The 114,262-nt window shown below is 55.7% G+C and carries 107 protein-coding genes and 4 tRNA genes (2 of these 111 only partly in view); 72 read left to right on the plus strand and 39 right to left on the minus strand.

The features are described from left to right. Positions 1-549, minus strand: the 5' portion of a protein-coding gene (locus QVZ43_RS09600; RefSeq protein WP_302909762.1) for a Fe(3+) ABC transporter substrate-binding protein. Its footprint begins 468 nt before the window's first position; only the first 549 of its 1,017 coding nucleotides appear in the window; the start codon lies at positions 547-549; its stop codon lies off the left edge, out of view. A gap of 215 nt (positions 550-764) precedes the next feature. Between QVZ43_RS09600 and QVZ43_RS09605 the strand changes: the two genes are divergently transcribed. From QVZ43_RS09605 to QVZ43_RS09615, 3 genes are all read left to right on the plus strand, one after another. Continuing rightward, positions 765-998 carry a PilZ domain-containing protein gene (locus tag QVZ43_RS09605; protein WP_302909763.1) on the plus strand — a complete coding sequence of 78 codons (234 nt, stop codon included), beginning with the start codon at positions 765-767 and terminating at the stop codon, positions 996-998. A gap of 1 nt (position 999) precedes the next feature. Then, positions 1,000-1,578, plus strand: coding sequence for a hypothetical protein (locus tag QVZ43_RS09610; RefSeq protein ID WP_302909764.1), 579 nt, complete (start codon positions 1,000-1,002; stop codon positions 1,576-1,578). 194 nt (positions 1,579-1,772) lie between these two features. Then, positions 1,773-3,050 (plus strand): cyclic di-GMP phosphodiesterase, encoded by a 1,278-nt coding sequence (locus QVZ43_RS09615; RefSeq protein WP_302909765.1) that lies wholly within the window; start codon positions 1,773-1,775, stop codon positions 3,048-3,050. Here QVZ43_RS09615 and QVZ43_RS09620 read toward each other — a convergent pair whose 3' ends face one another. Then, positions 3,051-4,178, minus strand: a complete 1,128-nt coding sequence (locus QVZ43_RS09620; protein ID WP_302909766.1) for an organic solvent ABC transporter permease — start codon at positions 4,176-4,178, stop codon at positions 3,051-3,053. Between the two features lie 256 nt (positions 4,179-4,434). Here QVZ43_RS09620 and QVZ43_RS09625 point away from each other — a divergent pair, with 256 nt between their 5' ends. From QVZ43_RS09625 to queF, 3 genes are read left to right on the plus strand one after another with little or no spacing between them, the layout of a single operon-like run. Further along, positions 4,435-5,385, plus strand: coding sequence for an ABC transporter ATP-binding protein (locus QVZ43_RS09625; protein WP_302909767.1), 951 nt, complete (start codon positions 4,435-4,437; stop codon positions 5,383-5,385). Further along, positions 5,382-6,155, plus strand: a complete 774-nt coding sequence (locus QVZ43_RS09630; RefSeq protein ID WP_223795519.1) for an ABC transporter permease — start codon at positions 5,382-5,384, stop codon at positions 6,153-6,155. The genes QVZ43_RS09625 and QVZ43_RS09630 overlap by 4 nt, the downstream gene beginning before the upstream one ends. A gap of 14 nt (positions 6,156-6,169) precedes the next feature. Beyond that, positions 6,170-6,988: an NADPH-dependent 7-cyano-7-deazaguanine reductase QueF gene (queF, locus tag QVZ43_RS09635; protein ID WP_223795520.1), complete on the plus strand. Its 819-nt coding sequence runs from the start codon at positions 6,170-6,172 to the stop codon at positions 6,986-6,988. A 34-nt stretch (positions 6,989-7,022) separates the two neighbouring features. Here the strand turns inward: queF and QVZ43_RS09640 are convergent, their stop codons facing one another. Beyond that, complete coding sequence (locus QVZ43_RS09640) at positions 7,023-8,459, minus strand: adenylate/guanylate cyclase domain-containing protein (protein WP_302909768.1); 1,437 nt, start codon at positions 8,457-8,459, stop codon at positions 7,023-7,025. A gap of 1 nt (position 8,460) precedes the next feature. Next, positions 8,461-8,772 (minus strand): Mpo1-like protein, encoded by a 312-nt coding sequence (locus QVZ43_RS09645; protein ID WP_302909769.1) that lies wholly within the window; start codon positions 8,770-8,772, stop codon positions 8,461-8,463. 150 nt (positions 8,773-8,922) lie between these two features. Between QVZ43_RS09645 and QVZ43_RS09650 the strand changes: the two genes are divergently transcribed. The 9 genes from QVZ43_RS09650 (at position 8,923) to secF (ending at position 16,802) form a co-directional block, all read left to right on the plus strand. Further along, a complete protein-coding gene (locus QVZ43_RS09650; RefSeq protein WP_302909770.1) occupies positions 8,923-9,477 on the plus strand; it encodes a nitroreductase family protein in 555 nt (184 codons plus the stop codon). 236 nt (positions 9,478-9,713) lie between these two features. Further along, positions 9,714-9,800: transfer RNA gene (locus QVZ43_RS09655), tRNA-Leu, on the plus strand. A 197-nt stretch (positions 9,801-9,997) separates the two neighbouring features. Then, positions 9,998-10,636, plus strand: coding sequence for a hypothetical protein (locus tag QVZ43_RS09660; protein ID WP_302909771.1), 639 nt, complete (start codon positions 9,998-10,000; stop codon positions 10,634-10,636). A gap of 5 nt (positions 10,637-10,641) precedes the next feature. Further along, positions 10,642-11,178: a hypothetical protein gene (locus QVZ43_RS09665; RefSeq protein ID WP_302909772.1), complete on the plus strand. Its 537-nt coding sequence runs from the start codon at positions 10,642-10,644 to the stop codon at positions 11,176-11,178. 87 nt (positions 11,179-11,265) lie between these two features. After that, positions 11,266-12,351 (plus strand): tRNA preQ1(34) S-adenosylmethionine ribosyltransferase-isomerase QueA, encoded by a 1,086-nt coding sequence (gene queA, locus QVZ43_RS09670; RefSeq protein ID WP_302909773.1) that lies wholly within the window; start codon positions 11,266-11,268, stop codon positions 12,349-12,351. Between the two features lie 32 nt (positions 12,352-12,383). Continuing rightward, on the plus strand, positions 12,384-13,505 hold the full coding sequence (gene tgt / locus QVZ43_RS09675; RefSeq protein WP_223795599.1) for a tRNA guanosine(34) transglycosylase Tgt: 1,122 nt from the start codon (positions 12,384-12,386) through the stop codon (positions 13,503-13,505). A 32-nt stretch (positions 13,506-13,537) separates the two neighbouring features. Further along, complete coding sequence (gene yajC / locus QVZ43_RS09680; protein ID WP_263283174.1) at positions 13,538-13,903, plus strand: preprotein translocase subunit YajC; 366 nt, start codon at positions 13,538-13,540, stop codon at positions 13,901-13,903. Positions 13,904-13,978: 75 nt separating this feature from the next. Then, positions 13,979-15,853 (plus strand): protein translocase subunit SecD, encoded by a 1,875-nt coding sequence (secD, locus tag QVZ43_RS09685; protein WP_302909774.1) that lies wholly within the window; start codon positions 13,979-13,981, stop codon positions 15,851-15,853. Further along, positions 15,846-16,802, plus strand: coding sequence for a protein translocase subunit SecF (gene secF, locus QVZ43_RS09690; protein ID WP_302909775.1), 957 nt, complete (start codon positions 15,846-15,848; stop codon positions 16,800-16,802). The genes secD and secF overlap by 8 nt, the downstream gene beginning before the upstream one ends. A gap of 69 nt (positions 16,803-16,871) precedes the next feature. Here the strand turns inward: secF and QVZ43_RS09695 are convergent, their stop codons facing one another. Beyond that, positions 16,872-17,672 carry an inositol monophosphatase family protein gene (locus QVZ43_RS09695; protein WP_223795529.1) on the minus strand — a complete coding sequence of 267 codons (801 nt, stop codon included), beginning with the start codon at positions 17,670-17,672 and terminating at the stop codon, positions 16,872-16,874. 182 nt (positions 17,673-17,854) lie between these two features. Between QVZ43_RS09695 and trmJ the strand changes: the two genes are divergently transcribed. The 13 genes from trmJ to der all read left to right on the plus strand — a co-directional run bounded on the left by trmJ (position 17,855) and on the right by der (position 30,851). Continuing rightward, on the plus strand, positions 17,855-18,706 hold the full coding sequence (trmJ, locus tag QVZ43_RS09700) for a tRNA (cytosine(32)/uridine(32)-2'-O)-methyltransferase TrmJ (protein WP_302909776.1): 852 nt from the start codon (positions 17,855-17,857) through the stop codon (positions 18,704-18,706). 8 nt (positions 18,707-18,714) lie between these two features. Further along, positions 18,715-19,497 carry a serine O-acetyltransferase gene (gene cysE, locus QVZ43_RS09705; protein WP_223795601.1) on the plus strand — a complete coding sequence of 261 codons (783 nt, stop codon included), beginning with the start codon at positions 18,715-18,717 and terminating at the stop codon, positions 19,495-19,497. Between the two features lie 76 nt (positions 19,498-19,573). Beyond that, positions 19,574-20,071: a Fe-S cluster assembly transcriptional regulator IscR gene (gene iscR / locus QVZ43_RS09710; RefSeq protein ID WP_302909777.1), complete on the plus strand. Its 498-nt coding sequence runs from the start codon at positions 19,574-19,576 to the stop codon at positions 20,069-20,071. A gap of 20 nt (positions 20,072-20,091) precedes the next feature. Continuing rightward, positions 20,092-21,240: an IscS subfamily cysteine desulfurase gene (locus tag QVZ43_RS09715; protein ID WP_302909778.1), complete on the plus strand. Its 1,149-nt coding sequence runs from the start codon at positions 20,092-20,094 to the stop codon at positions 21,238-21,240. A 68-nt stretch (positions 21,241-21,308) separates the two neighbouring features. After that, a complete protein-coding gene (gene ndk / locus QVZ43_RS09720) occupies positions 21,309-21,737 on the plus strand; it encodes a nucleoside-diphosphate kinase (RefSeq protein ID WP_223795533.1) in 429 nt (142 codons plus the stop codon). A 62-nt stretch (positions 21,738-21,799) separates the two neighbouring features. Continuing rightward, positions 21,800-22,912: a dual-specificity RNA methyltransferase RlmN gene (gene rlmN, locus QVZ43_RS09725; RefSeq protein ID WP_223795534.1), complete on the plus strand. Its 1,113-nt coding sequence runs from the start codon at positions 21,800-21,802 to the stop codon at positions 22,910-22,912. Positions 22,913-22,994: 82 nt separating this feature from the next. Then, entirely contained in the window at positions 22,995-23,759 is a 765-nt protein-coding gene (gene pilW, locus QVZ43_RS09730; RefSeq protein ID WP_302910644.1) for a type IV pilus biogenesis/stability protein PilW, read from the plus strand. Beyond that, positions 23,749-25,020 (plus strand): RodZ domain-containing protein, encoded by a 1,272-nt coding sequence (locus tag QVZ43_RS09735; protein WP_302909779.1) that lies wholly within the window; start codon positions 23,749-23,751, stop codon positions 25,018-25,020. Before pilW ends, QVZ43_RS09735 begins: the two co-directional genes overlap by 11 nt. A gap of 34 nt (positions 25,021-25,054) precedes the next feature. Continuing rightward, positions 25,055-26,173, plus strand: coding sequence for a flavodoxin-dependent (E)-4-hydroxy-3-methylbut-2-enyl-diphosphate synthase (ispG, locus tag QVZ43_RS09740; protein ID WP_223795536.1), 1,119 nt, complete (start codon positions 25,055-25,057; stop codon positions 26,171-26,173). A 51-nt stretch (positions 26,174-26,224) separates the two neighbouring features. Beyond that, entirely contained in the window at positions 26,225-27,505 is a 1,281-nt protein-coding gene (gene hisS / locus QVZ43_RS09745) for a histidine--tRNA ligase (protein WP_302909780.1), read from the plus strand. Positions 27,506-27,548: 43 nt separating this feature from the next. After that, a complete protein-coding gene (locus QVZ43_RS09750) occupies positions 27,549-28,202 on the plus strand; it encodes a YfgM family protein (protein WP_302909781.1) in 654 nt (217 codons plus the stop codon). Next, positions 28,202-29,371: an outer membrane protein assembly factor BamB gene (gene bamB, locus QVZ43_RS09755; RefSeq protein WP_302909782.1), complete on the plus strand. Its 1,170-nt coding sequence runs from the start codon at positions 28,202-28,204 to the stop codon at positions 29,369-29,371. The genes QVZ43_RS09750 and bamB overlap by 1 nt, the downstream gene beginning before the upstream one ends. Positions 29,372-29,429: 58 nt before the next feature. Further along, a complete protein-coding gene (der, locus tag QVZ43_RS09760; protein ID WP_302909783.1) occupies positions 29,430-30,851 on the plus strand; it encodes a ribosome biogenesis GTPase Der in 1,422 nt (473 codons plus the stop codon). Between the two features lie 24 nt (positions 30,852-30,875). On the opposite strand, the gene pta is transcribed toward der, so the two are convergent. From pta to QVZ43_RS09775, 3 genes are read right to left on the minus strand one after another with little or no spacing between them, the layout of a single operon-like run. After that, positions 30,876-33,029: a phosphate acetyltransferase gene (pta, locus tag QVZ43_RS09765; RefSeq protein WP_302909784.1), complete on the minus strand. Its 2,154-nt coding sequence runs from the start codon at positions 33,027-33,029 to the stop codon at positions 30,876-30,878. A gap of 17 nt (positions 33,030-33,046) precedes the next feature. Continuing rightward, positions 33,047-34,252, minus strand: coding sequence for an acetate/propionate family kinase (locus QVZ43_RS09770; RefSeq protein WP_302909785.1), 1,206 nt, complete (start codon positions 34,250-34,252; stop codon positions 33,047-33,049). 20 nt (positions 34,253-34,272) lie between these two features. After that, the gene (locus tag QVZ43_RS09775) at positions 34,273-36,687 is read right to left on the minus strand and encodes a bifunctional diguanylate cyclase/phosphodiesterase (RefSeq protein ID WP_302909786.1); all 2,415 of its coding nucleotides are present in this window, start codon (positions 36,685-36,687) and stop codon (positions 34,273-34,275) included. 240 nt (positions 36,688-36,927) lie between these two features. Here QVZ43_RS09775 and ccoM point away from each other — a divergent pair, with 240 nt between their 5' ends. Then, positions 36,928-37,080: a cytochrome c oxidase subunit CcoM gene (gene ccoM / locus QVZ43_RS09780; RefSeq protein ID WP_302909787.1), complete on the plus strand. Its 153-nt coding sequence runs from the start codon at positions 36,928-36,930 to the stop codon at positions 37,078-37,080. A 58-nt stretch (positions 37,081-37,138) separates the two neighbouring features. Here the strand turns inward: ccoM and QVZ43_RS09785 are convergent. The 4 genes from QVZ43_RS09785 to QVZ43_RS09800 all read right to left on the minus strand — a co-directional run bounded on the left by QVZ43_RS09785 (position 37,139) and on the right by QVZ43_RS09800 (position 39,206). Next, positions 37,139-37,214, minus strand: a tRNA-Glu gene (locus QVZ43_RS09785). 82 nt (positions 37,215-37,296) lie between these two features. Then, the gene (locus tag QVZ43_RS09790; protein ID WP_302909788.1) at positions 37,297-37,815 is read right to left on the minus strand and encodes a hypothetical protein; all 519 of its coding nucleotides are present in this window, start codon (positions 37,813-37,815) and stop codon (positions 37,297-37,299) included. 54 nt (positions 37,816-37,869) lie between these two features. Further along, positions 37,870-38,781, minus strand: a complete 912-nt coding sequence (locus QVZ43_RS09795; protein WP_302909789.1) for a TIGR01777 family oxidoreductase — start codon at positions 38,779-38,781, stop codon at positions 37,870-37,872. A 53-nt stretch (positions 38,782-38,834) separates the two neighbouring features. Continuing rightward, positions 38,835-39,206 carry a sirohydrochlorin chelatase gene (locus tag QVZ43_RS09800; RefSeq protein WP_302909790.1) on the minus strand — a complete coding sequence of 124 codons (372 nt, stop codon included), beginning with the start codon at positions 39,204-39,206 and terminating at the stop codon, positions 38,835-38,837. Positions 39,207-39,306: 100 nt separating this feature from the next. Between QVZ43_RS09800 and QVZ43_RS09805 the strand changes: the two genes are divergently transcribed. The 7 genes from QVZ43_RS09805 (at position 39,307) to QVZ43_RS09835 (ending at position 45,357) form a co-directional block, all read left to right on the plus strand. After that, positions 39,307-39,909, plus strand: coding sequence for a DUF924 family protein (locus tag QVZ43_RS09805; RefSeq protein ID WP_302909791.1), 603 nt, complete (start codon positions 39,307-39,309; stop codon positions 39,907-39,909). A gap of 103 nt (positions 39,910-40,012) precedes the next feature. After that, a complete protein-coding gene (locus tag QVZ43_RS09810) occupies positions 40,013-40,741 on the plus strand; it encodes a TetR/AcrR family transcriptional regulator (protein ID WP_302909792.1) in 729 nt (242 codons plus the stop codon). Positions 40,742-40,881: 140 nt separating this feature from the next. Next, the gene (locus tag QVZ43_RS09815; protein WP_302909793.1) at positions 40,882-41,601 is read left to right on the plus strand and encodes a murein L,D-transpeptidase catalytic domain family protein; all 720 of its coding nucleotides are present in this window, start codon (positions 40,882-40,884) and stop codon (positions 41,599-41,601) included. A gap of 151 nt (positions 41,602-41,752) precedes the next feature. Beyond that, positions 41,753-41,828 (plus strand) — tRNA-Gly (locus tag QVZ43_RS09820). A 126-nt stretch (positions 41,829-41,954) separates the two neighbouring features. After that, positions 41,955-42,743 (plus strand): MOSC domain-containing protein, encoded by a 789-nt coding sequence (locus QVZ43_RS09825; protein ID WP_302909794.1) that lies wholly within the window; start codon positions 41,955-41,957, stop codon positions 42,741-42,743. A gap of 56 nt (positions 42,744-42,799) precedes the next feature. Continuing rightward, on the plus strand, positions 42,800-44,695 hold the full coding sequence (locus QVZ43_RS09830) for an ATP-binding cassette domain-containing protein (RefSeq protein ID WP_478219528.1): 1,896 nt from the start codon (positions 42,800-42,802) through the stop codon (positions 44,693-44,695). After that, positions 44,692-45,357, plus strand: coding sequence for a DUF6901 family protein (locus QVZ43_RS09835; RefSeq protein WP_302909796.1), 666 nt, complete (start codon positions 44,692-44,694; stop codon positions 45,355-45,357). Before QVZ43_RS09830 ends, QVZ43_RS09835 begins: the two co-directional genes overlap by 4 nt. Before the next feature lie 66 nt (positions 45,358-45,423). Here the strand turns inward: QVZ43_RS09835 and QVZ43_RS09840 are convergent, their stop codons facing one another. Next, positions 45,424-45,861, minus strand: coding sequence for a universal stress protein (locus QVZ43_RS09840; protein WP_223795553.1), 438 nt, complete (start codon positions 45,859-45,861; stop codon positions 45,424-45,426). 148 nt (positions 45,862-46,009) lie between these two features. Next, on the minus strand, positions 46,010-46,828 hold the full coding sequence (locus tag QVZ43_RS09845) for a hypothetical protein (RefSeq protein WP_302909797.1): 819 nt from the start codon (positions 46,826-46,828) through the stop codon (positions 46,010-46,012). A gap of 479 nt (positions 46,829-47,307) precedes the next feature. Here QVZ43_RS09845 and fadB point away from each other — a divergent pair, with 479 nt between their 5' ends. From fadB to topA, 3 genes are all read left to right on the plus strand, one after another. Beyond that, a complete protein-coding gene (gene fadB / locus QVZ43_RS09850; protein WP_302909798.1) occupies positions 47,308-49,455 on the plus strand; it encodes a fatty acid oxidation complex subunit alpha FadB in 2,148 nt (715 codons plus the stop codon). Positions 49,456-49,488: 33 nt separating this feature from the next. Then, complete coding sequence (gene fadA, locus QVZ43_RS09855) at positions 49,489-50,664, plus strand: acetyl-CoA C-acyltransferase FadA (RefSeq protein WP_223795556.1); 1,176 nt, start codon at positions 49,489-49,491, stop codon at positions 50,662-50,664. A 249-nt stretch (positions 50,665-50,913) separates the two neighbouring features. Next, positions 50,914-53,547 carry a type I DNA topoisomerase gene (gene topA / locus QVZ43_RS09860; RefSeq protein WP_302909799.1) on the plus strand — a complete coding sequence of 878 codons (2,634 nt, stop codon included), beginning with the start codon at positions 50,914-50,916 and terminating at the stop codon, positions 53,545-53,547. Between the two features lie 57 nt (positions 53,548-53,604). Here the strand turns inward: topA and QVZ43_RS09865 are convergent, their stop codons facing one another. The 5 genes from QVZ43_RS09865 to gltA all read right to left on the minus strand — a co-directional run bounded on the left by QVZ43_RS09865 (position 53,605) and on the right by gltA (position 57,710). Next, positions 53,605-54,018 carry a globin family protein gene (locus QVZ43_RS09865; protein WP_302909800.1) on the minus strand — a complete coding sequence of 138 codons (414 nt, stop codon included), beginning with the start codon at positions 54,016-54,018 and terminating at the stop codon, positions 53,605-53,607. Between the two features lie 27 nt (positions 54,019-54,045). Continuing rightward, positions 54,046-54,504, minus strand: coding sequence for a Tll0287-like domain-containing protein (locus QVZ43_RS09870; protein ID WP_302909801.1), 459 nt, complete (start codon positions 54,502-54,504; stop codon positions 54,046-54,048). A gap of 537 nt (positions 54,505-55,041) precedes the next feature. Then, positions 55,042-55,914, minus strand: coding sequence for an NAD(P)-dependent oxidoreductase (locus QVZ43_RS09875; RefSeq protein WP_302909802.1), 873 nt, complete (start codon positions 55,912-55,914; stop codon positions 55,042-55,044). Positions 55,915-56,027: 113 nt separating this feature from the next. Next, positions 56,028-56,270, minus strand: coding sequence for a hypothetical protein (locus tag QVZ43_RS09880; RefSeq protein WP_302909803.1), 243 nt, complete (start codon positions 56,268-56,270; stop codon positions 56,028-56,030). 165 nt (positions 56,271-56,435) lie between these two features. Next, entirely contained in the window at positions 56,436-57,710 is a 1,275-nt protein-coding gene (gene gltA, locus QVZ43_RS09885) for a citrate synthase (RefSeq protein WP_223795564.1), read from the minus strand. Positions 57,711-58,191: 481 nt separating this feature from the next. On the opposite strand from gltA, the gene sdhC reads away from it, so the two are divergent. From sdhC to rluB, 13 genes are all read left to right on the plus strand, one after another. After that, the gene (sdhC, locus tag QVZ43_RS09890) at positions 58,192-58,566 is read left to right on the plus strand and encodes a succinate dehydrogenase, cytochrome b556 subunit (protein WP_302909804.1); all 375 of its coding nucleotides are present in this window, start codon (positions 58,192-58,194) and stop codon (positions 58,564-58,566) included. Next, the gene (gene sdhD / locus QVZ43_RS09895; protein WP_223795566.1) at positions 58,560-58,904 is read left to right on the plus strand and encodes a succinate dehydrogenase, hydrophobic membrane anchor protein; all 345 of its coding nucleotides are present in this window, start codon (positions 58,560-58,562) and stop codon (positions 58,902-58,904) included. Before sdhC ends, sdhD begins: the two co-directional genes overlap by 7 nt. A gap of 3 nt (positions 58,905-58,907) precedes the next feature. Continuing rightward, on the plus strand, positions 58,908-60,680 hold the full coding sequence (sdhA, locus tag QVZ43_RS09900; RefSeq protein ID WP_223795567.1) for a succinate dehydrogenase flavoprotein subunit: 1,773 nt from the start codon (positions 58,908-58,910) through the stop codon (positions 60,678-60,680). Positions 60,681-60,694: 14 nt separating this feature from the next. After that, positions 60,695-61,399 carry a succinate dehydrogenase iron-sulfur subunit gene (locus tag QVZ43_RS09905; RefSeq protein ID WP_302909805.1) on the plus strand — a complete coding sequence of 235 codons (705 nt, stop codon included), beginning with the start codon at positions 60,695-60,697 and terminating at the stop codon, positions 61,397-61,399. Positions 61,400-61,704: 305 nt separating this feature from the next. Continuing rightward, positions 61,705-64,542 (plus strand): 2-oxoglutarate dehydrogenase E1 component, encoded by a 2,838-nt coding sequence (locus QVZ43_RS09910; protein WP_302909806.1) that lies wholly within the window; start codon positions 61,705-61,707, stop codon positions 64,540-64,542. A 25-nt stretch (positions 64,543-64,567) separates the two neighbouring features. Continuing rightward, on the plus strand, positions 64,568-65,788 hold the full coding sequence (gene odhB, locus QVZ43_RS09915; protein WP_302909807.1) for a 2-oxoglutarate dehydrogenase complex dihydrolipoyllysine-residue succinyltransferase: 1,221 nt from the start codon (positions 64,568-64,570) through the stop codon (positions 65,786-65,788). A gap of 35 nt (positions 65,789-65,823) precedes the next feature. Further along, on the plus strand, positions 65,824-67,266 hold the full coding sequence (gene lpdA, locus QVZ43_RS09920; protein ID WP_223795571.1) for a dihydrolipoyl dehydrogenase: 1,443 nt from the start codon (positions 65,824-65,826) through the stop codon (positions 67,264-67,266). Between the two features lie 195 nt (positions 67,267-67,461). Further along, positions 67,462-68,628 carry an ADP-forming succinate--CoA ligase subunit beta gene (sucC, locus tag QVZ43_RS09925; protein WP_223795572.1) on the plus strand — a complete coding sequence of 389 codons (1,167 nt, stop codon included), beginning with the start codon at positions 67,462-67,464 and terminating at the stop codon, positions 68,626-68,628. Further along, entirely contained in the window at positions 68,628-69,500 is an 873-nt protein-coding gene (gene sucD / locus QVZ43_RS09930) for a succinate--CoA ligase subunit alpha (RefSeq protein WP_223795573.1), read from the plus strand. Before sucC ends, sucD begins: the two co-directional genes overlap by 1 nt. A gap of 115 nt (positions 69,501-69,615) precedes the next feature. Beyond that, entirely contained in the window at positions 69,616-70,830 is a 1,215-nt protein-coding gene (locus QVZ43_RS09935) for a tryptophan--tRNA ligase (protein WP_223795574.1), read from the plus strand. Between the two features lie 48 nt (positions 70,831-70,878). Then, complete coding sequence (locus QVZ43_RS09940; RefSeq protein WP_302909808.1) at positions 70,879-71,712, plus strand: segregation and condensation protein A; 834 nt, start codon at positions 70,879-70,881, stop codon at positions 71,710-71,712. A 50-nt stretch (positions 71,713-71,762) separates the two neighbouring features. Beyond that, complete coding sequence (gene scpB / locus QVZ43_RS09945) at positions 71,763-72,395, plus strand: SMC-Scp complex subunit ScpB (RefSeq protein WP_302909809.1); 633 nt, start codon at positions 71,763-71,765, stop codon at positions 72,393-72,395. A 41-nt stretch (positions 72,396-72,436) separates the two neighbouring features. Then, entirely contained in the window at positions 72,437-73,420 is a 984-nt protein-coding gene (gene rluB / locus QVZ43_RS09950) for a 23S rRNA pseudouridine(2605) synthase RluB (RefSeq protein ID WP_302909810.1), read from the plus strand. Between the two features lie 36 nt (positions 73,421-73,456). Here the strand turns inward: rluB and QVZ43_RS09955 are convergent, their stop codons facing one another. Beyond that, entirely contained in the window at positions 73,457-74,008 is a 552-nt protein-coding gene (locus QVZ43_RS09955; protein WP_302909811.1) for a diguanylate cyclase, read from the minus strand. Positions 74,009-74,050: 42 nt separating this feature from the next. On the opposite strand from QVZ43_RS09955, the gene QVZ43_RS09960 reads away from it, so the two are divergent. The 5 genes from QVZ43_RS09960 (at position 74,051) to QVZ43_RS09980 (ending at position 84,497) form a co-directional block, all read left to right on the plus strand. Continuing rightward, positions 74,051-74,734, plus strand: a complete 684-nt coding sequence (locus tag QVZ43_RS09960; RefSeq protein WP_302909812.1) for a GntR family transcriptional regulator — start codon at positions 74,051-74,053, stop codon at positions 74,732-74,734. Position 74,735: 1 nt separating this feature from the next. Further along, a complete protein-coding gene (gene smc, locus QVZ43_RS09965) occupies positions 74,736-78,236 on the plus strand; it encodes a chromosome segregation protein SMC (RefSeq protein WP_302909813.1) in 3,501 nt (1,166 codons plus the stop codon). Between the two features lie 124 nt (positions 78,237-78,360). After that, on the plus strand, positions 78,361-79,407 hold the full coding sequence (gene zipA / locus QVZ43_RS09970) for a cell division protein ZipA (RefSeq protein WP_302909814.1): 1,047 nt from the start codon (positions 78,361-78,363) through the stop codon (positions 79,405-79,407). A gap of 74 nt (positions 79,408-79,481) precedes the next feature. Continuing rightward, on the plus strand, positions 79,482-81,515 hold the full coding sequence (gene ligA, locus QVZ43_RS09975) for an NAD-dependent DNA ligase LigA (protein ID WP_302909815.1): 2,034 nt from the start codon (positions 79,482-79,484) through the stop codon (positions 81,513-81,515). Positions 81,516-81,707: 192 nt separating this feature from the next. Continuing rightward, entirely contained in the window at positions 81,708-84,497 is a 2,790-nt protein-coding gene (locus QVZ43_RS09980) for a hypothetical protein (protein ID WP_302909816.1), read from the plus strand. A gap of 211 nt (positions 84,498-84,708) precedes the next feature. Here QVZ43_RS09980 and mnmC read toward each other — a convergent pair whose 3' ends face one another. Together mnmC and QVZ43_RS09990 are read right to left on the minus strand one after the other, a co-directional pair. Continuing rightward, the gene (mnmC, locus tag QVZ43_RS09985; protein ID WP_302909817.1) at positions 84,709-86,586 is read right to left on the minus strand and encodes a bifunctional tRNA (5-methylaminomethyl-2-thiouridine)(34)-methyltransferase MnmC2/FAD-dependent 5-carboxymethylaminomethyl-2-thiouridine(34) oxidoreductase MnmC1; all 1,878 of its coding nucleotides are present in this window, start codon (positions 86,584-86,586) and stop codon (positions 84,709-84,711) included. 4 nt (positions 86,587-86,590) lie between these two features. Further along, positions 86,591-87,166, minus strand: a complete 576-nt coding sequence (locus QVZ43_RS09990) for a peptidylprolyl isomerase (protein ID WP_478219529.1) — start codon at positions 87,164-87,166, stop codon at positions 86,591-86,593. 194 nt (positions 87,167-87,360) lie between these two features. Here QVZ43_RS09990 and QVZ43_RS09995 point away from each other — a divergent pair, with 194 nt between their 5' ends. The 7 genes from QVZ43_RS09995 (at position 87,361) to QVZ43_RS10025 (ending at position 92,385) form a co-directional block, all read left to right on the plus strand. Then, positions 87,361-87,510 carry a hypothetical protein gene (locus QVZ43_RS09995; RefSeq protein ID WP_302909819.1) on the plus strand — a complete coding sequence of 50 codons (150 nt, stop codon included), beginning with the start codon at positions 87,361-87,363 and terminating at the stop codon, positions 87,508-87,510. A gap of 163 nt (positions 87,511-87,673) precedes the next feature. Continuing rightward, the gene (locus QVZ43_RS10000) at positions 87,674-88,504 is read left to right on the plus strand and encodes a CheR family methyltransferase (protein ID WP_302909820.1); all 831 of its coding nucleotides are present in this window, start codon (positions 87,674-87,676) and stop codon (positions 88,502-88,504) included. A 4-nt stretch (positions 88,505-88,508) separates the two neighbouring features. Beyond that, a complete protein-coding gene (locus QVZ43_RS10005; RefSeq protein WP_302909821.1) occupies positions 88,509-89,696 on the plus strand; it encodes an MFS transporter in 1,188 nt (395 codons plus the stop codon). 10 nt (positions 89,697-89,706) lie between these two features. Continuing rightward, complete coding sequence (locus QVZ43_RS10010; RefSeq protein WP_302909822.1) at positions 89,707-90,324, plus strand: flavin reductase family protein; 618 nt, start codon at positions 89,707-89,709, stop codon at positions 90,322-90,324. A gap of 18 nt (positions 90,325-90,342) precedes the next feature. Beyond that, on the plus strand, positions 90,343-91,242 hold the full coding sequence (locus tag QVZ43_RS10015; RefSeq protein WP_302909823.1) for a LysR family transcriptional regulator: 900 nt from the start codon (positions 90,343-90,345) through the stop codon (positions 91,240-91,242). 109 nt (positions 91,243-91,351) lie between these two features. Further along, on the plus strand, positions 91,352-91,723 hold the full coding sequence (locus tag QVZ43_RS10020; RefSeq protein WP_223795590.1) for a DUF7352 domain-containing protein: 372 nt from the start codon (positions 91,352-91,354) through the stop codon (positions 91,721-91,723). Positions 91,724-91,854: 131 nt separating this feature from the next. Next, positions 91,855-92,385: a lipocalin family protein gene (locus QVZ43_RS10025; RefSeq protein WP_302909824.1), complete on the plus strand. Its 531-nt coding sequence runs from the start codon at positions 91,855-91,857 to the stop codon at positions 92,383-92,385. A gap of 12 nt (positions 92,386-92,397) precedes the next feature. Here QVZ43_RS10025 and QVZ43_RS10030 read toward each other — a convergent pair whose 3' ends face one another. Beyond that, positions 92,398-93,048: a cupin domain-containing protein gene (locus QVZ43_RS10030; protein ID WP_302909825.1), complete on the minus strand. Its 651-nt coding sequence runs from the start codon at positions 93,046-93,048 to the stop codon at positions 92,398-92,400. Between the two features lie 39 nt (positions 93,049-93,087). Further along, positions 93,088-93,618 (minus strand): isochorismatase family protein, encoded by a 531-nt coding sequence (locus QVZ43_RS10035; RefSeq protein ID WP_302909826.1) that lies wholly within the window; start codon positions 93,616-93,618, stop codon positions 93,088-93,090. 4 nt (positions 93,619-93,622) lie between these two features. Here QVZ43_RS10035 and QVZ43_RS10040 point away from each other — a divergent pair, with 4 nt between their 5' ends. Further along, positions 93,623-93,946, plus strand: coding sequence for a DUF2905 domain-containing protein (locus tag QVZ43_RS10040; protein WP_302910645.1), 324 nt, complete (start codon positions 93,623-93,625; stop codon positions 93,944-93,946). A 51-nt stretch (positions 93,947-93,997) separates the two neighbouring features. Continuing rightward, positions 93,998-94,088, plus strand: a tRNA-Ser gene (locus QVZ43_RS10045). Positions 94,089-94,200: 112 nt separating this feature from the next. Here the strand turns inward: QVZ43_RS10045 and QVZ43_RS10050 are convergent. From QVZ43_RS10050 to QVZ43_RS10065, 4 genes are all read right to left on the minus strand, one after another. Further along, a complete protein-coding gene (locus tag QVZ43_RS10050; protein WP_302909827.1) occupies positions 94,201-95,208 on the minus strand; it encodes an Ldh family oxidoreductase in 1,008 nt (335 codons plus the stop codon). Then, the gene (locus QVZ43_RS10055; protein ID WP_302909828.1) at positions 95,208-96,428 is read right to left on the minus strand and encodes a carboxylate--amine ligase; all 1,221 of its coding nucleotides are present in this window, start codon (positions 96,426-96,428) and stop codon (positions 95,208-95,210) included. Before QVZ43_RS10055 ends, QVZ43_RS10050 begins: the two co-directional genes overlap by 1 nt. A 5-nt stretch (positions 96,429-96,433) precedes the next feature. Further along, positions 96,434-97,141, minus strand: a complete 708-nt coding sequence (locus QVZ43_RS10060; RefSeq protein ID WP_302909829.1) for an RraA family protein — start codon at positions 97,139-97,141, stop codon at positions 96,434-96,436. Between the two features lie 198 nt (positions 97,142-97,339). Further along, on the minus strand, positions 97,340-97,618 hold the full coding sequence (locus QVZ43_RS10065; protein WP_302909830.1) for an acylphosphatase: 279 nt from the start codon (positions 97,616-97,618) through the stop codon (positions 97,340-97,342). A gap of 83 nt (positions 97,619-97,701) precedes the next feature. Between QVZ43_RS10065 and QVZ43_RS10070 the strand changes: the two genes are divergently transcribed. Next, on the plus strand, positions 97,702-98,466 hold the full coding sequence (locus tag QVZ43_RS10070) for a fructosamine kinase family protein (protein WP_302909831.1): 765 nt from the start codon (positions 97,702-97,704) through the stop codon (positions 98,464-98,466). On the opposite strand, the gene QVZ43_RS10075 is transcribed toward QVZ43_RS10070, so the two are convergent. From QVZ43_RS10075 to QVZ43_RS10095, 5 genes are all read right to left on the minus strand, one after another. After that, on the minus strand, positions 98,463-99,410 hold the full coding sequence (locus tag QVZ43_RS10075; protein WP_302909832.1) for an AEC family transporter: 948 nt from the start codon (positions 99,408-99,410) through the stop codon (positions 98,463-98,465). The two genes, QVZ43_RS10070 and QVZ43_RS10075, sit on opposite strands and share 4 nt — an antisense overlap. A gap of 125 nt (positions 99,411-99,535) precedes the next feature. After that, the gene (locus QVZ43_RS10080; RefSeq protein ID WP_302909833.1) at positions 99,536-101,878 is read right to left on the minus strand and encodes a xanthine dehydrogenase family protein molybdopterin-binding subunit; all 2,343 of its coding nucleotides are present in this window, start codon (positions 101,876-101,878) and stop codon (positions 99,536-99,538) included. Beyond that, positions 101,875-102,336, minus strand: a complete 462-nt coding sequence (locus tag QVZ43_RS10085; RefSeq protein ID WP_302909834.1) for a (2Fe-2S)-binding protein — start codon at positions 102,334-102,336, stop codon at positions 101,875-101,877. The genes QVZ43_RS10080 and QVZ43_RS10085 overlap by 4 nt, the downstream gene beginning before the upstream one ends. A 153-nt stretch (positions 102,337-102,489) precedes the next feature. Continuing rightward, the gene (locus QVZ43_RS10090; protein WP_302909835.1) at positions 102,490-104,826 is read right to left on the minus strand and encodes a xanthine dehydrogenase family protein molybdopterin-binding subunit; all 2,337 of its coding nucleotides are present in this window, start codon (positions 104,824-104,826) and stop codon (positions 102,490-102,492) included. Positions 104,827-104,843: 17 nt separating this feature from the next. Then, positions 104,844-105,284, minus strand: a complete 441-nt coding sequence (locus QVZ43_RS10095) for a (2Fe-2S)-binding protein (RefSeq protein ID WP_302910646.1) — start codon at positions 105,282-105,284, stop codon at positions 104,844-104,846. Positions 105,285-105,470: 186 nt separating this feature from the next. On the opposite strand from QVZ43_RS10095, the gene QVZ43_RS10100 reads away from it, so the two are divergent. The 5 genes from QVZ43_RS10100 to pgsA all read left to right on the plus strand — a co-directional run bounded on the left by QVZ43_RS10100 (position 105,471) and on the right by pgsA (position 109,369). After that, on the plus strand, positions 105,471-105,800 hold the full coding sequence (locus QVZ43_RS10100; RefSeq protein ID WP_302909836.1) for a DUF1330 domain-containing protein: 330 nt from the start codon (positions 105,471-105,473) through the stop codon (positions 105,798-105,800). Positions 105,801-105,941: 141 nt separating this feature from the next. Next, the gene (locus QVZ43_RS10105) at positions 105,942-106,190 is read left to right on the plus strand and encodes a YheU family protein (RefSeq protein WP_302909837.1); all 249 of its coding nucleotides are present in this window, start codon (positions 105,942-105,944) and stop codon (positions 106,188-106,190) included. A 102-nt stretch (positions 106,191-106,292) separates the two neighbouring features. Beyond that, entirely contained in the window at positions 106,293-106,949 is a 657-nt protein-coding gene (gene uvrY, locus QVZ43_RS10110; RefSeq protein WP_223793687.1) for a UvrY/SirA/GacA family response regulator transcription factor, read from the plus strand. Continuing rightward, on the plus strand, positions 106,933-108,792 hold the full coding sequence (gene uvrC / locus QVZ43_RS10115; RefSeq protein ID WP_302909838.1) for an excinuclease ABC subunit UvrC: 1,860 nt from the start codon (positions 106,933-106,935) through the stop codon (positions 108,790-108,792). The genes uvrY and uvrC overlap by 17 nt, the downstream gene beginning before the upstream one ends. Before the next feature lie 7 nt (positions 108,793-108,799). Beyond that, a complete protein-coding gene (pgsA, locus tag QVZ43_RS10120; protein ID WP_223793685.1) occupies positions 108,800-109,369 on the plus strand; it encodes a CDP-diacylglycerol--glycerol-3-phosphate 3-phosphatidyltransferase in 570 nt (189 codons plus the stop codon). Here pgsA and QVZ43_RS10125 read toward each other — a convergent pair. The 6 genes from QVZ43_RS10125 to thiP all read right to left on the minus strand — a co-directional run. Beyond that, positions 109,306-109,950: an ABC-type transport auxiliary lipoprotein family protein gene (locus QVZ43_RS10125; protein ID WP_302909839.1), complete on the minus strand. Its 645-nt coding sequence runs from the start codon at positions 109,948-109,950 to the stop codon at positions 109,306-109,308. The genes pgsA and QVZ43_RS10125 overlap by 64 nt on opposite strands. Continuing rightward, a complete protein-coding gene (locus tag QVZ43_RS10130) occupies positions 109,947-110,885 on the minus strand; it encodes an MlaD family protein (protein WP_302909840.1) in 939 nt (312 codons plus the stop codon). The genes QVZ43_RS10125 and QVZ43_RS10130 overlap by 4 nt, the downstream gene beginning before the upstream one ends. A gap of 4 nt (positions 110,886-110,889) precedes the next feature. Then, on the minus strand, positions 110,890-111,720 hold the full coding sequence (locus QVZ43_RS10135; protein WP_302909841.1) for an ABC transporter ATP-binding protein: 831 nt from the start codon (positions 111,718-111,720) through the stop codon (positions 110,890-110,892). Positions 111,721-111,722: 2 nt separating this feature from the next. After that, positions 111,723-112,796, minus strand: a complete 1,074-nt coding sequence (locus QVZ43_RS10140) for an MlaE family ABC transporter permease (RefSeq protein ID WP_302909842.1) — start codon at positions 112,794-112,796, stop codon at positions 111,723-111,725. Between the two features lie 128 nt (positions 112,797-112,924). Then, complete coding sequence (locus QVZ43_RS10145) at positions 112,925-113,539, minus strand: ATP-binding cassette domain-containing protein (protein WP_302909843.1); 615 nt, start codon at positions 113,537-113,539, stop codon at positions 112,925-112,927. After that, on the minus strand, positions 113,532-114,262 hold the 3' portion of the coding sequence (gene thiP, locus QVZ43_RS10150; RefSeq protein WP_302909844.1) for a thiamine/thiamine pyrophosphate ABC transporter permease. The gene runs 928 nt beyond the window's last position; only the last 731 of its 1,659 coding nucleotides appear in the window; its start codon lies beyond the right edge, outside the window — the gene reads right to left on this strand; its stop codon occupies positions 113,532-113,534. Before thiP ends, QVZ43_RS10145 begins: the two co-directional genes overlap by 8 nt.

Here is a 114,262-nt window from a genome sequence, read left to right on the forward strand (position 1 = left end):
CCATTTTTCAGTCTCAGCCTCACCGTGGTGGGCAATCATTGAGGAGAACAGGGCAATGTTGTAGGGATGCTTCCCACTGCGAGTACAGATCCGGCCTTTCCACTTGTCATCGGCCAGCTGCTCGTAGGTGGTAATCTCGCCTTCTTCAACACGGTCCTTCGACGCAAAGATCAGGCGACCGCGGGTGGTGAGGGCATACCACTTGCCTTCCGGATGTCTCAGGTTCTCCGGAATGTTCTGGTTGAGGATTTCGCTTTCGACACCCTGAACCAGATCCCGCTCGACCAGTTCGTTGATCCGTGAAATGTCCACCGTCATAACCACGTCTGCCGGGCTGTTCCTGCCTTCGCGCTCGAGGCGCTCTGCCAGCCCCTTCTTGGCGAATACGACATTGGCTTCGATACCGGTTTCTTTATTAAAAGCTTCGAGCAGTGGTTCCAGTAGATAAGCCTGGCGGTAAGAGTAGATGTTGACTTCGCCATCCGCAGAGGCGGCCATTGGAAGGGCTGTGAAGGCCGCGAGGGCAGTTGCCGCTAGGGTCTTTTTCATAACGGGTTCCTTGACTTCATGACGTTGTCTAGCCGTCGTATGAGTGGTTAATTGGAAACGCCAACAATTCTCATTTAGGTTCATTGTTAAGTCAAGCGTTCGTTCGCAATTTTTGGTTGAAATGGTTGTATGCTTCGGACGTTTTTATAACTATCAGGAAAAGAGAGGGCTTTTCTGGGTCGTGCCAAGAGCTAAGGCAGCACATTCGTGCCGGAATGAATGCAAGAGTGAAGGTCGTGCATCTGGAGTTTGATGAGTTCGCTTCCACGACCCGGGCTATCTCTGATGGTGGAGTGTTTATCGTCGTTGAAGAGCAGGACGTCGAATCCTGGATCCGGTACAGCGTGACTGTCCAGGTGCAGGGGTTGCCAATACCTGTGCCGGTCGTGTCTATGGAGATAGTTCGTCGGACCAACGATGGGTACGGCTTGACGTTTAGTGATGGATGACATGATGAATCGCGGTGTGTTGTTAATGGTGCCCTTGGTATTGCAGGGGTGTGCTTCCTACTACTCCCACTACGCTATGTTCCCTGCTGAGGTTTCAGCGGGTGAGAACCGTCAAATCCGCCTGTCCTGGCAAACAGCCGACTATCCGGACTGGTGGTTTGTCGATGACAGGGCAACGCCTATCAAGCTTGATACTCAGTGCAGCGATCGTGTCTGGCGGTTAAGGGATGATAGAGATCCGGATGTGGGCGCCTGTGGTGCTGGTATCCGAGCTTGTGGAGAGCCCGGCCTCGATGCCTATGCGCCCACAGGTGAGCCGGTGGCTGGTCATGGGGTGCGGTGTATGGTAATTGAGCCCGGTAATGGCGATATCGTCATCCCCCAGTTGAAGAATGAAATGGATCTTCTCGTTTCATGCTTGCCGGTCGTAGTGAGCCTGCCAGATGGTGAAGAAGAGCAAGGCATTGACTATCTCCGCGCATCGCCTGTTCCCTATAGGGTCTATGTGCGAACGGCGCCCCGGGGCTCTCTCAGGGCTCGATTGCCCGAGTTCGATGAATCGGTTTGCGACGATGAATGACGTTGGCTCTCGCGTGTGACCGAGATCACATTGCTACAATTTGTTTCCCGGGAAACAATAGGAGTACGCTTTGTAGCTCGGCCGTTACCTTGCGCTACTGAACTGTTATGGATTCTTCCTGTGGATCGCTCACAATGTTAAATGAGGAAAATTTCTTAATGAGGTGACTTGTGGGCGTCCAGCAGCGAAAAATCATGGTCCAGGATCTGGAAGCGGGCATGTTCGTGTCGGATCTGGATCGGCCATGGCACCAGACCCCATTTCCCATCCAGGGCTTCTATATCCGCTCTCAGGATGATGTACGGGCTCTGTCGTCCCATTGCAAATGGGTGATGGTCGACGTTTCTGAAGCCCGGCAGCCAAAGGCGCTACCGGATAGCAAGCAACCTATCTTTGGGCGCCGTGCCAAGCAAAAAGGGCGGAATGAAATTCAGTTGCCGCCGCTGAACATTCGCGAGCCGGTGAGCTACTCCAGGGAAACTCCTCTCAACAAAGAGATCAAGACCTCCCGTAAATTGCTTGATGATGCCGAGATGGCTCTGCAGCGCCTGTTCGACACGATTCGCCATGAGGGTGTGGCGGATGTTCGGCCTGTGGCCGAAATAACACGCAGAATGGTTGCCAGTGTCGTCCGTCAACCGGATGCTTTGCTGTGGCTGAGCCGGATTCGTGAACACGACGACTACATTTATCGGCACTCGCTGAATACGGCCGTCTGGGCGCTGGTGTGCGGGCGGCATCTTGGTCTCAACGAAACGTTGCTGAACCATCTCGGGCTTGGTTGCCTGCTTTCCCAGGTTGGTAAATGTTATCTGCCGAAGGCACTGCTCGAGCAGGAAGGTCGGATGAGCTCCGAAGAGTATGCTGAGTATCGGCAGTATGTATCTCGCGGCGTCGCCGCGCTTGCCGATTGTGGTTTGTCCCGTGCTGTTCTGAGTGTGGTTCAGAGTCATCGCGAGCGCCACAATGGCTCTGGCTTTCCCGAGGGGGTAAGAGGCGATCGGATTCCTTTGTTGGCCAAGGTGGCTGGCATCGGCGAGTTCTTCGAGTCACTGATCGCTCCTCGTGGTGTTGCTGAACCCATGACCCCTGCCAAGGCGGTGGCCATGCTTTATGAAATGCGCAATATCGAATTTCAGGAAGATCTGGTCGAGGGCTTTATCCGCGCCATTGGCATCTATCCGACCGGGAGTCTGGTTGAGCTGAGCGATGGGCGTCGGGGTATCGTTATGTCCCATTCACCGGAGCGTCGACTCTGGCCGCGCGTCATGGTGATGACTGACGAAAAACACAAGGCGCTCAAAACCGCCAAGGTCATTGATCTGGCCAAATTCAATGAGCAGCGCATGGCGGATGAATCACTGACGGTTCGAGAGTGCCTGCCCAATGGCACCAAAGATCTCGATCCGTCCCGCTACGATGTAACGGGTGGTGAATCCCGATGGAGCCTTTCTCGGCTCCTCAGCGGTTGATTATTCGATCACAACTCTGAGCTGCTTCCTGATCCACCGGTAGGTGTCCTCCGGACGGAAGCTGAGGATCAGCTCGGATTCCCCTCCCGGCTCGCCGGCCACGAAGTATTCGATCTCGGCGTCCTGCCAGCTTGTAGAGTGAAGGACTACGTCGTGCGGGCGTGTGCTTATCGCATCCATGTCAACCAGGCTTGTGCTTCTACCAATTTGTCGGATCTCGGCGGTTTGCAGGCTGGTGTCTGAGGCAGAGTGGTTTGCGACATAGTCATCGAGGTAATAGCGGTTTGAAACGAGCGTTGTTATATCGTTGAGTTCGTTAACCATAAAAGCTTGGGCATTGTCTCGACGCACTTTGTCAATGGAGCGAGTCGAGGACAATATAAGTGCTCGTTTGGCTACGAGGTCCTCTCGATATATCTTGTTCTCGTCGATCTCGTTAGGTTCGGCTGGAATGGGTTCTGCCTGTTCAATTTCTGCTTGGCTGGGCGGGGGGGAACAGCGTTCGTCCTCTTCAGGATAGAAGCATATTTTCGAGAGTAGTTGGTTTGCTGGTGAGAGTTTGTCATCGTCCTTCAAGGCGAACTCTAACTCGCTAACTTGAAAGTCGATCTCGCCTTCAATCATTGGCAACGCATCGTTGATTTGCTCGATTACACGCTCACGGATATCTATCGTTCGATCTGATGCGACATCAGCAGTCCAGTTCAGCGCGAGTATGAATCTGGTCAGGTTCATCTGGGCGCTGTCTTCCAGAAGTTCTTGTTCCGTAATTTTGTGGGTTGACAGCCCGTCTGAGTCTGGTGCGGTATTTGTCAGTTGCGAGCGGACTTCCGGAAGAAACTCCAGAAGTGTCACAAATTCCTGAGCAGGGACTACGTCCGCAAGTTTCAGATCGCCAACCCAAAAGGTCAGTGTTTCGCCGGGATAATATTTGAACTCACCGTTCTCGGTGACCTGGCCCCGCTGGCTCTGGGTTTGGTAGGTAAGTCCGCTGATGCCGTTAAAATTAAGTCGTCCGACACTTCTATCGTCGGTGGCGTCGTCCGAGCCGCTTATATCCAGGCAGCCGGCCAGGAGCACAGTGGAAACCAGTGTTAGAGAAAAACGGTTCGACTGAACAAATCTCATGGTGGGTAGCACGCTTCCTTCGAGTGAGCCAATGAACCAAGCCAGTTGGCTCGTTGCTTTGTAAGTTGTTGTAACGGGATTATAAAGGCAGGGTGGCCGGTATATCGGGAAACCTGTCGCAGTTCTGATGTTCGTCGGCTTCGCTCCCAGTCATGCTGAACCTTGAAATTCGTTAGCTTGCCACCATTGTTGAAGGTTTGAATCCAATCTGGCGGGGTAGCCCTGGTGTTCCCGTATGACGAGTTCAGGACTTTCTATGACCCAAGCATTAGATATTCGGGGCCTGACCAAAACCTATGGTGACGGCTTTCAGGCGCTGAAAGGGATCGATCTGTCGGTTGCCGAAGGGGATTTTTTCGCGCTCCTCGGGCCAAATGGTGCCGGCAAGTCAACGACGTTGGGGATCGTCTCGTCGCTGGTCAACAAAAGCGACGGTGAGGTCAAAGTGTTTGGCTTTGATATCGATACGAATCTTTCGGAAGCCAAAATGAATCTGGGTGTTGTGCCCCAGGAGTTCAACTTTAACCAGTTTGAAAAAGTATTCGATATCGTTACCACCCAGGCTGGCTATTACGGGATTCCCCTCAGGAGGGCCTCTGAATCCGCGGAAAAATACCTGAAAAAGCTTGGCTTGTGGGATAAGCGTAATTCCCCTGCACGAATGCTTTCCGGGGGCATGAAGCGCCGGTTGATGATTGCCCGGGCTCTGGTCCACGAACCCCGTTTGCTGATTCTTGACGAACCAACGGCAGGAGTAGACATTGAGCTCCGTCGGTCTATGTGGTCTTTTCTGGAGGAAATGAATCGTCAGGGGACCACGATCATTCTGACGACTCACTATCTCGAAGAGGCAGAGGCTCTTTGCCGTAACATCGCCATTATCGATCATGGCCGAATCCTGAAAAATACCAGCAAACGGGACTTGCTCCAGGAACTGAGCCTTGAAACCTTTGTGCTCGATACAGAGGTAACCCTCGACTCTCCGCCTGAACTCCCTGGTTTCGTTTGCCGTCTTGATGGTGAAGGTGCCCTGGAGGTGGATGTCGAAAAAGGGCAGGGATTGAATCAGGTGTTTGTCCAGCTGGAAGACATGGGCATTAAGGTCGTCAGTATGAGAACCAAAGCGAACCGGCTTGAAGAGCTGTTCATCCGCATGGTGGAAGAAAATGCGTCGTCCGCCAAACCGGCAGAGGGGGTAGCGGAATGACGAGCCGAGCCATACTAACTGCCTACTATACGATCGTTATTCGCGAGATCCGCCGGTTCACCCGAATTTGGGCCCAGACCCTGCTCCCGCCGGTCGTTACCATGACTCTCTATTTCATTATTTTCGGCAATCTGATTGGTTCCCGAATCGGTGAAATGGGTGGTTTTGATTACATGGCGTTTATCGTCCCCGGGCTGATCATGATGGCGGTGATTACCAACTCCTATGCCAATGTGGTGTCATCGTTTTTCTCCATGAAGTTTCAGAGAAGCATTGAGGAGTTGCTGGTATCACCGGTTCCCAATTGGGTTATTCTCGCCGGGTATGTGAGTGGCGGTATGGCCCGGGGCCTGAGTATTGGCTTGCTCGTGACTCTGCTTTCCCTGGCCTTTACCAACCTGTCGATACACAGTCTGCCGATGATGATCGTGACCGTGGTGTTGACCTCCGCACTGTTCTCTCTGGGAGGTTTCATTAATGCCATGCTGGCCACCAAGTTCGACGATATCTCGATCGTGCCTACCTTTGTTCTGACACCGTTGACCTACCTGGGAGGCGTCTTTTACAGCATCGATTTGCTTCCGAATTTCTGGCAGGGCGTGTCTTTGTTGAACCCGATTCTATACATGGTCAATGGATTTCGATTTGGAATACTGGGGGTTTCGGACGTCAACCCCTACGTTTCATTGGGTATGATTCTCGTGTTTATCGCGGGTCTTGTGTTCGTTGCTTTGACAATGCTTGCCCGAGGCAAGGGCATTCGACACTGATTACAGGAACCAATATGGCACTACACGATGCTCCGCTGGGCAAGGCCAGCGAATACCCAGAACGGTACGATGCCGGATTGCTGTTCCCAGTGGCCCGGGACGAAAACCGGCGTAGGCTGGGCTTGGCTGATGGGCGCTGGCCCTGGTTCGGGGAAGACCTCTGGCAGGCCTGGGAGGTGTCGTGGCTCCGGCACAGCGGTGTGCCGGCGGTAGCCTGGGCGGAGCTGCGGTTTCCCGCTGCATCGCCGGCCATCGTTGAGTCCAAGTCTCTCAAGCTTTACCTGAATTCATTTAATCAGACGGTTTTTTCCTCCTCGGAGCAGGTGAAGGAAACCATTGCGCGGGATCTTTCCAGTGCCTGCGGCGCGGCGGTTCAGGTGGTGATGCACAGCGTGGACGTTGCCGGTGAAGCAGAGGGGCGCCCAGAAGGGTTTGAGTTAATAGATGACGAGCCTGTATCGGATGTTGTGTACGAATATTCCTCCGACTCGCTGCAGGCGGGCGGCGACCTGGTAACGGAGCAGCTATGTTCTCATCTGCTGAAAAGTAACTGTCCGGTGACGGGGCAGCCTGATTGGGCGACGGTCCTGGTCAGCTATACGGGGCCGAAGATAGATAGGTCCGGGCTGCTGAAGTACATCGTCGGTTTCCGCCAGAAGCAGGACTTCCATGAGCATTGCGTAGAGACGCTGTTTACTGATTTGATGGAAGCTTGTCAGCCAAGCCGGCTGACGGTTTGTGCCCGTTACACTCGTCGAGGCGGGCTGGATATTAACCCCTGGCGCAGTACCGAGCCCGACGGGGGGGCTGGTCCTCGCCTGGTACGGCAATAGGGTAAAGGGCTGGCGCTGGTGGGAGGGGGCAACGTCAGGTTGCGTCTTCTTCCTGGCGGAGCCGATCGGCGGCATCTTCCAGGGCTGACAGAATGGCCTTTCGTTCTTTCTCGGTGATTTTTTCAGAGTCCAGGTACATGGCAAAGCCGCTGTGTTCATGTTCGAGGAAACTGCGGTTCGGTCCCATGTCACGCCGGAAATCGACAACTTCGTAGATGGGAACGGGCTTGCCAAACCCCTTGACCGTAATTTCTCCCTTGTCCCGACACATAATGCGGTCCTTGATCAGGGAGAAAGTTTCATAGGAAACCAGGATTTCGCCGGGTTCCGCCAGGGATTCCAGTCGGCTGGCGAGGTTAACCTCCTTGCCAATGATGGTGTAGTCCATCCGGTTTTCCGCGCCAAAGTTGCCGACGGTAGTGTAGCCGGTGCTGATGCCCATGCGGATTTCCAGCGGCGTTTTGATGCCCTGGCTACGCCATTTCTGGCGCATGATCTTCATATGCTTGCGCATCTCGATGGCCATTGAGACACATGCCATGGCGTCTTCTCGTTGTCCCCGACTCGTAGGATCCCCGAAAAATACCATGATGGAGTCGCCCACGAACTTGTCGATCGTGCCGCCGTATTTCAGGGCCACCTCGGACATTTCGTTAAAGTAGTGGTTCAGAAGCTCGGTCAGCGCTTCTGGCTCCATTTCTTCCGACAGTTCGGTGAAACCTTTGATGTCTGAGAAAAATACCACCAGTTTTTTACGTTGGGTTTCAAGCCGAACGTCCCGCTCGCCGGTAAAGATGGATTGCCAGACCTGAGGTGAGAGGTACTTGGACAGTTTGTGCGAGAGCGCAATGGATTGTTCGCGCTGATTCTGTATCTGGGTTTTTGCCAGCATCAGGGCCTGGGCCTGCTGGTGGGAGTAATAGGCTGTAACACAGATATAAATACCCGTGGCGAGGATAGAAATGATGCTGGTGATCAGGGGGGCGTGGAAAGTTTCCGCCGGACCACCTGCAACTGCCAGTGCTGCTGAGGTGGTGGCGGCGAGAAAACCGGTACCCAGCATCCACTGGCGTATGCCGCCAACGATGAGGCAGCTGAACATGAGCATCAGGACAACTGACGCCGAGGGGATAGCCACGAGACCAATGCAGCCGATGAAGGCTCCACCCACCACGCAATCGAAGATCAGCATTTTTTGCCGGATGCGAGGGGATTTTCGTAGAAATGTGCGGCGGGTCAATACATAGGCGGTGTAGGGCCAGATGAACGCCGCAACCACCAGCCACAGCTGCCATTGTTGGAAAACACCCTGCAGAACGCCCGTGATGAGCATGGCGGCCACGGCCGTGTAGGCTAGAGCCCTGCCGTTATAATCCGGCATAGGGGGAATAACAACCGGGGGGTTATCGGATGCCGGAGCCTTGCCGGATGAGCCGGGCGTGGCGCGTAATTCTGCCGGTACACTGAGCATGTTAGAAGCGGATCCTGCCGACCAGCATATCTTTAAACATCACCCAGTCGCCCATCAGGCTGTAAAAGGGATATTTAAAGGTCGCTGGTCGGTTTTTCTCAAACTTGAAGTGGCCAATCCAGGCAAAGCCGTAACCGATCACCGGCAAGCTGAGCAGCCAGACGAACTTGCCCGATAGCAGGGCCCAGGCACCAACAACCAGAACCAGAAGGCTACCGACGAAGTGCAGTCGACGGCAGGTAACGTCACTGTGCTCTTCCAGGTAGTACGGGTAGAATTCAGCAAAATTGCGAAAACTCTGGAGATCACTCATGGTGCTTTCAGGATGCTCTTATAGTTTTTTGGTTTGACCATTGTATTGCTTAAAGATTAACAGCATTAAAGGTAAGCGACAATTAAGGGAATCGGCATTCATGTGTTGTCGTGTTGCTGATTTTGATCGAAAAGTAAACGGTGGAGTCATATGAATTCATTGACCGATTTTCTCCTCAACCGATCGTCGGAACCGCGTTTGCAGGCACCGGCACCTGACCAGAATGTGTTGAACACAGCCCTGGCGTGCGCGGCCAGGGCGCCGGACCACGCTTTGTTGCGCCCCTGGCGTTACCTGATCGTCGAGGGCGAGGGGCTTGATGCTCTCGGGGAGTTGTTCGCCCGTTCCTGTGCCGACGAGGCCGATAACCAGAAATGGGAGAAGCTGCGTAAATCGCCCATGCGTGCGCCGATGGTGATCGTGGGGATTGCATCTCCGAAAGTTCATCCTAAGGTTCCTGAAATAGAACAGGTAATGTCGGCGGCGGCGAGTATGAGTTTTCTGGCTCTGGCGCTGCAGGACGCCGGGTTCGGTGTGATGTGGCGGACAGGGGATGTTGCGTACAGCCAATCTGTTGCTCAGGGTCTTGGTTTGGCAGAGGGAGAATCGATCACCGGTTTTCTGTATACCGGCTCAATTGTGTCTGAGAAACCGCGGGTGCCACGTCCGGAGGTGGCTGAGTTCGTCCGCCGTTGGCCCCAATAAAGCATTTTTGTACTGTGGATTATGCCCAGACTACCATCTGCTGACGGGTGGTAATGGAGTTGCTGGCCCGAGTAGTTCGCATCTTAGGTAGGTTGACCTATTTCCGGTCATCATTTCCTTGGTGGTCGGACTGCTCTTGTCCAGCCCGCTTTAATCGCCTAAACCGGCTGGAGAAATCGTCCGCCGGCCAGTTGCTTTCATCCGCAGGCTCAGTATAATCGCCCACACTTTCCCATGGCGGCGTGGTGAAATTGGTAGACACGACGGATTCAAAATCCGTTGGGGTAAAACCCGTGGCGGTTCGAGTCCGCCCGCCGCTACCAGCCTCTCCCTTATTTTGGTTTCTGTATCCGTGACGGCGTAGCGTCTGACATGCCTTCGGAACCTTTGTCTGTTTCCCATTGATACCTCCCCTGGCGCGATGTGACGCTTTTGCTTGCGTTGCGCGTTGTTTGAATTGATCTATCTTAAATTGGTGTTAGCCAAGGGATTTGTCAGCAAACGTGCCAGAGGGAACGCTATGGGGACCAGTTTGAGATTGGCCTGCCTTTTACTTCCATTGCTTATGATCGGGTGTGGGGGATCGTCCGGCACAAGGGTTGACCGGATCGAGGCCGCGCCTACGGTCAGCAAGAGTTATGAAAAAGTGCTGGTGTTCGTGGTGAGTGCCAAGCAAACCGTCCGGGATGTGGTGGAGCGCCAGATTGTCGCCGAGATGAACGAGAGCGAATTCGAGTCCGGGCGCTTCGGTATGGCCAATGCGGATGTTCCCTGGGAAGATGCTGAACAGCTGCAAACACTGGTTGCAAAGAGTGCCGTTGCGGGCCAGTACGATGGCGTTCTGGTGGTTTCCCTGATGAGCAAAGACCGGGAAGCGCGTTATGTCCCGGAACAGGTGGTGTATCAGCCCATCACTACTTCAGTAGGCCCCCTCGCGTCCACAACCTACATGGATACGACCGTCGTTCCCCAGACCTATCAGGAATCCACCAGTTACGTGCTGAAATCGACCCTGTTCGACACCGAATCCACGAACCCTGTCTGGCAGATGTATTCCACAACAGTGGATCCGGAGTCGCTGGACAAAGCCGCTAAAGAATTTGGTGAAGCGGTTGTAAGTGCCTTACGGAAAACCCTGCCGAGGCCAGCTGAAGAATGATCAGCATGAACAGGAAGGGTCTCTGGTTCGTGGGTGTTGCGATGGCCCTGGGTACCGGCTGTGCCACTGATGCCAACCTGAAAGCAGGCACGGATGATCCCTGTACCACTATGAAAGGCATCATTGCGGATTTCGGCAGCGGGTTTCAGAGCTTTCGGGGCAAGCGCAATGACTTTACGTCGCTCACGGTTTACGCCGCCAAAGAGGAATTGGTGAAAGGTCATTGTGAAATATGGGTGTGGAACGACGGCGACAGTGCCTACGTTTGCTCTGCCAATACACCGGATGGTGAGATTGCAGCCCAGCGGTATCGCAACAGCCTGAAGACCGTGCAGCAATGCCTGGGGGATTCCTGGCAGGAGGATTCTGTCACCCGGGAGCGGGACGGGCGCTATCTTGGTGTGGCCACGGGCTTTTCCTCTGATGCTCACCCCGGACTCGTGATTTCGGTACAGAACATCGTGCCGCCAGGGTCATACCGTTCTTTGCGCAGCAACTACCTTTACATCGGCTCCGCACAGAAAACGCCGGCACCCGATTAAACGCTCTTGCGCTTTAGGCACGGGGCATTCCGTGGTAAATTCCGCACCACTTTTTAATCAACGCGGTGCCCAGACCTCGCCTTGTCTATGAACGTTTCTGACTTCCATTTTGAATTACCCGATGAACTCATTGCCCGCTACCCGCTGACTGAACGGTCCGCATCAAGGTTGTTGTGCCTGGACGGCATGTCGGGCGAGACAGTGCACCGGCGTTTCTCCGATATCACTGACCTGCTCCAGCCGGGCGACCTGCTGGTGTTCAACGACACGCGGGTTATTCCAGCCCGTTTGTTTGGCACCAAGGAGACCGGTGGCAAAGTCGAAATTCTGGTGGAGCGTGTACTGGGTGAGCATGAGATTCTTGCCCATGTAAGGGCCTCGAAGTCCCCTAAAGAGGGTCAGATGATTACCCTCGAGGATGGCACGCAGATACGGATGACTAACCGGAACGATGCGCTGTTCCATCTGACCTGTGTGGCTACCGAGCCCGTGCTGGACGTTCTTGAGCGAATCGGGCACATGCCATTGCCGCCCTACGTCGATCGTCCGGATGAGTCCACCGACCGGGAACGCTATCAGACCGTTTACGCCCGGGAGCCTGGCGCAGTGGCAGCGCCCACGGCTGGCTTGCATTTCGATGATGCCTTGCTGGAAAAAATCGGTGCCATGGGCGTGGAAACGGCGTTCGTAACCCTGCACGTGGGAGCGGGCACCTTCCAGCCGGTTCGGGTGGATCGGGTGGAGGATCACGTCATGCACAGTGAGGTGGTCAATGTCCCGCAAGCGACCGTTGAGGCTGTCGAGCATGCACGGCACCGCGGTGGCCGTGTCATCGCCGTCGGCACGACATCGGTTCGTTCCCTGGAGTCTGCCAGCCGGGGAGGGCGGCTGCGGGAGTTCCAGGGCGAGACCGACATTTTCATCAGTCCGGGCTACCGGTTCGAAACGGTGGATGCCCTGATCACCAATTTCCACCTTCCGGAATCCACGCTGATCATGCTGGTCAGTGCCTTTGCCGGTTATGAAAACGTCATGGGGGCGTATCGTGAGGCCGTTGCCGAGCAGTACCGCTTCTTCAGTTATGGCGATGCCATGTTTATCACTTGTCAGGAGCCCAGCCGCGGAATGCTGATCGGCCCGGCGAATGCCGCTGACAACGTCAACAGAGATTGAGTCGGGGAACTATTTTGAGCGAATCCTGCTTCATGTCCTTTGAAAAGCTCGGGGAAGACGGCCGGGCCCGTCGTGGTCGGCTGACCTTTCCCCGTGGCACCGTCGAAACTCCAGCGTTCATGCCGGTGGGCACCTACGGCACCGTAAAAGGCATGCTGCCGCGGGACATTCACGAAATTGGGGCCCAGATTATCCTGGGCAACACCTTTCACCTGATGCTTCGGCCGGGGACGGAGGTCATTAAGGCCCACGGCGATCTCCACGACTTCACCCAGTGGAAGGGGCCGATTCTCACCGACTCCGGTGGCTTTCAGGTGTTCAGTCTCGGGGAAATGCGCAAGATCACAGAAGAAGGGGTAACCTTCCGATCGCCGGTGGATGGTTCTCCGGTCAAGTTGAATCCGGAAATCGCTATACAGGTTCAGCGTGACCTGGGTTCGGACATCGTGATGATCTTTGACGAGTGCACGCCGTACCCGGCAACGGAGAAAGAAGCCAGGCAGTCCATGGAGTTATCGCTGCGTTGGGCAGCGCGGAGCAAAAAGGCTCACGAGGGTAACCCTGCAGCGCTCTTTGGCATCGTCCAGGGCGGCATGTACGAGCAACTGCGCGATGAGTCCCTGGCAGGTCTGACCGACATTGGCTTCGATGGTTTCGCGATCGGCGGGCTGTCCGTGGGAGAGCCCAAGGAAGACATGATTCGGATCCTGGACCATCTTCCGCCGAAGATGCCCGAGGACAAGCCCCGCTATCTGATGGGGGTAGGGCGGCCGGAAGACATCGTCGAGGCGGTCCGGCGCGGTGTCGACATGTTTGACTGCGTCATGCCCACGCGGAACGCCCGTAACGGGTATCTGTTTAATTCCGAGGGTATCGTCAAAATCCGCAACGCCAAGCATCGCCACGATACGGGCCCGGTGGACCAACGTTGCGACTGTTATACCTGCAAGAACTTTTCGAGAAGTTACCTGCATCATCTGGATAAATGTGGAGAAATGCTTGGTTCCCAGCTTAATACGATCCACAACCTGAGGTTCTATCAGAACCTGATGGCCGGATTGCGTGGAGCCATTGAAGCAGGTACATTGTCCGACTTTGTAGCCGACTTCTATGCCCTGCGCGGGGAATCCGTTCCACCGCTGGGGGCCGCCTGAAAAATCCAGAAAAAAACCAACGGAGAATATCAATGAAAGCAATGAAAACGCTCATCGCTGGCCTGATGGCCCTGGTGCCTGCACTCGCTATGGCTCAGGATCCGGCGGCTCCTCAGGGTATGGGCGCCATGGGACAGATCATCTTCTTTGCCGGCTTTATCCTGATTTTCTACTTCCTGATCTGGCGTCCCCAGTCCAAGCGTGCGAAGGAGCACAAGGCTCTGATGTCTGGCCTGAACAAGGGTGACGAAGTGGTTACCTCCGGTGGCGTAGCCGGCAAGATCACCAAGGTCACCGATGACTTCATTGTTGTTGAAGTTGCTGACAACGTCGAAATCAAGGTTCAGAAGGTCGCCGTTGCCGCCGCTCTGCCGAAAGGCACCCTGAAGGACATCTGAGCCAGGTCCTTGCCGATAACAAGTCTAACTGGCTGAAACACCACGGCCGGCCAGCCGGCCGGCTTGAAGGATCCCATGCTGAACAAGTACCCGCTTTGGAAAAATCTGATAATCCTGATCGCCCTGGTGGTCGGGTTTATTTATGCACTCCCCAATCTCTTTCCGGACGACTACGCCATCCAGATTACCGGTTCCCGCAGCAGCACCGAGGTGGATGCCTCGGTTCTCGAGCGAGCCGTGAAGGCGCTGGAATCTGAAGGAATTGAGGTTAAAGACAGTTCTCTCCAGGATCGGGATGCCCTGATTCGTCTGACCGGTGCGGAAGACCAGCTGCAGGCCCGTCCTGTGGTTCAGTCAGCACTGGGCGGAGATTACCTGGTCGCCCTTAATATGGCGCCTTCCACTCCCGACTGGCTGAAGAGTCTGGGCGCCGGCCCCATGAAACTGGGTCTGGACCTGCGCGGTGGTGTTCACTTCCTACTTGAAGTGGATATGGATACGGCCGTCAATCAGCGCCTTGAGGCGATGTCGAGCCAGATCAAGCGAGAGCTTCGTGAAGAACGCATTCGTTACCGGGGCGGTGACGTCGAAGGTCGCCGACAGATTGTTCTCAGCTTTCGCGATGAAGCCCAGCGCTCGGAAGCGTTTGATCTGATTCGCGATCGCTACAATCAGTTCCTGATGAACGAGCGTACCCTTGATGACGAACGGCAGATTGTTCTGTCCCTGTCTGAGATCGAAGTGAAATCCATCCAGGAATACGCCCTGGAGCAAAACCTCACCACCATCCGCAACCGGGTTAACGAACTGGGTGTCGCTGAGCCGCTGGTCCAGCGCCAGGGTGCCGATCGAATTATCGTTGAGCTGCCGGGTGTGCAGGATACCGCTCAGGCCAAGCGTGTTCTTGGCGCGACTGCCAACCTGGAATTCCGTCTGGAAGCACGCTCTGATGCCAGCGCCAGCGAAGTGGAAGAGTTCGGTTTCCGGGACAATCTCCGCCGAACCGCTCGCCTTGAGAAAGAGGTGATCACCACCGGTAACAACGTGTCCAATGCCCAGCAGGCGTTCGACGAAAATGGTCAGCCTCAGGTCAATATCACCATGGATTCCATTGGTGGTGATCAGATGCACCGGGCAACACGCAGCGCCGTTGGCCGCCGGATGGCCGTGCTGTTTATTGAGTTCCGTACCGAGACCGAAAACCGCATGGTTGACGGAGAAATGACGGAAGTTGATAAGCGGGTGGTCGAGAAGAGCATTATCAGCCTGGCGACCATTCAGTCGGCGCTTGGAAGCAGTTTCCGGATCACCGGTCTGGATTCCATTCCTGAAGCAGCAGAGCTGGCGCTCTTGCTGCGGGCAGGTGCGCTGGCGGCACCGATGTACTTTGTGCAGGAACGGACCATCGGCCCGAGCCTGGGTCAGAAAAACATCGATGCGGGCGTCATGTCGGTTGCCCTTGGCTTTGCTCTGGTTCTGGCCTACATGCTGGTGAATTATCGCGGTTTTGGCCTGATCGCCAATGTGGCGTTGACCCTCAATCTGATGTTGCTGGTAGCTTGCATGTCGATTCTGTCGGCCACGCTCACGCTGCCCGGTATTGCCGGCATTGTTCTTACCGTGGGTATGGCGGTTGACGCCAACGTTCTTATATTCGAGCGGATCCGTGAAGAATTGCAGGGCGGGGCCCCCCCTCAGTCGGCCATTAACGCTGGTTATTCCCGCGCCTTCGTCTCAATCTTTGATGCGAACATCACCACCTTGCTGGTGGCCGTGATTCTGTTTGCCATGGGCTCCGGCCCGGTGAAGGGCTTCGCCGTCACTCTGTGCCTCGGTATCCTGACGTCCATGTTCTCTGGCCTGATGGTCAGCCGGGCGATTGTGAATCTGGTATACGGTGGTCGAAAGGTCGAAAAGCTGTCGATCGGAGGAAAGCTGGCAAATGTCTGATCAAGAGAAAAAGCCATTTGATTTTATGGGGCTTCGGAAGGCTGCTTCCGTGCTTTCGATCGCGCTGGTCATCGCCTCGATCCTGTTGCTGGCGGTTCGCGGCCTGAATCTGGGGCTGGATTTCACCGGCGGTACGTCGGTGGAGTTCGAGTACACGGAGGCTCCTGCGCTGGAGGATGTTCGGACCACTCTGACAGAGGCGGGTTATGAACAGTTTGTGGTTCAGAATTTCGGTTCAGACACCACGGTCCTGGTGCGCCTTGCCGAAGCGGATAACGACAAGGTAGGTCTTGAAGTCGCTGAGGCATTGAAAGCCAGTGGTGCCGAGCTTGAGCTCATCAGTTCCGAGTTTATCGGCTCCCAGGTGGGGGAAGAGTTACGCGAGGACGGTGGCCTGGGCATGCTCCTGGCGCTGGCGGTGGTGCTGATTTACGTTGGTATGCGCTTTCAGTTCAAGTTTGGTATCGCTTCGGTGGTTCCGCTGGCCCACGATGTCATCATTGTTCTCGGGGTGTTCGCACTGTTCCAGTGGACGTTTGACCTGTCCGTACTCGCGGCCTTGCTCGCGGTTATCGGTTACTCGCTGAATGACACCATCGTTGTGGCTGACCGCATCCGGGAGAATTTCCGCAAGATGCGTGAGGGCGACTCCTGGCACATCATTAATGCCTCGATCCACCAGACGATCCGTCGGACGATCAACACCTCCGGTACCACATTGGTGGTGTTGCTGGCCCTTTACCTGTTCGGGGGTGAGGCCATCAACAACTTCTCACTGGCGCTGATCATTGGTGTTGTCGTGGGTACCTATTCCTCTATCTACGTAGCGGCCAATATGCTGCTCGCGCTGCACATTTCCCGTGAGGACCTGCAGTTGCCGCAGAAAGAGGGGGCTGTTGGTGAAGAGGTGGAGGAAGAAGAGCCACCCGAGTGGCTGAATCGGATGTGATTCAGCCGTTCCGGCACAAAAAAACCGCCATCCCTCGGGACTGGCGGTTTTTTTATGGCTGCTGTTTTATCAGCGGGGCAGGCGACCCCGGAAAGGGTGAAGCGCTTTCAGGACTTCACGGAACAGCTTCGGATTGGCAACGACCAGCTGCCGGGCATTGCTGGTAGACGGGTTTCCGGAGAAGTCGCCAACCAATGCGCCGGACTCCATCGCCAGGGTGCCACCAAGATCCAGATCCACCGCTTGCGGGCGGAAGAGTACGGCGGAGTCGAGATGGCCGGCGGACACGCGAGCGATATCCAGTACCGGGCAACCGGAGGTACGCATCATGGCGGCCTCACTGGCCAGAGCTGCAGACATCTCACCCCAGAGCTGGGCGTCGTCACTTTTCTTCGCTTGCGCCAGAAGGTTGGAAGCAATCGCGGCCTGGTCGAGTGTCTTGACCTGGGATGCCCGAACGCGGCGGCTGTTTAGCGCTGCGCCATGGCCCCGGCTGGCAGAGTACTCCTCGCCGGTAACCGGGTTAATGATCAGCAGGTTTTCGGTGCGGTTGTTCTTTTTCTGCGCCAGGGCGATGACAAAGTCAGGGATGCCCCGCAGGAAGTTCTCGCTTCCGAGCAGCGGAAAGATGTGCCAGCTACGCTCGTTGGAACCTGCATCAGCCTCGTTCAGCGGCGCGATGGCGTGGTCCTTGTAGGCCTTTTCCAACTGCTCGCTGAAATTGTCGTAAATAGACTGTTCAACCCGGTCCAGCTGACGGCGGAGTTCGCCATCATTCTTGGTGTTGGGTTCCTGACGCTCGAAGTGGGCTTTCAGATAGTCTGAACCCTGGCGCGCAACGCGCAGGGCCATTTTGATCGCTGGTTGCATCTGAGTGTTCAATGTCCGAGTGTGTGAAGGCCGGCTATCATAGCAAAACTTACTGTGGCTTGTATGTTTTTTGACTCAGCAATAGCACGGATAGCAATGGATTACGGCAACTTACAATAACCGGCACCGGTTGCTTTTCTGGTACCATTGCCGCTTTCTCATCAGGTCTGGATGTCGTAGCGATGCATAAACCGGCGCTTCCTCAGGAAAGCACTGACACTTTTCAGAATCAGGTTCGGATTGTCCTGGTCGAAACCTCCCACTCCGGCAACATTGGCGCGGTTGCCCGTGCGATGAAAAATATGGGGTTGGGAAATCTCTGGTTGGTTAACCCCGGTTCCTTCCCCGATGAAGCCTCCTATGCCCGTTCGTCGGGCGCGTCGGATGTTCTCGATAATGCGCAGGTTGTCGGGTCCCTGGATGAAGCGATTTCCGATTGCGTCCTGGTTATGGGTACCAGTGCCCGGGGTCGAAAGGTGCCCTGGCCGGTCATTGCACCGCCCGAAGCGGCAGCTACCGCCGGAGCACATGCTGCGAAAGGGACGGTTGCGCTGGTGTTCGGCCGTGAGAGCTCCGGTCTGAACAATGAAGAGTTGCAACGTTGTCATTTCCATATTCATATCCCTTCGAATCCGGACTACAGCTCGCTGAATCTGGCGATGGCGGTGCAGGTGATATGCTATGAATTAAGAATGCATTACCTTCGAGGTCTTGAAGGGGGTGAGGAGAACCCCAATCTTAAGCCTATGACGATGCCCGGAGATGAAGGCTGGGATGTTGAGCTCGCATCGGTTAACGATGTCGAGGGCTTTTTCAGCCATCTCGAGCAGGTTCTGGTGGATGTCTCTTTTCATCGAAGGGAGAACCCGAGGCAGTTGATGACTCGCTTGCGACGTCTGTTCCAGCGGGCAAAACTGGATCAGATGGAAGTGAATATCCTCCGGGGCATCTTGTCATCCATCCAGAAAGCAGTCGGTACCAAGGGATCTGTAAAATCAGCTTCGGCGGATTCCGGGGCCCAGAAAAAGGAATAAAGATGGCCATTTTCGAGCGTTTAAGGGAAGACATTAACAGCGTTTTTCATCGTGATCCGGCGGCCCGGAACACGTTCGAGGTTCTGACCAACTATCCAGGCTTGCATGCACTGCTGTTCCATCGGATGTCCCATTGGCTCTGGGGGCTCGGCCTAAAGTGGATTGCGCGGACCATTTCCACTCTTGCAAGGTGGTTTACCGGGGTTGAGATTCACCCGGGCGCCAAGATCGGTCGCCGGTTTTTTATCGATCACGGCATGGGGGTGGTGATCGGCGAAACCACCATTATCGGTGATGACGTAACCCTTTATCAGGGTGTCACACTGGGTGGCACCAGCTGGAACAAAGGTAAGCGGCATCCAACCATAGGCAACGGGGTGGTTGTGGGTGCTGGCGCCAAGATCCTGGGTCCGTTTGAAGTGGGCGAGGGGGCCAAGGTAGGTTCCAATTCCGTGGTTACCAAAGAGGTTCCGGCAGGTGCGACCGTGGTCGGTATTCCGGGTCGCGTCATCGTCAAGCGACCGGAAGAGGAAGGTGATAATCAGCGCCGGAAGGAAATGGAAGAGCGAATGGGATTCGATGCCTACGGTGTAACTGAGGAAATGCCGGACCCGGTGGCGCGTTCCGTTCGCGCGCTCCTGGATCACATGCATGCGGTGGACGACCGTATTGAAAACATGTGTCAGGCTTTGAAGAAGCTAAATGCCGATTATCCCAACGGCGAGCTGCCTCCGCTGGCAGAAGAGGACTTCGATTGCGTGAGGGATGAGCCCAGTCAACGGCAGGGGTAATACTTGACTGTTTTAGTGGGTCAATTCATACTCGCAGCTGTTTTACGGGACTCATATCCAAGCTCGGGCTGACGTAATGAAACTCACGACCAAAGGCCGCTATGCCGTAACGGCAATGCTGGATCTGGCTCTGCACGCAGACCAGGGGCCGGTGAGTCTCGCAGATATTTCAGCCCGCCAGGAAATTTCCCTGTCCTATCTGGAGCAGTTGTTCGCGCGCCTTCGTCGAGAAAATCTCGTGATCAGCATCCGTGGTCCCGGAGGTGGATATCGTCTCAGTCGGGACGCCGGTGATGTGTACATTGCCGAGGTGGTCGATGCGGTGAGTGAGTCCCTCGATACCACGCGCTGTGGCAACAAGGGTGACTGCCAGAAGGGCGAGAAGTGCCTCACGCATCACCTCTGGTCTGATCTGAGCGACCAGATTCATCAGTTCCTGAGCGAAATCAGTCTGAAGGATCTGATGAAAAAACATGAAATCCGCCAGGTTGCGGACCGCCAGAATCGCCGTCAGTCAGGCAGCGACTCTGATACGATCAATACCGACCGCCTGTCGAGCCAGGCGCCGGCCTGAAATTCAAGCCCAAACATACCATGAAGAAGCCCGTCTACCTTGACTACGCGGCCACGACGCCCGTTGATCCTGCTGTTGCTGAAGAAATGTCGAAGTACCTGACGATGGATGGCGTATTTGGCAACCCGGCATCGCGCTCCCATATGTACGGTTGGCAGGCGGAGGCGGCAGTGGAAAATGCCCGCCGCCAGGTTGCACAGCTGATTGGAGCGGACCCGCGGGAAATTGTCTGGACATCGGGTGCCACCGAATCGGATAACCTGGCAATCAAGGGCGCGGTTGCCGGGCACGATAATCCTCATATCATCACCTCGATTATTGAGCATAAAGCGGTTCTCGATACCTGCAAGTGGCTTGAGCAGCAGGGTGTCGACGTCACCTGGCTGGTGCCGCAGGGAGATGGTCGGGTGCTGCCGGAGCAGGTGGCGGAAGCCTTGCGGGACAATACCGTCCTGGTCAGCCTGATGATGGTGAACAACGAGCTTGGTTGCGTGACCGACGTGGCTACCATTGGGGCCATGCTGAGGGAGCGGGGGATTCTGTTTCACGTGGATGCTGCCCAGGCCGCCGGCAAGCTACCGGTGGATGTCAGTGAGATGTCTGTGGATCTGATGTCAGTGTCCGGTCATAAGGTATACGGCCCGAAAGGGGTGGGGGCCTTGTACGTTCGCCGCTCGCCCGAGGTTCGTATTGAGGCGCAGATTCATGGTGGTGGGCACGAGCGCGGAATGCGTTCGGGTACTCTGCCCACTCATCAGATTGCGGGTATGGGCAGGGCATTTGCGATTGCCCGGGAGCGCCTTGGTGAGGAAATCGAGAGGCTCGAACAGTTGCGCTCCGGCTTTCTGGCGGGGTTGTCTGCGCTGGAGGGCGTTCGCCTCAACGGAAGTCAAGACCACCGTGTGCCGGGCATCGTAAACCTCTCGTTTGACGGTGTTGAAGCCGAATCCCTGATGCTTGGCCTGCGCGAGCTGGCTGTTTCTTCCGGCTCCGCCTGTGCATCTGCCACGATGGAGCCCTCGTTTGTTCTTCGTGGTATCGGCCTGAATGACGAGCAGGCCCACCGCGCACTTCGTTTTTCATTTGGCCGTTTTACCTCCGCCGATGACGTGGAGTTTGCCGGGAAGCACATCATTGATGTTGTATCCCGCCTGCGCTCAGTGCGGTAGGCAGCCGGCCTTGGACTGCGTATAATCGCAGGCCTGAATTTTAACCCTGAACTTAATGGAGTAATACCATGGCAACTGAGCGTACGCTCTCTATCATCAAGCCCGACGCAGTAGCAAAGAACGTGATCGGCGAAATCTACAGCCGCTTCGAGAAAGCGGGCCTGAAAATTGTTGCTGCCAAGATGATGCACCTGACCCAGGAGCAGGCGGAAGGCTTCTACGCTGAGCACAAAGAGCGTCCGTTCTTCAACGACCTGGTTGCTTTCATGACTTCTGGTCCGGTTGTGGTTCAGGTTCTGGAAGGCGAGGGCGCGATCCTGAAAAACCGCGACCTGATGGGCGCCACCAACCCGAAAGAAGCCGATGCCGGCACGATCCGTGCGGATTTCGCTTCTTCCATCGACGCGAACGCTGTTCACGGTTCCGACTCCGCAGCTTCTGCTGAGCGTGAAGTGGCGTACTTCTTCAATGACAACGAAATCTGCCCGCGCGGCTAATTCGGTTGTCAGGAGGCGGCGTTCAGCCGCCTCCGCATTGGTTATTTGTTCGAGGTTATGTAATGACAGCGGCTGCTGAAAAAACGAATCTGCTAGGGATGCCCAAGTCAAAGCTGGAGGCTTTTTTTGAATCCCTGGGGGAAAAACGTTTTCGTGCCACTCAGATCCTGCAGTGGATTCATCAGCGGGGTATCGATGACTTCGATCAAATGAGTAATGTCAGCAAGGCCTTGCGTGAAAAGCTTAAAGTTGTTGCCGAAATTCGCGGTCCGGAGGTTGTGTACGACGAAACCTCCAAGGACGGTACCCGCAAGTGGGTCATGCGTATGGATAACGGCAACAGTGTAGAAACCGTCCTGATTCCAGACGGAGAGCGCGGCACACTGTGCGTGTCGTCGCAGATAGGGTGCAGCCTGGACTGCACGTTCTGCTCGACGGGCAAGCGGGGCTTTAACCGTAACCTGACGGCGGCAGAAATTATTGGTCAGGTCTGGGTAGCCCGTAAGGCGTTTATGCCGTTTGATAATGGCTCTGATCGCCCGATCACCAATGTCGTGATGATGGGGATGGGCGAGCCGCTCCTTAACTTCGACAACGTTGTTGACGCCATGAACCTGATGATGGAAGACCTGGCCTACGGAATCTCCAAGCGCCGGGTTACACTGAGCACCTCAGGCGTGGTTCCCGCTCTCGACCGACTGGGCGAAGTCACTGACGTGTCGATCGCCATATCCCTGCATGCGCCGAACGACGAACTGCGTAACCAGTTGGTGCCGCTTAACAAGAAGTATCCGATCTCAGAGTTGTTGGCGGCTACTCGCCGTTACCTCTCAGGCCTTCCTGACAAGCGCAAGGCAACCATCGAGTACACCGTGATTGAGGGTGTGAACGACCAGCCCGAACACGCCAGGCAGCTGGTTGGTCTGTTGAGGGGCCTGCCGTGCAAGATAAATCTGATACCCTTTAACCCGTTCCCGGAGAGCGATTTCAAGCGCCCAAGCATGAACGCCACGCGACGTTTCCAGACGGTTCTGAATGAGGCCGGGTACGTGACCACGATTCGGACCACGCGGGGCGACGACATCGATGCGGCCTGCGGTCAGCTCGTTGGCCGGGTCGAAGACCGTACCCGTCGAAGTCAACGATACATTCAAGTTCAGCAGGTAAACCCCTGATCTGAACAAGCGAGAAAGCCTGTAAGAGGTAGGTGACACTGTGACATCCGGAAAGGCAAATTGGCGTATCGGGGCTGTAGCCATGTTGCTGGCTGCTTTTTTTGTCACAGGTTGTGTGACCACGGTAGACAGCCGGTTCTCCCGGGAAGCAGATCGTCAGGAAGCTATTGAAGACTACGTTCAACTTGCTACCGCCTACATAGGGCAGGGCAACATGGAGCGTGCGCGTCACCATCTGGACCGTGCTCTAGAGCTGGATGAAGACAGCGCCTCAGCACTGGCGGCCATGGGGCTGGTCTACAACTCGGAAGGCGAACCTGAACTCGCCGAAGAGAGCTTTCAGGATGCGATCGACTCCGATGGCGGATACACACGGGGCCGGGTTTACTACGGCGCCTTCCTGTTTGGCCAGGATCGCTATGAAGACGCCCGGGATCAGTTCAAGGCGGCTTCCCGCGACACGGACTACAAAGACCGGGGCTCGGTTTTCTATAACCTTGGCATGACCGAAGAACGACTCAATGATCCGGTCCAGGCTGAAAGCGCTTATCGTCGGGCGGTAGAGCTTTCTCGCGGAGATGCCCGTTCGTTGCTGGCGCTTTCCCGTGTTCTGGCGGATCAGGGAGACTACAGCGCGGCGTCGCGGTACTACTCGCGTCTTATGTCGGTCATGCAGAGAAATCAGCGTCTTCGCCATTCCCCGGAAAGCCTTCTTACCGGCATCCGCATTGCCCATAATCTGAACGACCGTGACAAAGAGGCCAGCCTGGCCTTGCAGCTTAAGAATAATTATCCAGAGTCAGTCGAATACGAACAATATAAGGTGCTGATTTCTAATGGCCAGTGATGAAGTAGTTCAGCCAGAGACCAAAGAGCCAATCGGTCAAACTCTTAAGCGGGCTCGCGAACAGCGAGGCCTGACAGAGACCGATGTTGCCAACGCACAACACCTGCGGACCGGTGTTATCCAGGCCATTGAGGCCGGTGAATACAGCAAGGTTGACAGTGAAATCTTCCTGAAGGGGTACGTTCGGGCCTACGCCCGGATGGTTGGCTTGAATGCGGATGAGATCATCGCCGGCCTCGATGAAGAGCTGGAGCCCATGAGGGTCGCCGAAAAGCAGGCTGTGGAAGCCAATCCCCTGGTGAGCATTGAGCGGCGACGGGAGCAAAAGCGCCGGGTAGCTCGAGGCGTGTTCTATACCGCCCTGGTCGGTCTTGCCGGGTATCTCGCGTTTACGTTCGTCCTGCCAAAGACCGATTTCGAATTGCCGGGGGATCTCTTCGCTACGTCCTCGATTGAAGAGAGTGAGCCAACCGACGTGTCCGACTCCGGTGCCACTTTGGAAACGGAAGAGCCAGCAAGCGGTGCACTGAGTCCGGATGCAGAACGGCAGCAACCGGATACCACCGCAGGTCTTGAAGAACCCGCCGTCGATGGCGCCACTGTTTCTGCGTCTGACACATCGAGCCTTGCCGAAGAAGATTCAACCGCGGTTGTTGAAGAGGATGTTCCGACCCTCGGTGAATCGACGTCACCAGATGTGGCAGAGAGTGCCGATGATGAGGCCCTGGAAGAGCAGGGCATTGAAGAGGGCCGCGCTGACGCCGAATCGTCTTCTGATGTCTCCGGTGCGCAGGAACCGTTGGCCAGTGGTCAGTCCCAAGTGCAGTTGACCGCCGATGAACAGCCGGAGTCGGACGTGCAATCCGCTGATCAGGCTCCGGTTTTTGCTGATGAGGCTGGCGTTCAAGATGAGCCTGTGACCGGGGACAGTATTTCGGAGGCGCCGACTACTGACAATTCCGGCGACGCGGTCGAGGCTGGGCCTACGGCAACTCAAGAAGTACCTGAAGCGTCGACGGCAAACCTTGATATCAGTTTTGTTGGCGATTGCTGGGTTCAGGTTACTGACGCGTCGGGAAATCGTCTGGCGAGCTCGCTCCAACGCAGCGGAGACCGGTTACAGGTCGCGGGGGAAGCCCCGTTGCGCGTAGTGATTGGTGCTGTGGATGCCGTCAGTGCCATCCAGTTCGAGGGCCGGCCTGTCGATCTTGACGGTTTCCGTATTGTTAACAACCGTTCCGAATTTACGTTGCCCCAGTGAACTTCATTAACTCAGAGTTATTGGTCAATCCCCTATGAAACAGGAATCTCCGATCGTAAGACGCAAGTCCCGTCAAATCATGGTGGGCAATGTGCCCGTCGGTGGCGATGCGCCGATTGCCGTGCAGAGTATGACCAACACCAATACCTGCGATGTTGACGCAACGGTGGGTCAGATCAAGGCACTGGAAGAAGCCGGAGCGGATATTGTTCGGGTATCCGTACCGACGATGGACGCTGCGGAAGCCTTCGGGCAGATTCGGCAGAAAGTAGGGCTTCCGCTGGTGGCGGACATCCATTTTGATTACAAGATAGCTTTGCGTGTCGCAGAACTCGGTGTGGATTGCCTGCGCATCAATCCGGGCAATATCGGTCGTGAAGATCGGGTCAGTGCGGTGATCAGTGCTGCCCGGGATCGAAACATCCCGATCCGGATTGGCGTGAACGCAGGTTCGTTGGAGAAAGAGCTTCAGCGTAAGTACGGCGAACCAACGCCAGACGCGTTGGTTGAATCCGCCATGCGCCACATCGATATTCTGGATCGCCATGATTTTCAGGACTTCAAGGTAAGTCTGAAGGCATCGGAAGTGTTCATGACGGTGGCTGCCTATCGCAAGATCGCCAGCCAGATCGAACAACCGTTGCACCTGGGTATTACCGAAGCGGGCGGCTTCCGCTCTGGTACCGTCAAGTCCTCCATTGGACTCGGCATGCTGCTTATGGACGGAATTGGTGACACCATCCGGGTCTCTCTGGCTGCAGATCCCGTTCAGGAAATTAAAGTTGGCTACGATATCCTCAAGAGCCTGCGTCTGCGCAGTCGGGGTATCAACTTCATCGCCTGTCCAAGTTGTTCGCGTCAGAACTTCGATGTGATTCAGACCATGAATGATCTTGAGGCTCGTCTGGAAGACGTTAACACCGCAATGGACGTGGCAATCATAGGTTGCGTGGTGAATGGACCTGGTGAAGCGAAGGAGGCCGATATCGGTCTGACCGGCGGCAGCCCCAAAAACCTGTTTTACCTGTCCGGCAAGCCCAACCAGAAGCTTGATAATGCCACGTTGACCGACGATCTCGAGCGCCTGATTCGAGACGAGGTTGCTCGCAGACAGGAGCAGGACGAGGCAGTTATTGCCCGATCCGAAGGCTGATCGCCGGCCGCTATCCGATTAAGTTCATAGAGTTACGTTTAAGGGTTTCACTTGGCTAAGATTCAGGCAATTCGTGGAATGAACGATATCCTGCCGGACCAGTCGCCGGTCTGGCAGTTTGTTGAAGACACCGTTCGCAAGGTGCTCGGGCAGTACGGTTATCAAGAAATCCGTATGCCCATCGTTGAACAGACCGATCTTTTCAAGCGCTCTATCGGTGAAGTGACCGACATCGTTGAAAAGGAAATGTACACCTTTGAAGACCGCAACGGCGACAGTCTGACGCTTCGGCCGGAAGGCACCGCCGGATGCGTGCGGGCGGCGGAAGAGCACGGACTGCTGTTCAACCAGACACGCCGGCTCTGGTACACCGGCCCCATGTTCCGTCACGAACGTCCGCAGAAAGGCCGATATCGCCAGTTCCACCAGATTGGTGTGGAATGCTTTGGTATGACCGGCCCGGACATCGACGCCGAGTTATTGGTTCTTACCGCGCGTCTCTGGAAAGCTCTTGGGCTTGCCGGGCATACTCGCCTGGAGATCAACTCACTCGGTACGTCCGATGCGCGCAAAGTCTACCGTGAGGCCCTGGTTGCCTACCTCGAGCAGTACAAAGAAGACCTGGATGAAGACAGCAAGCGTCGTCTCGGCACCAACCCCCTGCGGATTCTGGACAGCAAGGTTCCGGAAACCCGCAAAATTCTGGAAGGTGCACCAAGCTTCGACGACTACCTGGATGACGATTCCCGGGAGCACTTTGAGCAGCTAAAGTCCCTTCTGGACGCGGCTGGTGTAGAGTACACGGTCAATCCGGCGCTGGTTCGGGGGCTCGACTACTACGGCAAGACCGTTTTCGAGTGGGTGACTGACAGTCTTGGAGCCCAGGGAACCGTTTGTGCCGGAGGGCGATATGACGGTTTGGTAGAACAACTGGGGGGCAAGCCAACACCGGCGGTGGGCTTCGCGATGGGGCTGGAACGCCTCATTCTATTGCTCGAGACCCTGGATCTGATTCCCGCGCACGTCACCAGTGATGCGGATGTCTACGTCACGGCCATGGGAGATAGCGCCATACCGGCGGCGATGGCCCTGGCCGAAAATCTCCGGGATACCTTGCCGGGGCTCACTATCGTCTCCCACTGTGGAGGCGGTAGCTTCAAGAGCCAGATGAAAAAGGCTGACAAGAGTGGTGCACGGTATGCGCTCATCCTCGGTGAAAACGAAGTGGCAAGTGGTACCGCTGCCCTGAAACCACTGCGTGCGGACGAACCCCAGCAGGATATTGCCCAGGCCGAATTGGCGTCAGCACTGGCCAGAGCCTTCAATCTTTAAATCAAATCGAACAACAACGCGAAATCGAATTACAGGAGTCACAATGGCTGAATTGCGCACCGAAGAAGAACAGGTCCAGGCAATCAAGGACTGGTGGAAGAATAATGGCAGTTCGCTGCTGATTGGTGTCGGTGCCGCCCTGGCAATTGTCTTTGGCTGGCAAGCCTGGCAAAACCACCAGACACAGCAACGGGCTGAGGCTGCTGCCCAGTTTGCCAATTTGTTGAATACCTTCGGCAATCAGGCCGATGAAACTGCTGGTGAAACCGTCGAGTTCGTTGCCAAGTCGCTCCGTGAGGAGCACGGTGACAGCGCGTATGCTGTCTATGGCAACCTGATTTTGGCCAAGCAGTATCTGCTGGATGGCGAGACGGAGTCGGCGATTGATGCGCTGACCTGGGCGAAAGATCAGGCCGGGGATCACCAGGCTCTGAAACTGGTCATTGAAAACCGTCTTGCCCGTGCACAATTTGACGCCGGGCAATATGACGAGGCGCTCGCTACTATCGATGGGGTAGACGAAGCCGGGACTTTTGCCCCCATTTTCTCTGAGTTGCGGGGCGATATCCTGCTGGCGAAAGGTGATTCAGAAGGTGCCAAGGAGGCCTATCTGGCGGCTCGTGAAGCCAGTCCTGAAGGGCGAAGTGGCATTCTGGAATTGAAACTGTCTGACCTGGGTGTCGGAGGAGAGGCCTGATGCGGGTAACTCGCAACAGGCTCCTAAAGCACGGACTAATGAGTCTGGCTGTCCTAGTTGGGGCGGCTGGCTGCAGTACGCCAGATACCTTTGAACAGCCCCGTCCGGTTCCCGACATCGAGGCTACGGTCGAGCTGGACTCGGTCTGGAGCATGTCAGTGGGTGATGGTCATGACGGGGATTACCTGTATCTCACGCCGCTGAATGCGGGTGACATTCTTTACGCAGCCTCTGCGGATGGCACCGTGTATGCGGTCGAGGCAGAGCAGGGCAAGGTTGTTTGGAAGAAAACCCTGGATGATCGGATTTTCTCCGGCGTGGGTGGTGATGGCGAACAGCTATACCTGACAACCCGGGAAGCCGACCTGCTGGCGCTGTCCCGTGAAGATGGTTCCGAACTGTGGCGTGCGGAGCTGCCGACTGAAGTGCTCTCGATCCCGCAGTCCAACGGCCGACTGGTCGTGGCTCAAACGACCGATGGGCGCGTACTGGCCTTCGACGCGGAAAGTGGCGTTCAACGTTGGCAGTACGATGGCGTGGTTCCGGTTCTCTCCATGCGAGCGGCTGCGACGCCGCTGGTCGGGGCTGATGTCGTTATTTCATCGTTCTCCAATGGCAAACTGATTGCACTGTCGGCAGAGAACGGCCAGCCGCTCTGGCAGTATGCGGTGGGTGAGCCTCAGGGGCGCACCGAGCTTGAACGCCTGGTGGACATTACCGGTCAGCCCCTGGTGATCGATACCGCGATCATGGTGGTGGGCTACCAGGGCAAGCTGGCCCTGGTGGATGTTCGAACAGGCCAGGAAATCTGGAGCAAGAAGGCGTCCAGCCTTTATTCGCCGTCCATCGGGGGCGGCAATATTTACCTGGCCGAGGCCAGTGGCGATGTTGTTGCTCTGCGAGGTTCGGATCGCCGGGAGTTGTGGACCCAGGAGCGTCTGGCGTGGCGCCAACTGACCCGGCCAATTGTTTCCGATGACTACCTGGTGGCCGGTGATTACGAAGGTTACCTGCACGTTTTCTCAAGAGAGGATGGCAGTTTGTTGGGCCAGCTCGATTTCGATGATGACGGTATCCGCGTACCGGCACAGCGGCTGGAGAATGGTAACCTGTTGATCTATGGTAATGGCGGCAGGATGTCGGTCCTGCAAATCCAGCCCGTCGAATAACTGACCATCAGCCCGGCTTCCACACCGGGCTGTTTTCTATCTCAAGTAGCGAAGCACTATGACCCCAGTAATTGCCCTTGTCGGCCGTCCCAATGTTGGTAAGTCGACCCTGTTCAACCAGATGACCCGGTCCCGTGATGCCCTGGTGGCAGACTTTCCCGGTCTGACCCGGGACAGGAAATACGGCGACGGCAATTACGAGGGCCAAAGGTTTATCGTGATCGACACCGGCGGTCTGACCGGTGATGAAGAGGGGCTGGATGCCGAAATGGCGCGCCAGTCTCTGCAAGCGGTGGAAGAAGCGGATATCGTCCTGTTTCTGGTGGATGCCCGTGCCGGGCTCACTGCCGGTGACGAAACCATCGCTAACCACCTCCGCCGTTCTGGCAAACAGGCCCACCTGGTGGTGAACAAAACAGACGGCCAGGATCCGGATATTGCCGCCGCAGACTTTTACCAACTCGGCTTCGAATCTACTTTCCTGATTGCTGCGTCCCACAACCGGGGTATCCGCTCCCTGCTGGAAGAGCTGCTCCCGACGCCCGAGGAAGGGGCCGAGCAGGATAGCGCCAGCAAGTATCCCGGTATTCGGATCGGCGTTGTTGGTCGGCCGAATGTCGGTAAATCGACACTCGTCAATCGAATGCTGGGGGAAGACCGGGTCGTGGTCTACGACATGCCGGGAACCACCCGAGACAGCGTGTATATTCCCTATGAACGGCAGGGGAAAGAGTACACACTCATTGATACCGCCGGGGTGCGACGTCGTAAGAATGTGCGTGAGGCGGTCGAAAAGTTTTCCATTATCAAGACCCTTCAGGCCATAGAAGATGCTCACGTTGTTCTTCTGGTCATTGATGCCCGTGAGGGTCTGGTTGATCAGGATCTCCACCTGATTGGGTTTGTTCTGGATGCCGGCCGATCGCTGGTGATTGCCGTCAACAAGTGGGACGGTATGGATCCCGAAGAGCGCGCCAGGGTGAAGGAACAAGTGCAGCGGCGCCTGGACTTTCTGGATTACGCGGACAAGCATTATATTTCTGCGCTGCACGGCTCGGGCGTGGGTGTTATGTACGAATCGGTACAAGCCTGTTACGACTCAGCTATGGCCAAGTGGCCGACCAATCGCTTGACGGCAATCCTTCAGGACGCGGTTGCCCAGCATCAGCCACCGATGGTGCAGGGCAGGCGGATAAAATTGCGCTTTGCTCACCAGGGAGGCTCGAATCCGCCGAGAATTGTCGTTCATGGCAACCAGGTAGAGGCACTGCCAGGTTCCTACAAGCGCTATCTGGAAAATACCTTTCGGAAAGTGCTCGATGTGACCGGTTCACCCATTCGCTTCGAATTCAAGTCCGGCGAAAACCCCTATGCGAACAAGGTGGAACGAATGACACCTCGCCAGCGGGTCAAAAAGGACAACGACCTGAAGAAGGGACGTCGGGTCAAGAAGACCCGACAGAAGAGCGTCAAACGCTGATTGCTGTCTTTCGTCAAACGGGGATTAACCCCGTTTGGCGTCCTCTGCTTGCCTGGCCTGAACCGCGGTCAGGGCAATGGTAAACACAATATCGTCCACCAGTGCGCCCCGCGACAAGTCATTCACCGGCTTTCGCAAGCCCTGCAGCATGGGGCCGATGCTGACTACGTTGGCGCTACGCTGAACCGCCTTGTAGGTCGTGTTTCCGGTGTTCAGGTCCGGGAACACAAACACGGTGGCTTTGCCCGCCACCTTGCTGTGGGGGGCTTTGCTTTTTGCCACGCTTTCAATGGCAGCGGCATCGTACTGCAGCGGTCCGTCAATCAGCAGGTCCGGCCGGCGCTCTCGGGCAATCCGGGTGGCTTCCCGAACCTTGTCGACATCCTGTCCACTCCCGGATTCCCCGGTGCTGTAACTGATCATCGCCACCAATGGCTCGATGCCAAACGCTTCCGCAGACTCGGCGCTCTGAATGGCAATGTCTGCCAGTTCCTCGGCATTTGGATCTGGATTGATGGCGCAGTCGCCGTAGACCACGACCTGCTCGGGTAGCAGCATAAAGAATACCGACGAAACCACCTTCGCGTGGTCGTGGGTCTTGATCAGCTGAAGGGCAGGGCGGACCGTGTTGGCGGTGGTGTGTATCGCTCCGGACACGAGGCCGTCTGCCTCATCCCGCGCAACCATCATGGTTCCGAGTACCACGTTGTCTTCCAGCATGGCTTCTGCCATGTCCGGCGCCAGCCCTTTGTGTTTGCGCAACTCCACCATTGGTTGGACGTAGTTGGGCCGAACCTCTGAAGGTTCAATAACTTCAAGATCCTCGGGCAGTTCGAGTCCCTGGGAACGCGCCACTTCCTGAATATCGTTGCGATGACCGATCAGAACGCATCGGGCCAGGCGACGCTGGTGGCAGATGATGGCGGCCTGGACGGTTCTGGGTTCATTCCCTTCAGGCAAAACAATGCGCTTGTCGGCGGCACGCGCCCTTTCTGACAGCTGATGGCGAAAAGCCGGTGGCGAGAGACGACGTTGACGTTGGACTTTCAGATGGTCCTGCAGCCAGTCGGTGTCAATTCGCGTCGCCACGGTTTCCATGGCCAGTTCGATTCGTTCCTTGTCGTCCACCGGTATGGCGGCTGACAGGTTAGCCAGTCGATTGGCGGTTTCGTAGGTGTTGCTCTGCGCGGAGAGCACCGGGAGACCGGTTTCAACCGCTCGCCGGCACAGGTCGATAACCTGGTGATCGGGCATCAGGCCGCCGGTCAGCATCAGCCCTGCCAGCGGAACACCGTTGAGCGCGGCCACGGCGGTTGCAACAAGGATGTCTTCCCGGTCTCCGGGAGTCACAATGAGCGTTCCGGCGGTCAACGTTTCCACCACGTTTCTCAGGCTCTGGGCAACCACGGCCACTTTCTGGATGCGGCGAACCTTCATCTGCCCATCGTTCAGGACGTGTATGTCCAGTTCCCTGGCGATATCGGAAACCCTGGGTGCCAGAAGCTTGGGTAGCCAGGGGATTTCGGCCAGTAATTTGAAGCGGTTCTGGCGAAATACATTGCAGGCCCGCCGGTAGTCCGGTTCGGATGGTGGCTGATCCGGTATGCCTTTCAGGAACAGGTTGGAATCATCCGGCTGGCCCACTTTATTCAGGATGACGGCGATCACATCAGGGTCTGAAGGATCGGCATACAGCCTCGCAGAAAAATCCAGTTCGTCATCCAGCATTGCAGGCTCAGCGTCGCTTGGCGCGGCCACCAGAATGACGTCGGAGGCCAGGTTGCGGGCCACCTCAACATTCAGTCTGGCGATATAGGCTTCGCTCCGGTCAGGCACCAGGCCTTCAATCACAACGACATCCACCTGCTCCGCGACTTTCTGGTATTCGCCGACTATGCGTTCCATCAGGTAATTGGATTTGCCCCGATTCAAGAGTTGCTGGGCCTCCTTCAGGCTGATCGGTTCAGGTGGTTCTACCAAGCTGTGCTCGCGGACAAACTCCACCGAGGCGTCTTTGCCATCGTTGTGCACCGATTCGCCGTGGTGAACTGCCTGGCGAAAGGGTTTATAAAAGCCAACGCTTACCCCGACCCGCTCCAGGGCCCGGTGCAAGCCAAGGCACACGGAAGTGAGGCCGGAATGTATGGAGGTTGGGGCGATGAACAGGCTTTTGGCCATAATGGCGATCCTTACTGTCAGGGGCGTTCACTGGGGGTAGGGGTTTCCGCCAAACGTTTGGCTTCACTGGCAATGACCAGTTCTTCATTGGTGGGGATCACCATCACCGGAAAGCGCGATTCGGGGGAGCTGATGATACCGTCGCTGAATCCACCGTGCGCGGAATTGAGATCCGCTTCCAGTTCGAAGCCAAGCAGTCCAAGGTGATTACAGGTTTGCTCCCGGATACGACTGCTGTTTTCACCAATGCCACCGGTGAATACCAGAGCATCGATCCGGTTCAGTGAGGCCATCATGGCACCAATGTACCTGGCCAGTCGGAAACAAAATACATCGATGGCTAATCGGGAGGGCTCGTGGCCATGATCTGCCAGATCGCACAGGGTGCGCATGTCATTGGTTTGTCCGGACAGGCCAAGCAAACCACTTTGCTGGTTCAGTACGTCGTTAAGTGCCGCTGCGGTGATGCCTTTGCCATCGAGGTAGTCAAACAGCCCCGGATCTACATCTCCACTGCGGGTGCCCATCACCAAACCTTCCAGAGGGGTCAGCCCCATGCTGGTGTCAACGCTCAGGCCATCGCGGATGGCAGTTATGCTGCAGCCGTTTCCAAGATGGGCAGAAATCAGAGACGTCGTGGCGGGGGTCCGGTCCAGTCGTCGGGCAGTTTCCCGGGACATAAAATAATGGCTGGTCCCATGAAAGCCGTATCGACGCACAGCCCAATCCCGGTAGTAGCTCTCTGGAACAGCGTACATGTAGGCTTTGGGTGGTAGCGTTTGGTGAAAGGCGGTGTCGAATACCGCAACCTGCGGAACCCGGGGGTAGAGCTTGCGCATGGCCTCAATACCGGCAAGATTCACCGGGTTGTGCAATGGTGCAAGTCCCGAACACGCCTGAATACCTTCGATGACATCGTCGTCGATCAGCACGGCTTCCCGGAACGTCTCACCCCCATGTACTACCCGATGCCCGATGGCGGACGGTGCCGAATCAAGCAGACCCAGTTCCTCGAATGCGGACAACACAACTTTGAGGGCTTGCTCGTAACGAGCTTCGGGCTCAATCGCCAGGGGGGCATCGATTCCCTCAATACGGGCGAAGGCATCCGCAGTGTTGAGTCGCTCAACCAGGGCGGAGGAAATCTTCTGTTCCTGATGGTCAAAGAGTGCGAGCTTGATGGACGAACTGCCGCAGTTAACGACGAGCGTATTGGCTTGCATAGGCTTGTGGTTCCTGATGGTCAGGCCTGAACGCGCTCATTGGTTCTGAGCCATTCTTCGAAGTCCTGCTTGGGCAAAGGATGACTGTAGAAAAAGCCCTGGGAGAAATCGCACCCTTCCTGCCTGAGGAAATGGGTCTGTGCTTCCTCCTCAACGCCTTCAGCGATCACCCGAAGGCCGAGGCTGTGAGCCATATTGATAATGGCTTTAACGAGGGAGGCATCTTCAGGCTCCTTCATGACATCCTGCACGAAGGACTTATCGATTTTCAGGGTATCGAAAGGATAGCTCTTTAGGTAGCTCAAGGCTGAATAGCCGGTGCCAAAATCATCCACTGACAGCCGCACGCCCGCACGGTCGAGCTCCCTTAGGATCTCTGCGGTTTCGATGGAGTTGTCCAGAAGAAGCCGTTCGGTGATTTCCAGTTCCAGCAGTTCCGGGGCCAATCCGCACTCGGCAAGAATTCGCATCACCACTTCCGGGAAACTTGGATCACGGAACTGCCTGGGCGACACGTTCACGGAAATGGCAATGTCCTGGCCGCTAATTTGTTTCCACCGCACGGCGGCACGGCAGGCGTTTTCCAGCACCCATTCGCCGATTGGAATGATCAGCCCCGTTTCTTCCGCAAGTGGGATGAACCTGTCAGGCATTACCATGCCCATGGCCGGATTTCGCCAACGCAACAAGGCTTCGACAGCACACAGGTGACCGGATTTGGTGTGAACAATGGGTTGGAAATTCAGCTCCAGTTCCCGGAGCTCCAGTGCCCGACGCAACCGCGATTCCATTTGCAGTCGATCCTGGGAGACCTCGGTCATTTCAGGCGTGAAGTGGGCAAAGGCACTCTTACCTTTGTGCTTGGCCTGGTACATCGCGGCGTCGGCATGCTGGAGCAGAGTGCCACAATTCTTCGAATCGTCTGGGAAGGTCGCGATGCCGATGCTGGTCGTGACGAACACTTCCTGCCCGTTGAGCACATAGGGCGGTGTAAAGGTTTGTAGAATGCGTTCAGCGACCTGATCGGCGGACTCTTTTTCGGGGAGTCCGGGCAGGATAACCAGGAACTCATCCCCGCCCAGACGGGCAACGGTACTGGTTCCCCGAAGACAGCTCGATATGCGACGAGCGGCTTCAACCAGCAAGCTGTCGCCGGCATCGTGGCCGAGGGTGTCGTTAATATGCTTGAAATTATCGAGGTCGAGGAACATTACCCCGACCATAGAACGTTCGCGCTGAGCCTGCGCCAGGGCCAGTTTCAGGCGATCGAGTGCCAGCATGCGGTTGGGAAGGCCGGTCAGTACATCGTAGTTTGCCTGGCGTAAAAGTTGCTGTTCGTACCGTTTCCGGATGCTGATGTCCTCGCCAAGGATGAGGAAGCCGCTGGTGTTACCCTCGTTATCCTTGATGGGGGTGACAATGAGCTGCTCCCAGAAGCGCTCGCCATTCTTCCGCGTGCTATTTACTTCGCCCTGCCAGACACCCACTCGTTGCACCTGAAGCCGGATAGACTGCCACAATTGCTGGTTTTCACGGCTGTTGAAAGCACTTGGATCAAGAGAGCCCGGGTGCCTGCCCCGGATTGACTCGGGTTTGTAGCCGGTTAGCTGCATGAATTTGTGGTTGGCGAATTCGATCCGCCACTGACGATCACAAATAAGCACGGAAGATGGGCTCTGCTCGATGACCTTTGAAAATTTGCGGATCTCCGCGGCATCCCGTTCCTGTCGCTTAACGTCTTCATGCAAGCGCTCGCGCATCTGGTTGATCGCATCGGTAACCTGGCCGAGTTCATCCATACGATTGGTCGGCGTATCGGCCCGTTGAAGCTGCAAGGGCTCTGAGGCGGTACTAAGAGAGAGCTTCCGGGCGTAATCGGCCATGTCGGACAGGTGGCGTGTAACAAAGTGCCGGAATATCCAGATGATCAGAATGGATACGAAAAAGGTCTTCAGAAACTGAGTCGCCAGGATAACACCAACCTTGCGCTTCAGTTCCAGGTGGAGTCGGCTGAGGTCGGCGGTAACCGTCAGTTCTCCGAGCTTGATGGACTGATCGCCTTCGTGAGTGAGTTTAAAACTATGGGAACGGGTTTTGGCGTTCCGGGGCATGTCGCCCAGCACCAGTTCGGAATCTGGCTGGCGAAGTCGCAGGTGAACGATGTCTGGCAGGCTCAGGATACCCTCCATCTGGGTTCGCAGTAGTGCGCTGTCGAGGGACCAGAGACTTTTGGAAAGGCTGGATGCGTAACCGGATTCAACGACCTCCAGGTGACGTTCAATCTGGTTCAGGTCCTCACGATAGTCGGAATAAATCTGGATCGCAGAGGCGATCAGCGAGAACGCGGAACTGAAAAGCAGAATCCAGGCAAGGAGTCTGAACGAAAGCGGGGAGGCCTGGCGGAAACGTTGGAATCGGTTCGACAGTGTTGGCATACCTGTAACTGCTTTATTAGGTCCGGTCAGTGTCGGGAGTAGGTATTATCCGATAACCGAATATAACAGCAGTGCTTTACCAGTGTCCTGCAAATATCCGAAATCTGGGGAAAAGTGTGCCGAGGTTCAGAGTTTTTGTATATCGGGCAGGGCGTTCGTTGTTTGACGTGGGTCAATACGGGCATTCGAGGGCAGGCTTAGTCTGAACGCATCAGATTTCGATACTTTCGGAGGTGCTTTATGTATATGGATGCGGTCGTTATCGCGGGATTGGTGGTTGTGCTGTTGGTGGTTGGCTTTTTTGGTGGCGTTGCGCTGTTCGTGGCCAAGGACCAGAAAGAGCACGGTCCAGAAACCCGGACAAAATCAGATCACGCAGGGCAGAGGCTTTAAGCAGCTTGCGAGACGAGTATTCGAAGAAAGAATTCCAGGGAAGGAACAAGAAAGAAAATGGCGTCCCCTAGGGGGTTCGAACCCCTGTTGCCGCCGTGAAAGGGCGGAGTCCTAGGCCACTAGACGAAGGGGACGCAACGTTTTCAAACCTTGCCTCGTCGAGGTGGCGCGTATATTAGGGAAGCGCCTCGGGCCTGTCAACGCCTTTTTTAAAAATTATCCCGAATTTTTCAGACAGCGCTTTAGTTCGGACGCAAGTGCGTCAAACAGCACTCCTGCACCCTGACTTTCGAAGGTGTCGAAAATTTTGGTAACGGCATCCTTATGCTCTGGTGAAAGCTGTGCGGCTACGTTTGCCGGATTTGCCTGGAGGGTCGCAGCGAGCCCGATTTCATATCGCGATTTGTTTTCACCGGCACACTGATGGAAATGATGTTCGCGGCTGCCAGCGGCGGGGATGCCCCTGTATTCGTACACGCCTCTTGCGCACCGGGCATACTCGGAATGAACCGCAGAGTGGGCTTCCACAATGCCCTCCCGGTTGGCAAGCGCCAGTATCGCCTCAAGCCGCTGGGCGCCCGGGTCGCTCAGATCCAGAAGCGAGGTACTGAGTGTTTGGAGATCGAGGCCGCGGTCTGCTAATTGCAATACGGTGAGATACTCGCTGGTAACCAGGCTGCAGGATTCGTAGCTCTGTGACGCAAAAGCTTCCCCGGCCAAACTTGGCTGGGTCACGAGAAGTGGCGCCAGGATGAAAGTCACAAAGGACGTCGGCGCGACGTCACCATCCTAGCTCTCCTTCCTCAGGCAGTCTGCTAACGCGGCCCCCAGTTCTGGGAACTGGAATGAGAACCCCTCCTTAAGCAATCTCTCTGGTAAAGCCTTCTGGCCTGTCAACAGAAGCCTCGACATTTCACCGAGGCCGAGTTTCAGCGCCACGGCGGGCGCAGGAATCACGGTCGGCCTGTTAAGGGCATCGCCGAGGGTCCGGGTAAATTCTTCGTTAGTGACCGGATTAGGACTCACGACGTTATAGGGGCCGCTGGCATCGGGGTTATCCAGCATCCAGACTAAGGCAGCCACCACATCGGCCCGGTGAATCCATGGCATGTACTGCTGCCCGTGACCCAGTTTCCCGCCCAGGCCGAGTTTGAACGGCAGGACCATGCGTTGCAGAAAACCGCCACCGGGTCCGGCGACTATACCGGTGCGCGACAAACAAACCCTGACCCCTTGTTCGGAAAGCTGAAGAGCGGCATTTTCCCAATCCCGGCAGAGTTGGTGGGTAAATTCATCCCGGGGTGGTGTGTCTTCGGTTACGGCCTGGTCATCCTGATTACCGTAAAAGCCCACCGCAGAGCCGGAAACCATGACGGCCGGCGGTGTTTCCCAGCTGCGGGCAACGTCCACCAGTGTTTCGGTCAGGCCGATTCGGCTGTCGCGGAGTGCCTTCTTCCGGGCATCGCTCCATCGTTTGTCGGCGATGCCTTCGCCGGCCAGATTGATGATCGCGTTAAAACCGCGGTGGTTCCTCAGTTGGTTCAGGTCCCGGGTGGTTTCTACCGGACCGCACAGGGACATAACGCTTTTGGCTGGCTGGCGGCTCAGTACGGTTAGCTCATACCCCTGCTCGAGAAGCGTAGGGCAGAGCTGTTGGCCAATGAAGCCTGTGCCACCTGTGAGAAGTATTCGCTGAGACATCGGGTTTTCCTCCGATTGACGTTCCTTGTGGGAGGTTGGCTTAAAGTTGCGCTTTAACCGGTATCCGTACCTAAATGGCTGACAACGGCATCTCGGATCGCATTGCCAATCTCGGGGCTCTCGCCGATTGGAGGTGCTAGTTGGATTTCTACATTATGTGTGGATTCCAGGTCTCTGACCATGGCTGGAACGTCCTTCCTCAGGTGTCTGCCGGCGGCCAGGAAGAGAGGCACAATGGTGAAGGAAGTGAATCCCGCGGAGGCTCCCTCTGCTATCACGTCATCGAGGGACGGGCTGGCCAGTTCCATATAGGCGATTTTCGAACCGCTGACGGCATCCAGTGTTGGCTGAGCGAGCTTTTCAAAGGTCTGGCACCAGTGCTTGTCACTGCTGCCGTGTGCCAACAGAATAATGCGGTTGCTCATTGCTCCTCCAGGTTAATCAACTTCGATCGGCGTGTCGTAACAGCCAGTACGCGCTCAGTTCCCGAAATCACTGGCTTCTAAGATAGCAGGGTGTGTGTAAATGTTCGATTGGAAAGAGATTCTGGATTTCTGGTTTGGTGAACTTGATGGCAATGGCTTGCCGGACCACTTTCACCGAAGCAGGTGGTTTCATGCCGACCGAAAGTTTGACCAGGAGCTCCGCCGCCGGTTCATGTCCATGATTGTGCTTGCCTCCGAGGGCGGCCTCTCGCACTGGCGCGTCGAAGCAGGGGGCAGGCTGGCGGAAATTCTCCTGCTGGATCAGTTTTCCCGGAATGTTTTTCGTGGCTCTGCGTTGGCTTTCGAACAGGACTCCCTGGCCAAGAAACTCTGTCACCAGGCCATGCGCGCAGGGCATGATATGGAATTGCCGCCGGTACAGAGGGCATTCCTTTACATGCCGTTGAAACACTCTGAACGTATCGACGATCAGAGCGAGTCGGTGGACTGTTATGAACAACTGTTTGCATCAACTCAGGGTGTACTGAAAGAGTTGATGGCCAGCTTCGCCCAATCGGCGCGTGATCACCGGGATATCGTTGACCGTTTTGGTAGGTTCCCCCATCGGAACGCTGCTTTGGGGCGCGTCTCCCGACCAGAGGAGAATGAGTACCTGAAAAAGGCCCGTCGTTTCGGGCAGTAAGACTAAAGGAGTACCCACTTTTTGACGAGTTCATCAATGTTTGACGGTCTCGGGTTATTCATACTGGCCTTCAGTTTTCCGTTACCAAGGATGGAGCGCCAGCATGGGACAAATGGAGCCGACGACAGGAACCAAGGTCAAACCACAGGCAGAGCTGGTTGATGCCTTTCCCGCCTATCAGGGGCGAAAAGTGGCGAGGGCAAAAAGCGCTGCCCGCCGAAGGGCTATTCTTGAGGCTGCTCTGCGAATTGCTGCACGGGATGGGGTTCGGGGCATAAAGCATCGTTCTGTCGCTCAAGAGGCCGGCGTCCCCCTGGCTGCCACCACCTATTATTTTCGTGATATCAACGAACTGATCAGCGATGCCTTTCTGCTGTTTGCCGAACGCGCCAGCCACGATATTCAGTCATTCTGTGACACACTTGGCCTGGTTCTGGACAATCAGCCGCCAGAAGACCTGGCGAGGAAGAGTCCGCGCCGTGGTCTTTTAGCTCGTCGACTGGGGACCATTGCCAATGCGTTTATTGAGAGTCATGTCAACGGGGGGCGGGACCGGATGTTGGTCGAGCAGGTTTTTTTGATTGAAGCCCTGCGGGAGCCCCATCTGGCGGAAATGGCCCGCCGTTATCGTCATTCGTGGATTGCGGGTCTCAGGGGTGTTCTGGAGAGATTGGAATCGCCTCACCCCCATGAAGACGCAACCCTCGTGATCGATCTGGCGTTCGGTATGGGTTATGACCAGTTGCTCGGCTTGCCCGGGGGAGAGGCGGTTTCCCTCAAGCGGGGCGTTGAACGAATGGTCAACCTGATCCTCGGTGTCGGTTACGAGTAGCGCTGAAAACCTTTCCGCTTATTGTGTTTTGTATGAAAAGTGTACCGGAGGGTCCTGGCCTTCCATTCGATTGATAGAATCCGCGTCGAAAATTTGAGCTGGTACCACGCGTGCCGGCAGTAAACGACCGAGGATTCTGAATGCTGGCTGGCAACGTTGTTCGTTCATTTCTTTTGGCTATAGTCGGTTCGCTTTTTCCTGTTGCTTCTTTTGGCACATCTCATGATCCATCACTGCTTGAGCTTCTGTCCGATTCCGCCCCAGACCTGAACCCCATTGTATTAAGGCGTGCGGTAACCGCCACTCAATGCGCGATCCGCAACGGTCTTGCCGTTCCCGAGCGTTTGGCGGTAATCGATTTCTCCCGCCCCTCCAGTGAAGAGCGTTTGTGGATCTTTGACCTGGCGGATGGCCGACTCCTGCTTCGTGACCTTGTGGCTCACGGCAAAAACTCGGGGCTGTTCGATTCCACCTCATTTTCCAACGTGGAAGGGAGTCACCAGTCCAGCATTGGTCTCTTTCTGGGTAGCGAGTCGTACTACGGTAAGCATGGATACTCTCTGAGACTCGATGGGCTGGAGCAGGGTTTCAACCATCGTGCCCGGGAGAGGGCGATCGTTATTCACGGTGCGGATTATGTAAGTGACGCGTGGGTCGGTCAGTACGGGCGAGTCGGGCGCAGTCACGGCTGTCCGGCCGTTGACAGACAGGTTATCCAGCAGGTGGTCGATAACCTCAAAGGTGGGCAACTGGTGTTCAAATATTACCCGGATGAGCATTGGATGGCAGAGTCATCGTTGCTGAATTGTTCGGGCAATGAGGTTGCCGAAGCAACCGTCGAGGACGGCAACTCGGGCTGAGGTTGATTGGTGTTTGATCAGTTTGCTGGCTTTTTCATCAAGTGTTCGCGGCCCCTGGAAGAAAACGAAAAAAACTTTGAGAAAAGTGGTTGACGACCGGCCTGTGATCCGTAGAATACGCCTCCGTTGTCGGCATCAACCGACACGATTTGCGGGAATAGCTCAGTTGGTAGAGCACAACCTTGCCAAGGTTGGGGTCGCGAGTTCGAATCTCGTTTCCCGCTCCAGATTTTTGAAACCCGGCTTCGTATGAAGCCGGGTTTTTTCGTTTTTGGCGTGCAGGAATCGGCGGGGTGTGTCGACGTCGGATATAATCATGCTCCCTGAAATCCATCGGAGCGGATGAGCTCGCTATGAATGTACAGTTTCTATGGGTCTACCCCGTAAAGTCACTGGCCGGTATCCGTGTTGAGGCGTTGGACCTCGATGATTTCGGTCCAGCTCATGACCGTCGCTGGATGCTGGTGGACGATAACGGGCGTTTTGTCACCCAGCGCACTCATCCCGAGCTCGCGAAAATCAAAACATCCCTTGCTGCCGGCGAGGTTGGTGTTGAGATACCGGGTTATGGGAGCTTTGCTCTTGAGCCGACTGAAAGGCGATTGGAGGCGAAGGTTTGGGGCGATCAGGTCAACACGGTATTGGGTGCAGAGGAAGCCAACGCTGCAGTGAGTGCGTTTTGCCAGAGATCACTTCGTTTCGTGTTTATGCCCGAAGATTCTTTTCGCCAGATTGATCCCGATTACGTAACGTCACGGCGCCGTGTTGGCTTTGCCGATGGTTATCCGCTCCTTATTGCCAACCAGGCTTCGCTGGAAGAGCTTAATGGGCGACTCCGGGATCCGGTCGAGATGCGGCGTTTTCGGCCCAATGTGGTGGTTTCCGGCTTCACCGCATGGCAGGAAGACCATTGGCGGGAGCTCAGCGTCGGAACTGTCCGTCTTAGTCTGGCGAAACCCTGTTCTCGCTGCGTCATGACGACTGTCGATCCGGAGGTTGGGGTAAAGGACAGTGATGGTCAGCCTCTGAAAACGTTGAGTGGCTATCGGCGGCAAAAGGAAGGTGTGATCTTCGGCATGAACGCTATTCATCAGAGCAGGGGTTGCCTGTCGGTTGGCGATCCCGTTTCAGTCATTGCATAAGGAGTAAGGCGTCTGTGCCTTTGTTAACGCTTGAGTCAATATCGCTTTCTTTCGGGATGCATCCGCTTCTGGATCAGGCCAGCCTGACGGTAGAGCAGGGGGAGCGAGTCTGTCTGCTCGGCAGGAATGGTGAAGGAAAGTCGACTCTTCTGAAGGTGGTGGGCGGCGAAGTGGTTCCGGACGGCGGTGTGGTCAGGCTGGAAGATGGCGCGATGCTGTCGGTATTGCCACAGAATCTTCCGTCGGACGACTCGCGAAGCGCCTACGACGTTGTTGCGGGTGCCTTTCCGGAAACCGGCGATCTGCTCGCGGAATTCCACGGCCTTTCACAAAAGGCGGACGAAGCCAGTCTTGATCGTCTCATGAAGGTTCAGGAGCGCCTCGAGGCACTGGACGGCTGGCGGCTGGATCAGAAAGTGACGACTATTCTCGGCCAGTACGGGATTGATCCGGACCGGACCCTTAACACACTGTCAGGTGGCTGGCAGCGCCGGGTGTTGCTTGCCCGTGCACTGGTTGCCGAACCTGACATTCTGCTGCTGGATGAGCCTACGAACCATCTCGACGTACCCGCCATCGCCTGGCTCGAGGACGCATTAAGTCAGTTTCGCGGAGCGATCCTGTTCGTGAGTCACGACCGGGCGTTTATCCGTCGAATCGCGACCCGGATAGTGGAGCTGGACCGCGGGCAGTTGGTCAGTTTTGCCGCAACCTATGACCGGTATCTCGACCTCAAAGCGAAGGCGCTTGAGGAGGAAGAGCGACAGAACGCGCTCTTTGATAAGCGTCTCAAGCAGGAGGAGGCGTGGATCCGGCAAGGAATCAAGGCCCGGCGCACCCGGAATATGGGGCGTGTTCGCGCATTGAGAGCCATGCGCGAGGAGCGGCGCCAGCGTCGGGAACGTACCGGTAATGCCAGCTTTGCGGTTGAGGATGCCTCGCGCTCAGGCAATCTGGTGGTTGAAGCTCACGGCGCAGGTTTTGGTTATGCCGGCCAAACCACCATCATCCGCAATCTGGAGTTGACAGTTCGTCGGGGCGACAAGATCGGCCTGGTAGGTGAAAACGGGACTGGTAAGACGACCCTGGTGAGGCTCCTGTTGGGAGGCCTGGAGCCCACCGAAGGTCGGATTCGGCTGGGTACCAATCTGGAGGTTGCCTATTTCGATCAGCTCCGGGGGGAACTGGACTTAACCAGAAACGCCCTGGATAACCTGTCCGAAGGCCGGGAGTTCATCGAAATCAATGGGCGTAACAAGCATGTCCTCGGCTACCTGCAGGAGTTCCTGTTTACACCGGAGCGGGCGCGCTCTCCGGTCCGCGTGTTCTCGGGCGGGGAGAGGGCCCGGTTGCTGCTTGCAAAACTGTTCAGTAAACCGGCTAATGTGCTGGTTCTCGACGAGCCAACCAACGATCTTGACGTGGAAACCCTGGAGTTGCTTGAAGAGCAGTTGGCTGAATTCAAGGGCACGGTCATTGTTATCAGTCACGACCGGGAATTTCTGGATAACGTGGTGACGGAAACGCTCTTTCTGGATGGTTCCGGCGAGGTCCGGTCGTTTGTCGGTGGCTACAGTGACTGGCGTCATCAGGGAGGACGGTTCCCCTCAGAGAGCGGTGGCAATCGTCCTGATCGTCAGGACGTGGCGAAGACTGAAAAAACGCAGCCTAAAGATGCCAATATCAAGTCCGGTGCTGAGCAAAAGCGCACAAAGCCGGCAACTGGAAAACTTAGTTACAAACTGAAACTGGAGCTCGAGCAACTGCCCGCCAAAATTGAGGCATTGGAACAGGAAGTTGCCGAACTTGAAGGTACAATCGCCAAGGCTGATTTCTATTCAGGGCCACCGGATGAGGTGTCTGGGACTCTGGAAAACCTGACAGAAAAGCAGGCATCTCTGGAGGCGGCGATCGAAAGGTGGATGGAGCTCGAGGAGCAACAGAATAAATGAATGTAAAGTACCGCTTTGAGTTTCAGGGTGGCCGGACCGTTGAATTCGCTGCTTCCGATCATCCCGAAGTTCCTGCCGGCAAGCAGCCGGCGTGGGCCAGGCTGGAGCATTGCAAGTGCTCCAATTGCCCTCTTAAGTCTGGCGCCATGGAATACTGTCCGGCCGCAACGGAGATTCAGCCAGTCGTCGAGGCCTTCCAGGCCGACAATGCGTTCGACAGGGTTCATGTTGAAGTTACCGACGATCGCCGCAGCTATTCAAAGGACACCACGCTTGAAGAGGCTCTTCGGTCCCTCATGGGGCTAAAGATGGCAACCAGTGGGTGCCCGGTGCTGAGTGAGCTCAAACCCATGGCTATTCATCACCTGCCTTTCGCCAGCTCCGATGAATTTATTGCGCGCAGTGTTTCCCATTACCTGTTGCAGCAATATTTTGCCAAGCGGAACCACGGTGAGCCCGATTGGGAGCTAAGAGGTCTGGTTGAGCGCAACCGGCGATTGCAGTTGGTTAACCAGGCTTTGTGGCAGCGCATTCACTCGGTCTGCATGGGGGACAGTAACCTGAAGGCACTGCTTAACTTTTTCTCGATGGCTTCGAGCGTCAGTTTCTCGCTGGAAACCCAGCTTAGGAAGCTTGAGGGGAAGATGACCGTGGAAGGGTGATCAGAGTTTGCCCGGCGTTAGGTAATGATGAGCCGGAGTACCCATATGGGCGCTCCGGCTTTTTCTTTATTCCTGCTCGATTCTCACGGCCAGTACATCGCATTCGCTGCCATGCAATACGCCGTTGGCTGTCGATCCCAGCAATAACTGAAACCCCTTCCTTCCATGACTTCCAACCACGACCAGGTCGCCGTCCATTTCCTTGGCAAGCCGGTGGATTTCTGATTCCGGACGGCCTACCGTCACGATTTGCTGATCCTTGCCAACGCCGTATTCCTCGCCGTAGGCGGCCAGCTGGTCGTGCGCGGCCTTGTCCAGCTGGTCCTGGAGTTCTGTGAGGTCCATGGGGATGTCGCCGCCGTAAGCATAGCCAACCGGCTCGACCACATGAACCAGGGTAAGCTGGGCGCCGTGGGTCTGTGCCAGTGACTGCGCTTTTTTGAGAACCTGCGGAGCTTCTTCGGTCAGGTCGATGGCAACCAGAATGTTTTTGTAGGTGGACATCGCGTCACTCCTTCGTCTGCGTGGATAGGCTCTGGATAATACGTCCAATGTATCTCAGAAAGTGTAGCGGGAAACTGATGCGTATCAATAAAGATGGGTGGGGGAAATCAAGCCTGACGGGTAGTTAGGGCCGTCAGGCTTGCAAGGATCAGGCTTTGTTCTGTAGCAGTTCGATCGTGGTTGAGAGGCCTTCTATGATGCCTTTTGAATAGCGATCGATAATAAAGCTGACGTTACGGTCGTTGAAGTTGATGTAGGAGCCCCGAATGAATTCCCACTTAGAAGAAACATTCTGGATGGTTTCCTCTACGGCGTCTTCGTTGTCTCCGCGGGTGACCACTGCCAACAGTTGGTCGAATTCGCGGGCCTGCTCATCGAGAGGCTTCTCGGTTTCGGCACCCTGGAATGTCTGGTACACCGAGGAGTTGGAGCGGGCCGAATACTTCGCCATCATTTGTGCCATCATGACGGAAGCTGACCGTGCAGCTTCGACGCGAGGGTTGTTCCCGGTTTGAGTGCTTTCCTGGGAAATGGAATACAGCTCCGTGGCGATGTCATTCATTGTCAGGGCCTGGTTGGCCATGTCTGACACCAGACGGAGGTCCGGGTAGCCGGTTTTCCGAACATCATTCACATTGCTTCGCATCAGATCCTTGAAGCTGTCAAACTCCTGATTCAAAGACTCAATCTGCTCTTCGGTCAGAATGCCACTGGTGCTTTCGATAACGGCGTTCATGGCATCGTTGGCACCATTGATGGCAGCAACGATTTCATTCAGGGTTTCGGTATCTCCGCTGGCGCTGAACCGGTAGTAAGCGTCCATCGCCATATAGTTGTTAATCCGGAATTCATGAAGATTGGCAAGGAAGTTACCAGCGGTTTCCTGAGCCCGGGCGCCCATGGATGCAAATACAAGCAGTACCAAGGCAACAACCAGGGAGCGGACCTGGAGGCGAGAGTCTTTCATCGGATAAGTCTCCGTAATGCTGTTTTATTATTGTGAACCACAACTCGTTCTCCGAAGTTAAAGTAACTGGGCTGGCCAATCAAGCAATTTTGCCGCCTCAACCCTTGTGAGTAGTCAACAAGTATAAGAAGAAGGACCATTGAGTGGATTTTATTCAGGTTTACTCTGTCACACTCCTTGGAGCTCGGTGGATTGCCTGTCCAGAGGTGCTGATGCCGGAGCTTCCAATCCGGCCTCTGGGGCCGGCGGGAGGGTTACCGGAATACTCTCAAATCACAAATTTCCCTGAAGAAACAAATTGACAAATGGCCGATTTTTTTTCATCGTGTGCCATCGCGATTCAAACGACTGTATGAATTTTGGGTCGGATAATCGGGCAGTGACAGAATTCTCGCTGCACAGACACCTCCCTGGCTGCGACCTGGAACCGTAGTCGGGGAAGCTGGAAGCAGTTCCAAACACAGACTGGAGATCAGTTGATGATTTACGAAGGTAAAGCCATCACGGTTAAAGAGATCGAAGGCGGGATCGCTCAGTTGAACTTTGACTTGCAGGGCGAGTCAGTGAACAAGTTCAACCGTCTCACTATTGAAGAGCTCGGCGCCGCGACTGACGCACTTAAAGCACAGAAGAACCTGAAGGGCCTGGTGGTAACCAGCTCAAAGGACAGCTTCATTGTTGGTGCTGACATTACTGAATTCACCGAGTTGTTTGCCGGTTCCGAAGAGGATCTCGTGGCAAACAACCTCAAGGCCAATGAGGTGTTCAACGCAGTTGAAGACCTGCCGTTCCCGACCGTGACCGCTATTAACGGCATCGCGCTGGGCGGTGGCTTTGAAATGTGCCTGTCCACCGACTACCGGGTGATGGACAAGAAGGCCAAGGTTGGTCTGCCGGAAGTGAAGCTGGGCATCTTCCCGGGTTTTGGCGGTACTGTTCGCCTGTCCCGTCTGGTTGGCGTGGATAACGCTGTTGAGTGGATCTGTGGCGGCACCGAAAACCGTGCTGACGCCGCTCTGAAGGTAGGCGCTGTCGATGCGGTTGTTGAATCTGACAAGCTGTTGGACGCCGCCGTTGCCATTATTAACCAGTGCAACGAAGGCAAGCTTGACAACGAAGCTCGCCGTGAAGAGAAGAAGGGCAAGATCAAGCTGAATGCCATGGAAAGCATGATGGCGTTCGAAATTTCAAAGGCGTTTGTTGCTGGCAAAGCGGGTCGTAACTATCCGGCTCCGGTAGAGGCCATCAAGGTCATGCAGAAGCATGCCGGTATGACTCGCGACAAGGCGATCGAAGTGGAAGCCAAGGGCTTTGCCAAGATGGCCAAGACCAACGTTGCGGCGTGTCTGGTTGGCCTGTTCCTGAACGATCAGGCGCTTAAGAAGAAGGCCTCTGCGTGGGAAAAAGAAGCCTCCAAGGTTGATCTGGCTGCCGTGCTGGGTGCTGGCATCATGGGTGGTGGTGTGGCGTATCAGTCCGCACTGAAAGGTACCCCGATTGTCATGAAGGACATCAACCAGGACGGCATCAAGCTCGGCCTGAATGAGGCCAAGAAGCTGCTGGCCAAGCGTGTGTCCAAGGGTAAGATGGACGCCAACAAGATGGCGGACGTGCTCAACAACATTACTCCGACCCTCAACTACGGCGACTTCAAGAGTGTCGACCTGGTTGTTGAGGCGGTTGTTGAGAACCCGAAGGTTAAAGATGCTGTTCTGCGTGAAACCGAAGATGCGGTTCGCGAAGACGCTATCCTGACCTCCAACACCTCTACCATTTCCATCAATCTGCTGGCGAAGAACCTGAAGCGTCCGGAAAACTTCTGTGGTATGCACTTCTTCAACCCGGTGCACATGATGCCGCTGGTTGAGGTTATTCGTGGCGAGAAGACCTCCGATCGCGCCATTGCTACCACCGTGGCTTACGCCAAGGCGATGGGCAAGACTCCGATCGTTGTTAACGACTGCCCGGGCTTCCTGGTTAACCGTGTTCTGTTCCCGTACTTCGGCGGCTTTGCCGGCCTGGTTCGTGACGGCGCGGACTTCCAGAAGATCGACAAGGTAATGGAAAAGTTTGGCTGGCCGATGGGTCCTGCGTACCTGCTTGACGTTGTCGGCATGGATACCGCCAAGCACGCCAACGAAGTGATGGCCGAAGGCTTCCCGGATCGCATGAAGGACGAGAACAAGTCCGCTATCGATGTGATGTTCGAGAATAACCGTTACGGTCAGAAGAACAACGTTGGTTTCTACAAGTACGAGACCGACAAGCGTGGCAAGCCGAAGAAGGTTGTCGACGAAGAAACCTACAAGCTGATTGAGCCTGTGGTTCAGGGTAAGAAGGACTTCGAGGAAGAAGACATTATCGCTCGCATGATGATTCCTCTGTGTCTGGAAACCGTACGCTGCCTGGAAGACGGCATTGTTGAAGACCCGGCCGATGCGGATATGGGTCTGATCTACGGCATCGGATTCCCTCCGTTCCGTGGTGGCGCCCTGCGTTACATCGACGACATGGGTGTCGACAAGTTCGTCGAACTGGCAGACAAGTATGCAGATCTGGGTCCTCTGTACCACCCGACCGAGAAGCTGCGTGAAATGGCCAAGACTGGCAAAAAGTTCTTTGGCTAACCCTGAACGAGATTTCCGAACGGAGAAAGATCTATGAGCCTTAATCCGAGAGACGTTGTCGTCGTCGATTGCGTGCGGACTCCGATGGGTCGTGCCAAGAATGGTTGCTTCCGTAATGTGCGCGCAGAGACTCTGTCCGCCGCGCTTATCGATGCACTGTTCGAGCGCAACCCTGAGCTCAACCCGAAAGAAGTAGAAGACGTGATCTGGGGCTGTGTAAACCAGACTAAAGAGCAGGGCTTCAACGTGGCGCGGCAGATTTCACTGCTGACCAAGATCCCTCACGAGTCTGCAGCCCAGACCGTCAACCGTCTTTGTGGCTCTGCCATGACGGCTATCCACACTGCCGCCCAGGCCATCATGACTGGCAACGGTGATGTGTTCATGGTCGGTGGTGTTGAGCACATGGGGCACGTACCCATGACCGAAGGCTTTGACCACAACCCGGCTGCGTCCAAGTACTCTGCCAAGGCGTCCAACATGATGGGCCTGACCGCAGAAATGCTGGCCAAGATGCACGGCATCAGCCGTCAGCAGCAGGATGAGTTTGGCGCACGGTCTCACCAGAAAGCCCACGAAGCGACCCTGGAAGGCCGTTTCAAGAACGAAATCGTGCCCATCGAAGGTCACGACGAGAATGGCTTCAAGGTGCTGATCGAGCAGGACGAGACCATTCGTCCGGAGACTACGGTTGAGTCCCTGGGTCAGTTGCGCCCGGCGTTCGACCCGAAGAACGGTACCGTAACTGCCGGTACGTCGTCCCAGCTGACCGACGGTGCTGCAGCAATGCTGCTGATGTCTGCTGAGCGCGCTGAAGCCCTGGGGCTGAAGCCGATCGCCAAGATCCGCTCCATGGCGGTGGCTGGCTGTGATCCCGCAATCATGGGTTACGGCCCGGTTCCGGCGACCAAAAAGGCCCTCAAGCGCGCAGGCCTGAAAGTTGAAGACATCGACTTCTGGGAACTGAACGAAGCGTTCGCGGGTCAGTCACTGCCGGTTCTGAAGGACCTGAAGCTGCTGGACGTTATGGAAGAGAAGGTTAACCTGAACGGCGGTGCGATTGCCCTGGGGCATCCGCTGGGCTGTTCCGGTGCACGTATCTCCACAACCCTGCTGAACGTTATGCGTGACAAGGGCGGTAAGCTTGGTGTTTCCACCATGTGTATCGGCCTTGGGCAGGGTATCGCCACCGTTTGGGAACTGGTTTAAGTCTCCCGGCGGTAGTGGTGATATGTTAAAAGAAGGCCCGGCATAAAGCCGGGCCTTCTTTATTTAGGAATTGCGAAAAAAAGCCGATCGTAAGTGAAAGAATGGGTTGTCTTGCTATTCTTGACCCTGTAAAACAGGGGGCCTATATGATGTTGGCAAGCTGTTTGTTTTCTAGCCGATTGATTTTTCAACGAGTTTACGGTCCGCTGATTTGCCGACTGTTTTTCGCCAAGGATACAGATCTCTGCTATGGGTAAAAGTCTCGTAATTGTCGAGTCGCCAGCGAAAGCGAAGACCATCAATAAGTACCTGGGCTCAGATTTTATTGTTAAGTCCAGTGTGGGCCACATTCGGGATCTTCCTGTCAGCGGCGGTGGATCCCAGACAGACCCGAAGGAACGAGCCCGCCAGGCGGCGCTGACGCGCAAGATGAGTCCCGAAGAAAAGGAAGCTCACAAGAAGCGTAAGGCCCGTGAGCAGCTGGTAGCCCGGATGGGGGTTGACCCGGACCAGGACTGGTCCGCCCGATACGAGATTCTGCCTGGCAAGGAAAAAGTCGTCAGCGAGCTCAAGCGTCTGGCAAAGTCTGCCGATCACGTCTATCTCGCAACGGATTTGGACCGCGAGGGGGAGGCCATTGCGTGGCACCTTCAGCAGACCATCGGTGGTGAGCCCGACAAGTATCGTCGTGTCGTGTTTAACGAAATCACCAAGCGAGCTATCAAGGAAGCGTTCAATGATCCGGGTTCGGTGGACGTTAACCGTGTGAACGCCCAGCAGGCTCGCCGGTTCCTCGATCGGGTCGTGGGGTACATGGTATCGCCACTGCTGTGGGCCAAAATCGCTCGGGGCCTTTCGGCCGGCCGGGTGCAGTCTGTCGCAGTTCGCCTGATCGTTGAGCGGGAAAAAGAGATCCGGAAATTCGTTCCGGAAGAATTCTGGCAGATGCACGCGGATCTGGCACCGAAGCAGGGAAATCGCCCGGTTCGCTTCGAGGTCACCAAATACAGTGATAAGGCCTATCGGCCTACTAATGAAGCCGAGAGTACCGCGCACCTGGAGCGCCTCAAAGCCGGTGACTTCAAGGTAGCAAAGCGAGAGGATAAGCCGACCCGCTCACGTCCGTCAGCGCCGTTCATCACCTCAACCCTGCAGCAGGCAGCGAGCAACCGGATGGGTTTCAGCGTCAAGAAGACAATGATGCTGGCTCAGCGCCTGTATGAAGCGGGTTTCATTACCTACATGCGTACTGACTCCACCAACCTGAGCCAGGATGCTGTAACCGGATGTCGGGATTTCATTAAGGACCAGTTTGGCGACCGGTACCTTCCGGAAACGCCACGCGTCTATGGCAGCAAAGAGGGCGCACAGGAGGCCCACGAGGCGATTCGTCCAACGGACGTGAGCCGGCGATCCGCTGACATCACCGGTTTGGAAAAGGACGCAGAGAAGCTCTATGAGTTGATCTGGCGTCAGTTTGTCGCCTGCCAGATGGCGGATGCGGAATTCTTAAGCACCTCGATCATGGTAGCCAATGGTGATTACGAATTGCGTACACGCGGTCGCATCATCAAATTTGATGGTTTCTTGAAGGCCGCGCCGCAGGCCAAGAAAGATGAAGATATCGCCCTGCCTGACATTAAGGTCGACGAGGTCCTTGGGCTGGAAAAACTGGAGCCAAGCCAGCACTTTACCAAGCCAGCGCCCCGTTACACGGAAGCCAGTCTCGTCAAGGAGCTGGAAAAGCAGGGCATCGGCCGGCCGTCTACTTACGCGTCCATCATCTCAACCATTCAGGATCGCGGTTACGTTCGACTTGAAAGCCGCCGTTTCTACGCGGAGAAGATGGGTGAGATCGTCAATGAACGCCTGTCAGAGTCCTTCCCGAATCTGATGGATTACGATTTCACCGCCAAAATGGAAGATGAGCTGGACGAGATCGCCGAGGGGGATGTTGACTGGAAGAAGGTGCTCAACGACTTCTACGGAAAGTTCCGCTCTCAACTTGAAACCGCTGAAGGTGCTGGTGACGGTGGAATGCGGGCCAATACCCCGACTGAAACCGATATTCCGTGCCCTACCTGTGGTCGTAACATGCAGATTCGGGTTGCCAGCACGGGGGTATTCCTGGGTTGCTCCGGCTATGCTTTGCCGCCCAAAGAACGCTGCAAGACCACCATTAATCTTGTCTCAGGCGATGATGTTGTGGCTGCTGATGATGACGTGGAAGGCGAGGGCGAGACTCGTTTGCTGCGAATGAAACGGCGGTGTCCAAAGTGCGGTACGGCCATGGACAGTTATCTGGTGGATGAGGGGCGCAAGCTGCACATCTGTGGTAATAACCCGGACTGTTCAGGTTACGAGGTGGAGAAAGGCACCTTCCGCATAAAAGGCTACGACGGCCCCACGCTCGATTGCGATAAGTGCGGATCTGAAATGCAGCTGAAAACCGGGCGTTTCGGCAAGTATTTTGGCTGTACCAACGCAGATTGCAAAAATACTCGCAAGCTTCTGAAAAATGGCGAGCCTGCACCGCCCAAAATGGATCCGGTACCCATGCCTGAGCTGCAATGTCAGAAAGTGGACGATACCTACGTGCTGCGAGACGGTGCGTCCGGGCTGTTCCTGGCCGCGAGTAAGTTTCCGAAGAATCGGGAGACTCGACCGCCACTGGTGAAGGAAATTCTGCCGCACCGGAAGGAGATTGATCCCAAGTACTCGTTCCTGTTCGAGGCGCCTGCGGCGGATCCCGAGGGAAATCCCACGGTGATTCGCTACAGCCGGAAGCTCAAGGAGCAGTACGTCATGTCCGAGAAGGATGGCAAGGCCACCGGTTGGACAGCGCACTACCGTGACGGTAAGTGGGTTCCCAAGAGCAAATAATTGATGTGTCAAAGAAAAAGGGGGAGGTGACTGCCCCCTTTTTTATTACATCGGAATTCAAACAGGCGCTTTTGCCGAGTCCTTCATCGTGCTGGCCAGAACAGTATAGGTTTGCGTCCAGGCCTCTTTACACTCGGGTGTGAAGTCGTCACCAAGGCCCTGTTCCAGAGTCCAGAGCAAGGCGCCGCCGACTGTGTCGTAGTCCGCGTCCTTAACACCATAACCGACATGTCGTACACCCAGTTGCTGTACGGCTGGCACAATGTCGTCCAGTCGACCAAGACTGTTGACGGCCACCCCGATCATTTTCATTAGTTTCTGGCCCTGTTCCGTCATGTCACCTTTAAACAGTGGCTTAAGCTCCGGGTCCATTTCGAACAGTTTGCTGTAGAACATCGCCGCTGCCTGATCGGCTATCGGAGCGACCTTTGCAAAGGACTCCTGAACGAGTGTGATTTGCTGTGCGTTCATATCTATGCCTCTCGGTTGGGCGAGCGTTTAGGTTTTCGGTAACGGCAGACGGATAACGACGCCGCCCATGACCTCGCCGATTTCAAAGTCACTGCGAGGCGAGTCTTTGTGATCGTTATGGCACGAGGTGCATGCCGGCGATACGGCGACGTCTGGATAGACGGCGGTGAAGTACGTGGTGTCACCCAGGGTTTCCTCACCGTAGAAGTTCTGGCCCGGATTATCGGCGATGAACTGGAGGCCCTCCTTTTCTACATCGGTTTTTGGGGCGTTCTGCTTGTTTACTGGCCACAGAGACTGCAGTGAGTAGGTGAAGGTGTCGGTAACCTCGGCAACGCCTTCCGCAACGTAACGGAACATCTGAGCGGGCAGAGGTGCGGAACCTTCCATATCCTCCCAGTGCTCATTGGGCTTGATGGCGTCAGCCCAATTGGGGCCGAGGAGCTGAACGATAAGCTTGGTGTAGTTTGCCTGGTCTGAGTTCATTACAGCAAACAGGGAATCTGTGAACACCTCCGTGGCAATGCCGGTTTGTTCTGTCTGCTCCGAGCCTTCGCAACCTTCGAGCAGTGAGGCAGTGGGGCAGTAGGGTGCTGACGGTTAATCCTTTCTTTATGGTCTCCCTCCATTTTCAGGGGTGGCGTTGCTTGGTTCAATCGTCCTGGGCCATGTCGATGTTTTGAATGTGGGTTGGTGGCAGGCCTGGGAACTTGGACTGAATAAGATTCTCGGATGCCAGTGCATCGAGGGAGAAGCCCAAACAGTGGCACCGCATGCACGTGGTTCGGATCATTTTTTCGTTGGGTCGCGGCAGGTGGCAGCGGCCACAGGTTTAATTGTTCGCCAAAAGCCTGGTTCGCCTTCGTTGGTGAACATGTTTTAAGCAGCGGTGTGCGCACCAATAGAAAATAAAACCGCTGTGGATCAATGGGTTGTAATCTCTCTGGCGTTAGAGCAAAGACGCGAGCTACGTCACCGGGGAGTCAGGATAGCGCAGTGACTGCGCTATCCTGGAGCGTGTGGTTACTTTTTGCGTAGCCGCTGGATGAGTGAGGAGGTGTCCCACCGGTTGCCCCCCATTTCTTGTACATCGCCGTAAAACTGGTCTACCAATGCGGTGATAGGAAGGCGGGCGTGAATTCGGCGTGCTTCATCGAGACAGATTCCCAGATCCTTGCGCATCCAGTCGACCGCAAAACCGTGTTCGAACTCGCCCGCAATCATGGTTCCGGAGCGATTTTCCATCTGCCAGCTCTGCGCGGCACCCTTGGAGATAACATCCACCACCTTCGAGGCATCCAGTCCAGCCTGTTCCGCGAAGTGAAGTGCCTCGGACAGCCCTTGTACCAATCCGGCAATGGCGATTTGGTTCACCATTTTGGTTTTCTGGCCGCTGCCTGCCGGCCCCATCAGGTTGACGGCTCTGGCGTAGTGATCCATTACCGGTCTTGCCCGGGCAAAGCTTGATTCGTCCCCGCCGCACATGATCGTCAGCTGTCCGTTTTCGGCACCTTGTTGCCCGCCGGATACCGGGCCATCAATAAAACCCTGACGGTGCTCTGCTGACTTTCTGGCAAGGCGTTCCGCAACGCCTGCTGAGGCGGTAGTGTGATCGATGAGAATGGCGCCTTCGGGTGCGTTGGCGATTATCCCGTCATCGCCCTCGAAAACCTCGATCAGATCTTTATCGGCGCCGACGCAGGTCATGACAAAGTCCACGCCATCGACCGCCTCAGCGATGGTAGAGCAGGCGGTGCCGCCGTATTCTTGGGCCCATTGCTCAGCCTTTGCGGTCGTACGGTTCCACACTCTGACGGAAAGGCCGGCCTTGGCGAGGTGTCCTGCCATGGGGTAGCCCATGACTCCGAGGCCAATGAAGGCTGCAGTAGCTGTCATGCTGATCTCCATTTTCGTTTGTTGTTGGTAGCATAGTCACGAAAAAAAGCCGCTCAATCAAGCGGCTGCATCGAACACTACAAACAACTTTGTTGAGCGGGTGATGGACGGAATCAGGACATGGCGTCCAGCTTCTCTGTTGCTTCTCTTAGTACTTTCACCGATTCGGCGTGTTTGCCCTGCTGGTGAAGGGCTTCGCCTTTGTCCCGCATGGCTTTTATTTCCGCTTTGGTTTCATCGTCGAGCTGGCTTGACTCGAGTTTCTGATCAATCTCGCCGACAAGGGCCGGGCATTGGCCGGCAAAAACACTGGCAGAGAACAGGGTCGTAAATACAAGTGTGATGAAAAAACGCATAGGTCATCCCTCTTTGCTGTTGCGCACCTCCAAGCATAGTTGAGAGTGGGGAGGGTTGAGAGGGACTGTTAGGTATTATTTCCGGACAGGATTTTGGTCGCACTAAACAAAAAAAAGGCCGCTGGGTCAGCGGCCTATTTAATCATGGTGTTTTCACCGGCGTATTTATTCTGCCGGATAATCGCGCTGGTCGGAACCGGTGTACAACTGGCGCGGACGGCCAATCCGGTAGTTACCGCTGACCATTTCGTTCCAGTGCGAGAACCAGCCGATGGTGCGGGACAGCGCAAAGATAACGGTAAACATGGACGTCGGAATGCCCATCGCTTTCAGAATGATGCCGGAGTAGAAATCGACGTTCGGGTACAGCTTGCGCTGGACGAAGTACTCGTCTTCCAGAGCGATCTTCTCGAGACGCTGGGCGATTTTCAGCAGTGGGTCGTTTTCCAGGCCCAGCTCCTGCAGAACTTCGTGTGCCGTTTCGCGCATAACCTTGGCGCGGGGGTCGAAGTTTTTGTAGACGCGGTGGCCGAAGCCCATCAGTCGGAACGGATCGTCCTTGTCCTTCGCCTTGGCGATGTACTTTTCGATGTTGGATTCGTCACCAATCTCAGCCAGCATGTCCAGTACTGCTTCGTTAGCACCACCGTGTGCCGGCCCCCAAAGGGCGGCGATGCCAGACGCGATGCATGCATAGGGGTTAGCGCCGGTAGAGCCTGCAAGGCGAACCGTAGAGGTTGATGCGTTTTGCTCGTGGTCCGCATGCAGGATGAAGATGCGGTCCATGGCCTTGGCCAGCACAGGATTCGGCTTGTACTCCTCGCAGGGCACACCAAACATCATGTACAGGAAGTTCTCTGCGTAGGTCAGGTCGTTACGCGGGTACATGAACGGCTGGCCAATGCTGTATTTGTAACACCAGGCCGCGATGGTTGGCATCTTCGCGATCAAGCGGTGAGCTGTGATGTCACGCTGGTGCTCGTCGGTCACATCCATCTGGTCGTGATAGAACGCAGACAGGGCACCCACTACGCCGCACATGATTGCCATCGGGTGCGCATCACGGCGAAATCCGTGGAAGAAATTGCGCATTTGATCGTGCAGCATGGTGTGGTTTTTGATGGTGCTGTGGAACTGCTGGTTCTCTTCTTTGGTCGGCAGGCGGCCTTTCAGCAGCAGGTAGCACACTTCGAGGTAATCCGAGTGTTCGGCCAGTTGGTCGATCGGATAACCACGATGAAGGAGAACACCGTTGGCGCCATCGATGTAAGTGATGGCTGATTCACAGGCAGCGGTGGATACGAAACCTGGGTCATAGGTGAAAACGCCTTCCTGAACCAGGCCGCGTACGTCGATTACGTCAGGGCCGACGGTGCCAGAATACACCGGTAACTCAATGGATTTTTCTCCCACCGAGAGCGTGGCTTTCCTGTCGGTCATGGGGCTCTCCTATATGGATATGTCAGCGTGTTAGCTTTTATGCATGAAAAAAAGCGCTAAGGAAGGCGCGTATTATCGCAAAACTGGCGGCAAAATATAGGGCGTTGGCTTTTTTTGTCAATGGAAGGGTTTGGAATTCGCCATTTTTTTCGGTTTTGTAAATGCGTATTAGCCCCAATGCGGTTGGTTGCGGGCCTTCAGGTGGGTCAGCAGTTCCTGCTCATAGTTTAACCCACTGAATTGGTGGGCAGGAATCCCGTCGCTCGGTTTGTAATTGCGAGGGCTACTCCTTATAATCCGTAGCCCGGAATTAGGGATGCATCTGGTGGAGATGCGGCAATGGCGTCGCTCCAGAGCAAAGGTCATCCTTCCTCCTAAGCCAATCGTATGCCCCCACTGCGCGGGTGTGCTGATCTTCATACCAACTCCGCATCCGGTGTGCCGGAATCGCGGTCATTAAATGAGAGAGTGTGAGAGCGCTGTGAATAACAAACGACCAGTAAATCTCGATCTCGGCAAGTTCCATTTTCCGCTGCCAGCCATTACGTCCATCCTGCATCGCATTAGCGGCATCATTATTTTTGTTGGTGTTGCTTTCATGCTTTACGGATTGCAGCTTTCCCTGTCAGGGGAAGAAGGCTTCAGTCGTATGAATGAACTGCTGGACGGCTTTTTTGCCAAGCTTATTATCTGGGGCATTCTGTCCGCCTTGTTGTATCACCTGGTTGCAGGTATCAAGCACCTGCTCATGGATATGGGTATCGGGGAAGAGCTGGAGACCGGTCGTCTCGCCTCGAAAATCACCATCGTGGTTTCCGTTATTCTCATCGTTATCGCAGGAGTTTGGGTATGGTAAACAGTGTTACCAATCTGGGTCGTAGCGGCGTCTACGACTGGTTGATCCAGCGCGTAACGGCGTATGTTCTTGCGCTCTACACCATCTTTTTGTTGGGTTTCATGCTGACCACCGACGTTACTTACGAGTCATGGTCTGCGCTGTTTTCCCAAACCTGGTTCCGGATCTTTACTTTGCTGGCACTGCTGTCCCTCGGGGCGCACGCTTGGGTTGGTCTCTGGACCGTGACCACTGACTACATCAAGGCCGCAGGTGTTCGTTTCCTGGTCCAGGCCGCGTGCGGGCTGACCATGTTTGTGTACGTGGTCTGGGGCATTCAGATTCTTTGGGGGCTTTAATTAATGGCTAATATCAAGACCATTTCTTACGACGCGATTGTTATCGGTGGCGGCGGTGCCGGTATGCGGGCTGCCCTGCAGTTGACCGAATCCGGCGTTAAAACGGCGTGTATCACCAAGGTATTTCCGACTCGTTCGCACACCGTGTCGGCGCAAGGCGGTATCACCTGTGCAATTGCGAGTGCGGACCCCAATGACGATTGGCGCTGGCACATGTACGACACCGTCAAGGGGTCTGACTACATTGGTGATCAGGACGCTATCGAATACATGTGTTCCGTGGGCCCTCAGGCCGTTTTCGAGCTCGAGCACATGGGTCTGCCGTTTTCCCGTACCGAGCAGGGTCGCATCTACCAGCGTCCGTTCGGTGGTCAGTCCAAGGATTATGGAAAAGGTGGTCAGGCTGCCCGTACTTGTGCTGCAGCCGACCGTACCGGTCATGCGCTTCTGCACACTCTTTATCAGGCCAACCTTAAAGGCGGCACGACCTTCCTGAATGAGTGGTATGCCGTTGATCTGGTGAAGAACAGCAAAAACGAAGTGGTTGGTGTAGTTGCCATTGAAATCGAAACCGGTGAAGTGGCCTACATCAAATCCAAAGCGACAGTTCTGGCGACTGGGGGTGCTGGTCGTATCTACGCTTCCACTACCAATGCCCTGATCAATACCGGTGACGGCATCGGTATGGCTCTGCGTGCCGGCTTCCCGATGCAGGACATGGAAATGTGGCAGTTCCACCCGACCGGTATTCACGGTGCCGGCACTCTGGTAACAGAGGGTTGTCGGGGTGAGGGTGGCTACCTGATCAACTCCGAAGGTGAGCGTTTCATGGAGCGTTATGCGCCGAACGCCAAGGACCTCGCTGGTCGTGACGTAGTGGCACGCTCCATGGTTATCGAGATTCTGGAAGGTCGTGGATGTGGCCCGGACAAGGATCACGTGCTGTTGAAGCTGGACCATCTGGGCGAAGAGACTCTGAACCTGCGCCTGCCGGGTATTTGCGAACTGTCCCGTACCTTTGCGCACGTGGATCCGGTTAAAGAGCCGATCCCGGTTGTGCCTACCTGTCACTACATGATGGGCGGCATTCCGACCAACGTGGGTGGTCAGGCCCTGACTCAGGATGATAACGGCAACGACACGCCGATTCCGGGGCTGTTTGCCTGCGGCGAAGCGGCGTGTGTTTCTGTTCATGGCGCTAACCGCCTGGGCGGTAACTCCCTGCTGGACCTGGTGGTCTTCGGTCGTGCGGCCGGTCTGCATATCGAAGAGCAGCTCCGTAACGGTTTCGAGGTGGACGAAGCGTCTGAAGAAGATATCAAGCGAGCGATGGCGCGTCTTGATCGTCTGGATTCAGCTTCAGAGGGCGAGAGCGTCGCTGAGGTTCGTAAGGACCTGCAGAACGTGATGCAGCTTTACTTTGGTGTTTTCCGTGACGGCGACAGCATGGAAGAGGGCCTGAAGAAACTGGCCGAAATCGGTGAGCGCGTCAAAAAGACCAAGCTGGCTGATACCAGTAAGGCTTTCAACACTGCTCGGATTGAAGCGTTGGAGCTCGACAATCTTTATGAAGTTGCGGTTGCGACTGCTCAATCTGCGTACGAGCGTAAAGAAAGTCGTGGTGCGCATGCTCGAAACGACTTCACCGAGCGTGACGACGAAAACTGGCTGAAGCACTCTCTGTACTTCCCGCTTGAAAAGCGTGTGGGCAAGCGTGATGTGAACTTTGCGCCGAAGACCGTGGATACATTCGAGCCGAAGGTTCGGACTTACTAAGGGGGACGAAAAGTATGTTGGTAAGCCTGTATCGTTATAACCCGGAAACCGATAACGCCCCTTACATGCAGGACGTGAACCTTGAGCTTCCGGAAGGCAAGGATCTGATGGTTCTGGATGTGCTGAACCTGCTCAAGGAAAGGGATCCGACCGTTTCTTACCGTCGCTCCTGTCGTGAGGGTGTTTGTGGTTCCGATGGCATGAATATGAATGGCAAGAATGGCCTGGCCTGTATCACCCCTGTATCGCAGGTGGTGAAGGGCGACAAGCTGGTTCTTCGTCCGTTGCCGGGTTTGCCGGTTATTCGTGACCTGGTGGTAGACATGAACCTGTTCTACCAGCAGTACGAAAAAGTTATGCCGTATCTGGTCAACAATACGCCGGCGCCGGCCATTGAGCGCCTGCAAAGCCCGGAAGATCGTGAGAAGCTGGACGGCCTGTACGAGTGCATTCTCTGTGCGTGCTGCTCTACGTCCTGTCCGTCGTTCTGGTGGAACCCTGATAAGTTTATCGGGCCTGCCGGCCTGCTCCAGGCATACCGTTTCCTGGCCGACAGCCGCGATACTGCCCAGTCAGAGCGCCTTGCGAATCTCGACGATCCGTTCAGCGTGTTCCGTTGCCGGGGTATCATGAACTGTGTAAGCGTTTGTCCGAAGGGGCTGAACCCCACAAGGGCGATTGGTCATATTCGGAATCTTCTGCTGCAGCGGGCTACATAAGCGGCGGAAGTTGGCCTGAGCGCTATACTGTTCGGATTAATATGCACCCTCAGCCCTGCAATGGCGTGGGGCTTTCAACCAATGGCTTATAGTCAAAGGTCGAACCGGGGTGCACACTACGCAAGCCGTAACGAGGCCTAAAAGGCAGCGTTCCGGCTTGTCGAGTATTAATACTGCTGGGGAATGGACAACATCCAGATCCCGAAGTTGGCCAATTTACAGTCAGTAAAACCCGTATTGACTGACAGTTACCCCTGGCCCACCATTCGGACACCCCCACACCAGCCCAAGGTGAGCTATTCAAAATGCACGAAAGCATAATGGAGCAGCTATGGCAGACCTCCCATCTACAAGGTGGGAACCTTGCCTACGTTGAACAGCTTTTTGAGACCTACCTGACCGACCCCAATGCCGTTCCGGAAGAGTGGCGAAACTATTTCGATAAACTTCCCAGTGTTGATGGCCAGCACGGCCGGGATATTATCCACTCGTCCATCCGCGAGCAGTTTGAGCATATTTCCCGTAATCAGCGCTTTCTTTCAGGCCAGGGCGTTCCCGCCAGTGCCACATCTCACGCTGACCGGAAGCAGATTCGTGTTCTGCAGCTGATCAATGCTTACCGTTTTCGGGGCCACCAGGAAGCCAAGCTCGATCCCCTGGGTGTATGGCAGCGTCCGGCGGTTGAAGATCTCGATCCGGCATTCCATGAGCTTAGTGACTCTGACCTCGACCTTGAATTCCAAACCGGCTCTCTGAACTTTGGTTCCGAGACCCTGAGGCTGCGGGATATCGTTGACGGCCTGCGGACAACCTATTGCGAAAGTATCGGTGCAGAATATATGCACGTCGTCGATACTCGTATCAAGCGGTGGTTCCAGCAGCGCATGGAGCCCGTACGCTCTCGTCCCGGCTATGAGACCGGTACGAGGAAGCATATTCTTGAGCGCCTGACGGCAGCGGAGGGTCTGGAGAAATATCTGGGTTCCCGCTACCCGGGCGTAAAGCGCTTCGGCCTCGAAGGTGGTGAAAGTCTCATTCCTTGCCTGGATGAACTGATCCAGCGCGCAGGCTCCTACGGTGCGAAAGAGATTGTACTGGGGATGGCTCACCGTGGACGCCTCAACGTCCTGGTGAATACTCTGGGTAAGAGCCCGCAGGAACTGTTTGACGAATTTGAGGGCCGCAAGCTGGCGGACTCCGGTTCCGGTGATGTGAAATACCACCAGGGCTTCTCTTCAAACGTGATGACGCCGGGCGGTGAGGTTCACCTCGCCATGGCCTTTAACCCGTCACACCTGGAAATCGTGTCACCGGTGGTGGAAGGCTCTGTTCGCGCTCGCCAGACCCGACGGGACGATAAAGACGGCAGCCAGGTTGTGCCAATCATCATGCACGGCGATGCCGCTTTTGCGGGGCAGGGCGTGGTGATGGAAACCTTCCAGGCATCCCAGACCCGTGGTTACGGGGTCGGCGGAACCATCCACATCATAGTGAACAACCAGGTTGGCTTCACGACCAGCAAGCAGGAAGATGCTCGCTCCACGGAGTACTGCACCGATATTGCGAAGATGGTTCAGGCCCCAATCCTTCACGTGAACGCTGACGATCCCGAAGCTGTGGTGTTTGCGACCCAGATGGCCATGGACTATCGCAATGAGTTCAAGGGCGATGTGGTTATTGACCTGGTTTGCTACCGTCGTCGCGGGCACAACGAAGCGGATGAGCCGGCAGCGACCCAGCCGCTGATGTACGAGAAGATTCGCAAGCTCAAAACCACGCGCGCGCTCTACGCGGACCGCCTGGTCGAAGAAGGTGTGATTACCGCAGAAGAAGCCAAGCAGATGGAGGTTGATTACCGTGATGCGCTTGACGATGGCGGTCACGTGGTCAAGTCACTGGTCAAAGAGCCGAATAAAAAGCTCTACGTAGACTGGACGCCTTATCTGGGGCATGAGTGGACCGCCAAGTGCAAGAGCAGCGTGCCGCTCAAGAAGATCAAGGCTCTGGGCAAGATTCTGACTTCCGTGCCCGAGGGCTTCGCAGTTCAGCGCCAGGTTTCCAAGATTGTGACCGACCGCGAAAAAATGACGGCCGGGGCGCAATCGCTCAACTGGGGTTACGCAGAAGTGATGGCGTACGCCACGTTGCTGGATGAAGGTCATCCAATTCGTATCACCGGTCAGGATGTGGGGCGGGGCACCTTCTCACACCGCCACGCGGTTCTGCATAACCAGAAAGACGGTTCCCAGCACATCGCCTTGGCCAATCTGTCCAAGGATCAGCCAAAATTCGAAATCTATGATTCGTTCTTGTCGGAAGAAGCGGTCATGGCATTTGAATATGGCTACGCGACCACAGCGCCGGATGGTCTGGTGGTCTGGGAAGCCCAGTTTGGTGATTTCGCCAACGGCGCTCAGGTAGTGATTGATCAGTTCCTGACCAGTGGTGAGCACAAGTGGGGGCGCCTGTGCGGCCTGACCCTGCTTCTGCCTCATGGCTATGAGGGGCAGGGTCCCGAGCACAGTTCGGCGCGTCTTGAACGCTTCCTGCAGCTGTGTGCGGAACACAACATTCAGGTGTGCGTGCCGACTACGCCTTCCCAGGTGTTCCATATGCTGCGGCGTCAGGTGAAGCGTCCGTTGCGTAAGCCGCTGGTGGCGATCACTCCGAAGAGTCTGCTGCGCCACAAAGAAGCAACGTCCGAGTTGGATGATCTGACATCCGGCACATTCCAGACGGTACTGCCGGAGAAAGAGCCCTCTGATCCCAAGAAGGTTACCCGCCTGATCATGTGTAGCGGGAAGGTGTACTTCGATCTTCTGGAAAAGAAGAAGGCTGAAGAGCGTGACGACGTTGCGATTCTGCGGATCGAGCAGCTCTACCCGTTCCCGGCGGAGGACCTGGATGCGCTGCTGGCCCAGTACATCAAACTTAAACATGTAGTGTGGTGTCAGGAAGAGCCGATGAACCAGGGTGCCTGGTATCCGAGCCAGCACCATATGCGGAACGCGCTGCAGCGCCTGAATCCGAAACTCTATCTCCAGTATGCCGGTCGTGAGGCTTCTGCTGCCCCAGCTTGCGGACACATGTCTGTCCACATTGAGGAGCAGAAAAAGCTGGTTACCGATGCGTTTGAAATCTGACGAGCTACCGAACTAAGGAATCGTAATGTCAACTGAGATTAAAGCCCCCGTTTTCCCGGAGTCGGTCGCAGAAGGTACTGTTGCGACCTGGCACAAGCAGCCGGGCGAAGCCTGTTCACGCGACGAACTGATTGTCGATATCGAAACCGACAAGGTGGTACTTGAAGTGGTGGCACCGGCTGACGGTGTCATCGAGGAAATCCTCAAGGGTGAGGGTGACACCTGTGAGAGCGGTGAAGTAATCGGTAAGTTCAAGGAAGGCGCGGCTGGTGAAACCAAGCCGGCGGAAGCCAAAGCCGAAGAAAAGCCTGCAGCCGAAAACGCGCCTGCAACGGCTGACGCTAGCTCTGCCGATGCCATCCTTAGCCCGGCGGCTCGCAAGCTGGCCGAAGAAAATAATGTTGACCCCAACAGCATCAAGGGCTCCGGCAAAGATGGCCGTGTGACCAAAGAAGATGTACAGGCCCATATTGAGGGCAGCAAGTCGGCCGCCAAGCCAGCAGCAGGCGCAGCTGCGATGCCAGAGGTCAACGTTGCTGCGGGTGAGCGCGCTGAAAAGCGTGTACCCATGACCCGCCTGCGGGCGAGCATTGCCAAGCGTCTGGTAGACGCGCAGCAGAACGCTGCCATGCTGACCACGTTCAACGAGGTCAACATGAAGCCGGTGATGGAACTGCGCAAGCAGTACAAGGAAAGTTTCGAGAAACGCCACGGTGTGAAACTCGGTTTCATGTCCTTCTTTGCCAAGGCGGCTACGGAAGCCCTTAAGCGTTTCCCGGCGGTGAATGCGTCTATCGATGGTAACGACATGGTTTACCACGGCTATCAGGATATCGGTGTGGCTGTGTCTACTGACCGTGGCCTGGTTGTTCCTGTGGTACGCGACGTCGACGCGCTGGGTCTCGCCGACATCGAGAAGAAAATCATCGAATATGGCACCAAGGCCCGGGATGGAAAACTGGGTATCGAAGATATGACCGGCGGTACTTTCACCATCACCAACGGTGGCATCTTCGGCTCCCTGATTTCCACGCCGATTCTAAACCCGCCACAGACCGCAATCCTGGGCATGCACAAGATCCAGGAGCGTCCGATGGCGGTGAATGGTCAGGTTGAAATCCTGCCCATGATGTACCTGGCTCTGTCCTACGATCACCGTATGATTGATGGCAAGGAAGCGGTTCAGTTCCTGGTTGCCATCAAAGATATGCTGGAAGACCCGGCGCGTATTCTGCTGGACGTGTGAACGGACCATTAACGAATCACAAAACGGGATAAATTATGTCTGATAAGTTCGACGTCATTGTTATTGGTGCAGGCCCGGGTGGGTACGTGGCAGCTATCAAGGCTGCGCAGCTCGGTCTGAAAACGGCCTGTGTTGAATCCTGGACGTCCAAAGACGGCAAGAAGCAGGTGCTGGGCGGTACCTGCCTGAACGTGGGTTGCATTCCTTCCAAGGCATTGCTGGAAATTTCCCACAAGTACGAAGAAGCCAGCCACGACTACGAAAAACAGGGCATCATCGCCAACGATATCAAGATGGATGTCGGCAAGATGATGGAGCGCAAGAGTGGCATCGTAAACCAGTTGACCGGCGGGATTGCTGGCCTGTTCAAGAGCAATGGCGTTACCTCCATTCATGGCCACGGTAAATTGCTGGCGAACCGGAAAGTTGAAGTCACCGACAACGATGGCAACACCTCCGTCTACGAAGCAGAAAACGTGATCCTGGCGTCTGGCTCCAAACCTATCGAAATCCCACCTGCGCCGTTCGACGGTGAGCATATCGTGGATTCCGAGGGCGCGCTGGAGTTTACCGAAGTGCCAAAGCGCCTGGGCGTGATCGGCGCCGGTGTTATCGGCCTTGAGTTGGGCAGCGTTTGGGCTCGCCTGGGGGCTGAAGTGACTGTGATTGAAGCGCAGGACACCTTCCTGCCGGCGGTTGATCAACAGGTAGCCAAGGATGCGATGAAGCAGTTCCAGAAGCAGGGACTGAACATTGTGATGGGTGCGCGCATGACCGGTGCCGAGGTCAAGCGTAAGCAAGTCAATGTTACCTACGAGGACGGCAAGGGCGATCACGAAGAGAAATTCGACAAGCTGATCGTGGCCGTTGGCCGTCGTCCTTACACAGACAACCTGCTGGCCGAGGATTCGGGTGTTCAGATGGATGAGCGTGGCTTCATCTTTGTGGACGACACCTGCAAGACCGAAGCACCAGGTGTCTGGGCGATCGGTGATGTTGTGCGTGGCCCGATGCTGGCGCACAAGGCGTCGGAAGAGGGCGTCATGGTTGCCGAGCGTATTGCGGGTCACAAGCCGCAGGTGAATTACGATTGCATCCCGAACGTGATTTACACTGCGCCTGAAGTCGCCTGGGTCGGAAAAACTGAAGAGCAGCTGAAGGCGGAAGGCGAAGAGTACAACGTGGGCGTCTTCCCGTTTGCGGCCAATGGCCGGGCCATGGCTGCGAACGCGGCGTCCGGCATGGTGAAGATCGTTGCCGACGCGAAGACCGATCGTATCCTGGGCTTCCATGTGGTTGGTCCGCAGGCGTCTGAAATCGTTGCTCAAGGCGTTATCGCCATGGAATTCGGTTCCAGTGCTGAAGATCTGGCTCTGACCTGTTTCGCGCACCCGACTCTGTCCGAGTCTGTGCATGAGGCAGCTCTGGCCGTAGGTGGTGGCGCGATTCACGTCGCCAACCGCCGCAAAAAGAAGTAACGCAAGTCAGGATTTAGGGGCGCCAACGACGGCGCCCCGCTGCCTTTAAGCGGCTGGATTCCGGTTGCGTACGGTGGGCTGAGGTGATCCCCGGCCCGCCACACCGAATTCGCACTAGCCGCTCCGGACGACGGAGTGTGCGCGGGTTCATTTTCCGTATGTGGTTATCCTCCATCAGAAAGCGGGACATTAACTATGAATTTGCATGAATATCAGGGCAAGCAGCTGTTCGCTGAGTACGGCCTGCCCGTATCCAAGGGCATTGCCTGTGATACCCCTAAAGAAGCCGTTGCAGCGGCGGACGAAATCGGCGGTGACGGCTGGGTTGTAAAAGCTCAGGTTCACGCAGGTGGTCGCGGTAAGGCCGGCGGTGTAAAGCTGGTCAAGAGCAAAGACGAGATCCGCGAGTTTGCTGAGAAGTGGCTGGGTAACAACCTGGTGACTTACCAGACTGACGAGAACGGCCAGCCGGTAAGCAAGATTCTGGTTGAATCCCTTACTGACATTGATCAGGAACTGTACCTGGGTGCCGTGGTTGACCGTGGCAGCCGTCGCGTCGTATTCATGGCGTCCACCGAGGGCGGCGTTGAAATCGAAAAGGTTGCTGAAGAAACTCCGGAGAAGATCCTCAAGGCCGAGATCGACCCGCTGGTTGGCGCGCAGCCGTACCAGGGGCGAGAGCTGGCGTTCAAGCTGGGTCTGGAAGGTAAGCAAATCGGTCAGTTCACCAAGATTTTCCTGGGTCTGGCCAAACTGTTCGAAGAGTGCGACCTGGCGCTGGTAGAAATCAACCCGCTGGTTATCACTCCGGCTGGCGATCTGCACTGTCTGGACGCGAAAGTAGGTGTCGATGGTAACGCCCTGTACCGCCAGAAGAAAATCCATGAGATGCACGATCCGTCTCAGGAAGATTCTCGTGAAGCCGAAGCAGCCAAGTGGGAACTGAACTACGTGGCGCTGGAAGGCAACATCGGTTGTATGGTTAATGGCGCTGGTCTGGCCATGGGCACCATGGACATCATCAAGCTGTCCGGTGGCCAGCCTGCAAACTTCCTCGACGTTGGCGGCGGCGCGACCAAAGAGCGTGTTTCCGAAGCGTTCAAGATTATCCTGTCTGACGACAATGTACAGGCTGTTCTGGTTAACATTTTCGGTGGTATCGTTCGCTGCGACATGATCGCAGAGGGCATCATCGGTGCTGTTAAGGAAGTGGGCGTAAAAGTACCTGTTGTGGTTCGTCTGGAAGGTAACAACGCTGAGTTGGGTACCAAGGTGCTGGCAGAAAGCGGCCTGAACATCATCGCCGCCACCAGCCTTTCCGATGCCGCAGAGCAAGTCGTTAAAGCCGCAGGGGGTAAGTAATGAGCATCCTGATCAATAAAGACACCAAGGTTATCTGTCAGGGCTTTACCGGCTCTCAGGGCACCTTCCATTCCGAACAGGCCATTGAATACGGCACCAAGATGGTTGGCGGTGTCAGCCCGGGCAAGGGTGGTACCGAGCACCTTGGTCTGCCGGTTTTCAATACCGTTCGCGAAGCGGTCGAAGCAACTGGTGCTGAAGCGACCGTTATCTACGTGCCGGCTCCGTTCTGTAAGGACGCCATCATTGAAGCTGCGGACGCTGGTATCCAGCTGATCGTGTGCATCACTGAAGGCATCCCGACCATCGACATGCTGTACGCCAAAGAATACGTTGATCGTAAAGGTGTTCGCATGATCGGGCCGAACTGCCCGGGTCTCATCACTCCGGATGAGTGCAAGATCGGCATCATGCCTGGCCACATCCACAAGAAGGGCAAGGTGGGCATCGTCTCCCGCTCCGGCACCCTGACTTACGAAGCGGTCAAGCAGACCACTGACTTTGGCTACGGCCAGTCCACCTGTGTGGGTATTGGTGGTGACCCGATCCCGGGTTCCAACTTCATCGACATTCTGAAGCTCCTTCAGGAAGATCCGGAAACCGAAGCCATCGTGATGATTGGTGAAATCGGCGGTACCGCTGAGGAAGAAGCCGCAGCGTTCATCAAGGACAACGTAACCAAGCCGGTTGTGTCCTACATCGCTGGTGTGACTGCACCTCCGGGCAAGCGTATGGGTCATGCTGGCGCCATCATTGCTGGCGGTAAGGGCACTGCAGACGACAAGTTTGCCGCTCTGGAAGCCGCGGGCGTGAAAACCGTTCGCAGCCTGGCCGATATCGGCAAGGCGTTGAAAGAGGCGACCGGCTGGTAAGCCTGACCCTTTGAAAAGCCCCCGTTTCTGCACTGCAGGGCGGGGGTTTTTTATTTATAATGCCTGACCGCCTGATTTATTATGGCGTTCCCAAACAAATTAAGGAGTTCGTGCTTTGAGTTCTGTAGATTCCCAGCAACGAGTTTTGTCCGGAATGCGTCCTACCGGCAAGCTACACCTAGGCCACTACCACGGTGTGCTGAAAAACTGGGTTAAACTCCAGCACGAGTTCGAGTGCTTTTTCTTTGTGGCGGACTGGCACGCGCTGACTACCGACTACGAAGATCCGAGTAAAATTGAGCAGAGCACCTGGGACATGGTGATTGATTGGCTTGCAGCCGGGGTTAACCCGGGCTCCTCAACCATGTTTATCCAGTCTCAGGTTCCCGAGCACGCTGAATTACATCTCCTGTTGTCGATGATTACCCCCTTGGGTTGGCTTGAACGCGTGCCCACCTTCAAGGACCAGCAGGAAAAGCTTCGTGAAAAGGACCTGGCGACCTACGGTTTCCTTGGCTACCCGTTGCTGCAGTCGGCCGACATTCTGATCTATCGGGCCGGAAAGGTTCCCGTTGGGGCGGACCAGGTTTCTCATGTCGAGATCACTCGTGAAATCGCACGCCGGTTCAACCATATCTATGGTCGTGAGCCCGGTTTCGAGGAGCAGGCCGAGGGTGCCATCGTCAAGATGGGGAAGAAGAACGCCAAACTATACCGTACGTTGAAAAAGCGTTATCAGGAGGAGGGCGATCTGGAAGCTCTCGAAACGGCAAGGGCTCTGTTGAAAGAGCAGCAGAACATCTCCCTTGGCGATCGCGAGCGTCTGTATGGCTATATCGAGGGTGGTGGCAAGGTCATCCTGCCGGAGCCTCAGCCGTTGCTGACGCCGGAGTCCAAGATGCCGGGCCTGGATGGCCAGAAGATGTCCAAGTCCTATAACAACACCATCGGATTGCGCGAAGAGCCAGATACCGTGGTCCAGAAAATACGGACCATGCAGACTGATCCGCAGCGCGTTCGCAGAACCGACCCGGGCGAACCCGAAAAGTGCCCGGTTTGGGAAATGCACAAGATCTACTCCGACGCTGAGACCCGTGAATGGGTGCAGAATGGCTGTCGCAGCGCTGGTATTGGGTGCCTGGACTGCAAAAAGCCCGTGATGGACGCCATTGTGGAAGAACAGCGTCCTCTGCACGAACGTGCGCGAGAGTATGAAAGCAACCCGGATCTGGTGCACTCTATCCTTCAGGAAGGGCGGGAGCATGCCAGAGATGCTGCCCGGGATACCCTGGAAGAGGTCCGCGAGGCCATGGGCCTGCAATACCGGTGATTCGAATTACCGTTAACCGCTGGATCTGATTGTCTCAAGGGTGGGTTCATGACCGAAGATACGACCAGTGTTGCTGTACTGGGCGCCCCGGCAGCCTCTGATGAAGCTGAGCCGTTGGCTCGGGTATCGGGCAAGCCGGTCATTGATCTGCCCAAGGATCTTTACATTCCGCCAGACGCTCTCGCGGTGTTTCTTGAGGCCTTTGAAGGGCCCCTGGACCTGCTGCTGTACCTGATCCGGCGCCAGAATATGAATATTCTGGATATCGACGTCAGTGAAATTACCCGCCAATACATGGATTACATTACCGCGGTTGAAGCCATGCGTTTTGAGTTGGCCGCGGAGTATCTTGTGATGGCGGCAACTTTGGCGGAGATTAAGTCCCGGATGCTCCTGCCGCGGCAGGAAAGTGAGGACGAAGACGAGGTGGATCCTCGGGCCGAACTGATCCGGCGACTGCAGCAGTATGAGCGTTTCAAGAAGGCCGCTGAAGATATTGATGAACTGCCCCGGCTTGAGCGGGATAACCATCTGGCGTCCGCGTCATTGCCCAAGCTTCCTTCAACCCAGCCTCATCCCGACGTCGACCTGAAGGAAATGCTGCTGGCACTGCAGGGTGTGCTGCGGCGGGCTGACCTGTTTACCAGTCATCAGGTTGAGCGCGAAAAGCTATCCACTCGGGAGCGCATGTCGACCATTTTGTCCGTGCTTCAGGGCGACAAGTTCGTCACGTTTGAAAGCCTTTTTACCCCGGAAGAGGGGCGCCTTGGCGTGGTTGTTACGTTTCTCGCAACGCTGGAACTCGTCAAGGAACAACTTGTGGAAGTGGTCCAGGGTGAAGTTCTGGGTCCTATCCATATTCGGGCCCGTGCCGCCAGTTAGGTTAAGGCCTGGCCCTGTGCCGTCCACTCATACATCACGTTTGACTGCTTATGAATGATGAACAACTTCGCCGAATCCAGGCCATCACCGAAGCCGCGCTTCTCGCTGCGGGGAAACCCCTGAGTCTTGACCAGCTTCGAGAACTGTTCTCGGAGGAGGAGCGACCGGCCCGGCAAGTAATGGAGCATGTTTTGATGATGCTCGAAAGCGCATGTGAGGGGCGGGGGTTTGAGTTGAAAAAGGTGGCGAGTGGTTACCGCATTCAGGTCAGGGAAGAGTTTGCACCCTGGGTTGGCCGGTTGTTTGAAGAAAAGCCGCAACGCTATTCGCGGGCCCTGCTGGAAACGCTAGCCCTCATTGCCTATCGGCAGCCCATTACACGGGGTGAAATTGAAGACATTCGTGGTGTCACGGTAAGCAGCAATATCATTCGTACGTTACTTGAGCGAGAGTGGGTGCGCGTGGTCGGCCATCGGGATGTTCCGGGACGCCCGGCGATGTACGCGACGACCAAGCAGTTTCTGGACTACTTTAATCTCACGGGACTGGATCAGTTGCCGCTGTTGTCGGAGGTCCGGGATCTCGAAGAAATTGGTCGTGAGATTGAGAAGAACATTCAGGCCGAAATCGACTTCAGTTCTGCCAAGTCGGACGACAATACGGACCAGCAGACCGTTCATTAACGCCATTCATTCCAAACCCCGGAAGGCTTCAAGGATCATATATGTCATCAGAGCAGCCGAAGCACGGCAAACACGCGGGCCGCGACACATCATCCGGTGACGGCGGACCGGAGCGTATCCAGAAGCTCCTGGCGCGTGCCGGTGTGGGTTCCCGACGGGAAATCGAGGGCTGGATGTCGCAGGGGCGCTTGATGGTCAACGGTCAGCCGGTGGCCCCGGGCCAGAAGGCGACGGTGGATGACCGTTTTGAGCTTGATGGCAAGCGCCTCGAAGTATCCTCGGCCGCGGAGGTTGTACGTCGTGTGCTGATTTACAACAAGCCGGAGGGGGAAGTGACGAGCCGAAAGGACCCGGAAGGGCGGCCTACGGTGTTTGATCGACTGCCTCGGCTGAAGGAGCAGCGCTGGGTATCCATTGGTCGGCTGGACATCAACACAACCGGTCTGGTGCTGTTCACCACGGATGGAGAGCTGGCCAATCGCCTAATGCATCCATCCAACGAAATCGATCGAGAGTACGCGGTTCGTGTTTTCGGTGAAGTGGACGACGCCATGATTGAACGCCTGCTTGAGGGCGTGCTCCTCGATGACGGTATGGCCAAGTTTACCGATGTTTCCCCGGCTGGCGGCAGCGGAATGAACCGGTGGTTTCATGTCACCTTGCTTGAAGGGCGTAATCGTGAGGTTCGGCGCCTGTGGGAATCCCAGGGAGTGAGAGTGAGCCGGCTGAAACGTGTCCGCTATGGGCCGATATTCTTACCCAGCCGCCTGACACTGGGCAAATGGGAAGAGCTGGATCAGAAGGGGGTTGATGCCTTGAGTCGGGCGGTGGGCTTGCCGCCGGTAGCGATTCCTGCAAAAACCCCAAATGAGAAGGCCGCGCATGACCGTCAGCGTCGCAAGAGTCCAGGGCTACGGAATAAAAAGCCGAAAGCCGGACGGTGGGACGTCAGTGATGCCGCCCCGGACCGCTCCGAGCGGCAGCGGCCCTCAGGAAAAGGGCGCACTTCCCGCAAGCCACGCTAGCCCGGCAGGGCTGGTTAGCCGATCGACGGAAAGGTTTCAGTATTGTTCCGGCCGTTCCGTTTGGCCTGATTGAGCGCTTCGTCGGCCCGGGCAATCCACTGCTCGGGCTGCTTTACCTTGAGATGAATTGCCACTCTTCATCTGGCGGTTACCGAATTGCACTCGCCACCAAACTCCACCGCGATGTTCCCGATGGGCAGCCGAGGTCGTTCGGCAGCATCGCACGTCCTGCTCAAGGTACTCTCCAACACAACGCAGCAGATGGTCGCCGGCAACGTGGCCAACGGTGTCGTTGATTTGCTTGACGTAGTTAATCTCGACAAGTAACAGCGAATAGGCGTCTTCAGGCATCTTCTGGCGCTGGCTGATGATTAGGGTTGCCCAGCATTCGCCCTCCAGACTCAGCCGGTATTCACAGAGGTTGCGCCCAAAAAAAATAGGTCTGCAAAGGTCTTGTTGCAGCGCTTTGGAAGTTTCAGGGTGTGGCGTCAAAATTTCGGCACCAATTTGCCGGCCGAAGCGGTGTATAAACGTAAAATCTACGCTGAGGGGATTGGGCGGCGCAGTCGCTGTGGTAAACTCCTGCACTTGTGTGTCGTGTCCTAATCTAAGAAGTCACTAGGGAAACGTATGAGGTTTCAGGCCCCGGAAAGTCTATCTGAACAAATCGCCCAGCATCTTGGCCACAGGATCACTACCCGGGATCTCAAGCCGGGTGAGCGGATTCAGGAGCTTAAGGTGTCCGGGGAACTCAACGTTAGCCGGGGCTCTGTGCGCGAAGCGTTGCTCATCCTCGAACGCCGGCACCTTGTCGAAATCTTTCCCCGTCGTGGTGCTGTGGTGTCCGATCTGACGCCGGAGCGTGTCAACAGCCTTTACGATATCTATATCAATCTACTGGTGATGCTGGGCACCAAGGTAATGGAACGCTGGTCCGGTGAGAATCTGACCGGGGTGGTTGCCCAGGTCAAGCAGATACAATCGGCCTTGGACGGTGTTTCAACGAACAGTTCCGACGCCCCAGAAAAGGTGATGGAGGCCGGGTTTGACCTGATGAGGTACGCCTATGGCCTGGTTGAAAACCCTTTTCTTGAGGAAACCCTGGAAAATTTCAGGCCTGCGATCAGTCGTACCTACTATGTGGCACTCAAGCACTTCCGCGACGGCTTTGGTGAGACCGAAAGGTTTTTCACCGAGCTTGCAGAAGCCATCGTCTCAAACGATTCGGACCGTCTGCAGCGAGCCATCAAGACGTTTGGTGAGCATCAGCGCCATCAGGTCCTGAGTATCCTAGAGGAAGAGGCGTCCAGCTGATATGCGGCTCAAGTCCATCAAGCTCGCCGGATTCAAGTCCTTCGTTGATCCGACCACGGTGCCTTTTCCGTCCAACATGACGGCGGTAGTCGGCCCCAATGGCTGTGGCAAATCCAACATCATCGATGCCGTGCGTTGGGTTATGGGCGAAAGCTCTGCAAAGTACCTTCGTGGTGAGTCCATGACGGACGTCATCTTCAACGGCTCCAGTGCCCGAAAGCCTGTTGGACAGGCTTCGATCGAACTGGTTTTCGATAACAGCGATGGAACTGCGCCCGGCGAATTCGCCCAGTTTAACGAGATTTCCGTTCGAAGAAGGGTGTCCCGGGAAGGGCAGTCTGAGTATTTCCTGAACGGTTCCAAGTGTCGACGCCGCGACATTACCGACCTGTTTCTGGGAACCGGTCTCGGGCCGCGAAGTTACGCGATTATCGAGCAGGGCATGATTTCCAGGCTCATCGAAGCGAAGCCGGAGGAATTGCGGGTCTATATCGAAGAAGCGGCGGGAATTTCGAAATACAAGGAACGTCGTAAAGAAACCGAAAACCGGATTCGTCGTACCCAGGAAAACCTTGAGCGCCTGACCGACTTGCGTGAAGAACTGGGGAGACAGCTTCAGCACCTGGAACGCCAGGCTGCAGCTGCCGAAAAGTACAAGGCCTACAAGCAGGAAGAGCGACAGAAGAAAGCGGAACTGACGGTTCTCCGCTGGCAGTCTCTGGACAACGACCTTCAAAATTGGCGGGAGAAAATCCGCGATACGGAACTGGAACTTGAAAAGTTTCTGACCGAAAGGGTGAATCTGGAAACGTCGCTGGAAAACCTCCGGGAAGACCATCACGATCGCACCGAACACTTTAACAAGGCGCAGGCCCGGTACTACGAGGCCGGAGCCGACATAGCACGAATTGAGCAGAGCCTGGAGCACCAGCGTGAGCGTAGCCGGCAGACAGCCGCCGAGCTGGATCAGGCTCTGGCGAGCGAGCGGGAGCTGGCCCGGGAGCTGAGCCAGGACGAACAAAAACTGGAAGGCATCCAGGAAGAGCTGGATATGCTGGAGCCGGAGCTGGAATCCCTGTCTGTCCGTTCCGAGGAGTCTGGTGAGAAACTGCACATGGCGGAAGAGGCCATGGCTGACTGGCAGCAGACCTGGGAAGACTTTAGCAGCCGTTCCTCGGATGCGCGCCGCGAAGCTGAGTTGGCGCAATCCCGTATCCGCTCCGTTGAGGATGCCATCGAGCAGTTGCGGACGCGAAAACAAAGGCTTGAGGATGAGCGGGAGCTTCTGGACGGCCAGGTGGATCGGGCTGAACTGGAAGAGCTGCTTGAACAACAGGAAACCTTGGAGCTGCGGCGGGAAGAGGCCCTGGAACGAATCAATTCGATTCAGGATGACCTTTACGAAGCCCGTCAAAGCCAGAAGGATGCGACTCAGAAAGCGGCGGATGAACGTCAGCAGGTACAGAGCCTGAGGGCGTCCCTGGAGTCCCAGGAATCCCTTCTCGAAGAGCAGCTTGGTGGCCAGGACGATGCTCTGCAGAACTGGCTGGCGGAGCAGGGGCTGAATGATGCCCCGCGTTTGGCAGGCCTCTTGCGCATTGAGGACGGCTGGGAGTTTGCCGTTGAGCAGGTCATTGGCCGCCTATCTCAGGCTGTGACACTGGATGGTCTCGATGGGCACGTAAGCTCACTTGCTACCGCACCCAAAGGGTTAGCTCTGGTAAGCAACGAAAGCAATCCGCCTGTATCTGTGAACACAGAATCACTCGCGTCCAAGGTTTCCGGCGTGGATGCACTTGCACCCCTTCTTTCGGGTATCCGGGGCGTAGTCGATATGGACCAGGCACTGGCGGCACGTGTAGGCCTTGCGGCTGGCGAGAGCCTTATCACTCCTGCTGGAGAATGGGTGGCACGGGATTGGGTGTTGATGCCGAACTCCGATGCAGGCCATGTTGGTGTTATTGAGCGGCAGAAGAAAGTCAGCGAACTGGCAGCACAGCTTGAAAATGCCGAGGAAGCTTTGCAGGCCGCGAACGAGCAGTTGGAGCTCTGTCAGCAGCGAGCAGAAAGGGCTGAGGCGGGCCGGGAAGACGCGCAGGCCAGCCTGACGGATGCAGAACGTGACCTGAGCAATCTCGGCTCACGAATCAGCGGCCTGAAGGCGAGGGCAGAGCAGATTGATGCCCGGTTGCAGCGTATCGGCGAGGATTTGTCGGATGTGTCCGTAAGTCTCGAGGAGCAACAGGAGATTCTCCTTCAGGCGCGGGAAGAGTGGCAGCAGGCGTTATCCTCCTCCGAAGACAGTGATGAGGAAAAAGAACGTTTGCTTGAGCAGCGGGACCGTTTCCGCGAGGATCTGGATCGTCTCAGACAGGAGGCCAGACATGACAGAGACCATGCTCATCAGCTTCAGTTGCAGCGCCAGTCACTGACCAGCCAGCGGGACGGCCTGCGCCAGACTCTTGAGCGCATGCACATGCAAAAAGAGCGTAATCAGGAACGCCTCGAGATTCTTCGTGAGACCCGAGAAAGCGTCGAGGAGCCTATCGAGGATCTTCAGATGCAGCTTGAGGGGCTTCTGGACCGGCGTCTTGCTGAGGAAGAAAAGCTTGGCGCCGCCCGGGATGCGCTGGAAGAGATTGATCGCAAGGTCCGCGATATCGAGCAAGGCCGGGCCCGAATTGACCATGTGATCCAGGACGTCCGGTCCAGTCTCGAAAAACTGAAAATGGAATCCCAGGCCCTGGAAATTCGCTCGGGCAACCAGATCGAACAGCTTCAGGAGCTGGACGTGAAGCTGCAGGAGGTTCTGGCTCAATTACCTGAAGGTGCGAACGAGAAAGACTGGTCCGAGGAACTGGAGAGGATAGGCAATCGGATTCAGCGTTTGGGTGCCATTAATCTGGCAGCGATCGAAGAGTACCAGGTGCAAAGTGAGCGCAAGACCTATCTGGATAGCCAGAACGACGACCTGATCGAGGCCCTGGAAACTCTGGAAAACGCCATTCGCAAGATCGACCGGGAGACCCGGCAGCGATTCAAGGAAACCTTCGATCAGATCAACGGAGGCCTTCAGGCCCTGTTTCCGAAGGTGTTCGGCGGTGGTAATGCCTATCTTGAGCTAACGGGTGAAGACCTGCTGGAAACCGGTGTTGCTATCATGGCGCGGCCACCCGGAAAAAAGAACAGCACGATTCACTTGTTGTCCGGTGGTGAAAAGGCCCTGACCGCGATTGCCCTGGTGTTTTCGATTTTCCAGCTCAATCCGGCGCCATTCTGCATGCTGGACGAGGTAGATGCACCATTGGACGATGCCAACGTTGGCCGGTATGCCAACATGGTGAAGGAGATGTCCAGGCAGGTTCAGTTTATTTATATCACCCATAACAAGATCGCTATGGAGATGGCCGACAAGTTGATGGGTGTCACCATGCACGAACCGGGATGCTCCCGATTGGTGTCGGTCGATGTGGAAGAGGCCGCAGCCCTGGCCGAGGCGTGATCCGGCTGGGGGAATTTGGTTAAGGATGACAATAACGCCATCTGGCCCCGGTGTGCGTTGTATTCATGACGGGCTTTTTTTAGAGTAATAAAGTAACCCGAGCCGCAAACAGGACAGCTCCACTATGTCACTAAGGGAATGGTTATTTGCCATCGGCGCCCTCTTGATCATCGGTATTGTCATTGACGGAATTCGTCGTGTCCGTAGGGCGCGCAAGGATTCGATGGCCATTTCATCCGGAATGGGCGTGGATGAGCTTCAGGAGTCGCCACTGGATGAGGATTACAACCCGGAGTTGCCCAATGGCGGCGCCCGAACAATCTCCCGGGAGACGCTGGAAGAGCGGGGCTATGTAAAGCGGGAACGTTCCAACCGGTTTGGTACCCCCAAACCCAAACCAACCCGTCCGGTGGTTGGCGCAGCGAATCCTGCCGAAGAGACGCCCGATATCGTGTCCGATGGCGACTGGGAGAGTGGGTTTTCGAGCCGCGATGACCTGGTGGATGAGCCCGAGGCCGGCTGGAGCGCCATAGACGATTCCGCGGTTGATGATGAATCTGTGAGTGAGCCAAGGGTGGTTGATCGTGAGCCGGAGCCCACAATTGACGAAGAGCCAGTGAGTGCTGCCGGGGAGCAGGAACCACCCACGGTGACTGAGGTGGAGGAGGATACCGCTCGCCGAGAACCCGCCGCCGGGCCAAAAGAAGGTCGTCCTCTTGCCGGAGCGAACCGGCCCGAAGCACGGGAGGTTATTGTCATTAACGTACTGGCAAGGGATAACGCAGAATTCAAGGGGCCGGACCTGAAGAAACTTTTTGAGGCTTGTGGCCTGGAATACGGCGATATGGATATTTATCATCGTCATGAAGCGGCAGATACCACGAGCCCGGTTCAGTTCAGTGTTGCCAGTGCCGTGGAACCTGGAACGTTCAAACCTGGGGATATTCCGGCTCTTTCAACTCCCGGAATCAGCTTTTTCATGAGCATGCCCGGCCCGAATAATGCGCTTCAGGCCTTTGATTTTATGCTGGAAACCGCTCAGTGTGTTGTTCGAAATCTGGGTGGTGAGCTGAAAGATGAACGGCGCAGCGTCATGACTCCGCAAACGGTGGAGCATTGCCGCCAGAGAATTCGGGAATTTGAGCGAAAGCAGCGCTCACAACCGGTCTGAGCGCCCGCCGGATAACTGAGAATGGATGCCCGGATTGTTCCGGGCATTTTTTTTACCAACGAGAGTGACAGTTCATGAGCAAAGTCACGCCCGCCGTTATCACGCGTGTCGAGGAACTGCGGTCCCTGATCGAGGACCACAATCATCAATACTACGTGCTGGATGATCCGCGCATCCCGGATAGCGAGTACGATCGCCTGTTCCGGGAGTTGCAGGGGCTGGAGGCAGACTATCCGGAACTGGCAACCGCTGATTCCCCCACACGCAGGGTCGGAAGTCGAACGGATACCAGTTTTGCGGAAGTCGTGCACCGAATTCCCATGCTTTCGCTGGATAACGCGTTCAGTGAGGAAGAGTATCGGGACTTTGACCGCCGGGTGAGGGCCAGGCTCGGGACGGAGGATGATGTTGAGTACGTCTGCGAGCCCAAGCTTGATGGCCTCGCGGTCAGTTTGACCTATGAAAACGGGGTGCTGATAACGGCGGCCACTCGCGGCGATGGTTACGCCGGCGAGGACATCACTGACAATATCCGAACCATACCCTCCGTCCCGCTCAAACTCAGGGGCGGGAGTTTCCCCGATCTGGTGGAAGTGCGCGGGGAAGTCTATATGCCCAAGGTCGGGTTTGAGGCGCTGAACCGGCAGCTGGCTGATCGCGGTGAAAAAACGTTTGTAAACCCGAGAAATGCCGCAGCGGGAAGCCTCAGGCAGAAAAAATCGACCGTGACGGCCAAACGCCCGCTCGAACTCTGTGCCTACAGTGTTGCGGTAACCGATGAGCGATATCTGCCTGAGACACACTGGGATGGTCTTCAGCAGGTCAAGCGCTGGGGTTTCAGGGTTAATCCCGAAATGAGCAGGCTCAAAGGTGTGGAGCGTTGTCTGGAGGCTTATCACCAGCTCCTCGAAAAGCGGGACGCGCTGCCTTATGAGATAGACGGCATCGTGTTCAAGGTCGACAGCCTTGCACTGCAAGAAACCCTGGGATTTGTTTCCAGGGCCCCTCGCTGGGCCATTGCCTTCAAATTCCCGGCCCAGGAAGAGCTCACGGTTATCGAGGATGTTGAATTCCAGGTCGGTCGAACCGGAGCGGTCACTCCGGTAGCGAGGCTCAAGCCTGTTTTTGTTGGTGGGGTGACGGTCAGTAACGCCACGCTGCACAACATGGATGAAATACGCCGGCTGGATGTCCATATCGGCGATACCGTCTTCATCCGGCGTGCCGGAGATGTGATCCCGCAGGTGGTCAAGGTTGTTCCTGAGAAACGGCCCGAGGGGGCTGAAATGGTAGAGCTTCCAAGCCATTGTCCAGTCTGCGACTCGGACGTGATTCAGATTGAAGGCGAAGCGGTCGCCCGCTGCTCTGGAGGACTCTATTGCCCAGCCCAGAGGAAAGAAGCCATTCGACACTACGCATCCCGAAAGGCTCTGGACATTGAAGGACTGGGCGATAAATGGATCGACATCCTCATCAGCAGTGAGCGGGTCAAAACCGTTGCTGACCTTTACCACCTTAGGAAGTCGGACCTTGTATCGCTGGAGCGGATGGGGGAGAAGTCCGCAGGAAACCTGATCGCAGCCATTGACCGTTCAAGGAACCCGGTGCTCTGGCGTTTCCTTTACGCTCTTGGGATTCGGGAAGTGGGTGAGGCTACCGCCAAGGCGCTGGCGTCTCACTTTGGCAGCCTGGAAGCGATTGCAGCTGCGTCAGAAGAGTCTTTGCAGGAAGTCCAAGACGTCGGGCCGATTGTTGCGGGTCACATACATAGTTTCTTTGACCAAGCCCACAATCAGGAAACTCTGGCAGCGCTCAAGGAGGCGGGCGTGAAGTGGCAGGAGGAATCCGTTGCAGTCGGCGACAAACCGTTGCAGGGGCAAACCTGGGTTCTGACCGGAACCTTGTCAGAACTGACTCGTGATCAGGCCAAGGAAAGGCTGGAAAACCTTGGTGCAAAGGTGGCTGGAAGCGTTTCCAAGAAGACGACGACGGTGGTTGCCGGAGAGGCTGCCGGTTCCAAGTTGGCGAAGGCAGAGCGGTTGGGAGTTCCGGTCCTGGACGAGCAGGGGCTGCTCGAACTCCTGAAGGAGCATCGTATTTCTATCTAGGATTTTACAGGGAGTGCCCGGCCATTGGGGCCAACCCACAGGGGGAGGGGTTGGCCTGCGAATCTGAGAACTTGCGCAGATCCAAAAGCTTACAAATTGGCTACCATGGCGTTTGTCTGTAACGGTGTGTAATTGGCTTTCAGGAGAAAGCACCATCACCGCCATAACAAAAACGCCTAAACGGATTTATTCATGCGCGCTGAGAATCTCCCCCGCATTCTGTCCGCCACCCGCGCCGTAGTCGCTCTTTCTATTGTACTGATTCTCATAGGCTGTAAGACCGAAAAGGATCCTGACCCTGTAAGAGTACTTGGTAGCCCGCCAAAAAATGCCTACCTCGGTGTCGAGTATTCCTATAATTTTGGCGCTGACGGTGGTGAGGGCATTCTTGATTATTCGTTGACGAACGCTCCCTCTTGGCTAGCTCTGGAAGATATCAATAACAAGGCTCGACAGGGTGTGATTATGAGGGGGGTGCCGGGCCTGACCGGTGGCAATCGCGGAGAATCCGACCTCGGAACGACTCAGGATATCAACCTGGTTACCACAGATGGCCAAGCCGTGGGGCTTGAGCCCTTTGATATAAATGTGAAAGTTAATCCTCTGAGTTTGGCGTCCGAAACATTTGTAGAGGGTGAACGGGCTGAACCTCCAGAGGAATTCGAGACCAATCAGTGTGCGATTCCTGATATTAGCCTCAACGGCGAGCACACAATTACCTATAACGAATACGCCAGTGATGGCAGTGTAGTGAGCGTCGAACAGGCTACGCTTCCTACGCGTCCAGTCCTCGTTCGAATTCTTCTCGATCAGCCATCTGTGACTGAAATCAGCGTTGCTTTTTCTCTGGAATCTAATTTTAACGAAAATAATTGTGACACTGATTTTGCGCCTCCTCACCAGCGATGTGATCAATCGGAGTCCAATGAAGACGATGCGGTTATCGGCCGGGATGTAATTGCGCTCGGAAGTGGCAGTCAGCAACTGTTGGGCGACATCGATTATCTGTTCTACGAACCCGATAGTTCAGGTGCTTCCACGTCGGGCGTTGTAACGTTGAGCCCGGGTACCACTGAGTGTTTCATTCGTTTAGAGGTTATCGAGGACGGCTTTCCCGAACGGACAGAAAATTTCACGGTCAGGCTGACCGAAGTCCGCTCAGGGCTTGCGTCCCTGGGTAGAAGAGATACCTATGCAAAGGCCATGTCGATTGAAGACAATGAACCTGTTGTCAGCCTGAAAACGGCCCAAGGAGGTAGCCGAGACACCCTGAATATCGGCCAGTCTAAAGAATTCACTGCGGTACTGACTGGAAAACGCAGTGACGAAATCCGTGCAAAACTCGCCTCCAGAGGTTCGTCCTCAGCAATTATTGGAACCGATTTTTACACCCAGCTGCAGTCTCCCGGTGGAATCTGGGAGGACGCTGATGAAATCGTCTTTCCGGTTGGAACCGACGAGGTTACTTTCCGGGTCCAAATCGAAGATTCAGATTCGTTTTCAAACCTCCTGTCCGACGATAAGTTCGCATTGATCGAGATAGATGCGACTTATCAGGCCGGGCGGCCTAATCATGCGCGAGGTGCCAATGATGCTCCGCTTAGGATTAGTCTGAATGAGCTGACAAGTCCACTGATTGTTAACGGGTTAGGTGCGGAAGAATTTATGCCAACTGACATTTCAGTTGAGCAAAATGGAAATATTTTTGTGGCTGGATATGAGCCCCTGAATGGCGATCGCATCGTTGCCCGTATTTATAGCCGGCAGGGGGAGCTTATTCAGGAGGTCGAAGTGGCTGCGCCAGGAAACGGATTCGTGGCGGATATAAGTAAAGGGCCACTTATTGCTACATCCCAACGGGACGTTAGAGATCCGGTTACAGGGGCAGAAGGGCCCAGGTACGAGTTTGGCGTAGCTTACAACATCAGTTCAGTCGAAACGGATGGAATGGATATTGTAATTTCTAAGTTCATCTTCGACCCAGATAGCAACGGTGGCGAATATACTCGAAGCTGGGAGATAAGTTCCGGTACTACCGGGGATGATGCCGTGCAGGCGATTGACGTCAACTCGGTTGGAAATATCGTCATCGCTGGAGCAACCAATGGCGCTTGGCCGGATCAGGCTTCAGCAGGAAACTTTGATAGTTTCGTGCAAACTATAGACGGAGTGCTTGACGGTAGCGAAGTAACACCACAAGTAAGCTCTACCCGGCAGGTAGGTTATACCGGTGACGAACAGGTTGCCGGCGTGACTGCGGGCGATTCTATTCCCCTTGTGATGGGCTGGAGCTCAAATCTGGAGGGTGGACCAGACGCTATTGGTGAGCCTGGAGGCTTCTCCTACAGCGTCAGTAGCTCTTCCAGCAACGTTACCGTGAATCAGGTTGCCACAGAACTGGGTGATCGTATTGTGTCCGGTGCTTCTTCCAGCTCTGATATTTGGTTCCTCGGAAACGGTCGTACACAGTATCTCTTTGCTGATCGAGGAAATGGAGCCGCACCGTCCTATGAGCGTGAACCTCTGAGCAGCGAAGCCGGCTTCGTCGTGGGGATCTCAAGGTTTGGTAACATAAGAAAAGCATTCTCTTTGAACGATAAGGACGACAGCCAAAGAGATGAATTTAGCGATATCATCCTTTTCAATGGTGACTTGGTCGTGTCCGGGTTAACTGAAGGGCGTTTTAACTCCAGTGCTGAGGTGCTAGGTCAGCACGGAGTCGTTTCCAGGATTTCATTAACGGCAGAACCAGGAGAGGTTGCTGCCACAGATAGTGAAGACACCTCCAGTGGTGATGAGGCGAGCGGGGATGAAACTTCCGGCGAATATAACAGCAGTTGGCGATATCAGTCCTCTTTGAGCGACACAGAAGTCTTATCCCTGGCGAACTATCGTGACGACGAGATTACTGCTCTTGTTCGGTCGTCGAAGGATTGGCAAATATTATTGTTTGGTCCCGAGGGGGATTCGCTAAACCCCTAGCGGTCGTATCGCTCAGGGTAGAAATGCAAAAACGCGTAGACAGTTCTTATTGGTCACAATGCCCGAAGGCTCGGCCGGTCCGGTAATTTCCAGTGCTGCTTCACTATGTTAAGAAAGCATTAGCCGTGCGAGGAGCCTAGCGTCGGTTTCGCGCGTGACGGTAATGTAAGCGGAAAATGCTGACTATTTTTCAGCAAAGATCGTAAAATCTTCACTTTTGCGCGATCAACCTCCGGCTACGCAAACGATAGGCAAGTCTTCCCGGTAAGCATTCTGGGTGCCCAAGTAATCGGTCTGCCAGATATTCGGCTAACAACGGAGCATAGGTCAGCCCTTTGCTTCCCAGCCCTGTTAGCATGAATAAACCAGGTGCGGGTTTATCCTCAGCGGTGTCGTCGACCTTATCAGCAACGGGTTGATAATCATGCGTGGTACAGCGAAACGCCACTCGCCCCTCAAGTTCTTTTGCCAGGGGGCCTTCGTGGTCCTCAAAAAGCGCAGGCGTCATGTCTTTGAGCGCCGACAGATTCTGTTCATGTGATTCGACGGTCGGATTGGGGTTTTCGTCGTGAATATCGAACGTTGCCCCAGTTACGGCCAGGCCCGAATGCCCTGGATTCAGGTATTTTTGTCCGCAAATAACCGCTTTAGGTAGGCTGATTAAGTCCTTCCTGATGTGGGAAACCTGACCCCGAATGCTTTTGAATCTGTACGTGTGACATGAGGGAATGAGCGAGGCTGTCTGATGCCCAGCGCACAGGACCGGTACAGTGCATTTGATCTGGTTTCCGTTTTTAGCGGAAATGATCCAGTGGCGATCTTGAGCGGCCAGGGTTTCGACGGAGAAATTAAACACTCTCTTGATACGCGGATGCTCTGCAAGGGTTGTGCAGAGAGCTCCGGGCCGAAGCCAGCCACTTCCGGGGAACCATAGCCCTCCCGACTGAGTTTTAACACCACACAGTTCAGCTGCTTCTTCCTTGTCTACGGGGCGCAAGATTTCGGGCGGGTAACCATTTCTGGCCAGGAAACGTTGCTGGCGTTGTAGCTCTTCCGGCGAGGATGCCAGCTGGAGCAGGCCCGTCGGGAACCAGAAATTCTTGAAGAATGGCCGGTAATAACGCTGAGCAAAGAGTAATGCGCTGAGAGCCAGCGCCGCTTGATCGTTGAACTCTACACCCAGTTTGACGTAGGTCGCACCCTGCAGATTGCCTGAGGCGCCGGCTCCCGGTCCCTCGGCCTCGTCAACCAGAATAACCTCGGCCCCTCGGTCTGCCAGGGTTCTTGCAAGAAGACACCCAGCAATGCCGGCACCTATGACCGCAATGGGGCCATGGGCTGTGTCATTAACGGGGTTGGAGTCAGAGGCTAAACAGCCGGCCAACATATCCCGTTTGCGACCGAAGCCTGGCTCTTTGCTCATGGCAAAGCCGGCATCAGTCAGCGCCCGGCGAATACGACCCACCGCTGTGAACGTCGCCAACGTGGTACCCGGCTTGCTATGTATGCGAATCAGGTCGATCGCTTCTTCCAGCCACATCTCAGGGTTGAGTGAGGGTGCGAATCCATCAAGAAACCAGGCGTCAGCGTTGAAAGTCAGGTCGTTCCAGGCGTCGAGGATGTCACCGAAATAGAGGGTGAGACGTACACGACCCTCATCGAGGACGAGCCGATGAACCCCACGGACAAGCGGGGGGTAGCTGTCCAGCAACTGTTCTGCGAGTTCCTTGAGTTCCGGCCAGAGCGCCAGCGACTTCTTGAGGTCCGCTACGGTGAGCGGGTAGCGTTCTACGGATACGAAGTGCAGGGTGGCGAAGGGAGCCGGGCCTGAATCCCGCCACGCTTGCCATGCGGCGAGAAAATTCAGGCCGGTACCAAAGCCTGATTCTGCGATCACGAAACTGTCACCGTTCCCGACTTTGCAGAAACGTTCCGGAAGCCCGTTGTGCTTCAAGAATACGTAGCGAGTTTCCTCCAGGCCGTTTTCGCGACTGAAATACACATCACCAAAACGACTGGATTCCGGCACTCCTTCTCGCCATACAATCTCGGCGGGTTCTATTGCCGGGGGAAGAAGTTCGTCTTGCATGGCTTTACTGTTCTGACTCCAATACCGTCACGTTCTCGATCACAACCGGCTCGACTGGAACGTCGGCCATACCACGGGAATAGCCGGTTTCCACATCTGCGATAGCGTCAACAACTTCCATGCCCTCAACCACTTTCCCGAAGACCGCGTAACCGGGACCTCGTACACCAGCATCTAGAAAACTGTTATCCACTTGATTAATGAAAAACTGGGACGTCGCACTGTCCGGAGCACTGGTCCTGGCCATCGAGATCGTTCCGCGGAGATTTTTCAGGGTGGGGCTCGCCTCATTGACGATGGGGGCGCCGGTTTGTTTGCGGGACAGTGCGGTCGTGAAGCCACCACCCTGAATCATGAATCCCGGTATAACCCGATGGAAAATAGTACTGTCGTAAAACCCGTCAGTTACATAAGTCAGAAAATTCTCGACGGTTTCAGGCGCTACATCCGGCCGAAGCTGCAGCACAACAGCGCCAAGGCTTGTGACCATTCTGACTTTTGGCAGAACCTCATCGCCGGATGAATTGTCACTCTGCGCCTGTACTGCAGTGGTCGGAATAAAAGCAACAAACAGAACGATCAGGGCAGCAATGAGTTTCTGGACAGGTCTTACGGAATTCAGCATCTTGACGGCTCTCTATGGGTGGCAACGTTTTTGAGTATACGAACGACGGCATTATCCAGAAAACGGATTTCGGAATCACGATGTTAGCAGATGCTGAGTGGAATTCTCTGGCTCGCCTATATTCGTAGGAAAGTATCCAGCAGCCCCTGATGCACCTTGCTCTTCGCGTCGGTCACCAGCTTGATGGCGTGAATGATTTCCTGTGTGAAAGAAAGGGTCTGTCGTTATACGCTGTTATCAAACTCGATGGTGATTTGGTGGAAGTACCTGATGTAGATAAGATTCTTGCAGAAGTGTGAGCACTGCGAGAAGATGCCTAACAAGAGGTTTTGAGCAGACGATCAGGTGAGGTTAACACCCACCTGCCGGCCCTGGTTGTCGACGGATCGGCTGAACGGGTCATGGACATTGTCGATCAGCGCTGACAGCCGTTTCGGCTTACCGATCCAATACAGAATGTAAATGAAAGCAGACCTTACTCCTCAGGAATACCTGGCGTTCAAAAAATTCCTTCAGGATGCCTGCGGTATCTTACTGGGTGAAAACAAACAATACCTGGCTAAGAGCCGGCTGTGCAGGATCCTTGAAGAGCACAGGTTTGAATCCCTTGGCGCACTGCTGGAAGAGTTGCAGCGTCCCGGGCGAGGGGGGCTGCGTGAGGTGGTCATCGACGCAATGACCACCAATGAAACCCTGTGGTTCCGGGATAATCATCCTTTTCGCATTCTTCAGGACAAGCTTTTACCTGAGTTTGCTGATCGCAAGGGCAATCAACCGCTCAGATTCTGGTCTGCAGCTTGTTCGACCGGGCAGGAGCCTTACTCCGTGGCTATGGCGCTTGAGGAATTTCGCCGCCAGCGACAGGGAACTCTTCGGGATGCCAGAATCACCGCGACAGATATATCCCAAAGCGTTCTGGAAGTGGCGCGCAAGGGCGAGTACGAGATGCTTGCCACGGGGCGGGGAGGGCTCTCCCCGGAGCGCCAAAAGCTGTTTTTTCAGCCTTCACCCAATGGCGGCTGGCAAATCAACGCTCAGCTCAAGAAAATGGTTGAGTTTAAATTACTCAACCTGCTGGATCGTTTCGTACTCGGCAAGTTTGATGTTGTGATGTGCCGTAATGTCCTGATCTATTTTTCCGGGGAACTCAAAAAGGACATTCTCACGCGCATTCACGCCACACTTAACCCCGGAGGCTACCTGATTCTTGGGGCCTCTGAATCGCTCAATGGCCTGTCAGACCTGTACGAAATGGTCCGGTGCCAGCCGGGCATCATCTACCGGAAAAAGTAGGCTTATGCCTCTGAATGTCTGGGTGCTCATCGTCAGTCAGGCGCTGGCCATGTGCATGGCGCCGTTCATCGTCTTCATCGGCAGTATCCAGGGACGTTTGCTCACGACACATCCTGAACTTGCTACGCTGCCGGTAGGGCTGGTGGTGGTTGGAACTGTGCTTGCTGTTAAGCCTTCGGCGGCGCTGGCGGAGCGATTGGGGCGCAAACAGGTCATGCTGCTGGGGACCCTTTGTGGCTCATCGTTCGCCGGTATCGGAGCGTTGGCTTCGTGGCTCTCGAGCTTTCCATTGCTGTGTATTGCCGCAATTGGTGGCGGCTCCGCCCTGGCGGTGGTACACCAGTATCGCTTTGCTGCGATGGAATCGGTGCCGTCGGAGTTGGCAGGAACGGCAGCCGCAAGGGTGCTGCTCGGCGGATTGGTTGCCGCCTGGTTAGGGCCCGAGATTGCCGCGTTGGGCAGTGGTCAGGGCGAGGCTTATCCCTTCCTGTTTAGCTGGGTCGGTCTGGCGGCAGTTCAACTGGTTGCCGCGTTGGTTCTGGCGCTGGGTTACCGTTCGGCGAGCGAGCGCGTAAGGTCCCAACAGTCGGGAGGCGGGCGCCCGCTGTCTGAAATTCTTCGAAATCCAGTGATCCTGGTTGCGATAAGTTCGGCCGCGGTTGGCTACGCTGTGATGAGTTTTATCATGACGGCAACGCCCTTGAGCATGACCGAGCTCGCTGATCATGACCTGAATGATGCCAAGCAGGTCATCCAGCTTCATATCATGGCTATGTATCTGCCGTCACTGATCAGCGGTTGGCTTATCCGCACCATTGGAATACCCGTTCTGATGGTGACCGGCCTTTTACTGTACCTGGCGTGCATCGGATTGGCCCTCGGCGGAGTGAGCTTTCATCACTATCTCGGGGCTTTGCTGATGTTGGGCGTTGGCTGGAACTTTCTGTTTGTGGGGGGAACTTCGCTTCTACCAGAGGGTTACCGTGACGAAGAGCGGTTCCGGGTACAGGGGCTCAATGATATGGTCGTTTTCAGTGCCCAGGCCTCGGCGGCCTTGTCCGCCGGGGCGGTCCTGAGCTGGGCGGGATGGGGCGGCCTCGTGGTTACGGCCATCCCGCTGTTGGTTCTGCATGGGGCCCTGTTGGCAACCTGGTGGATCAGCACCCGTTCAGCGGTACGTTCGCACGATTGAGGAGAAATCGATGTACATTGATTTTGAAGGAATGAAGCCAGCGGACATCTATCACGCGTTAACCCAGACCGCGATTCCCCGGCCCATCGCATGGGTGTTGAGCGAGAACCCGGACGGCGATTTCAACCTGGCGCCGTTTTCCTTTTTCACGCCGATTACCAGCAATCCACCGCTGGTGATGATTTCGGTGGGTCGCAAGCCGACCGATCAGTCGTTTAAAGATACCCGCGTCAATATCGAATCCCGCAAAGAGTTTGTGCTGCATATTGCCCACCGCGGTCTTGCTCAGGCGGTCACAGAATCGTCCCGCACCCTGCCGCATGGAGAGTCGGAGCTGAGCAATCTGGAGTTGGAATTGACAGACTTCGAAGGCTTTCGCCTGCCGAGACTTCGGGATTGCCCGGTTGCTATGGCGTGTGAGCTTTATGAGATCAAGGAAATCGGGGCTGGGCCGCAAAGCCTGGTATTTGGCCTGGTGAAGAAGGTATTCGTTGCAGATCAGGCTGTGCAGACCGATGAAAAGGAACGCACCGTGTTTGATGCGGCCTCGATAGACCCGCTCGGCCGCCTGGGTGGAAGTGAATACGTGACCTTTGGTGAGGTTATTAAGATTCCTCGCCCGTCCTGAACATGAACAGGAAGTGAAATGGACCAACTGAATCTCAGGCATCTGTATTACTTCTGGATGATTAGTCGGGAAGGCACCATTGCGAGAGCCAGTGAAGTGCTGGATCTGGCGCCGCAGACCTTGAGTGGTCAACTGGCGACCTTTGAGACAGCGCTCGGGGGGATGCTGTTTGAGCGTGAGAGACGACGCCTACACCTGACCGATCTTGGTCGCACAGTCTTGGGTTACGCCGATGAGATTTTTGCTTTAACGAGTGAACTCAATGATGTGGTTCGGCTTGCGCCGGCCGAACGACCGCTTTCACTTTCCGCCGGAGTTTCGGCCTCCATCCACAAACTGATTGCCTACAACCTGTTGCAGCCAGCGATGAAGCTGAAAAGACCGGTGCACCTGAATTGCCTCACGGGAAACACCGAGGACCTTATTCTTCGCCTGAAGCGAAAGGAATTGGACGTGGTGCTGACAGATTGGGTGCCCCAGGAGGAAGATCAGCGTGGCTTTGCCGTTCATTCTCTCGCTGGTTCCGCGATCAGCCTGTTCGCATCGCCTGGTCTGGCTGAGCCATTGATGGATGGATTCCCAGAATCCCTGAATGGGGCACCGATGCTGGCCACGACGGCTGACGCTCCATATTTCAAAAACCTCATGCATTGGTTTTCCGTCAATGGTGTAAAGCCAGAAATCGTCGCACGGGTCGACGACAGTGCGCTCGTCAAAGTATTCGGCAGCCAGGGCCTTGGGGTATTTGCCGCACCCACGGCGATTCGGGGTGAGGTCTGTCGCCAGTACCGGGTGGAAGAAATCGCTTCTATTGATGATGTGAACGAAGCGCTCTTTGCCTTCACACGCAGTAAGCACCCGGCCCATGATGGCGTTCGTGCTATTTGTGAAAACAGCGTCTGGTTTGGTTCCGAATAGGTATGCATCGAAAAAAGCGATCAAGTGGGATTGATAAACCTTATTTAGTCGACCTTTGATCGAGGTGAAGATGGAATCGTGTGAAGGCGTTTAACAAGGAGCAGCGGTCATGAAAACCATTCATAAATTCCGTCTTGAAGCTGGCAAGGAACCTGTCACCCTTTCGCTTTGTGAAGGCAGCAGGGTGGTTCGCAGTGAGTACATTGTTTCGGACAAGGCGGTGTACATCTGGGTAGAACAGCCGCTGAAGGCCAGCGCCCGTCTGACAGATCGGCGGTTCAGAGTGGCATTCTCGGGCGAACCGGTCCCGGACAGTTATCAATATGTCGACACTGCTCTCGACCCTTTCGGGCCGGAGGCGTACCACGTGTTTGAGGTGCCCCGGGCCGAGCACCCCTGGAGCGATGTGAAGACGGACGACAGCGTGACGCACTCACTGGGCAAAGGTGAAGGGTGGCGCTCAACGGTCGGGTTGTCCTGAAGAGGGTTGCTGAACAAACGGGCCTTTTGGCCCGTTTTTCTTTGTGTTTTCGGCAGCAGGGATCTACAACTCCAGAACGTGTCGGCCATGGAACCGGCCTGCCATCCATTAGCCCGGATAAGGTAGATATCGTGAAATCAATACCAGTACTGACCCTGCCCGCCGTTCTTCTGCTCTCCGCCTGTACGGGGTTGCCGGAGGGAATCGATCCTGTTTCCGGCCTCGAAAAGGAACGGTACCTGGGAACCTGGTATGAAATCGCTCGCCTCGACCATTCCTTCGAAGAGGGCCTGAGCCGGGTGACAGCCGACTATCGCCTTAACGACGACGGCACGATCAAAGTCGTTAACCGGGGTTACGATTCGGAAGACGGGGAGTGGTCAGAAGCGGAAGGCAGGGCCCGATTCGCGGATGATGACCGCGGGCACCTGGAAGTGTCGTTTTTCGGCCCCTTTTACAGCTCCTATGTAATATTCGAGCTGGATACGGAGGCTTATCAGTTCGCCTATGTGTCTGGCTACAACCGGGACTATCTCTGGTTTCTGTCCAGAACACCTGAAGTCACTGAAAACGAGCTTGAGCGTTTCCGTAATCGGGCGAGGGAGGAAGGCTTTGATCTGGACGACCTGATCATCGTTGATCACAGCCCGCTGCCCCAGTAACTCGAGCCGGTGCTAGACCGGAAGGTGGCCGGTTTTTACCCAGATAACCGTTTCCTGATCAACGAATGGGTGGTGCTGGCTCAGGTGGGGGCTGCGAATCCAGGTGCCAGCCGGATAACGGCCATGTTCGTCGCAGAACTCACCGTTCAGCACAAAAATTTCTTCGCCACCGAAATGGCGGTGGGGTTGGAACACTTCGTTGGCGGGCCATTTCACCAAGGCCACATGTTCGTGTTCGAACTCGTGCAAGGGCATCACCTGAAGTCCGCCAATGCCTGGTAACCATGAAGCCTTGTTTGTGTCGATCCGCACGGCTGAGGTGTCTCGGTGATCAAACTGATGCAGTTTCACCAGTAGTGTGCAGCCTTCCTTGCTGAAGGGGGCGTGGCCGCTTCCGGGGGGATTCCTGATGTAGGTTCCGGCGGGATAGTCACCGTTTTCATCGGAAAATACACCCTCCAGGACCAGAATCTCTTCCCCTTGAGGGTGCTCGTGTCTCTGAAAACTGGCGCCTGGTTCATAGCGAACGATGCTGGTTGCGTGTCCGCGCTCGGCTTCTTCCCGGGCCAGCGGCTTTCTCACGACACCGCCCGCCGGACTTGAAACCCAATCCTGCTTGCTGGTATCGATCACGATCCTTTCGGAGAAATCCATGTTGAGCATAATGAGCCTTTGATTCTACTGCGGTAGTTTCCGTTGCCCTTATTTGATCAGTTTTTGGATGTCCCTGAAACGGGGGTGTCGGCAATTCCGCATCCATTCAAAGGCGGCCATCTCTACCGTTACAATCCGCGCGCCGCTTTGATGCAGGCGATCAAGCGCAACGTCACGATCAAATTCGTTCCTGGAACCGGTGGCATCGGCAACCACCCAGACCTTGAATCCGGCATCCAGCAGGCTGAGCGCCGTTTGCAGCATGCAAACGTGGGTTTCGCAGCCGCCGATAACCACGTGTTGGCGGCCCTCGGGCAGGTATTCGACCAGCCCATCCGGGCAGGCGTCAAAGTGGTCCTTGTTCACGACCTGCTGGCAAAGTTCCCGTATGGGTTCCACATTGGGGCCCAGTTTTTCCGGCATCTGTTCGGTACAGATTGTTGGCACGTCAAGCAGGCCTGCAATGGTCGCGAGCGTGAGGGAGCGGTCAATGACGCCATCGCCCTGACTGATGGCAGGCATCAGCTTTTCCTGAAGATCAATGAGCACGAGCGTGGATTGATCGGCTTTCATCAGCATGGGTATGCTCCTGAAAATTGGTCACTGCAGGCGTCGAAGGTGTCTCTTGGCCTGCTGGTTTATTGTTGCTGGCATACTACTGATCCTGGCAGGAGCCGTCCTTCATTTTGTACCTTCTTTGCTGGGTTGGTTCGGAAAGCTCCCCGGTGACATCAATGTACGTTCGGAAAACGAGCGTGTATTTGTCCGCATTACTTCGATGGTCGTATTCAGTGTTTTGTTCACCGTTTTCTCAATTTGTTTAATCGGTGAGCAGAATCCGGGCCAGTTGAAAAAGTTTTTACGGAATTTGCGAAAGGGAGTTGCCAAACCGTCGCAAAAACATTAAAGTTTGCGCCCTCAAATGAGCGGTGACACCGCTGATTTGAAACAGTTTATTGGAGAGGTGGCCGAGTGGCTGAAGGCGCACGCCTGGAAAGTGTGTATACGTTAATAGCGTATCGAGGGTTCGAATCCCTCCCTCTCCGCCAATACAAAAACCCCGTCAGAAATGACGGGGTTTTTTTATTGCCCAAACGAGAGGCAGGGGCACATTTCCGAACAAAACAGCTTCATCTCACAACCATTGACTATGGCCACCCATTACCACGGCAAGGGAAGTGAATGCTCTTCGGCTATCGTCGATAACTGGTCCAAAAGCCACGGCTCCAACTCAATACCTTGTTCCGTCAGGGCCCCATAGGTTTGCCATCGAAGCTCGCCGGGGACTCGCCCACCGGCCTGATGAATCTCACCAATCACTCCTTCAAGACGTGCATAAAAGCAATCGAGGCTCATCAATCTTTCGATATGGATAGCCATCATCAAATGGCCGTTTCCGGCAGGGCCAGACATGTCGTTATGCATCGAACGCAGTTCGTGAGTGATTCCGGCGCCTGTGATCAGGGCGCTCAGTAATTCCACCGCAAAGCCAAGAGCAAAACCTTTGCCGCCCGCCATGGGGTTGGTGCCACCCGGTGGAAAAGGATCAGGCTGCAGGGTGCTTCCACGATTTCCTTTTCCTCCACTGTGTTGGGCTGCCTGTTCTGCCTTGGTCATAGTTGAGCCGGCTGTGGCTGCCGTGGCCATATCAATCAAAACATGCCGGCCATTCTGTCGTGGACAGCCAATAGCAAGGGGATTGGTGCCCCATACTTTCCCGGTTCCGCCGGGAGGCACCACCCTGGGAATGGAGTTACTGAAACACAGCCCCACCATCTGTCGCTCGGCGGCTTGAAAAACATAATAACCCGCAGCACCAAGATGGCTGCTGTTCGCCACAGCCACGCACCCAATGCCCTGGGAAGCAGCCAGGTCGATAGCTTTATCCATGGCTTGTGTGGCGACCACATAGCCAAGGCCTGCCTGACCATCGACCCTGCACAAAGACGGCCCCACTTCCTCGAATTCGAGCGACACAGGCGTAGTATGTAACCCGTTCTGCAGTCGCTCCACCATCATGGGCAACCGCCAGACTCCCTGCGTATCCCGGCCCATGGCGTCGCTCCAGACCATGATATCAGCCTGCGTTTCAGCTTCTTGCCAATCGGCACCGGCGGTCACCAGGGCATCGACAATAAAGCTACGTAGGGCGCGGGTGGATACTGTCATTAACGAGCGGGCCTGCTGGTAAAAATTTTAGAAAAACGGGGCATTACGTTCTTTTTGAACATAAACAGGAAGGGCGGAAGATCGATCCAGGACCAGTAGGGAAACACTTTGGGATGTTGCCAGCTACGAAACCATTCAAAAAACGTTATCTCACCGGATTTTCTCAGGTCCCTGTACGCATCAAAATCATCATCCCAGTACCAGTAATACAAGTGCTCACGGTACCCCTCAATCTCCTGGCATTCCTGCCCCGTCCGGTGTCGGTAGATTAACTCGGCAATGTCGACGCCGCTTTGAAGGACGTGTTCCTGAGCGGCGGTGAACCGGGCGTTGCACTCGATGATTTTCAGTTTGCCGTCACGGGGATCCCGCTTGAACTCGACATTACCCAGCCCTTTGAAATTGATACCCCGGAAAAAGCGCTGGCCGGCTTCAGCCGTTTCAGGTAACCACTGGGTTGCATGCAGGGAGCCCCGGCCAAAGTTTTTGGGTGAACGTCTGATGATTCGCTTGGTGAAGGCAAAGTACTCTTTCGAGTCGTCGTCAATATAAGTGTAATAACTGCTCAGCAAGCTATCGGGGCCCGGAATGTGCTCGCACAACATGAAGGCGATGCCGGCAGAGAGAACTCGTTCAGCCTGCCTGAACAGCTCTTTTGGTCCATTCACAAGAAGAAGTTTTACGCGAAACTCTGATTCGAATTTATGGGAGTGTATGGGTTTGATCAGCACTGGAAAGGTAATCGAAGTAATGTGCCGCTCAATATCCGAGATTGTTTCGATGTGCCAGTAGGCGGGAATGTCGCAGCCGGCTTCCTTGGCCATAGCCAGTGTTGTTTGCTTATCCAGCAGAGAGTTGTGGAGCTCGGGCGGCGTAATCTCCAGTTCAAACCGATTTTTTAACTCATTCTGAAAGTGAGCGACAAACGTGATGGCTCGGTCGCTGCAGGTGAAAACAAGGGCGTTCGACAGCTCCGTGGGAATGTGACTCTCAAGCAATTGCTGCTGATAAAAATCTTCCTCAATCGTTCCCTCGGGGACAACCCAGCTTTTTCTGCAGTATCGTGAATAGTGCGCTGCGCAGTTTTTCGGCGCCATCACATAGACAGGAACCCCTTTTTTCCCGAGGCTTCTCGTCACCGACAGGGTGTTTTCCCGGCCACCGAGCAACAGTAGTGGCTTGTTGGTTCGCAGCGCAGGTAACGCCGACACGTTTCTCACAACTGTTACTCCCTTAGACAGTTGCTGCTGTCGAGGACCTGGTCGACCCACTCATTGTTAAATTCACCACGTCGGACACTGGCCTCGTATTCTGCACGCTGTTCCCTGGAGTGCTCCAGATGGGCGAGCAGGTCGCCTGCGAATTCTTGCCGGACAATAACAACACCGGCCATGTCGGCGACCACAATATCCCCTGGATTGACAACAATGCCGCCACAGCTGATCGCGTAATTGACTTCACCGGGGCCTCTCTGGAGAGGGCCAATGGGTGAGATGCCCTTGCCGAACACAGGCAGCCCGACTTCTTTTAATCCCTTGATGTCTCGAACCAGGCCGTCGACAACGACGCCGGCCGCACCTCTGTGTTTTGCCTTGGAGGCAATCAAATCGCCAATGACTGCATTGCTGTCGGAACCGCCAGCGTCGATCACTAACACATCTCCGGGCTGAATGAGATCCAGTGCCTTGTGCAGCATCAGGTTGTCACCCGGGAACACCTTGATCGTTATGGCTGGCCCGGCAAAGCCAAGGTCGTTGACCAGATTGTGAATGTCATGAGACAGGGTATACAGGCGATTGAGTTGGTCGGAAATATCGGCCGTTTCAAACTCACCCAACTTCTGGCTGATATCTGGCCGTGGACGGGATGGATATTCACGAATGCGAAATCCGGGACCCAGGTGCATCGCTGCTGAGGCTGGCTTCTCCGTCATGATAAATCCCTTTACCTAATGCTTCCTTCCTATACCGTTTTAAGTGTAGCAGGGATAAACATTTCCACTCGGGTTATAAGCGTCAGGAGAGGGCCAGGGGCGGCCGGGAACAAAAAGAGGAGTTCGTTTTTGAGGACGGATGGAGTTCGGGGCAAGCGACTTCGATGCGCGTTTCATGCATTGTCGAAGCCTGTTCAACTAATGCCGGATTCCAAAGCCAGAAAACTCCCCGGTTGCGGCCAGCTTGTCAATTTCTATGTCGTCGACTCTTGCCGCTGGCGGACCTTGCTCGCACCACTCACGCAGCTTTGTAAGTTGCTCCTCGGTACCTTCTGCAACGACTTCAACCCGGCCATCTGGCAGATTCCGGGCGAAACCGGAAACTCCAATCTTGTTTGCAGTGGACTCTGTCGAGGCACGGTAATAGACACCCTGAACTTTGCCCGAAATAATCAAGTGCCAGCGCTTGCGTGCCATAGTTTGTCCCTCCAGGCGGTGGATGTCAGTCTATAAAACGACTGTAGTTCGCTCAGGTTAGTGACTCAAGGAGGCAGGATGTAATGGCGGAGCGACACCTGAAGATTAATACCACCGGTTATGCGGATGCCTTGCTGTGCGAGGCGGAAGGACTGGAATGCCTTCGCTCGGCTCTCACACAGGCTGGCGTTTCGACGGTTCGGATTCCTGACGTCTTTTCAGTGAGTGAGAGAGGGCTTGAGATGTCGGAGATAAGTCCTTGTCCTGCAGAGGAACGCACACTGGTGCTTCTGGCCGAGGGATTAGCGTCGCTGCATAGTGTTAAGCAGTCCCGGTTCGGCTGGGAGAGTGATAACTACATTGGCTTGTCACCTCAGCCCAATGGTTGGCATGAAACCTGGGGGGAATTTTTCGTTGGTCGTCGTCTCAAGTATCAGGTGGATAAGATCCGGGATACCAATCTTAAGCGACGATTCAGCCATCGGCTTGCCGAATACGGTCCCGGGCTTGCGGACTGGCTGGATGCCCATTGCCCGTATCCCAGTCTGCTGCATGGTGATCTATGGAACGGTAATGTCCTGTTTGATGATGCCGGCGCCTGGCTGATTGATCCGGCGGTCTATCAAGGGGACCGTGAGGTGGACCTGGCCATGACGGAAATGTTCGGGGCCTTCGGAGAGGCGTTTTACCGTGCCTACGATCGGTGTTTGCCACGCACGGCTGTCTACGACCAGAAGCGGGCAATTTACAACCTGTACCATTACCTCAATCACTACAATCTGTTCGGACCCGGCTATCTGTCCGGATGTGAACGCGGGTTTGCCGCGATTGAGGAGCTAGGCGTCTAGATCACGCCGGCACTTCGAAGCGCAAATATCCCAAGGGTTACGGTTAAACTGGCCATCAGGGTCGTCAGGGCAATGATGTTGGCGGCGAGCTTTTCGTTGCCGCCAAGTGCCTTCACCATCACAAAGCTTGCGGCAGCGGTTGGACTGGCAAAGAAGGTAAACATCAGCCCGAGCTGCTCGCCACGGAAACCCAAAAGCCAGGCGGCACCGGTGCAGAGTACTGGCAAAATGATCATCTTCATCATGCTGCTGCTTGCGGCGGTAGCCGTATCCGCCCGGATGGAAGTGAGTGAAATGGTCGCACCCACACATAGCAAGGCCAGGGGCAGGGTAAGGGAAGCGAAGTAATCGCCGGAGGTCAGCACCCAGTTGGGTAGCTGCACCTCGAACCAGGCAAACGGGATGGCTACTACCACGGACAGGATGAGCGGATTTCTGGCGATATCCCGCAGGATCTTCTTCCAACTCGCGGACTGTCCCGGACGATAGGCGGTGAGTACGATCACCGAGAGAACGTTGTAAGCCACGATCACCAGTCCCAGCAGCAGGGCCCCGGCGGAGAGCCCGTAATCGCCGTAAAGGCTGGCGGCCAGAGCCAGGCCGACAATACCGCAGTTCCCGCGAAACGCACCCTGAACATACACGCCACGGTCTTCCGGCCGAACGCGCCAGAGCGCCCACAGCCAGGCAAACCCGAACCCGGCCAGGGTGGCAAGGGCGTAAAACAGCAGTAAGCCGGGGTTGAGGGTGGTCTGAAGGTCGGCCCGGATTATTCCGAGAAACACCAGTGTTGGCAGGGTTCCCTTGAACACCAGCCCGGAAGCCGTATTTACGAAGGCACCGTCAATCCATCCAATCCGGCGTAAGCCGATGCCAATGAATACCATCACGAACACGGGCAGGGTGGTTTCGAGGGTCTGAAGGAAAATGGTTGTCAGGTTCATGCCGGTGACAGGTGCGTGTGAATGGAGGTCAGCGACATAGTTTACAGCTCAGCTAGGTAGCAAGCTATCGTAAGAAAGAAAAAGCAGGGGCCTTGCTGGCCCCGTGTAGATCGACGAAACGTTTCTCAAGCCTTCAACTGATCTCCCACCGGCAAGCTTCGGATTCGCTTACCGGTTGCAGCATAGATGGCATTCACCAGGGCCGGCGCAACCGGTGGCAGGCCCGGCTCACCAACCCCGCCCATGGGTACATCGGGGTTATCAACCAGATGAACGCGCACTTCCCGGGGTGCTTCCGTCATTCGGGGGAGCAGATAGCGATCGAAGTTGGATTGTTGAGCCACGCCGTCCTGGAACGAGATTTCGTTCTGTAGCGCAATGCCAATCCCCATCACGCATGCCCCTTCCATTTGGGAACGAATCCGCTCGGGATTGGCCTGCGGCCCACAGTCGAAAGCGATATCCGCGCGATGAATAATCAGTTCGCCGGCGTCATCCACCTCGACATCGAAAACGACCGCTGTGTAGGACACAAAGCTGTGGTGGAACGCGAGCCCCATACCTCGACCCTTGGGCAGCTCTTTTCCCCAGCCGGCTTCGTTCGTTGCCCGCTCGATTGCCCCTCGCATTCTCCCGGTATTAATGGTGTAAATGTCCGGATCTTCGCCGTAGTTCCAGGTGTCACCCACCGAAGGATTGGGGATTTTTCGATCCTCTCCGAGCAGTTCAAGCAGATAGTCCCGGTGATCACGTCCTGCGGCTACTGAAAGCTCGTGGGCAAAGCTCTGGATAGCCCAGGCATGGGGCAGGTTGTACACGGCCCTGAACCAGCCGATACGAACGTGCGCAGAGGCCGGCGGATTCTCCAGCTGCAAGGCAGGGATATTGAATGGCGTGGTGTTCAGGCCCATGCCCAGCTCAAAATCGACCTTGTGTTCTGGATCGGGCGCGAACAGTGAGCTGATACTGGGGGAGAGGGAACGGTGCAGCCAGCCTATGGTCTTGCCATTCTCATCGAGACCGGCTTCCAGATGGTCTACCGACACGGTGTGGAAGTAACTGTGCTGAAGGTCGTCTTCCCGAGTCCACTGCAGGGTTACTGGCTGGCCTTCAAAGGTTTGGGCAATGCTTGCCGCTTCTATGGCAAAGTCTGGCTTGGACTTGCGGCCAAAACCGCCTCCGAGCAGGGTGACGTTCACGATGACGTTGGCCGGGTCGAAGCCGAGTCTTTCGGCAACGGTGTTGCGGGTGGCTTCGGGGTTCTGTACCGGAGCCCACACTTCGGCCCTGTCTTTCTCGATAAGAACGGTGGCGTTCGGGGGTTCCATGGGGGCCTGCGCCATGTGCGGCATGTAATAGGTCGCAGACACTTTCTGGGCAGCGGATTCCATAGCCTTGGCAAGGTCGCCTTCCTCCCGGATGACCTTGCCGGGAGATTGGGACCGTTTTTCGAGCGCCTCACGGTATGAGCCGGATGTGTAGGCACTGTTATCCTCGGCCGGGCCGTTGTCCCAGTCGATGCTCAGTGCTTCACGCCCTTTTATTGCAGCCCAGGTGTTGGTGGCTACCACAGCCACGCCACCGAGTGGCTTGAAAGCGGCCGGCTGGCCGGTGCCCTCAATGGACATGACCTTTTTCACGCCTGGCACCTTCAGTGCAGCGGCATCGTCAAAGTTCTTCAGCGTGGCGCCATAAACCGGGGGGCGGGCAATCACCGCGTAAAGGCGGTCACCCACGTCAACGTCTGCGCCGAATACGGCTTTTCCGGAAACAATATCCTCACCATCAATCGCCTTCGGAAAGGCGGATTTCAGCTCTCCGTTGATGATTCCCGTTTCCTTACCCAGGAATCTCAGATCGCCATCGGATTTCAGTTTCATGCTGGTGCGATCAGGTACTTCCAGTCCCCTGGCGGCTTCTGCCAGTTCACCGAAGCCGAGCGTACGGCCGGATGGTTCGTGGACGACCTCGTGAACACCGGTCTTGACCTCCTCGACTGGCACCTGCCACTGGTTTGCGGCGGACTGTTCGAGCATCTGGCGCGCAGCCGCAGCAGCTCGCCTCAGAGGACCGTACCAGTGCCGCATACTGCGGGAACCGTCGGTATTCTGGTTTCCGTAGCGGCTGTGATCGCCAACGGCTTGCTGCACTTTGACCTGATCCCAGTTGGCGCCCAGTTCGTCCGCCATGACCATTGCGACACTGGTGCGGATACCCTGGCCCATCTCGGAACGGTGATTGACAAGCGTAACGGTGCCGTCGGCATCAATCTGGATGAACACATTCGGATCGTCGGTCCAGCCTCCAGGCATGCCGGCTGCACCATATTTCTGTTCTTCCTCAGCGTTGGCGTGTGCCCAGTCCCACCGGGCGGCAAGGACCAGTGCGGATCCGCCGGCCAGCCCCAACATAAACCGGCGGCGGCTGACGTTGGCAAGGAGCACCGGGTCTTTGGTATCAACAGTCATGCCTGTTCCTCCCCGCCGGCTGCGCGTTCGATCGCCGCGAGAATGCGATTGTAGGTGCCGCAACGGCAAAGGTTGCCGGCCATGGCATTGATAATCTCGTCTTTACTGGGTGCGGAATTCTGCTTGAGGAGGGAGGTGGCGTTCATAATCTGGCCGCCCTGGCAGTATCCGCACTGGGCGACACCCAGGTCAAGCCACGCCTGCTGGACCCGTTTCCCAACCGGGTCCTGCTCCATGGCTTCAATGGTTGTGATTTCACCAGCCGCGGCGGAAACGGGAGTGGTGCAAGATCGGATCGCGGTGCCATCCATGTGAACGGTGCAGGCACCGCACTGGGCGATGCCACATCCGAATTTTGTTCCTTTTAACCCAACGACATCCCGGATTGCCCAGAGCAAGGGCATCTCATCGGGAACATCCAGTTCGTATTGCTCGCCATTGATGTTGAGGGTAACCATAGAGCTTCTCGACGGTTGAACGGTTAGCGGATTTGATCACCTTCAATGTAGTTGCGAGCCCGGCAAACGCCAATGACGGAAAACGTGAAGAACCAGCAAGAAAGGTCTACGGGAACGTAGGGTAGGGAACCGGGGTGGCGGGCCGAAAAAGGTTTACCCCTTGAGCTGATCTCCAACGGGCAGTCTTCGGATTCGCTTTCCGGTCGCGGCGTAGATCGCGTTAACCAGGGCCGGCGCAACGGGAGGTAAACCGGGTTCACCAACACCGCCCATGGGTTCATCCGGATTCTCCACCAGATGGATCCGGATCTCTCTGGGGGCGTCGTTCATCCTCGGTATCCGGTAGCGATCGAAATTGTCTTGCTGGGCGACGCCATTCTCGAAGCTGACTTCGTTAAAAAGCGCGACACCAATACCCATGATGCATGCGCCCTCCAGTTGCGACCGAATCCGCTCAGGATTGGCCTGGGGCCCGCAATCGAAGGCAATGTCAGCCCGGTGAATGGTCAATGAGCCTCCCTCGCTCACTTCAACATCAAACACGACCGCAGCGTAGGAGCCAAAGCTGTGATGGAAGGCGAGACCGAGCCCGCGTCCCCGGGGCATGTCTTTGCCCCAGCCCGACTCGGCTGCAACACGGTCAATCACGCCCCGAATGCGTCCGGTGTCGATGAAATAGATCGCGGGGTCTTCGTCGTAGTTGTAGGTGTCACCCACAGAACGGTTGGAGATTTTTCGGTCTTCCCCCAGCATCTCAAGGAGGAACGCCCTGTGGTCCTTGCCAGCGGCTATGGCCAGCTCATGGGCAAAGCTTTGAATAGCCCAGGCGTGGGGCAGGTTGTATACGGAGCGAATCCAGCCAATACGGACATGAGCGGGCGCGGGAGGGTTCTCAAGAAGAATGGCGGGGATATCGAAAGGAGTGGTGTTAAACCCCATGCCCTGTTCAACTTTGGACTTGTGCTCGAAATCCGCTTTCAACAGGGACATGGTGCTGGGCGACAATGAGCGGTGCAGCCACGCAGTCGCACGGCCACGCTCATCCAGGCCTGCTTCAAGGTGGTCCAGGGATACCGTCTGGTAGTAGCCGTGTTGCAGATCATCTTCCCGTGTCCACTGCAAGGTTACCGGCCGGCCCTCAAACCATTGGGCAATGGCAGCGGCTTCAATCGCAAAGTCCGGTTTTGCCTTGCGGCCAAACGCGCCCCCGAGCAGGGTAACGTTGACGGTCACATTGGTCACATCCAGCCCTAATCGTTCCGCCACCTTGGTGCGAGTGGCCTGTGGGTTCTGTGTGGGTGCCCAGATTTCCGCGTTCCCCTTCTGGACTCTAGCGGTGGCTACAGGGGGCTCCATCGGCGTCTGAGCCAGATGAGGCATGTAGTAGGTGGCTGAGATGCGTTGGCGGGCGCCTTCCATTGCCTTGCTGAAATTGCCTTCCTCCCGGATTACCTCTCCTGGAATCTGAGCACGCGCCTCAAGCATTTCCCGGTAGGCGGAGGACGTGTATGAGCGGTTGTCCTCCGCAGGGCCATAGTCCCAGTGTATCTTCAGGGCTTTCCGGCCCTGCATGGCAGCCCAGGTATTCGTCGCCACCACCGCTAGCCCGCCCAGAGGATTGAACGCCGCAGGCAATCCCGCGCCCTCGATCCGCACGACCTTCAGCACTCCGGGAACGTTCAGCGCGTCGCTTTCATGGAATCTTCCCAGCTCTGCTCCGTACACAGGAGGGCGAGCAATAACTGCGTACAGGGGGTTATCAAACGGGACATCGGCGCCGTAGACTGCAGTGCCTGAGACAATGCCCTCTCCATCAATGGCTTTGGGACGGGACGTTTCAAGCACGCCGTTGATCAGGCCGCTTTCCCTGCCAATAAAGCGAAGCTCGTGATCTTCCTTGAGAATCAGTGAGGCAGGATCGGGTACCTCCAGAGTGCGGGCGGCTTCTGCCAGCTCGCCGAACCCAAGTTTTCTCCCTGATTGTTCATGCCAGACCTCGTGGACACCGGTCTTTACCTCACTGAGGCGGACCTGCCACCGATCTGCTGCCGCCTGTTCAAGCATTTGTCGCGCGGCGGCGCCGGCCCGGCGTAATGGGTCGAACCATTGGCGCATGCTTCGGGAAGCTTCCGTGTACTGATTGCCGTAAACGCTGTGATCGCCCTCGGCCTGCTTAACCCTGACCCGATCCCAGTCAGCCCCGAGTTCATCCGCAATAACCATGGCATTGCTGGTACGAATTCCCTGGCCCATTTCGGAGCGGTGATTGACGACGGTGACTGTGCCATCGGGATCGATGTGAATGAACACGTTCGGGTTGTCGGTATAGCCACCGGGCATACCTTCGGCACCGTATTTCCGTTTTTCGGCGGTTTCAACCAGGTCCCATCGGGCGGCTATCACGAGCGCTGCTGCTCCAGCGAGGCCAGTGAAGAACCGTCGGCGGCTGACGTTGGCAATATGTAGCCGGTCCTTCGGCCCAGATTCCATTCGGTTTCCCCTTGTCCCTATGCCCGCTGGATCGCAGCAATGATTCGATTATAGGTACCACATCGGCACAGATTGCCCGACATGGCATGGATGATTTCATCCCTGCCAGGCACCGGGTTTTGCCTGAGGAGAGATACGGCATTCATGATCTGACCGCTCTGACAGAAGCCGCACTGCGGCACGCCAAGGTCAAGCCAGGCCTTCTGAAGCCGTTGCCCGATCGGGTCGCTTCCAATCGCTTCGATGGTGGTGATTTCGCCAATGGCACCAGATACTGGCGTTGTGCAGGAGCGGATGGCCACACCATCCAGATGCACTGTGCAGGCTCCACATTGTGCTTTTCCGCAGCCGAACTTGGTTCCTTTTAAGCCAATAACGTCCCGGATGACCCAGAGCAGGGGCATCTGATCGGGAACATCGAGCTGGTATTCCTTACCGTTGATGTTCAGGGAAGCCATGTTTTTTTGCTTTTTTAAGTTATTGGAAGCGGATGTTTGTAATTTCACTTTAGCTGTACTAACAGGAAACGCCAGCAATTCAACCGCCTGAGAGCCTGTAAGAAAGGTAATAAAAACGGTTTGTACCGCAGGGCCTTGGCTGGGCTATAGTGACAAGCCGTAAAACAAGAGAATAAGAGGAACCGGATGAGCGCCCTGAATGTCTGCCCCCAACCACTTCAGAAAGTGCTTGCGGAAACCCCGAAAGACCAGCCTGTTGTCATGCTCGACCTCAAGCGTTTTGCCGACGACAAACGTCGGAGTAGGTATCCCGAGCGTACGGCACCGCCTTCAGTCCAGACTGATATCCAGAAAGCCGCAGACTGTGTCAAAACGGTCGGTGCCGAGGTGGTTTGGTGGGGAAGTGGGTGTGAGGCTTTGATTGCGCCCCCTGACGATCCTTCGGATCAGGTAGTTCTGGTGCGCTATCCGTCGATTGCCGCTTATATGGCAATGATCGAACAGCCGGCGCTTTGATCGGCTTTGCCAACGTGCTCAGCGCCTCGGCGAGGACATTCGACCTCGAGTTTTGCGAACTAACGAAGCCGTTAACTTCTGCAAAATCTCTTCTCTGATTGGGTCACAGCCCCTACCATGCTGTTGTATAAAGTAGGGGTTATGACCGACCAACGTGATGCAGGACAACCGGATCCCCGACAGCAACCGTTTGTCGTGGACACCGAACTGCTGAGTGAGGATCAGATCAGTGGCCTGGTGGATGAGTATTGCACCCGGTATCACGGCCTGAACGAATCGGAAAACCCACTGGGCGAACGGAATCGGGTGCTCGCTGCTGTCAGGCGAGGGGAGCTGGTCGTCTGGTTTGATCCCGTGGAGAACACTGCTGGTCTTGGAGCGCCGGCGTAGAGAGCTTTACCCGTCATAAGGATTTCGGGTTTTACTTATAACAATGGTATGGTTACGGTTAAAATGCCACTGTTTTAGCGTAGTCCGTGTGCGAGGTGAAATTTGATCAGGGTATTGGTTGTTGATGACCATGAGCTGGTGCGTTCCGGAATAACCCGGATGCTCGCGGATAACCCCGATCTCGAGGTTATCGGTCAGGCGTCTTCCGGAGAAGACGCTATCGAATTTGTCCGAAAAGAGCGTCCGGACATTGTCCTGATGGACATCCGGATGCCGGGTATCGGCGGGCTTGAGGCGACGCGCCGGATTCTTCGAATTGATGACAGCGTCCGCGTTATCGTGGTAACTGCCTGCGCGGATGATCCCTATCCCACCCGTGTGATGCAGAGTGGGGCCACGGCCTACATCACCAAGGGCGCGGACATCAAAGAGATGGTTCGCGCCATCCGCATGGCCCACTCTGGCCAGCGTTACATCAGTCCTGAAATTGCCCAGAAAATGGCGCTCAAACAGCTTAGTGGCGACCATGACGAGGGCGCGCTATCCCTGTTCGAACGGCTTTCCGAGCGTGAAATGCAGATCGCCATGATGGTTGTGGATTGCCAGAAGGTTCAGGATATTTCCGACAAACTCTGCCTGAGCCCGAAAACCGTCAACAGTTACCGCTATCGAATTTTTGAGAAGCTGGAAATTTCCAGCGACGTGGAACTGGCCTTGATGGCTGTTCGGGTCGGATTGCTGGATGCCGACAAAGTCTGACTCTGATTCACTCCCCGCTGAGTTCGACAGCGCACATTTCCTCAAACAGCTCACCGAAAGGCCCGGCGTCTACAGGATGTACGACCGGGGCGGTGACGTTCTATACGTGGGCAAGGCCCGCAATCTCAAAAAACGAGTCAGCAGCTATTTTCGTAAAAGCGGCCTCGCACCAAAAACCGAGGCCCTGGTTGGCAAGATTGCGGCGATTGAAGTAACCATCACCGGCAGTGAAACCGAAGCGTTGCTGCTGGAACAAAACCTGATCAAGTCGTTACGCCCGCCCTACAACATCCTGCTCAGGGACGATAAGTCCTACCCCTATATCTACCTCTCATCCCACAGCGATTACCCTTCGCTGACGTTTCGTCGGGGGCGGACGAAAAAGGGCGGCGGAACCTGGTTCGGCCCTTTCCCGAGTTCGGGTGCGGTCAAGGAAAGTCTTAATGTTCTGCAAAAGGTTTTCCGAATAAGAAATTGTAATGAAAGCTATTTTAGAAACCGTACGCGTCCCTGTCTGCAGTATCAGATTAATCGCTGCACTGCGCCATGCGTGGGCTACATCACCCCCGAGCAGTATCAGGAGGATATCCGTCACGCGACCATGTTCCTCGAGGGCAAGAATCCCGCAATTATTCGCGATCTGATGGATGCGATGGAAAAAGCCTCACAAAATCTGGAGTTCGAAAAAGCGGCGGGCTATCGCGACCAGATTAACCATCTTCGCCATGTTCAGGAACAGCAGTCCGTGGAAGGGGGCTCCGGCGATGCCGATGTGGTTTCTATTGCCCAGGACGCCGGTGTGGTGTGTGTTGTGGTGATCGTGGTGAGAGGCGGTCGTGTGCTCGGTACCAAAAATTACTTCCCCAGGTTCTCCATTGAGCAGACCGAGGGGGAACTGCTGGGCGCGTTCCTTGGGCAGTACTATCTGGGCGGAGACGCGCATCGGGAGATTCCAAAAGACATCCTGGTGCCCGTCGAGGTTGATGGGCAGGCCCTGATCGCTGAGGCTCTGTCAGAAGCGGCCGGACGGGAAACGCGAATCCGGGGCAATGTGCGGGGCGAGCGCCGGGGATGGCTTGAGCTGGCCATGACGAATGCCCGCCAGACCCTGCTGACTCACCTGGCCAGCAAGGAAACGGTTTACCGACGCCTTCTGGCGCTGAGGGATTTGCTCGAGCTGCCCGAAACACCGGCACGCATGGAATGTTTCGATATCAGCCACAGCCATGGTGAAAATACCGTCGCATCTTGCGTCGTTTTTGACGAGAATGGCCCCCTGAAAAGCGATTACCGTCTATACAACATTGAGGGCATCACTGGCGGGGACGATTACGCCGCGATGCGTCAGGTATTGGGGCGCCGATATAAACGCATGGTGTCCGACCAAGGTAAGCGACCGGATCTGGTGTTTATTGACGGGGGTAAGGGTCAGCTCAACATAGCCCGGGAAGTATTTGACGAGCTGGGGATTTCAGATATCCCACTGATTGGCGTTGCCAAGGGTGTGACTCGCCGGGCTGGTATGGAACAATTGATCGACGCCATGACCGGGGACATCTTCCGCGTGCCGGCGGATTCACCCGCACTGCATCTCATTCAGCATATCCGGGACGAGTCACACCGGTTTGCCATTACCGGGCACCGGGCCAGGCGAGACAAGAAGCGTCGGCAGTCTACCCTTGAGGGCATTGAGGGGGTAGGACCTAAACGTCGGCGGGAATTGATTCGCTACTTCGGTGGAATACAGGAAATCCGCAAAGCCAGTGTGGATGAGATCGCCAAGGTTCAGGGGGTCAGCAAGTCACTGGCGGAAAATATCTACGCTGCACTTCATAACGAGTAAGGAAACGATGAACTTACCCAATATCCTCACCCTGTCACGGATCATCATGATCCCCGTTTTTGTGGTGATTTTTTACCTGCCGGTGGATTGGAGCTATCTGGTGAGTGCTTGCATCTTTGCACTGGCGGGAATGACCGATTGGCTGGATGGGTATTTGGCCCGGAAGCTCAACCAGAGCACGCCGTTCGGCGCCTTCCTGGACCCGGTGGCGGATAAGTTGATGGTGGCAGTAGCCCTAGCGGTGCTGATTGAAGAACACGCCAATTTCATACTGACCCTTCCGGCATCGGTCATTATTGGTCGGGAAATCGTGATTTCCGCATTGCGTGAATGGATGGCGGAGATCGGTAGTCGGGCCAGTGTGGCGGTGTCTTACATCGGGAAAATCAAAACCACAGCCCAGATGGCGTCCATTGTTGGTTTGCTGGCGTTCCCTCCGGGCAATGTCTGGTCGAACGTATCCATTGCGTTACTCTATGTGGCTGCGGTGCTGACCTTGTGGTCCATGGTGCTCTACCTTAGGGCTGCCTGGCCGGATCTGTTTCCGTCTGAAGAATCCGCAGACTCTCCACAGTGAACAGCCCAGGCGGCAACTTCGCCTGCAATGGCTGCGCCCGCCTGGTTGAAGGTCTGGACGATGGCCTCAATATCGCCGGCTGGTGAAATTTCGACCACGCTGAAGGTGCGGGTACAGAGCTTTTCCCTTGAGCGGTTTGCCACAAGCTGGCTGTGCAATTCGATCATTATAGCCGGGGTGGGCCGGCCGTTTTCCGTATGAAACGCACTCAGTTCGCTGATCAGGGTCCAGTCGGTATCTACCGGATTGGTTTCACCGACCACGGACTCGAACGCGTTGGCAGATCGAAGTGTTTGAACCAGTAAGTCCCGCACGATGACCGGAATGGTATCCCGCCAGCGAACGTCTTCGTATATACGGAATTCCCAGGGTGTAGGCTTGGCAAGAATACGGCTGCCATTGAATGGATCAGACGCGTAGGGCGTGTCGACACGCAGACTGTAGGGTCTCTTTTCAGCCGCGCGGAAATCGACCGTAGCGGCGGAAAAATCCATTACCCGGCGAGCCTCCGGATTCGGAAAGACACTACACCCGTGCAAGAACGCCAGTACACTGGCGCACAGGGTTAATTTCCTTATCACTCTGAATACTCCTTCATCGATTCACCGCCCCAGATGGCTCGGGTCGGATCTTCGCTGACACGGCGCGTAATCTGATTCAGGTTACGCAGGGTGGAACGCAACTCCCGAAGCGCTGGCGCGAGCTCGCCCATTCCCTGCAGGCCGGACGCAAGCGCACCTTCGTTTTCAATCGTCAGTCGATCGACTCGATTGGCCGTGGTCTGTATGGTTTTCAGGGCGCTGTCTAATGCCTCCAGCACACTTAGCCCCTGATTGTTGAGAATGGAACTGGCGTTATCGGATACCTCCGACACCTTGACTGCGGCTTCGCGGGCACTGAGAGCGGCGATCTCCATGCTTTCAAGAAGATTACTCAACTGTTCCCGTTGCTCCATCAGACCGCTGGTCATTTCCCGGGTATTGGCCAGTATGACGGTCAGGTTTTCTGCATTCCGGTCCGAGAAGGCGCGATTGGTGTTGGAAAGCAAGCTGTCAGCTTTGCTGAGGAGATCCTGACCGCTGGAAAGTAAAGAATCGAACGGAGATGGCTGGGCCATGATCAGGGGCGGGGACTCCCTGCTTCCCCGAAGTTGTGGGCTGTCCGGAGTGCCCCCCGTAAACTGGATGCTCATGCTGCCGGTAATGTTAGCGAGCACCAAGCCGGCTTCGGTGTTCTCGCGAATGGGTATATTGTCATCCACCCGGATCAGGACCCGCACGTGGCTTGGGTTGTTGGTGTCGAGGGTCATGTCCACGACATCGCCCACCTGAACGCCACTGTAGAGTACTGGATTGCCGCGTGACAGTCCGCTCACCGGATGGTCAAAACCAATATGGTAATAAGCCCAGTCCCGATCGGTGGCGGATTTTGTCAGCCAGAGTGCGAAGCCTAGCGCGGCTGCAAATGCTGTGAGCGTGAACAGGCCAATAATCACGTGATGAGCTTTGGGTTCCATGGTGTTACTCCTGGCCGTGTTCCGGATGAGCCGCTGGTGTGGCGGCCGCTGCGCGACCTCTCGGGCCATTGAAATAGTTTTGTATCCACGGATCCTGTGTGGCGGCGACCTTTTCCAAACGGTCTGCCACAAGGACCTTCTTCCGGGACAGGACAGCAATCCGGTCGCAGCTTGAGTGCAGCGTATCCAGATCGTGGGTGACCAGAAAAACAGTCAGTCCGAGGGCGTCACGAAGCGTTACGATCAACTCGTCGAAGCCTGCCGCGCTGATGGGATCGAGTCCTGCTGTTGGTTCGTCCAAAAACAAAATCTCAGGATCCAGGGCCAGCGCCCTCGCTAATCCTGCCCGTTTGACCATGCCGCCTGAAAGCTCTGACGGGAATTTTAACGCGGCATCGGACGGCAGGCCGGTGAGCGCAAGTTTCATGCGGGCGAGGTGATGCGCGTCTTTTCGGGTAAGTCCCGCGTGCTCTATCAGGGGAACGGCCACGTTGTCCTGCAAATTCAGAGAGGTAAACAAGGCGCCACCCTGAAACAGAACGCCCACGCGCTGCTTCACTCGTGACCGTTGTTCAGCGGACAGCTCTTCGAGGTTTTTACCAAACAGACGAATCTGGCCTCCGGCGGGTTTGTTCAGACCAACAATGGTCCGGAGCAGGACCGTTTTCCCGGTTCCCGATCCGCCCACAACACCAAGTATTTCACCGGTTTGCAGGTCCAGGTCCAGCTGGTCGTGGACCACCTGAGTGCCAAATCGGTTGCACAGTTTTCTCACCTCGATGACAGTCTTGCCAAGGGAGTCGGGGTGGGGTTCCAGATGGTGATGTCTGACCATGGTTACCACCCCATTTCCATAAAAAACAAAGCGGCTATGGAGTCGAACAGTATCACCGTGAAAATGGACTGAACCACGCTGGATGTCGTGTGCTCGCCCACAGACTGGGCGCTGCCACTGACCTTGAACCCTTCCAGACACCCAATGACGGCAATGAGGAACGCAAACAAGGGGGCTTTGGAAAGTCCGACAAGGAAATGGCGAAGCTCAATATCTCGTTCAACGATGGCCATAAACTGAGGGGGATAGATGTCCAGCGTAAGGGCGCACACCGCAGCACCGCCGACCATGCCAGCCATCATGCCGACGAAAGTGAGGATCGGCAGACTAACCATCATCGCCAGCACCCTGGGTATGACCAGAAGCTCAATCGGGTTCAGGCCCAGGGTTCGGATCGCATCGATCTCCTGATTCACTTTCATTGCGCCGATGTGAGCCGTAAAGGAACTGGCGGTGCGCCCGGCAAGAAGTATGGCGGCCAGAAGCACACCGAATTCACGGAGGAAGGAGAAGGCCACCAGGTTTACGGTGTAAATGGTCGCACCGAAGTCCTGCAGCACGGTAGCGCCAAGGAAGGCAACAACAGCACCAACCAGAAATGTGAGCAAGGCTACGATGGGCAGCGCGTTTAGCCCGGTGTCCTGAATGGCCGACACAAAGGGTGTCAGGCGCCAGCGCCAGGGACGGGGGAGTAACCAGAAAATAGCCGCCAGTGTTTGCCCAATGAACGCATTAAGCTCCTTGAGTAACTGGAAGAGGCTATCTGTACGCTGGCCGACGTCAGATAAAAAGCGCAGGGGCGCGACCAGTTTCAGTACCGGAGGCGTCGGCTCTTGCTCCAGCGCCTTGCATACGGCCGCCAGAAGCGCGGACTTCTCTTCCGGTAAGGTTTTTGCGAGGGTTCGGAGGCGCGTTGCGCCAAGAAGTGAGGCGAGTTGGGCCGCGCCGGCGGTGTCAACGTGCCCCAGTTCGGATATGTCGACGGTCAGTTGATCAGGGTTCTGTGGAGATGCCCGGCTAACTTCCTGTTGCAGTGATGCGTAATCGGCAAGTGTCCAGTCACCCCGAATCGTCATGGAGTTCCCGGATATCACGGCTTCGCCAGGTTTTGGCCTATGCGCCGCGAACACCGGCTTTTCATCGCTGGCATGGCTGGTCACGTCTTGGGTACAGTCCGTTGTTTTAGTGTTGTCCTTCTTCTAGCTTATAAACTCAATTGCTTATCTGCCAGTATGTTTCGGTCCTCTTGATCGTGGCTCGCCAGAATCAGTGTGACTCCCTTCGCTTTTTGGGCCAATAGCAGCTCGCGAACGGTGCTGCGGGTGACGATATCCAGCCCGGTCATGGGTTCATCCAGCAAAAGAATGGGCTGCTCGCGCAGAATGGACCGTACGATGGCCACTCTCTGGCGCTGCCCCCCAGATAACTCCCCCGGCATTCGTGTTCCCAACCCAGAAAGCCCAACCCGTTCCAGATATTCTCCAATGGATTTTCGCTGCTTGCCCGACAACTTCAGCCCCGGGTGAATGCCGAGACCGATATTGGTTTCAATATTGAGGTGTTCAAACAGATTGTGTTCCTGGAAAACGATGGTCATGGGGCGGTCCCAGGGCTGGAGCCTGCTGATCGAGACGTTGTTCCAGCGGATGTCGCCGGACGACGGCTCGAGAAACCCGGCAAGTAACGCCAGCAGCGTTGATTTTCCGGATCCGCTTGGCCCGTCTATCGCCAGGCATTCACCCGTGTGGACCCGAAAATCGAATTGCCACAGGCGGCTCTCGGAGTTGTAGGCAAACTGGATGCTCTCAACATCAAGCACGGGCGGACTCCATTGGCTGGTCGGTTTTGGACACATTTTTGGGCGAACGTGTAATAAGGCCAGTGACTAAAAACAGACCGAGTAAAAGGACCAGTAGCCACAGGCCGGTGGTCGCAGCAGCTTGCATCTGGTAGCTGCCCAGCTGCTGGTAGAGCAAGACCGGAATGGTAGGCTCATTAGGCGTTCCAAACAGGGCTATAACGCCAAAGTCACCCAGGGACAGACCTGCACCATAGGCAATGCCAAGGCCCAGAGGGCGGCGAAGGCGGGGCCAATACAGCAGCCGCCAGCGATACCAGCCACGGATATTCAGTTGGTCGGCCTGGCGCAGGGACATGGCATCCATCGAATCCAGCGGAGCCCGAATAATCTGAATCACGAATGGAAGCGCCATCAACGCATTGACCAGGGCAACCAGACCAAACGCTTCCACGTTCATGCCCAGCTTGGGCCGAATGGCCAGAAACAAACCGGTACCAAGTACCAGCGGTGGAATGAATAAAGGCACATGAGCCAGCGTGGCTGGCATACGGGCCAACCAACGGTTCCTGGTGGTCCGATAACCACCAAGTATCAACAGCGCAGCGGCGACCGAAACAAAGCCGGCGGGAAGAGCAATAATCAGGCTGCGAAGCGTGGCTTTCAGTAACGCCGAGTCTGCCAGGGGGAGGAGGGAGTCAGGTAAGCCCGGAAGGCCCCTGAACACGACGAAGGCCAGCGGAA

This window comes from Marinobacter suaedae (assembly GCF_030519635.1).
Lineage (GTDB): Bacteria > Pseudomonadota > Gammaproteobacteria > Pseudomonadales > Oleiphilaceae > Marinobacter > Marinobacter suaedae.

Bases quoted from the DNA above. Each gene is read 5' to 3' on its own strand.
- ndk (WP_223795533.1), top strand. From the start codon at position 21,309: ATGGCAACTGAGCGTACGCTCTCTATCATCAAGCCCGACGCAGTAGCA.
- QVZ43_RS10000 (WP_302909820.1), top strand. From the start codon at position 87,674: ATGAAAGCAGACCTTACTCCTCAGGAATACCTGGCGTTCAAAAAATTC.
- QVZ43_RS09800 (WP_302909790.1), bottom strand. From the start codon at position 39,206: ATGAGCAACCGCATTATTCTGTTGGCACACGGCAGCAGTGACAAGCAC.
- QVZ43_RS10100 (WP_302909836.1), top strand. From the start codon at position 105,471: ATGAGCGCCCTGAATGTCTGCCCCCAACCACTTCAGAAAGTGCTTGCG.
- QVZ43_RS09735 (WP_302909779.1), top strand. From the start codon at position 23,749: ATGGCCAGTGATGAAGTAGTTCAGCCAGAGACCAAAGAGCCAATCGGT.
- scpB (WP_302909809.1), top strand. From the start codon at position 71,763: ATGAATGATGAACAACTTCGCCGAATCCAGGCCATCACCGAAGCCGCG.
- rlmN (WP_223795534.1), top strand. From the start codon at position 21,800: ATGACAGCGGCTGCTGAAAAAACGAATCTGCTAGGGATGCCCAAGTCA.
- QVZ43_RS09980 (WP_302909816.1), top strand. From the start codon at position 81,708: ATGCGCGCTGAGAATCTCCCCCGCATTCTGTCCGCCACCCGCGCCGTA.
- QVZ43_RS09775 (WP_302909786.1), bottom strand. From the start codon at position 36,687: ATGCCAACACTGTCGAACCGATTCCAACGTTTCCGCCAGGCCTCCCCG.
- QVZ43_RS10105 (WP_302909837.1), top strand. From the start codon at position 105,942: ATGACCGACCAACGTGATGCAGGACAACCGGATCCCCGACAGCAACCG.
- QVZ43_RS09835 (WP_302909796.1), top strand. From the start codon at position 44,692: ATGAATGTAAAGTACCGCTTTGAGTTTCAGGGTGGCCGGACCGTTGAA.
- QVZ43_RS10075 (WP_302909832.1), bottom strand. From the start codon at position 99,410: ATGAACCTGACAACCATTTTCCTTCAGACCCTCGAAACCACCCTGCCC.
- lpdA (WP_223795571.1), top strand. From the start codon at position 65,824: ATGTCTGATAAGTTCGACGTCATTGTTATTGGTGCAGGCCCGGGTGGG.
- QVZ43_RS09840 (WP_223795553.1), bottom strand. From the start codon at position 45,861: ATGTCCACCTACAAAAACATTCTGGTTGCCATCGACCTGACCGAAGAA.
- QVZ43_RS10020 (WP_223795590.1), top strand. From the start codon at position 91,352: ATGAAAACCATTCATAAATTCCGTCTTGAAGCTGGCAAGGAACCTGTC.
- QVZ43_RS09810 (WP_302909792.1), top strand. From the start codon at position 40,013: ATGGGACAAATGGAGCCGACGACAGGAACCAAGGTCAAACCACAGGCA.
- QVZ43_RS10080 (WP_302909833.1), bottom strand. From the start codon at position 101,878: ATGACTGTTGATACCAAAGACCCGGTGCTCCTTGCCAACGTCAGCCGC.
- QVZ43_RS09825 (WP_302909794.1), top strand. From the start codon at position 41,955: ATGAATGTACAGTTTCTATGGGTCTACCCCGTAAAGTCACTGGCCGGT.
- pta (WP_302909784.1), bottom strand. From the start codon at position 33,029: ATGGCCAAAAGCCTGTTCATCGCCCCAACCTCCATACATTCCGGCCTC.
- QVZ43_RS10030 (WP_302909825.1), bottom strand. From the start codon at position 93,048: ATGCTCAACATGGATTTCTCCGAAAGGATCGTGATCGATACCAGCAAG.
- QVZ43_RS10140 (WP_302909842.1), bottom strand. From the start codon at position 112,796: ATGACGATTCGGGGTGACTGGACACTTGCCGATTACGCATCACTGCAA.
- QVZ43_RS09750 (WP_302909781.1), top strand. From the start codon at position 27,549: ATGGCTGAATTGCGCACCGAAGAAGAACAGGTCCAGGCAATCAAGGAC.
- QVZ43_RS09645 (WP_302909769.1), bottom strand. From the start codon at position 8,772: ATGAGTGATCTCCAGAGTTTTCGCAATTTTGCTGAATTCTACCCGTAC.
- pgsA (WP_223793685.1), top strand. From the start codon at position 108,800: ATGAACTTACCCAATATCCTCACCCTGTCACGGATCATCATGATCCCC.
- QVZ43_RS09620 (WP_302909766.1), bottom strand. From the start codon at position 4,178: ATGAGATTTGTTCAGTCGAACCGTTTTTCTCTAACACTGGTTTCCACT.
- ispG (WP_223795536.1), top strand. From the start codon at position 25,055: ATGAAACAGGAATCTCCGATCGTAAGACGCAAGTCCCGTCAAATCATG.
- ligA (WP_302909815.1), top strand. From the start codon at position 79,482: ATGAGCAAAGTCACGCCCGCCGTTATCACGCGTGTCGAGGAACTGCGG.
- QVZ43_RS09870 (WP_302909801.1), bottom strand. From the start codon at position 54,504: ATGAACTCAGACCAGGCAAACTACACCAAGCTTATCGTTCAGCTCCTC.
- QVZ43_RS10040 (WP_302910645.1), top strand. From the start codon at position 93,623: ATGCTCCTGAAAATTGGTCACTGCAGGCGTCGAAGGTGTCTCTTGGCC.
- pilW (WP_302910644.1), top strand. From the start codon at position 22,995: ATGTTGCTGGCTGCTTTTTTTGTCACAGGTTGTGTGACCACGGTAGAC.
- secD (WP_302909774.1), top strand. From the start codon at position 13,979: ATGCTGAACAAGTACCCGCTTTGGAAAAATCTGATAATCCTGATCGCC.
- QVZ43_RS09910 (WP_302909806.1), top strand. From the start codon at position 61,705: ATGCACGAAAGCATAATGGAGCAGCTATGGCAGACCTCCCATCTACAA.
- topA (WP_302909799.1), top strand. From the start codon at position 50,914: ATGGGTAAAAGTCTCGTAATTGTCGAGTCGCCAGCGAAAGCGAAGACC.
- QVZ43_RS10085 (WP_302909834.1), bottom strand. From the start codon at position 102,336: ATGGTTACCCTCAACATCAATGGCGAGCAATACGAACTGGATGTTCCC.
- uvrC (WP_302909838.1), top strand. From the start codon at position 106,933: ATGCCGACAAAGTCTGACTCTGATTCACTCCCCGCTGAGTTCGACAGC.
- QVZ43_RS09695 (WP_223795529.1), bottom strand. From the start codon at position 17,672: ATGCAACCAGCGATCAAAATGGCCCTGCGCGTTGCGCGCCAGGGTTCA.
- QVZ43_RS09630 (WP_223795519.1), top strand. From the start codon at position 5,382: ATGACGAGCCGAGCCATACTAACTGCCTACTATACGATCGTTATTCGC.
- QVZ43_RS09625 (WP_302909767.1), top strand. From the start codon at position 4,435: ATGACCCAAGCATTAGATATTCGGGGCCTGACCAAAACCTATGGTGAC.
- QVZ43_RS10090 (WP_302909835.1), bottom strand. From the start codon at position 104,826: ATGGAATCTGGGCCGAAGGACCGGCTACATATTGCCAACGTCAGCCGC.
- QVZ43_RS09610 (WP_302909764.1), top strand. From the start codon at position 1,000: ATGATGAATCGCGGTGTGTTGTTAATGGTGCCCTTGGTATTGCAGGGG.
- QVZ43_RS10005 (WP_302909821.1), top strand. From the start codon at position 88,509: ATGCCTCTGAATGTCTGGGTGCTCATCGTCAGTCAGGCGCTGGCCATG.
- gltA (WP_223795564.1), bottom strand. From the start codon at position 57,710: ATGACCGACAGGAAAGCCACGCTCTCGGTGGGAGAAAAATCCATTGAG.
- QVZ43_RS10135 (WP_302909841.1), bottom strand. From the start codon at position 111,720: ATGGTCAGACATCACCATCTGGAACCCCACCCCGACTCCCTTGGCAAG.
- tgt (WP_223795599.1), top strand. From the start codon at position 12,384: ATGTCCTTTGAAAAGCTCGGGGAAGACGGCCGGGCCCGTCGTGGTCGG.
- QVZ43_RS09770 (WP_302909785.1), bottom strand. From the start codon at position 34,252: ATGCAAGCCAATACGCTCGTCGTTAACTGCGGCAGTTCGTCCATCAAG.
- QVZ43_RS09665 (WP_302909772.1), top strand. From the start codon at position 10,642: ATGAACAGGAAGGGTCTCTGGTTCGTGGGTGTTGCGATGGCCCTGGGT.
- QVZ43_RS10130 (WP_302909840.1), bottom strand. From the start codon at position 110,885: ATGGAACCCAAAGCTCATCACGTGATTATTGGCCTGTTCACGCTCACA.
- QVZ43_RS10060 (WP_302909829.1), bottom strand. From the start codon at position 97,141: ATGACGGAGAAGCCAGCCTCAGCAGCGATGCACCTGGGTCCCGGATTT.
- QVZ43_RS09940 (WP_302909808.1), top strand. From the start codon at position 70,879: ATGACCGAAGATACGACCAGTGTTGCTGTACTGGGCGCCCCGGCAGCC.
- QVZ43_RS09875 (WP_302909802.1), bottom strand. From the start codon at position 55,914: ATGACAGCTACTGCAGCCTTCATTGGCCTCGGAGTCATGGGCTACCCC.
- sucD (WP_223795573.1), top strand. From the start codon at position 68,628: ATGAGCATCCTGATCAATAAAGACACCAAGGTTATCTGTCAGGGCTTT.
- QVZ43_RS09845 (WP_302909797.1), bottom strand. From the start codon at position 46,828: ATGAAAGACTCTCGCCTCCAGGTCCGCTCCCTGGTTGTTGCCTTGGTA.
- odhB (WP_302909807.1), top strand. From the start codon at position 64,568: ATGTCAACTGAGATTAAAGCCCCCGTTTTCCCGGAGTCGGTCGCAGAA.
- QVZ43_RS09815 (WP_302909793.1), top strand. From the start codon at position 40,882: ATGCTGGCTGGCAACGTTGTTCGTTCATTTCTTTTGGCTATAGTCGGT.
- QVZ43_RS10035 (WP_302909826.1), bottom strand. From the start codon at position 93,618: ATGCTGATGAAAGCCGATCAATCCACGCTCGTGCTCATTGATCTTCAG.
- iscR (WP_302909777.1), top strand. From the start codon at position 19,574: ATGAAACTCACGACCAAAGGCCGCTATGCCGTAACGGCAATGCTGGAT.
- secF (WP_302909775.1), top strand. From the start codon at position 15,846: ATGTCTGATCAAGAGAAAAAGCCATTTGATTTTATGGGGCTTCGGAAG.
- QVZ43_RS09660 (WP_302909771.1), top strand. From the start codon at position 9,998: ATGGGGACCAGTTTGAGATTGGCCTGCCTTTTACTTCCATTGCTTATG.
- sucC (WP_223795572.1), top strand. From the start codon at position 67,462: ATGAATTTGCATGAATATCAGGGCAAGCAGCTGTTCGCTGAGTACGGC.
- QVZ43_RS10065 (WP_302909830.1), bottom strand. From the start codon at position 97,618: ATGGCACGCAAGCGCTGGCACTTGATTATTTCGGGCAAAGTTCAGGGT.
- QVZ43_RS10095 (WP_302910646.1), bottom strand. From the start codon at position 105,284: ATGGCTTCCCTGAACATCAACGGTAAGGAATACCAGCTCGATGTTCCC.
- QVZ43_RS09615 (WP_302909765.1), top strand. From the start codon at position 1,773: ATGGTCCAGGATCTGGAAGCGGGCATGTTCGTGTCGGATCTGGATCGG.
- QVZ43_RS09830 (WP_478219528.1), top strand. From the start codon at position 42,800: ATGCATCCGCTTCTGGATCAGGCCAGCCTGACGGTAGAGCAGGGGGAG.
- queF (WP_223795520.1), top strand. From the start codon at position 6,170: ATGGCACTACACGATGCTCCGCTGGGCAAGGCCAGCGAATACCCAGAA.
- QVZ43_RS09640 (WP_302909768.1), bottom strand. From the start codon at position 8,459: ATGCTCAGTGTACCGGCAGAATTACGCGCCACGCCCGGCTCATCCGGC.
- QVZ43_RS09880 (WP_302909803.1), bottom strand. From the start codon at position 56,270: ATGCGTTTTTTCATCACACTTGTATTTACGACCCTGTTCTCTGCCAGT.
- QVZ43_RS09960 (WP_302909812.1), top strand. From the start codon at position 74,051: ATGAGGTTTCAGGCCCCGGAAAGTCTATCTGAACAAATCGCCCAGCAT.
- QVZ43_RS09805 (WP_302909791.1), top strand. From the start codon at position 39,307: ATGTTCGATTGGAAAGAGATTCTGGATTTCTGGTTTGGTGAACTTGAT.
- mnmC (WP_302909817.1), bottom strand. From the start codon at position 86,586: ATGCAAGACGAACTTCTTCCCCCGGCAATAGAACCCGCCGAGATTGTA.
- QVZ43_RS09795 (WP_302909789.1), bottom strand. From the start codon at position 38,781: ATGTCTCAGCGAATACTTCTCACAGGTGGCACAGGCTTCATTGGCCAA.
- QVZ43_RS10050 (WP_302909827.1), bottom strand. From the start codon at position 95,208: ATGACAGTATCCACCCGCGCCCTACGTAGCTTTATTGTCGATGCCCTG.
- QVZ43_RS09650 (WP_302909770.1), top strand. From the start codon at position 8,923: ATGAATTCATTGACCGATTTTCTCCTCAACCGATCGTCGGAACCGCGT.
- QVZ43_RS10070 (WP_302909831.1), top strand. From the start codon at position 97,702: ATGGCGGAGCGACACCTGAAGATTAATACCACCGGTTATGCGGATGCC.
- sdhA (WP_223795567.1), top strand. From the start codon at position 58,908: ATGGCTAATATCAAGACCATTTCTTACGACGCGATTGTTATCGGTGGC.
- trmJ (WP_302909776.1), top strand. From the start codon at position 17,855: ATGCATAAACCGGCGCTTCCTCAGGAAAGCACTGACACTTTTCAGAAT.
- sdhD (WP_223795566.1), top strand. From the start codon at position 58,560: ATGGTAAACAGTGTTACCAATCTGGGTCGTAGCGGCGTCTACGACTGG.
- fadA (WP_223795556.1), top strand. From the start codon at position 49,489: ATGAGCCTTAATCCGAGAGACGTTGTCGTCGTCGATTGCGTGCGGACT.
- bamB (WP_302909782.1), top strand. From the start codon at position 28,202: ATGCGGGTAACTCGCAACAGGCTCCTAAAGCACGGACTAATGAGTCTG.
- QVZ43_RS10015 (WP_302909823.1), top strand. From the start codon at position 90,343: ATGGACCAACTGAATCTCAGGCATCTGTATTACTTCTGGATGATTAGT.
- QVZ43_RS09995 (WP_302909819.1), top strand. From the start codon at position 87,361: ATGCACCTTGCTCTTCGCGTCGGTCACCAGCTTGATGGCGTGAATGAT.
- QVZ43_RS09905 (WP_302909805.1), top strand. From the start codon at position 60,695: ATGTTGGTAAGCCTGTATCGTTATAACCCGGAAACCGATAACGCCCCT.
- queA (WP_302909773.1), top strand. From the start codon at position 11,266: ATGAACGTTTCTGACTTCCATTTTGAATTACCCGATGAACTCATTGCC.
- QVZ43_RS09715 (WP_302909778.1), top strand. From the start codon at position 20,092: ATGAAGAAGCCCGTCTACCTTGACTACGCGGCCACGACGCCCGTTGAT.
- QVZ43_RS10010 (WP_302909822.1), top strand. From the start codon at position 89,707: ATGTACATTGATTTTGAAGGAATGAAGCCAGCGGACATCTATCACGCG.
- yajC (WP_263283174.1), top strand. From the start codon at position 13,538: ATGAAAGCAATGAAAACGCTCATCGCTGGCCTGATGGCCCTGGTGCCT.
- fadB (WP_302909798.1), top strand. From the start codon at position 47,308: ATGATTTACGAAGGTAAAGCCATCACGGTTAAAGAGATCGAAGGCGGG.
- ccoM (WP_302909787.1), top strand. From the start codon at position 36,928: ATGTATATGGATGCGGTCGTTATCGCGGGATTGGTGGTTGTGCTGTTG.
- smc (WP_302909813.1), top strand. From the start codon at position 74,736: ATGCGGCTCAAGTCCATCAAGCTCGCCGGATTCAAGTCCTTCGTTGAT.
- der (WP_302909783.1), top strand. From the start codon at position 29,430: ATGACCCCAGTAATTGCCCTTGTCGGCCGTCCCAATGTTGGTAAGTCG.
- QVZ43_RS09865 (WP_302909800.1), bottom strand. From the start codon at position 54,018: ATGAACGCACAGCAAATCACACTCGTTCAGGAGTCCTTTGCAAAGGTC.
- QVZ43_RS09605 (WP_302909763.1), top strand. From the start codon at position 765: ATGAATGCAAGAGTGAAGGTCGTGCATCTGGAGTTTGATGAGTTCGCT.
- zipA (WP_302909814.1), top strand. From the start codon at position 78,361: ATGTCACTAAGGGAATGGTTATTTGCCATCGGCGCCCTCTTGATCATC.
- rluB (WP_302909810.1), top strand. From the start codon at position 72,437: ATGTCATCAGAGCAGCCGAAGCACGGCAAACACGCGGGCCGCGACACA.